Source organism: Bordetella genomosp. 6 (assembly GCF_002119705.1).
Classification (GTDB): domain Bacteria; phylum Pseudomonadota; class Gammaproteobacteria; order Burkholderiales; family Burkholderiaceae_B; genus Bordetella; species Bordetella bronchiseptica_F.
The window spans coordinates 4330961-4442400 of sequence record NZ_CP021107.1 but is presented as its reverse complement, the minus strand read 5'-3'; the positions used below and the strand labels follow the sequence as shown (position 1 = coordinate 4442400).

General features: G+C 70.4%; 107 protein-coding genes (2 of these 107 running past the window's edge). 65 read left to right on the top strand and 42 right to left on the bottom strand.

The annotated features are described in order from the left end of the window. The 4 genes from CAL11_RS20870 to CAL11_RS20855 form a co-directional block, all read right to left on the bottom strand. Window positions 1-236, bottom strand: the start of a protein-coding gene (locus CAL11_RS20870; RefSeq protein ID WP_244172859.1) for an ureidoglycolate lyase. It extends 247 nt beyond the left edge of the window; 236 of the gene's 483 nt are visible here — the first part of the coding sequence; the start codon lies at window positions 234-236; the stop codon falls past the left edge of the window. Between the two features lie 25 nt (window positions 237-261). Continuing rightward, window positions 262-1554: a TRAP transporter large permease gene (locus tag CAL11_RS20865; protein WP_086094117.1), complete on the bottom strand. Its 1293-nt coding sequence runs from the start codon at window positions 1552-1554 to the stop codon at window positions 262-264. Then, window positions 1554-2168, bottom strand: a complete 615-nt coding sequence (locus CAL11_RS20860; RefSeq protein ID WP_086094116.1) for a TRAP transporter small permease subunit — start codon at window positions 2166-2168, stop codon at window positions 1554-1556. Before CAL11_RS20860 ends, CAL11_RS20865 begins: the two co-directional genes overlap by 1 nt. 62 nt (window positions 2169-2230) lie before the next feature. Further along, window positions 2231-3277: a TRAP transporter substrate-binding protein gene (locus CAL11_RS20855; protein ID WP_086094115.1), complete on the bottom strand. Its 1047-nt coding sequence runs from the start codon at window positions 3275-3277 to the stop codon at window positions 2231-2233. Window positions 3278-3418: 141 nt separating this feature from the next. Between CAL11_RS20855 and CAL11_RS20850 the strand changes: the two genes are divergently transcribed. Beyond that, window positions 3419-4324 (top strand): LysR family transcriptional regulator, encoded by a 906-nt coding sequence (locus CAL11_RS20850; RefSeq protein WP_033449337.1) that lies wholly within the window; start codon window positions 3419-3421, stop codon window positions 4322-4324. 101 nt (window positions 4325-4425) lie between these two features. After that, window positions 4426-4812 (top strand): WG repeat-containing protein, encoded by a 387-nt coding sequence (locus CAL11_RS20845; RefSeq protein WP_086094114.1) that lies wholly within the window; start codon window positions 4426-4428, stop codon window positions 4810-4812. Here CAL11_RS20845 and CAL11_RS20840 read toward each other — a convergent pair. Then, window positions 4809-5492 carry a GntR family transcriptional regulator gene (locus CAL11_RS20840; protein ID WP_003808107.1) on the bottom strand — a complete coding sequence of 228 codons (684 nt, stop codon included), beginning with the start codon at window positions 5490-5492 and terminating at the stop codon, window positions 4809-4811. The two genes, CAL11_RS20845 and CAL11_RS20840, sit on opposite strands and share 4 nt — an antisense overlap. A 266-nt stretch (window positions 5493-5758) precedes the next feature. Between CAL11_RS20840 and CAL11_RS20835 the strand changes: the two genes are divergently transcribed. From CAL11_RS20835 to CAL11_RS20815, 5 genes are all read left to right on the top strand, one after another. Continuing rightward, window positions 5759-6244, top strand: coding sequence for a cupin domain-containing protein (locus tag CAL11_RS20835; RefSeq protein ID WP_033449332.1), 486 nt, complete (start codon window positions 5759-5761; stop codon window positions 6242-6244). A gap of 99 nt (window positions 6245-6343) precedes the next feature. Continuing rightward, window positions 6344-6868: a TRAP transporter small permease subunit gene (locus CAL11_RS20830; protein WP_086094113.1), complete on the top strand. Its 525-nt coding sequence runs from the start codon at window positions 6344-6346 to the stop codon at window positions 6866-6868. After that, window positions 6865-8220 carry a TRAP transporter large permease gene (locus tag CAL11_RS20825; RefSeq protein WP_086094112.1) on the top strand — a complete coding sequence of 452 codons (1356 nt, stop codon included), beginning with the start codon at window positions 6865-6867 and terminating at the stop codon, window positions 8218-8220. The genes CAL11_RS20830 and CAL11_RS20825 overlap by 4 nt, the downstream gene beginning before the upstream one ends. A 40-nt stretch (window positions 8221-8260) precedes the next feature. Continuing rightward, window positions 8261-9385, top strand: coding sequence for a TRAP transporter substrate-binding protein (locus tag CAL11_RS20820; protein ID WP_086094111.1), 1125 nt, complete (start codon window positions 8261-8263; stop codon window positions 9383-9385). Window positions 9386-9433: 48 nt separating this feature from the next. Continuing rightward, complete coding sequence (locus CAL11_RS20815) at window positions 9434-10942, top strand: PLP-dependent aminotransferase family protein (RefSeq protein ID WP_086094110.1); 1509 nt, start codon at window positions 9434-9436, stop codon at window positions 10940-10942. Between the two features lie 14 nt (window positions 10943-10956). Here the strand turns inward: CAL11_RS20815 and CAL11_RS20810 are convergent, their stop codons facing one another. Continuing rightward, window positions 10957-12249, bottom strand: coding sequence for a serine hydroxymethyltransferase (locus tag CAL11_RS20810; RefSeq protein WP_086094109.1), 1293 nt, complete (start codon window positions 12247-12249; stop codon window positions 10957-10959). Then, a complete protein-coding gene (locus CAL11_RS20805; protein WP_086094108.1) occupies window positions 12246-13481 on the bottom strand; it encodes a benzoate/H(+) symporter BenE family transporter in 1236 nt (411 codons plus the stop codon). Before CAL11_RS20805 ends, CAL11_RS20810 begins: the two co-directional genes overlap by 4 nt. 238 nt (window positions 13482-13719) lie before the next feature. On the opposite strand from CAL11_RS20805, the gene CAL11_RS20800 reads away from it, so the two are divergent. The 3 genes from CAL11_RS20800 (at window position 13720) to CAL11_RS20790 (ending at window position 17558) form a co-directional block, all read left to right on the top strand. Continuing rightward, window positions 13720-14184, top strand: coding sequence for a (2Fe-2S)-binding protein (locus tag CAL11_RS20800; RefSeq protein WP_086094107.1), 465 nt, complete (start codon window positions 13720-13722; stop codon window positions 14182-14184). After that, window positions 14181-16532, top strand: a complete 2352-nt coding sequence (locus CAL11_RS20795; RefSeq protein ID WP_086094106.1) for a xanthine dehydrogenase family protein molybdopterin-binding subunit — start codon at window positions 14181-14183, stop codon at window positions 16530-16532. The genes CAL11_RS20800 and CAL11_RS20795 overlap by 4 nt, the downstream gene beginning before the upstream one ends. Window positions 16533-16607: 75 nt before the next feature. Further along, the gene (locus CAL11_RS20790; protein WP_033446969.1) at window positions 16608-17558 is read left to right on the top strand and encodes a LysR family transcriptional regulator; all 951 of its coding nucleotides are present in this window, start codon (window positions 16608-16610) and stop codon (window positions 17556-17558) included. Here the strand turns inward: CAL11_RS20790 and CAL11_RS20785 are convergent. Continuing rightward, the gene (locus CAL11_RS20785; protein WP_033446972.1) at window positions 17555-18265 is read right to left on the bottom strand and encodes an IclR family transcriptional regulator; all 711 of its coding nucleotides are present in this window, start codon (window positions 18263-18265) and stop codon (window positions 17555-17557) included. The two genes, CAL11_RS20790 and CAL11_RS20785, sit on opposite strands and share 4 nt — an antisense overlap. Before the next feature lie 92 nt (window positions 18266-18357). Between CAL11_RS20785 and CAL11_RS20780 the strand changes: the two genes are divergently transcribed. From CAL11_RS20780 to CAL11_RS20730, 11 genes are all read left to right on the top strand, one after another. Beyond that, window positions 18358-19356, top strand: coding sequence for a hydroxymethylglutaryl-CoA lyase (locus CAL11_RS20780; RefSeq protein ID WP_086094105.1), 999 nt, complete (start codon window positions 18358-18360; stop codon window positions 19354-19356). Beyond that, the gene (locus tag CAL11_RS20775) at window positions 19353-20537 is read left to right on the top strand and encodes a CaiB/BaiF CoA transferase family protein (protein ID WP_086094104.1); all 1185 of its coding nucleotides are present in this window, start codon (window positions 19353-19355) and stop codon (window positions 20535-20537) included. Before CAL11_RS20780 ends, CAL11_RS20775 begins: the two co-directional genes overlap by 4 nt. Then, window positions 20534-21202 carry a cysteine hydrolase family protein gene (locus CAL11_RS20770; RefSeq protein ID WP_086094103.1) on the top strand — a complete coding sequence of 223 codons (669 nt, stop codon included), beginning with the start codon at window positions 20534-20536 and terminating at the stop codon, window positions 21200-21202. Before CAL11_RS20775 ends, CAL11_RS20770 begins: the two co-directional genes overlap by 4 nt. 16 nt (window positions 21203-21218) lie before the next feature. Next, complete coding sequence (locus tag CAL11_RS20765) at window positions 21219-22199, top strand: Bug family tripartite tricarboxylate transporter substrate binding protein (protein ID WP_086094102.1); 981 nt, start codon at window positions 21219-21221, stop codon at window positions 22197-22199. A 56-nt stretch (window positions 22200-22255) separates the two neighbouring features. Next, the gene (locus CAL11_RS20760) at window positions 22256-23173 is read left to right on the top strand and encodes an isocitrate lyase/PEP mutase family protein (protein ID WP_244172858.1); all 918 of its coding nucleotides are present in this window, start codon (window positions 22256-22258) and stop codon (window positions 23171-23173) included. Between the two features lie 78 nt (window positions 23174-23251). Beyond that, entirely contained in the window at window positions 23252-24232 is a 981-nt protein-coding gene (locus CAL11_RS20755) for a TRAP transporter substrate-binding protein (protein WP_086094100.1), read from the top strand. An 18-nt stretch (window positions 24233-24250) separates the two neighbouring features. Continuing rightward, window positions 24251-24775 (top strand): TRAP transporter small permease, encoded by a 525-nt coding sequence (locus CAL11_RS20750; protein ID WP_033466883.1) that lies wholly within the window; start codon window positions 24251-24253, stop codon window positions 24773-24775. After that, window positions 24768-26069: a TRAP transporter large permease gene (locus tag CAL11_RS20745; protein WP_244172857.1), complete on the top strand. Its 1302-nt coding sequence runs from the start codon at window positions 24768-24770 to the stop codon at window positions 26067-26069. Before CAL11_RS20750 ends, CAL11_RS20745 begins: the two co-directional genes overlap by 8 nt. 4 nt (window positions 26070-26073) lie before the next feature. Beyond that, window positions 26074-26991 carry an SMP-30/gluconolactonase/LRE family protein gene (locus tag CAL11_RS20740; protein WP_086094098.1) on the top strand — a complete coding sequence of 306 codons (918 nt, stop codon included), beginning with the start codon at window positions 26074-26076 and terminating at the stop codon, window positions 26989-26991. Then, the gene (locus CAL11_RS20735) at window positions 26988-27308 is read left to right on the top strand and encodes a DUF4387 domain-containing protein (protein ID WP_086094097.1); all 321 of its coding nucleotides are present in this window, start codon (window positions 26988-26990) and stop codon (window positions 27306-27308) included. Before CAL11_RS20740 ends, CAL11_RS20735 begins: the two co-directional genes overlap by 4 nt. Beyond that, window positions 27305-28726, top strand: coding sequence for an acyclic terpene utilization AtuA family protein (locus tag CAL11_RS20730; protein ID WP_086094096.1), 1422 nt, complete (start codon window positions 27305-27307; stop codon window positions 28724-28726). The genes CAL11_RS20735 and CAL11_RS20730 overlap by 4 nt, the downstream gene beginning before the upstream one ends. Window positions 28727-28759: 33 nt before the next feature. Here CAL11_RS20730 and CAL11_RS20725 read toward each other — a convergent pair whose 3' ends face one another. After that, complete coding sequence (locus tag CAL11_RS20725; RefSeq protein ID WP_033447002.1) at window positions 28760-29536, bottom strand: IclR family transcriptional regulator; 777 nt, start codon at window positions 29534-29536, stop codon at window positions 28760-28762. Between the two features lie 163 nt (window positions 29537-29699). Between CAL11_RS20725 and CAL11_RS20720 the strand changes: the two genes are divergently transcribed. The 20 genes from CAL11_RS20720 to CAL11_RS20625 all read left to right on the top strand — a co-directional run bounded on the left by CAL11_RS20720 (window position 29700) and on the right by CAL11_RS20625 (window position 49673). Next, window positions 29700-30674: a Bug family tripartite tricarboxylate transporter substrate binding protein gene (locus CAL11_RS20720; protein WP_086094095.1), complete on the top strand. Its 975-nt coding sequence runs from the start codon at window positions 29700-29702 to the stop codon at window positions 30672-30674. A gap of 21 nt (window positions 30675-30695) precedes the next feature. Beyond that, a complete protein-coding gene (locus tag CAL11_RS20715; protein WP_033453112.1) occupies window positions 30696-31697 on the top strand; it encodes a 2Fe-2S iron-sulfur cluster-binding protein in 1002 nt (333 codons plus the stop codon). A 23-nt stretch (window positions 31698-31720) separates the two neighbouring features. Next, window positions 31721-33076, top strand: coding sequence for an aromatic ring-hydroxylating oxygenase subunit alpha (locus CAL11_RS20710; RefSeq protein ID WP_230590471.1), 1356 nt, complete (start codon window positions 31721-31723; stop codon window positions 33074-33076). After that, window positions 33073-33912 carry an SDR family NAD(P)-dependent oxidoreductase gene (locus CAL11_RS20705; protein ID WP_086094094.1) on the top strand — a complete coding sequence of 280 codons (840 nt, stop codon included), beginning with the start codon at window positions 33073-33075 and terminating at the stop codon, window positions 33910-33912. The genes CAL11_RS20710 and CAL11_RS20705 overlap by 4 nt, the downstream gene beginning before the upstream one ends. After that, window positions 33905-34489 (top strand): 3-phenylpropionate/cinnamic acid dioxygenase subunit beta, encoded by a 585-nt coding sequence (locus CAL11_RS20700; protein WP_050483030.1) that lies wholly within the window; start codon window positions 33905-33907, stop codon window positions 34487-34489. The genes CAL11_RS20705 and CAL11_RS20700 overlap by 8 nt, the downstream gene beginning before the upstream one ends. Window positions 34490-34498: 9 nt before the next feature. Further along, window positions 34499-34687, top strand: coding sequence for a hypothetical protein (locus CAL11_RS20695; RefSeq protein ID WP_003808139.1), 189 nt, complete (start codon window positions 34499-34501; stop codon window positions 34685-34687). Between the two features lie 124 nt (window positions 34688-34811). Continuing rightward, entirely contained in the window at window positions 34812-36458 is a 1647-nt protein-coding gene (locus CAL11_RS20690) for an FAD-dependent oxidoreductase (RefSeq protein WP_086094093.1), read from the top strand. A gap of 40 nt (window positions 36459-36498) precedes the next feature. Further along, complete coding sequence (locus CAL11_RS20685; RefSeq protein WP_086094092.1) at window positions 36499-37464, top strand: Bug family tripartite tricarboxylate transporter substrate binding protein; 966 nt, start codon at window positions 36499-36501, stop codon at window positions 37462-37464. 44 nt (window positions 37465-37508) lie between these two features. Continuing rightward, the gene (locus tag CAL11_RS20680; RefSeq protein WP_086094091.1) at window positions 37509-38183 is read left to right on the top strand and encodes a fumarylacetoacetate hydrolase family protein; all 675 of its coding nucleotides are present in this window, start codon (window positions 37509-37511) and stop codon (window positions 38181-38183) included. Next, complete coding sequence (locus CAL11_RS20675; RefSeq protein ID WP_003819445.1) at window positions 38180-38947, top strand: fumarylacetoacetate hydrolase family protein; 768 nt, start codon at window positions 38180-38182, stop codon at window positions 38945-38947. The genes CAL11_RS20680 and CAL11_RS20675 overlap by 4 nt, the downstream gene beginning before the upstream one ends. A 9-nt stretch (window positions 38948-38956) precedes the next feature. Further along, window positions 38957-40426 carry a 5-carboxymethyl-2-hydroxymuconate semialdehyde dehydrogenase gene (gene hpaE, locus CAL11_RS20670; RefSeq protein WP_086094090.1) on the top strand — a complete coding sequence of 490 codons (1470 nt, stop codon included), beginning with the start codon at window positions 38957-38959 and terminating at the stop codon, window positions 40424-40426. 2 nt (window positions 40427-40428) lie between these two features. Next, window positions 40429-41292: a 3,4-dihydroxyphenylacetate 2,3-dioxygenase gene (hpaD, locus tag CAL11_RS20665; RefSeq protein WP_167382548.1), complete on the top strand. Its 864-nt coding sequence runs from the start codon at window positions 40429-40431 to the stop codon at window positions 41290-41292. A gap of 1 nt (window position 41293) precedes the next feature. Further along, window positions 41294-41731: a 5-carboxymethyl-2-hydroxymuconate Delta-isomerase gene (locus CAL11_RS20660; protein ID WP_086094088.1), complete on the top strand. Its 438-nt coding sequence runs from the start codon at window positions 41294-41296 to the stop codon at window positions 41729-41731. Then, the gene (gene hpaH / locus CAL11_RS20655) at window positions 41731-42546 is read left to right on the top strand and encodes a 2-oxo-hept-4-ene-1,7-dioate hydratase (protein ID WP_086094087.1); all 816 of its coding nucleotides are present in this window, start codon (window positions 41731-41733) and stop codon (window positions 42544-42546) included. The genes CAL11_RS20660 and hpaH overlap by 1 nt, the downstream gene beginning before the upstream one ends. Before the next feature lie 8 nt (window positions 42547-42554). After that, a complete protein-coding gene (gene hpaI / locus CAL11_RS20650; RefSeq protein ID WP_033466894.1) occupies window positions 42555-43358 on the top strand; it encodes a 4-hydroxy-2-oxoheptanedioate aldolase in 804 nt (267 codons plus the stop codon). Between the two features lie 46 nt (window positions 43359-43404). After that, entirely contained in the window at window positions 43405-44346 is a 942-nt protein-coding gene (locus CAL11_RS20645) for a LysR family transcriptional regulator (protein WP_086094086.1), read from the top strand. A 142-nt stretch (window positions 44347-44488) separates the two neighbouring features. Further along, window positions 44489-45469, top strand: a complete 981-nt coding sequence (locus tag CAL11_RS20640; protein ID WP_086094085.1) for a tripartite tricarboxylate transporter substrate-binding protein — start codon at window positions 44489-44491, stop codon at window positions 45467-45469. 27 nt (window positions 45470-45496) lie between these two features. After that, window positions 45497-47173: a thiamine pyrophosphate-dependent enzyme gene (locus CAL11_RS20635; protein ID WP_086094084.1), complete on the top strand. Its 1677-nt coding sequence runs from the start codon at window positions 45497-45499 to the stop codon at window positions 47171-47173. Further along, on the top strand, window positions 47173-48609 hold the full coding sequence (locus CAL11_RS20630) for an aldehyde dehydrogenase family protein (protein ID WP_167382547.1): 1437 nt from the start codon (window positions 47173-47175) through the stop codon (window positions 48607-48609). The genes CAL11_RS20635 and CAL11_RS20630 overlap by 1 nt, the downstream gene beginning before the upstream one ends. 101 nt (window positions 48610-48710) lie before the next feature. Then, on the top strand, window positions 48711-49673 hold the full coding sequence (locus CAL11_RS20625; RefSeq protein ID WP_086094082.1) for an alpha/beta hydrolase: 963 nt from the start codon (window positions 48711-48713) through the stop codon (window positions 49671-49673). A 27-nt stretch (window positions 49674-49700) separates the two neighbouring features. On the opposite strand, the gene CAL11_RS20620 is transcribed toward CAL11_RS20625, so the two are convergent. Next, on the bottom strand, window positions 49701-50297 hold the full coding sequence (locus CAL11_RS20620) for a helix-turn-helix domain-containing protein (protein WP_086094081.1): 597 nt from the start codon (window positions 50295-50297) through the stop codon (window positions 49701-49703). A 19-nt stretch (window positions 50298-50316) separates the two neighbouring features. Further along, window positions 50317-51318 carry a tripartite tricarboxylate transporter substrate binding protein BugE gene (locus CAL11_RS20615; RefSeq protein ID WP_086094080.1) on the bottom strand — a complete coding sequence of 334 codons (1002 nt, stop codon included), beginning with the start codon at window positions 51316-51318 and terminating at the stop codon, window positions 50317-50319. A gap of 289 nt (window positions 51319-51607) precedes the next feature. On the opposite strand from CAL11_RS20615, the gene CAL11_RS20610 reads away from it, so the two are divergent. Continuing rightward, the gene (locus tag CAL11_RS20610) at window positions 51608-51982 is read left to right on the top strand and encodes a hypothetical protein (RefSeq protein WP_086094079.1); all 375 of its coding nucleotides are present in this window, start codon (window positions 51608-51610) and stop codon (window positions 51980-51982) included. Window positions 51983-52031: 49 nt separating this feature from the next. Beyond that, window positions 52032-52370, top strand: a complete 339-nt coding sequence (locus CAL11_RS20605) for a hypothetical protein (RefSeq protein WP_086094078.1) — start codon at window positions 52032-52034, stop codon at window positions 52368-52370. A 9-nt stretch (window positions 52371-52379) separates the two neighbouring features. On the opposite strand, the gene CAL11_RS20600 is transcribed toward CAL11_RS20605, so the two are convergent. The 11 genes from CAL11_RS20600 to CAL11_RS20550 all read right to left on the bottom strand — a co-directional run bounded on the left by CAL11_RS20600 (window position 52380) and on the right by CAL11_RS20550 (window position 62900). Then, window positions 52380-53189, bottom strand: a complete 810-nt coding sequence (locus CAL11_RS20600; protein WP_086094077.1) for a crotonase/enoyl-CoA hydratase family protein — start codon at window positions 53187-53189, stop codon at window positions 52380-52382. Between the two features lie 68 nt (window positions 53190-53257). Beyond that, on the bottom strand, window positions 53258-54073 hold the full coding sequence (locus tag CAL11_RS20595) for an SDR family oxidoreductase (protein WP_086094076.1): 816 nt from the start codon (window positions 54071-54073) through the stop codon (window positions 53258-53260). A gap of 45 nt (window positions 54074-54118) precedes the next feature. After that, on the bottom strand, window positions 54119-55213 hold the full coding sequence (locus CAL11_RS20590) for a CoA transferase (protein ID WP_086094075.1): 1095 nt from the start codon (window positions 55211-55213) through the stop codon (window positions 54119-54121). After that, entirely contained in the window at window positions 55206-56540 is a 1335-nt protein-coding gene (locus CAL11_RS20585; protein WP_086094074.1) for a phenylacetate--CoA ligase family protein, read from the bottom strand. Before CAL11_RS20585 ends, CAL11_RS20590 begins: the two co-directional genes overlap by 8 nt. After that, the gene (locus CAL11_RS20580) at window positions 56494-57177 is read right to left on the bottom strand and encodes a TetR/AcrR family transcriptional regulator (protein WP_086094073.1); all 684 of its coding nucleotides are present in this window, start codon (window positions 57175-57177) and stop codon (window positions 56494-56496) included. Before CAL11_RS20580 ends, CAL11_RS20585 begins: the two co-directional genes overlap by 47 nt. A gap of 25 nt (window positions 57178-57202) precedes the next feature. Next, on the bottom strand, window positions 57203-58366 hold the full coding sequence (locus CAL11_RS20575; protein WP_086094072.1) for an acyl-CoA dehydrogenase family protein: 1164 nt from the start codon (window positions 58364-58366) through the stop codon (window positions 57203-57205). Next, window positions 58363-59364, bottom strand: a complete 1002-nt coding sequence (locus CAL11_RS20570; RefSeq protein ID WP_033449185.1) for a branched-chain amino acid ABC transporter permease — start codon at window positions 59362-59364, stop codon at window positions 58363-58365. The genes CAL11_RS20575 and CAL11_RS20570 overlap by 4 nt, the downstream gene beginning before the upstream one ends. Then, window positions 59364-60236 (bottom strand): branched-chain amino acid ABC transporter permease, encoded by an 873-nt coding sequence (locus CAL11_RS20565; protein ID WP_033449187.1) that lies wholly within the window; start codon window positions 60234-60236, stop codon window positions 59364-59366. Before CAL11_RS20565 ends, CAL11_RS20570 begins: the two co-directional genes overlap by 1 nt. Beyond that, the gene (locus CAL11_RS20560) at window positions 60233-60982 is read right to left on the bottom strand and encodes an ABC transporter ATP-binding protein (RefSeq protein ID WP_086094071.1); all 750 of its coding nucleotides are present in this window, start codon (window positions 60980-60982) and stop codon (window positions 60233-60235) included. The genes CAL11_RS20565 and CAL11_RS20560 overlap by 4 nt, the downstream gene beginning before the upstream one ends. After that, a complete protein-coding gene (locus CAL11_RS20555) occupies window positions 60979-61764 on the bottom strand; it encodes an ABC transporter ATP-binding protein (RefSeq protein ID WP_086094070.1) in 786 nt (261 codons plus the stop codon). The genes CAL11_RS20560 and CAL11_RS20555 overlap by 4 nt, the downstream gene beginning before the upstream one ends. Beyond that, window positions 61761-62900 carry an ABC transporter substrate-binding protein gene (locus CAL11_RS20550; protein ID WP_033449193.1) on the bottom strand — a complete coding sequence of 380 codons (1140 nt, stop codon included), beginning with the start codon at window positions 62898-62900 and terminating at the stop codon, window positions 61761-61763. Before CAL11_RS20550 ends, CAL11_RS20555 begins: the two co-directional genes overlap by 4 nt. Before the next feature lie 328 nt (window positions 62901-63228). Here CAL11_RS20550 and CAL11_RS20545 point away from each other — a divergent pair, with 328 nt between their 5' ends. Genes CAL11_RS20545 through CAL11_RS20520 form a run of 6 tightly spaced genes read left to right on the top strand, consistent with a single transcriptional unit; the run spans window position 63229 to window position 68348 of the window. Further along, window positions 63229-63996 carry an SDR family NAD(P)-dependent oxidoreductase gene (locus tag CAL11_RS20545; RefSeq protein ID WP_086094069.1) on the top strand — a complete coding sequence of 256 codons (768 nt, stop codon included), beginning with the start codon at window positions 63229-63231 and terminating at the stop codon, window positions 63994-63996. A gap of 32 nt (window positions 63997-64028) precedes the next feature. Beyond that, the gene (locus CAL11_RS20540; protein WP_086094068.1) at window positions 64029-64811 is read left to right on the top strand and encodes a crotonase/enoyl-CoA hydratase family protein; all 783 of its coding nucleotides are present in this window, start codon (window positions 64029-64031) and stop codon (window positions 64809-64811) included. A 3-nt stretch (window positions 64812-64814) separates the two neighbouring features. Beyond that, window positions 64815-65204 carry a Zn-ribbon domain-containing OB-fold protein gene (locus CAL11_RS20535; protein ID WP_086094067.1) on the top strand — a complete coding sequence of 130 codons (390 nt, stop codon included), beginning with the start codon at window positions 64815-64817 and terminating at the stop codon, window positions 65202-65204. Next, window positions 65201-66352 (top strand): thiolase, encoded by a 1152-nt coding sequence (locus CAL11_RS20530; protein ID WP_033466839.1) that lies wholly within the window; start codon window positions 65201-65203, stop codon window positions 66350-66352. The genes CAL11_RS20535 and CAL11_RS20530 overlap by 4 nt, the downstream gene beginning before the upstream one ends. Window positions 66353-66360: 8 nt before the next feature. Continuing rightward, the gene (locus tag CAL11_RS20525) at window positions 66361-67224 is read left to right on the top strand and encodes a MaoC/PaaZ C-terminal domain-containing protein (RefSeq protein WP_086094066.1); all 864 of its coding nucleotides are present in this window, start codon (window positions 66361-66363) and stop codon (window positions 67222-67224) included. Window positions 67225-67259: 35 nt separating this feature from the next. Continuing rightward, entirely contained in the window at window positions 67260-68348 is a 1089-nt protein-coding gene (locus CAL11_RS20520) for an SDR family oxidoreductase (protein WP_086094065.1), read from the top strand. Between the two features lie 33 nt (window positions 68349-68381). Here the strand turns inward: CAL11_RS20520 and CAL11_RS20515 are convergent, their stop codons facing one another. The 3 genes from CAL11_RS20515 to CAL11_RS20505 all read right to left on the bottom strand — a co-directional run bounded on the left by CAL11_RS20515 (window position 68382) and on the right by CAL11_RS20505 (window position 71550). Continuing rightward, a complete protein-coding gene (locus CAL11_RS20515) occupies window positions 68382-69362 on the bottom strand; it encodes a Bug family tripartite tricarboxylate transporter substrate binding protein (RefSeq protein ID WP_086094064.1) in 981 nt (326 codons plus the stop codon). Between the two features lie 102 nt (window positions 69363-69464). Continuing rightward, window positions 69465-70487, bottom strand: coding sequence for a cyclase family protein (locus CAL11_RS20510; RefSeq protein ID WP_086094063.1), 1023 nt, complete (start codon window positions 70485-70487; stop codon window positions 69465-69467). Between the two features lie 313 nt (window positions 70488-70800). Beyond that, complete coding sequence (locus tag CAL11_RS20505) at window positions 70801-71550, bottom strand: IclR family transcriptional regulator (protein ID WP_244172856.1); 750 nt, start codon at window positions 71548-71550, stop codon at window positions 70801-70803. A 177-nt stretch (window positions 71551-71727) separates the two neighbouring features. On the opposite strand from CAL11_RS20505, the gene CAL11_RS20500 reads away from it, so the two are divergent. From CAL11_RS20500 to CAL11_RS20490, 3 genes are read left to right on the top strand one after another with little or no spacing between them, the layout of a single operon-like run. Beyond that, a complete protein-coding gene (locus CAL11_RS20500; protein WP_086094061.1) occupies window positions 71728-73035 on the top strand; it encodes an NAD(P)/FAD-dependent oxidoreductase in 1308 nt (435 codons plus the stop codon). Window positions 73036-73085: 50 nt separating this feature from the next. Further along, on the top strand, window positions 73086-74105 hold the full coding sequence (locus CAL11_RS20495; RefSeq protein WP_230590467.1) for a dipeptidase: 1020 nt from the start codon (window positions 73086-73088) through the stop codon (window positions 74103-74105). A gap of 16 nt (window positions 74106-74121) precedes the next feature. Further along, window positions 74122-75090, top strand: a complete 969-nt coding sequence (locus CAL11_RS20490) for a tripartite tricarboxylate transporter substrate binding protein (RefSeq protein ID WP_086094060.1) — start codon at window positions 74122-74124, stop codon at window positions 75088-75090. A 122-nt stretch (window positions 75091-75212) separates the two neighbouring features. Here the strand turns inward: CAL11_RS20490 and CAL11_RS20485 are convergent, their stop codons facing one another. Beyond that, window positions 75213-78872 carry an AAA family ATPase gene (locus tag CAL11_RS20485; protein ID WP_086094059.1) on the bottom strand — a complete coding sequence of 1220 codons (3660 nt, stop codon included), beginning with the start codon at window positions 78870-78872 and terminating at the stop codon, window positions 75213-75215. A gap of 161 nt (window positions 78873-79033) precedes the next feature. On the opposite strand from CAL11_RS20485, the gene CAL11_RS20480 reads away from it, so the two are divergent. Next, window positions 79034-80068, top strand: coding sequence for an AraC family transcriptional regulator (locus CAL11_RS20480; protein WP_244172854.1), 1035 nt, complete (start codon window positions 79034-79036; stop codon window positions 80066-80068). On the opposite strand, the gene CAL11_RS20475 is transcribed toward CAL11_RS20480, so the two are convergent. From CAL11_RS20475 to CAL11_RS20400, 16 genes are all read right to left on the bottom strand, one after another. Next, window positions 80065-80784 carry a type II secretion system protein gene (locus CAL11_RS20475; protein ID WP_086094058.1) on the bottom strand — a complete coding sequence of 240 codons (720 nt, stop codon included), beginning with the start codon at window positions 80782-80784 and terminating at the stop codon, window positions 80065-80067. The two genes, CAL11_RS20480 and CAL11_RS20475, sit on opposite strands and share 4 nt — an antisense overlap. Further along, window positions 80781-81992 (bottom strand): type II secretion system protein, encoded by a 1212-nt coding sequence (locus tag CAL11_RS20470; RefSeq protein WP_086094057.1) that lies wholly within the window; start codon window positions 81990-81992, stop codon window positions 80781-80783. Before CAL11_RS20470 ends, CAL11_RS20475 begins: the two co-directional genes overlap by 4 nt. After that, entirely contained in the window at window positions 81989-83029 is a 1041-nt protein-coding gene (locus CAL11_RS20465; RefSeq protein WP_086094056.1) for a type II secretion system protein, read from the bottom strand. Before CAL11_RS20465 ends, CAL11_RS20470 begins: the two co-directional genes overlap by 4 nt. After that, window positions 83022-85277: a hypothetical protein gene (locus CAL11_RS20460; RefSeq protein WP_244172852.1), complete on the bottom strand. Its 2256-nt coding sequence runs from the start codon at window positions 85275-85277 to the stop codon at window positions 83022-83024. The genes CAL11_RS20465 and CAL11_RS20460 overlap by 8 nt, the downstream gene beginning before the upstream one ends. 8 nt (window positions 85278-85285) lie before the next feature. After that, window positions 85286-86539 carry a type II secretion system F family protein gene (locus tag CAL11_RS20455; protein WP_033470207.1) on the bottom strand — a complete coding sequence of 418 codons (1254 nt, stop codon included), beginning with the start codon at window positions 86537-86539 and terminating at the stop codon, window positions 85286-85288. After that, the gene (locus CAL11_RS20450) at window positions 86536-88161 is read right to left on the bottom strand and encodes a GspE/PulE family protein (protein ID WP_086094646.1); all 1626 of its coding nucleotides are present in this window, start codon (window positions 88159-88161) and stop codon (window positions 86536-86538) included. The genes CAL11_RS20455 and CAL11_RS20450 overlap by 4 nt, the downstream gene beginning before the upstream one ends. A 67-nt stretch (window positions 88162-88228) precedes the next feature. Further along, the gene (locus tag CAL11_RS20445; protein ID WP_244172850.1) at window positions 88229-89656 is read right to left on the bottom strand and encodes an ExeA family protein; all 1428 of its coding nucleotides are present in this window, start codon (window positions 89654-89656) and stop codon (window positions 88229-88231) included. Beyond that, window positions 89643-90557, bottom strand: coding sequence for a tetratricopeptide repeat protein (locus tag CAL11_RS20440; protein ID WP_086094054.1), 915 nt, complete (start codon window positions 90555-90557; stop codon window positions 89643-89645). The genes CAL11_RS20445 and CAL11_RS20440 overlap by 14 nt, the downstream gene beginning before the upstream one ends. Continuing rightward, on the bottom strand, window positions 90554-92191 hold the full coding sequence (gene mshL, locus CAL11_RS20435) for a pilus (MSHA type) biogenesis protein MshL (RefSeq protein ID WP_033470213.1): 1638 nt from the start codon (window positions 92189-92191) through the stop codon (window positions 90554-90556). Before mshL ends, CAL11_RS20440 begins: the two co-directional genes overlap by 4 nt. 13 nt (window positions 92192-92204) lie before the next feature. Then, a complete protein-coding gene (locus tag CAL11_RS20430) occupies window positions 92205-92966 on the bottom strand; it encodes a type II secretion system protein (protein ID WP_033470215.1) in 762 nt (253 codons plus the stop codon). Further along, window positions 92963-93565, bottom strand: coding sequence for a hypothetical protein (locus tag CAL11_RS20425; RefSeq protein ID WP_033470217.1), 603 nt, complete (start codon window positions 93563-93565; stop codon window positions 92963-92965). Before CAL11_RS20425 ends, CAL11_RS20430 begins: the two co-directional genes overlap by 4 nt. Before the next feature lie 25 nt (window positions 93566-93590). After that, a complete protein-coding gene (locus tag CAL11_RS20420; protein WP_033470219.1) occupies window positions 93591-94100 on the bottom strand; it encodes a hypothetical protein in 510 nt (169 codons plus the stop codon). Further along, complete coding sequence (locus tag CAL11_RS20415; RefSeq protein WP_033470222.1) at window positions 94097-95467, bottom strand: hypothetical protein; 1371 nt, start codon at window positions 95465-95467, stop codon at window positions 94097-94099. The genes CAL11_RS20420 and CAL11_RS20415 overlap by 4 nt, the downstream gene beginning before the upstream one ends. Window positions 95468-95471: 4 nt before the next feature. Then, window positions 95472-95978 carry a hypothetical protein gene (locus CAL11_RS20410; protein ID WP_033448142.1) on the bottom strand — a complete coding sequence of 169 codons (507 nt, stop codon included), beginning with the start codon at window positions 95976-95978 and terminating at the stop codon, window positions 95472-95474. 6 nt (window positions 95979-95984) lie between these two features. Beyond that, complete coding sequence (locus CAL11_RS20405) at window positions 95985-96779, bottom strand: type II secretion system protein (protein ID WP_033470224.1); 795 nt, start codon at window positions 96777-96779, stop codon at window positions 95985-95987. 34 nt (window positions 96780-96813) lie between these two features. Further along, the gene (locus tag CAL11_RS20400) at window positions 96814-97854 is read right to left on the bottom strand and encodes a type IV pilus twitching motility protein PilT (RefSeq protein WP_086094053.1); all 1041 of its coding nucleotides are present in this window, start codon (window positions 97852-97854) and stop codon (window positions 96814-96816) included. A gap of 233 nt (window positions 97855-98087) precedes the next feature. On the opposite strand from CAL11_RS20400, the gene CAL11_RS20395 reads away from it, so the two are divergent. The 12 genes from CAL11_RS20395 to CAL11_RS20340 all read left to right on the top strand — a co-directional run. After that, window positions 98088-98930, top strand: a complete 843-nt coding sequence (locus CAL11_RS20395) for a prepilin peptidase (RefSeq protein ID WP_244172849.1) — start codon at window positions 98088-98090, stop codon at window positions 98928-98930. Between the two features lie 149 nt (window positions 98931-99079). Next, window positions 99080-101443 carry a type VI secretion system tip protein VgrG gene (tssI, locus tag CAL11_RS20390; RefSeq protein WP_086094052.1) on the top strand — a complete coding sequence of 788 codons (2364 nt, stop codon included), beginning with the start codon at window positions 99080-99082 and terminating at the stop codon, window positions 101441-101443. 16 nt (window positions 101444-101459) lie between these two features. Continuing rightward, window positions 101460-101873, top strand: a complete 414-nt coding sequence (locus CAL11_RS20385) for a DUF3592 domain-containing protein (RefSeq protein WP_086094051.1) — start codon at window positions 101460-101462, stop codon at window positions 101871-101873. Next, entirely contained in the window at window positions 101870-104494 is a 2625-nt protein-coding gene (locus tag CAL11_RS20380) for a DUF2169 family type VI secretion system accessory protein (protein WP_086094050.1), read from the top strand. Before CAL11_RS20385 ends, CAL11_RS20380 begins: the two co-directional genes overlap by 4 nt. Beyond that, on the top strand, window positions 104484-105545 hold the full coding sequence (locus tag CAL11_RS20375; RefSeq protein ID WP_086094049.1) for a pentapeptide repeat-containing protein: 1062 nt from the start codon (window positions 104484-104486) through the stop codon (window positions 105543-105545). Before CAL11_RS20380 ends, CAL11_RS20375 begins: the two co-directional genes overlap by 11 nt. Window positions 105546-105575: 30 nt before the next feature. Continuing rightward, window positions 105576-106484: a PAAR-like domain-containing protein gene (locus CAL11_RS24620; protein ID WP_086094048.1), complete on the top strand. Its 909-nt coding sequence runs from the start codon at window positions 105576-105578 to the stop codon at window positions 106482-106484. Further along, on the top strand, window positions 106474-107085 hold the full coding sequence (locus CAL11_RS20365; RefSeq protein WP_244172848.1) for a suppressor of fused domain protein: 612 nt from the start codon (window positions 106474-106476) through the stop codon (window positions 107083-107085). The genes CAL11_RS24620 and CAL11_RS20365 overlap by 11 nt, the downstream gene beginning before the upstream one ends. A 420-nt stretch (window positions 107086-107505) precedes the next feature. Continuing rightward, window positions 107506-108561: a type VI secretion system protein TssA gene (tssA, locus tag CAL11_RS20360; RefSeq protein WP_086094047.1), complete on the top strand. Its 1056-nt coding sequence runs from the start codon at window positions 107506-107508 to the stop codon at window positions 108559-108561. Between the two features lie 42 nt (window positions 108562-108603). Beyond that, window positions 108604-109173, top strand: coding sequence for a type VI secretion system contractile sheath small subunit (tssB, locus tag CAL11_RS20355; protein ID WP_086094046.1), 570 nt, complete (start codon window positions 108604-108606; stop codon window positions 109171-109173). A 21-nt stretch (window positions 109174-109194) separates the two neighbouring features. After that, window positions 109195-110697: a type VI secretion system contractile sheath large subunit gene (tssC, locus tag CAL11_RS20350; protein WP_086094045.1), complete on the top strand. Its 1503-nt coding sequence runs from the start codon at window positions 109195-109197 to the stop codon at window positions 110695-110697. 57 nt (window positions 110698-110754) lie between these two features. After that, window positions 110755-111240 carry an Hcp family type VI secretion system effector gene (locus tag CAL11_RS20345; protein WP_167382546.1) on the top strand — a complete coding sequence of 162 codons (486 nt, stop codon included), beginning with the start codon at window positions 110755-110757 and terminating at the stop codon, window positions 111238-111240. A 49-nt stretch (window positions 111241-111289) separates the two neighbouring features. Continuing rightward, on the top strand, window positions 111290-111440 hold the 5' portion of the coding sequence (locus CAL11_RS20340) for a type VI secretion system accessory protein TagJ (protein ID WP_086094044.1). Its footprint extends 659 nt past the window's final position; 151 of the gene's 810 nt are visible here — the first part of the coding sequence; it begins with the start codon at window positions 111290-111292; its stop codon lies beyond the right edge, outside the window.

Below are 111440 nucleotides of genomic sequence, written 5' to 3'. Positions count from 1 at the left end.
GGCACCAGCGGGATGAAGGTCTGCGCCGAGTGCGGATGCCGCTCCAGCGTGCGCACCCGGATGCCGTCGAGCGGCTGGCGGTGCAGGCGGTTGACGGTGAAGCCCAGCGTCACGCCGGGGCGCGCCGAGCCGAAGGGCGTGGACAGCGGGCGCTTGGCCGTGTCCCCGCGGTTCTCGACCACCTCGCCATATTGCGAGAAGGCGTCGGCGCTCAGCGTGCTGGCGGATAGATACATGGAAGACATACGTCGGGAATATGCGTCAGAAGAGTCGGTTGGGCAGCCACAGCGCGATCTGCGGGAAGTAGATCAGCAGCGTGACGAAAACCATCATGGCGAAGGCGAACGGCAGCACGCCGATGTAGACGTCGCTGATGCCGCCGCGCGACAGGCGGATGTTCTGCGCCACGAACAGGTTCAGGCCGACCGGCGGGGTGATCAGCGCCAGTTCCATCATCATGGTCATGAAGATGCCGAACCACAGCGGGTCGAAACCCAGCGAGACGATCAGCGGCACCACCACGCCCACGGTGGTGACCATCATGGCGATGGCCTCCAGGAAGCAGCCCAGGACCAGGTAGAACGCCACCAGCACCCAGATGGTGGCGGTGGGCGACCAGCCGAGCTGGCCGATGTACTCGGACAGCGCCTGCGGGATGCCGGCCAGGCTGAGCGAGAAGTTCAGCACGAAGGCCGTGGTCACCACCAGCACCACCATGGCGGTGGTGCGCAGCGCCGACAGGAAAGCCGCGTGCAGCATGGCGACCGACAGCGTGCGGTTGGCCGCGGCGATGGCGATGGCGCCCACCACGCCGAGCGCGGCGGCTTCGGTCGGCGTCGCGATGCCGAGGTAGATGCCGCCCATCACCAGGCCGAAGATGAACATCACCGGCAGCACGTCGATCAGCAGCTTGAGCCGCATCGCCAGCGGGATGAGCAGTTTCTCGTTGTCCGGGGCGACCTTGCCCAGCAGGGCCATGACCACGATCACCACCATCATCAGGAGCAGCACGATGATGCCGGGAATGATGCCGGCGGCGAACAGCTTGCCCACCGACACTTCGGCCAGCGCGCCGTACACCACCATGTTGATGCTGGGAGGAATCAGGATGCCCAGCGTGCCGCCGGCGGCGATCGAACCGAGCACCAGCCGTTCGCGGTAGCCCAGGCGCTGCAGCGTGGGCAGGGCCACGGTGCCGACCGTGGCCGACGTGGCCACGCTGGAGCCGGAGGTGGCGGCAAACAGCGCGCAGGTGGCGATGTTGGTGTGCAGCAGGCCGCCGGGCAGCCATTGCAGCCAGGCCGCCAGCGCCTTGTACATGCGGTCGGCCACGCCGCTGCGCGTCAGGATCTCGCCCAGCAGGATGAACAGCGGGATGGCCACCAGCAGGAATTCGTTCATCGTGCTCCACATGGTGTTGCCTATCATGCTGGGCAGCACCTGCATGCTCATCCAGTCGCTGACCACCGCGGTCATGAAGATCGCGCTGGCCACGTGGATGCCGGCCATCAGGAACAGGACCAGGCCGCCGAAATAGAGGGCTCCGAGCAGCATCAGTGCGCTCCTTCGAGTTTGCCGGCCATGCGCTCGTTGGCCGAGCGCAATTCCTCGGCGACTTCCTCGTCGACGCTGGGGGTGCCATAGTTGCGGTTGATGCCGCCCCAGTCGCGGCGCGCCAGCAGCAGCAGCGAGTGCAGCAGCTGGGTGGCCAGCACCAGGCCGAACCAGCACAGCGCGGCGGCCCACATGGCTTGCGGGATCGCCAGCGGCGTGCGCAGCGCGCTGGTGGCCAGCGCCTGCATCGAATACGAGTCATAGGCCACCCCGGTGGCCTTGACGGCCAGGGTGAGCGCGACCGAGGTCAGGAGCGCCAGCGCGAACACATCGCTGCAGGCGCGCAGGCGCGCCGGCAGCAGGTCGGTCAGCACCGAGATGCGGATATGGGCGCGGTCGTAGGCGGCCTGCGAGAAGCCGATGGAGGCGCAGATGGCAAGGCAGTAGCCGCCATACTCGTCCACGCCCTGCAGCGAGAAGCTGAAGATCTTGCGGGCCAGCACGTTCAGCGCGATGACCACCGACAGGGCGATCAGCGCCCATCCGGCCGCCAGGCAGGCCCGGTTGGTGATGGCGCGCAGGCCATGGCACAGCAGTTCCAGAAGTCTAGTCACGATCGGTTCCCGGTGAATGCGGCGCGCCGCCCGGCCGGGGCGGCGCGCCAGGGCAGGGTGCGCTAGCGGGCGATGCCGGCCGCCGCGCCGATGGTGCGGAACCAGTCGTCGCCGCAGGTCTTGGAGAACTTCGAGCAATCCTCGATCCACATCGGCACGACGGACGTCTTGAGCAGCTGCTTGACTTCGCGCACGTCGGCCTCGGTGGGCTCGACCAGCTGCATCTTGCCGGGCTTGCCGGTGCAGGGCTGCTTGCCGACGTTGCAGTTGATGCCGTCCTCGTGGCCCTTGCGGCTGATGTCCCACAGCGCGGTTTCGAGCTGCTTCATTTCGGCCGACAGGGCCGCCTGCTGGTCGGCCGACAGCTTGTCCCAGAAGGCGTTGCGCGCGACCTGCAGCACCACGCCGGCGCCGCCCAGCGGGATGGGGCTGAGCGAGTGCGCGACCTCGAACCAGTCGTTGCTGTTGCCATACTGGCTGCCGGTGATGGCGCAATCCACCACGCCCTGCATCAGGCCCTGGTAGACCTCGGGACCGGCCAGCGTGGCGCCGGCGGCGTTCAGGTCGGCCACCATCTTGGCCGTGTAGGTGCCGCTGACGCGCACCTTCTTGCCCTTGAGATCGTCCAGCGTCTTGATGTCTCCCTTGCAGTACAGGATCTGGAACGGGAACGACCATGCCGTCAGCAGCTTGGCCTTGAAGCGGTCGTTGAGTTCCTTTTCGAGGATGGGGCGATAGGCGTCGAGGTTCTTCTGCAGCTGGTCGAAGTCGAACGCCGCGCCGGGCAGGTCGGCGCCCATCAGCACCGGCGCGTCGCCGCCCACGAAGCTGATCTGGAACGACACCACGTCGAACGCGCCGCTTTGCAGCGTGCGCAGCGATTCGAAGCCCTTCAGGCCCAGCTCGTCGATGGTGCGGAAGTTGGCCGAGAACGCGCCGTTGCTGCGCTTGGGCAGGTCCTTCCAGAAGGGCCGTTCGACCTGTTGCGATTGCGGCTGGTTGCCGTACCAGCCCAGCACGCGCATCTTGACCTCGTCGGCGCACGCGACCGACGACATCCCCGCGGCCAAGGCCAGCAGCGCGATGGACCGTTGCAGTATTGCCTTCATGATGAATCTCCCCCTGGGTGGCTGTATAGGTTTCATGGAGGCCCGAATTCCTGTCGCCTCCTGGTCGCAGTTGAATTATGAATAGTCCGATGAAATAATCAATTATTAAATTTTGGATCATTTCTATAAACAGGACTTATAGTGAATCTGCGGCTGATCGAGATATTCCGGGCGGTGATGCAAAGCCACACCACGGTCGGCGCGGCCCGCGCCCTGCAGATTTCGCAGCCGGCGGTCAGCAGCGCGATACGCCAGCTGGAATCGCAGGTGGGGTTCACGCTGTTCGATCGCGTGGGCAATCGCCTGAGCGCGACCGAAGAGGCCAAGATCCTGTTCCGCGACTCCGAATCGATCTTCCTGCTGTCCAAGGCGCTCAACCACACGGTCGAGGAGCTCAAGAACGAACGGCTGGGCCAGTTGCGCATCGTCGCCACGCCGCAGCTTGGGCATTCGGTGCTGCCGGCGGCCATCAACGACCTGCTCAAGCAGCGGCCCAAGGTCAAGGTGTTCTTCGACGTGCGCCGTTCGTACAACGTGGTGGAGATCATCGAGTCGCGCGCGGCCGACATCGGCTTTGCCATCGCGCTGGAGCCCGAGCTGGAGCAGAAGCTGCACATGCTGCCGGTGGCGCGCGTCCGGATGGTGTGCCTGGCGCCCGCCGATCATCCGCTGGCCCGGCGCAAGTCCGTCACGCCGCAGGACATCTCGCCGTATCCGTTGATCGGGCTGGAGCTGGGCTCGCGGCTCAGCCCGCTGGTGCTCAATGCCTTCAAGCAGGCCGGCACGCCCTACCGCACCGCGGTGGAGGTGCGCTATTCCGAGACGGCCTGCCTGCTGGCGCAGGCCGGCGTGGGCGTGACCGTGGTCGATCTGTTCTCGGCCATGGCGCAGGCCAGGCACGGCGGCGGGCTGAAGATCATCCCGTTCAAACCGGCCATCGAGGTCGAGGCGTTCGCCGTCTCGGCCAAGAACCGCGTGCCGTCGCGGCTGGCGCTGCTGCTGGTCGAGGAAACGCAGAAATCCATCCGGCGCTTCCAGCCGGCCTGACCACGGCTTCGCGCCGCCGCAGGGCGGGCTGGCGGCGCGCATCGGCGACAATGAAGGCCGGCGCGCCATCCGGCGCCGCCCGACCGCCGAGAGCCCGCCCCATGAGATTGTTGCCGGCCATGGGCGCGCTTGCGCTGCTGCTGCATGCGCCCGCCGCGCCCGCCCAGGACTTCGACCGCCACGGCCACGCGCTGGTGCGCGACGCGCAGGGCTGGGTCTACATCGACCGCGCGCACCGCCCGGTGCTGCGGCCGTTCATCTACGACAACGGCCCCGACTACTACGAGGAGGGGCTGGCGCGCTTCGTCGAGCGCGGCAGGATGGGATTCCACGACGAGGCGCTCAACATCGTCATCCCGGCCGAATACGATTTCGTGTTTCCGTTCCAGGGCGGCAAGGCCAGGGCGGGCATGGACTGCCGCGTGCAGCGCCACGGCGAGCACGGGTCGGTGAGCTGCCGGCGCTGGACGACGCTGACCAGGCCCTAGCGCGACTCCATCCAGTCGATGACCAGCCGCATGGTCCGCAGCACATGCTCGATCATCGCTTCGCGCGCGGCGGCGCCGTCGCGCCGCGTCAGCGCGGCAATGATGGCTTCGTGCTGCTGGATGTTCTCTTCCATCAGCCGCGGCGGCATTTTCGAGGCGAAGCCCAGCACGTCCGAGACGCTGCTGCTTTGCAGTTCGCTGACCATGTCGAGCAGCCGCTCGTTGTGGCTGAGTTCGGTGATGAGGTGGTGGAAGTCGAAATTGTGCTGCAGCCACTCCGACCCGCGCTCGTTGCGCACCCGCGAGCGTAGCGTGCTGGCGTAGTGCTTCTGGTGCTGGGCAAGCAGCTTGAGATGCTTGTCCTCGATCCAGTCGACCGCCAGGCGCGCGGCCAGCCCTTCCAGCTCGGCCCGTACTTCGAAGGCCTCGCGGATGGCGCGCACCGAGGGAATGGCGACCATGGCCCGGCCGGTGTCGGTCAGGGAGATGGCGCGCCGCGCCTCCAGGAAGCGCAGGGCTTCGCGGATAGGGGTGCGGCTGGTTCCGAACTCGCTGGCCAGTTCGTACTGGCTCAAGCTGTCCCCGGGCAGATATCGGCCGGACTGGATGCGTCGCAGGATTTCTTCCGAGATTTCCGTCGACGATCGGGTCTGGCTCTTGGGGGCGGATCTTGCGCTCATCAGTCTCGTTGTCTATGCGGGCCGGGCCGGCATGCCTGCCGGTCGCGTCCGCGTGGGTTCATGGCGGGCGGCGCGCGGCAAAGCGCGCCGGCACAGGCACCGATTGTAGTGAGGATGCTCCCCGGTCCGGAAATGGACGCGTCGGCGCGCGGCTGCCGCCTTGCGGGTAATCCCGGATGCCGGTCCGTGGTTGTGTTATGTAGGATCCGTTTTTATCTAAATGGGATCCCATTTTAGACATACGGAATTCTTACATGGAGAGCCACATGAGCGATATCGACCCCATCACTTCAGCCAGGATCCTCAACCCGGGCGGGCGCGGCGGCCCGCTGACCGAGGCCCACCGGCCCATGCAGGCCATGCACCGCGACGACATCGCGTGGGAGAACCTGCGCTACGAGGGGCAATTCTCGAAGATGATGTTCCACCCGGTGCAGGACGACCGCACCATCCCCAACGCCGGCATCGTCCGCTACGAGAAGGGCTCCGGCCACCCCCTGCACAACCATTATTTCGCCCAGATCTGGTACGTGCTGAGCGGCAAGTTCGAGATCGAAGGCAAGGTCTATGGCGAGGGGTCGATGATGTTCCATCCCGATCCGCACTACGAGTACGCGCTGAACACCCTGGAGGACGGGGAAATCCTCTACGTCCAGTACATGGGGCCGACGACGCGCCAGCCGGCGATCTACGAAGGCCGCTTCAACATGGAGACGCGCCGTCCGCTGGAGGATGAGTCGACGGCGGCCTGAGCGCGCGCGGCGGATCGCCGGGCGCATACGCGGCCGCCAGCCGGCGGCCGTTCACGGGGCGGCCGGCGCGGCGCCACGCAATGAATCGGGAGAACGGTAATGGAAAGGCTGATCCAGGTCCTGGACCTGTTCAGCGACAGGATGGGCCGGCTGGCCAGCACGGTGATGCTGCCCATCCTGCTCGTGACTTTCGCGGTGGTCGTCCTGCGCTATGTGTTCGGAATAGGCCTGATCTGGCTGCAGGACAGCTATGTGTGGCTGACCAGTGTTTTCTTCATCTGCATGGCCGGCAACACGTTCCTGCATGACCGCCACGTGCGCGTCGAGCTGTTCCATTCGCGCATGCACGCCAGGAAGCAGGCGCTGGTCAACGCGCTGGGCGTGCTGTTGCTGCTGTGGCCGACGCTGTTCGTGATCGTGCAGCAGAGCTGGCGGCCGATCGCCCGGTCGTGGCGCTTCCTGGAAGCCTCGCCCAACGCCGGCGGGCTGGCGTTCGCCTATGTGCACAAGAGCCTGGTTTACGTCTTCTGCCTGGTGCTGTTCCTGCAGGGCCTGTCGCTGCTGCTGAAGTCGGCGCGCACGCTGGCCGGCGCGCGCGGCGTTGCGCCGGAGGCCTCGCCATGAGCCTGAGCGACGTGCTTTGCCTGCTGATGTTCGCCACCGTGATGGGCACCATGATGTTCGGCTTCCCGGTGGCGTTCACGCTGTCGGGCGTGGGCGTGGCGTTCGCCCTGCTGGGTTCGGCGCTGGACGTGTTCGAGTGGCGCACCATGGGCGGGGTGATGGGGCGGCTGTACGGCATCATGAGCAATGAAATGCTGGTGGCCATCCCGCTGTTCGTCTTCATGGGCATCATGCTGGAGAAGTCCAAGGCGGCCGAGCGCCTGCTGGTGACCACGTCCAGCCTGTTCGGCTCGCTCAGCGGCGGTTTGGCGTTCACGGTGGTGATGGTCGGCACCCTGCTGTCGGCGGCCACCGGCATGGTCGCCGCGACGGTGGCCACGCTGGCCTTGATCAGCGTGCCGGCGATGCGGCGCGCCGGCTACCAGCCGTCGTACATGGCCGGTTCGATCTGCGCGTCGGGCACGCTGTCGCAGCTGATCCCGCCGTCCACGGTGCTGATCCTGATCGGCGACATGCTGCGCGGCGTCACGCCGCCGGACCGCCCGGGCGGGCCGGTGACCGTCAGCGACCTGTTCGCCGGCGCGGTGCTGCCCAGCGTGCTGCTGGTGGCGCTGTTCCTGGGCTATGTGCTGTACCGGGCGCTGTTGCGGCCGGACACCTGTCCGCCGTTGCCCCGCAGCGCCGGACAGCGCGTCGGCCTGCGGCAACTGCTGGTGGACGCGGTGGCCCCGCTGGCTCTCATCGTCGCGGTGCTGGGTTCGATCCTGGCCGGCATCGCCACGCCGACCGAGTCGGCGGCGGTGGGGGCGATGGGCGCCGTGCTGATCGCCTGGATGTACAAGGCGCTGTCCTGGCCGGTGCTCAAGCAGGTCTGCATGGCGACCGGGCACCTGGTGGCGATGGTGTTCACGATCATGATCGGCGCGGCGATCTTCTCGCTGGTGTTCAAGGGGCTGGGCGGCGAGCACCTGGCGCGCGAACTGCTGTCCAGCGTGCCGGGCGATCTCTATGGCGCCTTGCTGCTAGTGTTGCTGATCGCCTTCGTGCTGGGGTTCTTCCTGGACTCGTTCGAGATCATTTTCGTCGTCATCCCGATCTTCGGCCCGCCGCTGCTGTCGCTGGGGGTGGACCCGCTGCTGTTCGGCGTGCTGCTGGCCGTCACGCTGCAGACCAGCTATCTCACGCCGCCGTTCGGGTTCGCGATTTTCTACCTGCAGGGCGTCTACAAGGATATCGGCGCCGAGACCGCGTACCGCGGCGTGTTGCCCTACATCGCCCTGCAGGTGGGCGCGGTGGCGGCCCTGCTGGGCTTTCCCGCCCTGGCGACCTGGCTGCCGGCCGTTCTTTACTGAGCGCGCGCCCGCGCGCCTTCATAACGCACAAGGAGACAACATGAACCCGAATTCGGACAACAAGCGCCGCACCCTGCTGCGGGCCGCGACCGTGGGCGGACTGGGCGCCGTGCTGGCCGGCGCCGCGCCGCCGGCGCTGGCCAAGCCGCGCGTGCGCTGGCGCATGGGCATGGCCTGGACCCGCTCGGCGCCCGGCTACACCACGCCCGTCGTCGCGCTGGCGGATTTCCTCGACAAGGCGACCGGCGGCGCATTCCAGATCGAGGTGTTCGGCGCCGGCGACCTCGTGCCGGCCATGCAGACCTTCGACGCGGTGCTCGATGGCACCCTCGACTGCGGCCACGGCTACGCCAGCTACTGGTCGGGCAAGTCGATCGCCATGAACCTGGTGATGAGCATGCCGTTCGGCACCACGGCCCAGGAAAAGAACGCCTGGCTGCAGTACGGCGGCGGGCAGGCGCTGGCGGACAAGGTGTACGAGCGGCTGGGCGCCAAGTTCTTCCCGCTGGGTAATTGCGGCGTGCAGCCCATGGGGTGGTTTCGCAGGGAGATCAATTCGATCGACGATTTCAAGGGGCTGAAATTCCGCGTCAGCGGCCTGCCCGGCGAAGTGTTGCGCGAGTGCGGCGTGGCGGTGGTCGGCATGCCGCTGGGCGAAGTGCTGCAGGCCATGCAGTCGGGGGCGGTGGACGCCTGCGAGCTGACCGGACCGTACATCGACACCACCCTGGGCATCCAGCGCATCGCCAAGAACTACTATTTTCCGGGCTGGCATGAGCCGGAAGGGCAGTTCGACCTGTTCATCAACCTGGACGCCTGGAACAAACTGAGCCCCGAATACAAGGAGCTGGTGCGGGTGGGCGCCTACTATGCCAACGGCGTCATGCTCAACGAACTGGTCGCCAAGAACGGCAAGGCCTTCGACGACCTGCGCACCGAGCACGGGGTGACGGCGCGCCTGCTGCCCGACGACGTGCTCAAGCGCATGCACGAGATCACCAACGAGCTGCTGGCCGGCGCCTATGAGCGCGATCCGCTGGCGCGCGAGCTGCGCGACAGCCTGCGCGCCTTCCTGGGCAAGGCCGCGCCCTATTCGGAGTACTCGGAACTGCTGTTCATGCAGGCCCGGGCGAGCCTGGCGGGGCGGCCGCGGCTGGGAGCCTGAGCGGCCGGGCCTAGAATGGCGGGCTGACATACAGGGATTCGAGGGGTTATGGCAGACCGCGTGACCAAGGCCTTCCAGCTTGCGACGTTGAAGATCCGGCTCAACAGCGCCGACCTCCAGCGCCTGGACCTGCACCAGCGCATCCAGCGCGCCCTGCGCGCGCTGATCCTTGACGGCGCGCTCGGGCCGGGCGTGCGCCTGCCGGCGACCCGCGCGCTGGCGGGCTCGCTCGGCGTGGCGCGCGACACCGTCGAGAATGCCTATGTGCAACTGCATCGCGACGGCTTCATCGTGCGCCGCCAGGGCTCGGGCAGCTATGTCTCGGAGACGGTGGGCGCGCGCCTGCTGGGCGCGGCGCGCCGGCGCCGGATGGCGGCGGGCGAGCCGCGTGCCGAGCCGGCGCCCGAGGCGGGGCTGAGCCGGCGCGGCAGGCGGATCCACGACAGCGGCGGGGTGCCCGACCAGCGCCAGGTCCGGGCGTTCGCCACGGGACTTCCGGAAACCCGCACCTTTCCCGTCGACGTCTGGGAGCGGCTGCAGCGCCAGGCCCTGAAAGACCAGCGCGCCAGCGTGCTCCTGCATGGCGATCCGCAAGGGGCGCAGCCCCTGCGCCACGCGATTGCCGCCTACCTGAACCTGGAGCGCGGCGCCAAGGTGGACGCCGAGCAGATCCTGGTGCTCAGCAGCACGCGGCAGGCGCTGTTCCTGTGCGCCCAGTTGCTGGTGGACGCCGGCAAGCCGATCCTGATGGAGAACCCGGGCTATTTCGGCGCGCGCAAGGCGTTCGAGGCGGCCGAGGCGCGGATCGTGCCGATCGACGTGGACGCGCACGGCATACGCACCGACCTGCTCAAGGCGGACCGCAGCGGCGCGAGCTGCGTCTACGTGACGCCCTCGCACCAGTACCCTACCGGCGCGACCCTGTCGCTGGAGCGGCGGCTCGACCTGACGGCGTGGGCGGCCGCGCAGGGGCGGTGGATCATCGAGGACGACTACGACAGCGAGTTCCACTACGACGGCCTGCCGACGGCCTGCGTGCAGGGCCTGGACCGCCACCGGCGCACCATCTACCTGGGCACGTTCGCCAAGACGCTGTATCCGGGCCTGCGTCTGGGCTACATGGCGCTGCCGCGTCAGCTGGTGCCGGCCTTCACGCGTGCGCGCGCCATCATGGACGGGCACACGCCGCAGCTCACGCAGCTGACCCTGGCCCGCTTCATGGACGACGGGCATTACAACTCGCATGTGCGCGCCATGCGCAAGCTGTATGCGGGCCGCCGCGACGCGCTGCTGGAATCGCTCGGCAAGTCGCTGCGGGGGATCGCCACCGCGGTACGGCCGCCCGGTGGCCTGCAGGTGCCCTGCCTGCTGGAGCGCGGCTGGTCGGAGGCCAGGACCATCGCGCAGGCGTCCGCAGCCGGCATGCGCCTGGCCGGCCTGAGCGGACTGTACGCGGGCGAAGGCGGCCAGCAGGGATGGATTCTCGGCTATGCCTGCCTGGCCGCGCACGAGATCGAGGCGGCCGTGCTGCGGCTGCGGCGCGCCCTGAAGGCCTGAGCGCGCCGCGCCCGTTAGTACGGCAGCGGAAAGCGCCGGCTCAGATCGGCCGCCCGCGCGCGCACGGCGTCGTGGCCGCCGGCCCGGCCGCCATCGCGCAGTTCGCCCAGCACGGCCAGGATCAGTTCGGCGATTTGCCGGAACTCGGCCGGCCCCATGCCGCGGCTGGTGCAGGCCGCGCTGCCCACCCGGATGCCTGAGGTGACGGCCGCGCTGGCGGCATCGCCCGGGACGGCGTTCTTGTTCAGGGTGATGCCGGCTTCTTCCAGCGCCCGTTCGGCGGCATTGCCGGCCAGCCCCCACGGCCGCAGGTCGACCACGCCGAGGTGGCAGTCGGTGCCCCCCGAGACGATCGACAGGCCGCCTTCGGCCAGGCGCGCGCACAGCGCACGGGCATTGTCGATCACGGCGCGCGCGTAGGCGCGAAAGCCGGGCCGCAGCGCCTCGCCCAGGGCCACGGCCTTGGCGGCGACGACGTGCATCAGCGGGCCGCCCTGCAGGCCGGGGAACACCGCGGCGTCGACGCGCCTGGCGATGTCGGCGTCGTCGGTGAGGATCATGCCGCCGCGCGGCCCGCGCAGGGTCTTGTGGGTGGTGGTCGTGGTCACGTGGGCGAACGGCACCGGCGAGGGGAACGCGCCGCCGGCCACCAGGCCGGCATAGTGGGCCATGTCGGCCACGAAGAGGGCGCCGGTGGCGTCGGCGATGGCGCGAAAGCGGGCGAAATCCGGCACGCGCGCATAGGCCGAGCCGCCGGCGATGATGAGCCGCGGCCGCTCGCGCCGGGCGGTGCGCTCGACCTCGTCCATGTCGATGCGGTGCGAGACGGGATCGACGCCATAGCTCAGCGCCTCGAACCATTTGCCCGACAGATTGACGCGCGCGCCATGGGTGAGGTGCCCGCCCGACTTGAGGTCCAGGCCGAGGATGCGGTCGCCGGGCGCGAGCAGGGCGAGGTATACGGCCTGGTTGGCCTGGCTGCCGGAGTGCGGCTGTACGTTGGCGTAGGCGCAGCCGAACAGGCGCCGGGCGCGCTCGATGGCGGCCTGTTCGGCAACGTCGACGTGGCGGCAGCCGCCATAGTAGCGGCGGCCCGGATAGCCCTCGGCGTATTTGTTCGTCATGACCGAGCCTTGCGCGTCGAGCACGGCCTGGCTGACGAAGTTCTCGGAGGCGATCAGCTCGATCGAGTGCATTTGCCGCTGGCGCTCGGCGTCGACGGCGCGCCAGATTTCGGGGTCGGCATGCCGCAAGGGCAGCGCGCGCGCGTCGGCGGACGCGGCGGCGGCGGGAAGCAGGTCGTTCATCGGATGTCCTGGGACGTAGGGGAAAGCAGGGCAGGCCGGGCCGCGGCGGGCTCGGGCCGGCGGAAGTGGATCAGCCCGTGCGCGGCCAGTCCGGCCACCAGCCCCCAGAAGGCGCCGCCCACGCCCAGCAGCGTGACATTGGCCGCCGTGGCCAGGAAGGTGATGAGCGCGGTCTCGCGGGTGCGCGCGTCGGCCATGGCGCCGGCCAGGCTGCCGCCTATGGCGCCCAGCAGGGCCAGCCCGGCCAGCGTGGTGATGAAGGTCTTGGGCAGCACCATGAACAGCGTGGCCAGCGTGACGCCGAACAGGCCCACCAGGATGTAGAACACGCCGCAGGCCAGGCCGGCGATATAGCGCTTGCGGGGATCCTCGTGCGCGTCGCGGCCGGTGCAGATGGCCGCGGTGATCGCGGCGACGTTGAAGGTATGGGCGCCGAACGGCGCCATGACCAGCGAGCCCAGCCCGGTCGCCACCAGGATGGGGTTGGCGCTGGTCTTGAAGCCGTCGTTGCGCAGCACCAGCATGCCGGGCATGTACTGGCCGGTCAGCGTGATGACGAAAAGCGGCAGGGCCACGCCCAGCATCGCATGCAGCGAGAAGCGCGGCGTCTCGAACACCGGCGCGGCCAGGCTGAGGTGCAGCGCGGAGAAGCCCACCCGCTGCTGGGCCACCAGCAGGCCCAGGCCGATGACCAGGACGCCCACCACGGCAAAGCGCGAGGTGTAGCGCTTGAGCAGCGCGTACGACACCAGCAGCACGATGACCAGCAGCGGATCGGTCGAGGCGCCGCCGAAGGCACTGATGCCGAACTGCAGCAGGATGCCGGCCAGCAGGCCGGCCGCGATGCCGGCGGGGATCATGCGCACCAGCTTCTCGAAGGCGCCGGACAGGCCCAGCACGACAAAGCCCAGCGCCGCCGCCAGGTAGGCGCCGATGACCTCGCCGTACGGCGTGAAAGGCATGACGGTGGCCAGGAAGGCCACGCCCGGCGTCGACCAGGCCGTGATGATGGGCTCGCGGTAGCGCCAGCTGAGCGCGATGCCGGTCACCCCCACGCCGATGGACACGGCCCAGACCCAGGAGGTGGTCTGGGCCGCCGACAGCCCGGCCAGTTCGGCGGCCTGGAAGACCAGGACGAAGGTGCCGCCGTAGTTCACCAGCACCGAAATCAGCGCGGCGACGATGGGCGGAAGGAAATCGGCGGGCCGAAGGGCTGCCGTGGGCGTGTGCATCGATGGCTCCTGCTATCAACCATGCCGGGGCGGACGGCCGCGGCAGGTATTCGATTCTAGGAGCGATATGGCAGGTTTATTCATGCCACATTGTTGATGTGTTCCAGACCACTTTGCGGCCTTGCCGCGCGCCGCGCCGCGCCGGGGTGGTGGCGCGGACGCGCCTGCGCTAGTATGGCCGGACGCCGCGCCGTGCGATGCGCCGCGCGGATCCGCCTTCCCTACGCAAGGAGTCCGCATGGCCACGCTGACGATCAATGGCAAATCCCAGGATATCGACGCACCCGACGACATGCCGCTGTTGTGGGTCATCCGCGACCGGCTCGGCATGACCGGCACCAAGTTCGGTTGCGGCATGGCGCTGTGCGGCGCCTGTACGGTGCACCTGGACGGACAGCCGGTGCGCTCCTGTATCACGCCGGTCGCCGCGGCGGCCGGCAAGCGCGTCGTCACCATCGAGGCGGTGGGCGAGGACGAGGTCGGCCGCGCCGTGCAGCAGGCCTGGACCGAGATCGGCGTGCCGCAATGCGGCTATTGCCAGTCGGGCCAGATCATGTCGGCCACCGCGCTCATCAAGAGCAATCCCAGACCCAGCGACGAGGATATCGACGCGGCGATGAGCGGCAATATCTGCCGTTGCGGCACCTATCCGCGCATCCGCGCCGCCATCAAGCAGGTTGCAGTCAAGGGGGTGGCCAAATGAACGCGTTCGACCGTTTTGCGCAGCCGCATGCCGCCATGGCGGATGAACCTGCCGGCCTGGCGCCCGCTTCGCCCGCGCGGCGCGAGTGGCTCCGGACGGCCGCCACCCTGACCGGCCTGGTGCTGGTGGTGGGGGCGGGCGGGGTGGTGCGCGCCGCCGGCGAGGCGGCCAAGGAAGCAAAGAAGTACGGCGCCGACGGCATGCCGCACGGCACGGTGGACGATCCCCTGGTGTTCGTGTCCATCGCCGCCGACGGCCTGGTGACCATCGTGGCGCACCGCGCCGAGATGGGAACGGGCGTGCGCACCAGCCTGCCCATGGTGGTGGCCGACGAGCTGGAGGCCGACTGGGAGCGCGTGCGCGTGATCCAGGCGCCGGGCGACGAGCCGCGCTATGGCAACCAGGATACCGACGGCTCGCGCAGCACCCGGCATTTCTTCCTGCCCATGCGCCGGGTCGGCGCGGCCGCGCGCGCCATGCTGGAGGCCGCCGCGGCGCGCCAGTGGGACGTGCCGGTGGCCGAGGTGGCCGCGCGCCAGCATGAGGTCTTGCACGAGAAGTCGGGCCGCAAGCTGGGCTACGGCGAGCTGGCGACGGCCGCCGCGGCGCTGCCGGTGCCGGCCGAGGCCGCCCTGCGCCTGAAGCAGCCGGCGCAGTTTCGCTATATCGGCAAGCCGGGCGCGCGCAGCGTGGATATCGAGGACATCGTCACCGGCAAGACTCACTTCGGCATCGACACGCGCCTGGACGGCATGCTGTACGCGTCGGTGGCGCGGCCGGCGGTGCTGGGCGGCAAGGTCAAGGCCTACAAGGCCGAGGCGGCGCTCAAGGTGCCCGGCGTGGTCAAGGTGGTGGAGCTGCCGGCCGGGCCCACGCCGCCGGTGTTCGCGCCGCTGGGCGGGGTGGCGGTGATCGCCTCGGACACCTGGGCCGCGCTCAAGGGCCGCCAGGCGCTGGAGATCGAGTGGGACGACGGCCCGCACGCGACCTACGACTCGGAGGCGTTTCGCAAGACCCTGAGCGAGGGCGCCGGCAAGCCGGCCAAGCCGGTGCGCAATGACGGCGACGCGATGCAGGCGCTGGCGGGCGCGGCCCGCCGCATCGAGGCCGAGTACTACCTGCCGCACCTGGCGCACGCCACCATGGAGCCGCCGGCGGCCACCGCGCGGCTGGCCGACGGCAAGTGCGAAGTCTGGGCCTGCGTGCAATCGCCCTATGGCACGCGCGAGAACGTGGCGCGCCACCTGGGCCTGGACATCGGCGCGGTCACGGTGCACCAGACGCTGCTGGGCGGCGGCTTCGGGCGCAAGTCGAAGTCGGATTTCGTGGTCGAGGCGGCCCTGCTGTCCAAGGCCATGGACGGCAAGCCGGTCAAGGTGACCTGGTCGCGCGAGGACGACCTGGCCAATGATTACTTCCATACCGTGTCGGTCGAGCGGCTGGAGGCCGGCGTGGACGCGCAAGGCAAGGCGGTGGCCTGGCTGCATCGCACGGCGGCGCCGACCATCGGCTCGACCTTCGTGGCCGGCGCCGAGGGCCAGCAGCCGTTCGAGCTGGGCATGTCGGCGATCAACATTCCGTTCCAGATCCCCAACTTCCGCGTCGAGTCGGTGCCGGTGCCGGCGCATACGCGCATCGGCTGGTTCCGTTCGGTGTCGAACATCCCGCACGCATTCGCGGTGCAGAGTTTCGTGGCGGAAATGGCGCATGCGCTGGGCCGCGATCCGCGCGACTACCTGCTGGAGCTGATCGGGCCGCCGCGGCGCATCGAGCCGGCGGCGATGTCGGATGGCTGGAACTATGGCGAATCGCCCGAGCTGTACCCGCTCGATACGGGCCGCATGCGCCACGTCATCGACCTGGCCACCCGCGAAGCGGGCTGGGGCCGCAAGCTGGAGGCGGGCAGGGGGCTGGGCGTGGCGGTGAGCTACAGCTTCGTGACCTACATCGCGACCGTGGTCGAGGTGGAGGTGGGCAAGGACGGCTCGATCTCGGTGCCGCGCGTGCACGTGGCGGTCGATTGCGGCCCGCAGGTGCATCCGGACCGCGTGCGCGCCCAGGTGGAAGGCGCCTGCGTGATGGGCCTGAGCCTGGCCGTGAGCGGCGAGATCTCGTTCGCCAAGGGACGCGCCACCCAGACCAACTTCCACCAGTACGAGGTGGCGCGCATGCCGCAGGCGCCGCGCGAGATCGCGGTGCATCTGGTCGAGCATGGTTTCGACGTGCCGCTGGGCGGCGTCGGCGAGCCGGCGGTGCCGCCCTTCGCGCCGGCGCTGTGCAACGCGATCTTCGCGGCTACCGGCAAGCGCATCCGCGCGCTGCCGATACGCGACCAGCTCAAGGCCTGAGCGCGGCCGGCAAAGGCGGCGCCGGCCGGCGCCGCCTTCCTGGCGCGGCGCGGGGGTTTTGGCTACGATGCTGCGATGCCCAGCCCGTCCCGTTCTCCCGCCGCCGCCTACAAGAAGGCCCCGTCGCTCAAGGGCCTGCCGTCGATCCGGCAACTGCGCGCCTTTGTCGCCGTCTATTACACCGGCACGCTTTCGGCGGCCGCCGAAGCCTTGTCGCTGACCCAGCCCGCGGTGACCATCCTGCTCAAGGAGCTGGAGGAAAAACTGGGCGTGCGCCTGTTCGACCGCACCACGCGCGCGCTGCGGCGCACGACCGCCGCGCTCGAAGCCATCGCCTACGCCGAACGCGTGCTGGGCGAGCTGGACGCGCTGAGCGCCAGCATGATGGACCTGGCCGACGTGCGGCGCGGCCGCCTGCGGGTGGCGGCCACTTCCACGGTGGCGCAGACGCTGCTGCCCAAGGTGGTGCGCCGCTTCCTGGACCTGCATCCGGGCGTGAAGGTCAGCGTGGACGATTGCGCGCCCGCCATGTTCGCCGAGCATGTCCTGAGCGAGCAGGTGGACCTGGGCGTGGGCACGCTGGAGAGCGCCGTGCCGGGGTTGGAGCAGCATCAGTTCCTGGGCGACCACCTGTGCGCGGTGGCCACCGACGCGGCGTTCGGGCATGGCCGGCCGATGACATGGAAGCAGCTGTCGGGCCTGCCGGTCATCGTGGTGCAGGCCGGCTACGGCGTGCGCCGCAGCATCGAGCGCGCCGCGCAGCAGGCCGGCGTGGAGCTGCAGGTGGCCTTCGAGGTATCGCTGCTGACCACGGCGCTGGCCATGGCGGCCAGCGGCCTGGGCGTGGCGGTGGTGCCGCAGTCCATCCTGGCCCATACCCACTACACCAACCTGGTGGCGCGCCGGCTGGTGCGCCCGGTGGTGCTGCGCAGCACCTCGGTGGTGTTCAAGGAAGCGCGCGCCCTGTCGCCTTCGGCGCAGGCCTTCGCCGAGTTGCTCAGGCGCGAGTTTTCCTCGCCGGCCTAGGCGCCCAGCGCCGCGCTCAGGCGCGCGGCCGCGTCGCGCAGCACCGGGATGTGGGCATCCTTGTAGCGATGCACCGGCATGGTCAGCGTCAATGCGCCGGCCAGCATGCCTTGCGCGTCGAAAACCGGCGCCGAAATCCCCGCCAGTTCGGGTGAGCGGTCGCTCACCGGCGAGGCCATGTAGCCGCGCAGGCGCAGCGCATCGTAGAACTCGCCCGGCGTATCGCTGAAAGCCATCAGCACATGGCCGCCGGTGCCGCGATCGAGCGGCAGCAGATCGCCCGCGTGGCTCTGGTCGGACAGGGGCTGCGGCGAACTGACGCGGTACAGCACCAGCCGGTGCGCGCCCTGGCGCACATGGAACGAGGCGCTTTCCCGGGTTTGCCCGACCAGCTCCTGCAGGGCAGGCAGCACGACATCCTGCAGGTTGAACGAGGCGGCGTAGACGCGGTTCAGGCGCGCGGCCGCCGGCCCCAATGCGTAGCGCCCGTCGGGGCGCCGCAGCACGAATCCGAAATGCATCAGCGAAGCCAGCAGCCGCAACACGGTGCTGGGTACCAGGCAGGCGCGCTCGCTCAGCTCGCTGAGCGACAGCGTCTGGTCGGTGACGCGAAACGCGGTCAGCAGGGTCAGGGCGCGGTCGACCGCGGTGACGCCGCCTTCGGCGCTTTGCGCGCGGTCTGCCGGACGAACGGGATAGCGGGGCATGGGCGGACGACGCCGGTCTTGACACGGCAAGAACACGGCATTTATTCTATTAAACAGAAGTTAATTTTATCAGATAGAAATAACAGGCACAAGTGGAAAAAATCCTGATCAGCGAAGTCGGCCCCCGCGACGGTTTGCAGAATGTCCAGGCGGTCATGCCCACCGAGGCCAAGTTGCGGTGGATCGGCGCGCTTGCGGCGGCCGGCCTGCGCGAGGTGGAAGTCGGTTCGTTCGTGCATCCCAAGTGGCTGCCGCAGATGGCGGACGCCGATGCGGTCGTGTCCCGGGCGCGCGCCATCGCGGGGCTGACCGTGCTGGCGCTGGTGCCCAACCTCAAGGGCGCGCAGCGGGCGCTGGCGGCCGGCGCGCACAAGATCACCGTGCCGGTCTCGGCTTCGCAGACGCACAACATGGCCAATGTGCGCATGACCTGCGAGCAGTCGATCGAGGCCATCGCCGCCATCTGCGCGTACCGCGACGAGATGGCGGGCGAGGGCCCGCGCGTCGAGGTCGAGGCGGGTATTGCCTCGGCTTTCGGCTGCTCGCGCGAAGGCGCGGTGCCCGAGCGCTGGGTGATGGAGATGGCCGAGCGGCTGGCGCGGGCCGGCGTGGATTCCGTCGGCCTGTCCGATTCCGTGGGCGTCGCCCAGCCGTTCCAGGTCAAGCGCATGTTCGGCCAACTGCTGCGCCTGCTGGGCGAGCGCGCCGGCGGCGCGCATCTGCACAACACGCGCGGGCAGGGGCTGGCCAACGCGGTGGCGGCGCTGGAAGCCGGCGTGACCACGCTGGATGCGTCGCAGGGCGGCCTGGGCGGTTGTCCGTACGCGCCGGGAGCAACCGGCAATATCGTGACCGAAGACCTGGTCTACCTGCTCGAGTCCATGGGCGTGGATACCGGCATCGACCTGGACCGGCTGCTGCAGGCGCGCGCCATCCTGGCCGCCGCGCTGCCCGGCGAACCCCTGTACGGCCACTTGGCCGACGCGGGGGTGCACCGGGGGTTCCGCTACGCCGATCCGGCCCGCGCCGGGCTGGCCGCGCCCGCGCAGGCGGCCTGCGCGGGCGGCGCGCAACCCACGGAGGCGGCATGAACGCGTCCGGCGCCATGCTGCCCCTGCAAGGCGTGCGCGTCATCGAGATGACGCACATGGTGATGGGGCCCACCTGCGGGCTGGTGCTGGCGGACCTGGGCGCCGAGGTCATCAAGGTCGAGCCGCCCGGCGCGGCCGGGCGGCCGGGCGAGCACACCCGCTACCTGAAGGGCGCGGGCGCCGGCTTCTTCGCCGCCTGCAACCGCAACAAGCAAAGCGTCATCCTGGACCTGGACGCCGCCGACGGCCGCGCGGCGCTGTACGAGCTGGCGGCCGGCGCCGACGTCTTCGTCGAGAATTTCCGGCCCGGCGCGCTGCTGGAGCGCGGGCTGGGCTACGAGGCGCTGTCGGCGCGCAATCCCGGCCTGGTCTATTGCTCGCTCAAGGGCTTCCTGGACGGTCCCTATGCCGAACGCACGGCGCTGGACGAGGTCGCGCAGATGATGAGCGGGCTGGCCTACATGACCGGCCCGGTCGGGCAGCCGCTGCGCGCCGGCGCGCCGGTCAACGACATGATGGGCGGCATGTTCGGCGCCATCGCCGTCATGGCGGCGCTGCGCCAGCGCGAGCGCTCGGGCCGCGGCCAGCACGTGGTCAGCGGCCTGTTCGAGAACGCCGCCTGGCTGGTGTCGACCCACATGCTGCAGCAGGCCATCACCGGCGTGGAGCCGCCGCCCATGTCGGCCGGCAGGCGCGCCTGGGGCGTCTACGACGTGTTCCAGTCCGCCGACGGCAAGCAGATTTTCATCGGCGTGGTCACCGAGCGGCAGTGGCAGCGGTTTACCGAAGCGCTGGGCGAGCCCGAACTGCGCGACCCCGCCTACGGCGACAACAACGCGCGCGCCCAGGCGCGCCCGACGCTGATCCCCCTGGTGGGGCGGCTGCTGGCGCGGCGCACGCTCGACGAGCTGCAGGATCTCTGCGCGCGGGCCGGGCTGCCGTTCGCGCCCATCGCGCGGCCCTGGGACCTGTTCGACGATCCGCACCTGAACGCCGCCCAGGGCCTGCTGCCGATCACCCTGGCCGACGGCAGTCCGGCCAAGGTGCCCGGCCTGCCCATCCAGTTCGACGGCCAGCGGCTGGGCGTGCGGCGCGACGTACCCCGTCCGGGCGAACACAACAACGCAGTCCTGAGCACCCTGACCGGCACGGCCGGACGCAAACTAGAGGAAAAGCAATGAAGCTGATCAACGGCGTCGAAGTATGCGACACGCTGGAAGAACTGATTGCCCCCGGCCATACCGCCCTGGTGGTGGTGGATGTGCAGAATGATTTCTGTCATCCCGACGGCCATTTCGCGCGCCATGGCAAGAAGATCGATACGATCGCCGCCATGCTGCCGGCGCTGGTTCCGTTCGTCGGCGCCGCCCAGGACATGGGCATTTTCACGGTGTTCCTGCAACAGCTGACGCTGCCCCATGGACGCAGCGATTCGCCCGCCTGGCTGCGCCTGAAGTGCCGCGACGGCAAGTCGCCGGACTACACCCTGCCCGGCACCTGGGGCGCCGAGCTGGTCGACGGCCTGCAGCCGCGCGCCGGCGACGTGGTGGTGCCGAAGTTCCGCCCCGACGCCTTCGTGCGCACCCCGCTGGACGGCATCCTGCGCGCCCAGGGGATCAAGTCGCTGGTCATCGTCGGCACCACGACCGAAGGCTGCGTCGAGTCCACGGTGCGCGGCGCGTCGTACCACGACTACTACGTGATTCCGGTCAGCGACCTGATCACCGGTCCCATCCCGGACCTGCACGCCAATTCGCTGGCGTTCATGCGCGCGCGCTATCCGGTGGCCGAATCGGCGCAGGTGCTGGAAACCTGGCGCGCGGCCCGCGGCGCGGCGGCCGCCTGACAGGGGGAGAGCGAGCATGAATGTGCTGCAAGGATTGCGCCGCGCCGCCTGCGCGTTGCTGGCCGCCGGCCTGTTGTCCGTCCCGGCCGCGCAGGCCGCCGGCTATCCCGACCGGCCCGTGCGCCTGCTGGTGGGCTTCGCGCCGGGCGGGCCGACCGACCTGGCCGCCCGGCTGGTGGCCAAGCACCTGGGCGCCGACCTGGGCCAGGCGTTCATCGTCGAGAACCGCGCCGGCGCGGGCGGCAACATCGCCACCAAGGACGCGGCCGCGGCCACGCCCGACGGTTATACGGGCCTGGTCGCCGGCATCAACATCACGATCAATCCCTGGATGACCGCCGACATGCACGTCGACAGCCGCAAGGACCTGGCGCCGGTGCGCATCGTGGCGATCGCGCCCACCATCCTGGTGGTGCGCAACGATTTCCCGGCGCGCGACTTCCAGGAGTTCCTGCGGGAAGTGCGCAAGCATCCCGATGCCTACAACTCCGCGGCGCCCGGCTCGTCGCCGATGCTGGCGACCGAGCTGTTCTCGCAGCAGACGGGCACCCGCATCACGCCCGTGCCGTACAAGGGGGCGTCGCCGGCCATGATCGACCTGATCGCCGGCCACGTGGACCTGTCCTTCGCGACGCTGGGTTCGGTGCTGCCGCACATCAAGAGCGGCAAGGTGCGGGCGCTGGCCCTGGCGGCGCCCGAGCGCGACGCGCAACTGCCGGACGTGCCCACCTTCGCCGAGCTGGGCATGAAGGATTTCCGTTTCGATGCCTGGGCGGGCGTATTGATGCCGGCCGGCACGCCGCCGGCGGTGATCGACACCCTGGCGCGTTCGCTGGACAAGCTGGCCGCTTCCCCGGCGTTCGAGGCGCAGGTGCTCGAACTCGGGATGAAGCCCGTCGTGCGGGATTCGCCGTCGGCGTTCGCCCGCACCATCGATACCGAGCTGGGTCTGTACAAGACGCTGGCCCAATCCGTGCGCGGCAAGATCGCGCAATGACCTTCGCCGCGGCGGGCATGCGCGCCGCGGCGGCCTACAAGAAAGATGGAGTTCTCTTGATCACTTCCGCACATGGAAAAGACTACCCCCTGGGGCTGCGCCAGGCCGAGGGGCGTAACGCGGCGTTGCGCCGCCTGCTGGCCGCGCCCGAGCTGCTGGTGGCCCCGGGCGCCTACGACTGCGTGGGCGCGCGGCTGGTCGAGCAGGCCGGCTTTGCGGCGATCTACCTGACCGGGTCGGGCATGTCCATGTCCGCCCTCGGCGCGCCCGACGTGGGCCTGATGTCGTTCTCCGAGATCCTCGACCGCGCCGCGCGCGTGGCCGACATGGTGTCGGTGCCGGTCATCGTCGATGCCGACACGGGCTACGGGGGGCCGCTGAACCTTATCCGCACGGTGCGGGCCTTCGAGCGGGCCGGCCTGTCGGGCATCCAGATCGAAGACCAGGCCTGGCCGAAGAAATGCGGCCACGAGGGCGGGCGCAACCTGGTTTCCAGCGCCGAGATGGAAGGGCGCATCAAGGCGGCGGTCGATGCCCGGATCGATCCCGACCTGGTGATCATCGCGCGCACCGACGCGCGCAGCGACCACGGTCTGGATGCCGCGCTGGAGCGCGCGGCGCGCTACGCCGAGGCGGGCGCCGACGTGATCTTCGTCGAAAGCCCCGAGAACGAACAGGAGCTGGCCGCCATCGCCGCGGCGGTAAAGGCGCCCGTGCTGGCCAATATGGTCGAAGGCGGGCGCACCCCCATCCTGCCGGCCAGCCGCCTCGCGCAACTGGGCTTTGCCATGGCGATCTATCCGAACGCCCTGACCCGCTGCTTCGCGCACGCCGGGCTGGAAATGCTGCGCGGGCTGGCCGCCGACGGCAGCACGGCGGGCTCGGCCGCGCGCATGCTTTCGCACCGGCAGCTGTGGTCGCTGTTCGAGTACGAAAAGTGGATCGCCACCGAGCAGCGCCTGGGCGGCGCCTGAGCCGGCGCCGGCCGGCGCGCCTCGCGCAGCACCCTAGATATCAACATACATAGCAGGGCAGACCCCAAGGGAGAAATCATGAAAAAGCAACTCATCGGCGCCGTCGTCGCGACGGCCATGTTCGCCGCGCCGCTGGCCGCCACGGCGGCCACCTGGATGGCCTATACCTTCGGCCCGTCCGAGAACCTGGCCAACGTGCAGGGCATGAAGCGCGTCATGGAGGACATCGAGAAAAACACCGGCGGGGAGGTGAAGTTCCGCCTGCGGCTGGCCGGCTCGCTGCCGATCCAGGCCACCGACATCACCCAGGCCGTGGGCAACGGCACCGTCCGTTTCGCCGACGACGGCTTCTACCTGGGCAATGTGCGCATCGCCGGCATCCTGCGCCTGCCCATGCTGCTGCGCTCGCAGGAGGACTTCGACAAGGCCTACGCCATCATGAAGCCTTATGTCGAGCGCGACTTCGGCAAGCAGGGCGTGGTGGTGCTGGGGCATTTCAGCTTTCCGCACCAGGTCATCTTCTCGGCCCGCAAGCTGGAGGGGCTGGACGACATCAAGGGGCAGAAGCTGCGTGTCTCCTCGCCGGAGCAGGCGGCCTTCGTGCAGCGCGCCGGCGGCATTCCGGTGACGCTGGGCGGGGCCGAAGTGCCGTCCGCGCTGTCGGCCGGCACGATCGACGGCGCGCTGACGGCCAGCGCCGGCGGCGGCAAGATCTGGGGCGACATGCTCAAGTACAACCTGCGCCTGCCGGTCAATTATTTCGACGGGTTCTACATCGTCAACAAGAAGGCGTTCGAGGCGCTCAGCCCCGAGATGCAGGCGAAGATGCGCGAGTCCGTGACGCGCCAGGCGCCCGGCACGACGGCGCAGATCGCCAAGGAAGAGGGCGAGGTGACCGACGCCCTGCGGCAAAAGGGCATGGTGATCGTGCCGTCCACGCCCGCCATGGAGCAGGCCGCGACCGACCTGGTGAGCGGATACTGGGAAGACTGGGCGCGCCAGCAGGGCCCCGAGGCCGTGCAGGCCCTGGCGGAAGTCCGCAAGGCCCTGGGCCGCTGAAGCGTCGGGAGGCATCGCATGAACAAGCCTCAACCGCTGGCCCCGCCAGGCGGCCTGCCGCTGGTGTCCGGCCTGATGCGCGTCCAGCGCCTGTTGTCCGAACTGATCGTGCTGGCCATGACGCTGCTGATCGCCGCCGAAGTCATTTGCCGCGCCCTGTTCGGTTTTTCGCTCATGATCGTCGAGGAGGTGGGCGGCTACCTGCTGGTCGCCCTGGTCTTCCTGGGCATGGGGGTAGCCCTGCACGACGGCGTGCTGTTTCGCGCCGAATTCGTGATCAACGCACTGGGCGAGCGCGCGCGACTGATCCTGCAGTGCGTGTTCGACGCGATCTGCCTGGCCGGCATGGCGATGCTGTCCTGGCAGCTTGGCGTTCAGGTCTGCGAATCCTATGCGCGCGGCGTGCGCGCCGCCACCACGCTGGCCACGCCGCTCTACCTGCCGCAGCTTTTCATGGTGGCCGGCGCGCTGTCGACGGCGCTGGTGCTGCTGTCGCAGCTGCTCGAGGGCCTGGCCCGTCTCAGGAGCCCGCATCATGAGTGAAATGACCCAGTTCGTGGTGGTGATCGGGGTGTTCCTGGTCCTGTTGCTGGCCGGCATGTGGATCCCGTTCGCGATCTTTCTTTCCGCCAGCCTCTATATCGTGCTGTACGCCGGCTGGGACGGCCTGAGCGGTTTCGGGCTGAGCTCGTGGGGCAGCATGAACAGCTTTACGCTTACCGCCATTCCGCTGTTCATCCTGATGGCCGAGATCATGCTCGAAAGCGGGCTGAGCCAGCGGGTGTACCGCGGGCTGGCCCGCATCGTGCGCAGGCTGCCCGGCGGGTTGCTGCAGACCAACATCGCCGGGTGCGCGGCGTTCTCGGCCATCAGCGGCTCGTCCGTCGCCACGGCGGCGGCCATTGGTTCGGTGGCGCTGCCGCAGCTCGAGGCGCGCGGCTATTGCCTCAAGCTGTCGACCGGCACGCTGGCCGCGGGCGGTACGCTGGGCATCCTGATCCCGCCCAGCATCGCCATGATCATCTACGGCACCTTCACCGAGACCTCGATCGCCAAGCTGTTCATGGCGGGCGTCGTGCCGGGGCTGGCGCTGGTGGGCCTGTTCATGTGCTACGTGGCGGTGCGCTGCCTCGTCAATCCGCGTCTGGCGCCGCCGCCCGAGCAGGATACGCCGCCGCCGCTGCGCCAGACGCTGGCCGACCTGCTGCCGTTCGGCGCGCTGATCGTCGGCGTGATGGGCAGCCTGTACGCCGGCCTGGCCACGCCCACCGAGGCGGCGGGCGTGGGCGCATGCCTGGCGGCGCTGATCGCGCGCATCTGGGGCGATTGCTCGGTCGCCATGCTGCGCCGGTCGCTGGCCAAGACGGTCAAGGCCTGCGGCGCCATTCTGTTCATCGTGTACGCCGCTTTCCTGTTCTCGTACGCCATCGCCATGACCGGCCTGACCGACAGCCTCACCGACCTGCTCGATGCCTGGCAACTGAGCCGCCTGGAGCTGCTGCTGGCCGTCGTGCTGCTGTACACCGTGCTGGGCTTCCTGATGGACAGCATCGGCATGATGGTGATCACCGTGCCCATCCTGCACCCCATCCTGGCCAGCTACGGCGTCGACCCGATATGGTTCGGCGTGCTGCTGGTGGTGCTGATCGAACTGGGTCAGATCACGCCGCCGGTCGGCATGAACCTGTTCGTCGTCAAGAGCGTGTCGCCGTCGGCCCGGCTCAAGGACGTCGTCATGGGTTCGTTGCCGTTCTGCCTGCTGATGTATGTCCTGATCGCCTGGCTGATCTACTCCCCCCAATTGGCCCTGTGGTTCCCGGGCCGGATGACCGGATAAGCGCATGTTCAATCCTCCTTCCCTTATCGTCCCCGAGGTGTTCTGCAGCGTGCCCGAGCGGTATCGCAAGCGCGACCAGAGCGCCGAATGGCTGCGCGTGCAAAAGCGCGGCGCCACCGCGCACAGCTTCCTGGAGGGGCCGGCCTTCGACCGGGCCGGCAACCTGTACGTCACCGACATCCCGTACGGACGCGTGTTCCGGATCAGCCCGGCGGGGGACTTCGAGCTGGTGGCCGAATACGACGGCGAGCCCAACGGCCTGAAGGTGCATCGCGACGGCCGCATCTTCATCGCCGACCACAAGCACGGCATCATGCTGCTGGACCCGGCCAGCGGCGCCGTGGCGCCGTACCTGGACCGTCCCCGCCTGGAGCGCTTCAAGGGGGTCAACGACCTGTACTTCGCGCCCAACGGCGACCTGTACTTCACCGACCAGGGGCAGTCCGGGCTGCAGGATCCCAGCGGCCGCGTCTATCGCTACAGCGCGCAGGGCCAGCTGAGCTGCCTGATGGACAACATTCCCAGCCCCAACGGCATCGTGCTCGCGCCCGACGGGGGCAGCCTGCTGATCGCCGTGACCCGCGCCAATTCCGTCTGGCGCGCGCCCCTGCTGGCCGATGGCAGCGTTTCCAAGGTGGCGGCGTTTCTCAACCTGTCGGGCGGCTTCGGTCCCGACGGCCTGGCGCTGGACCAGGCCGGCGGCCTGGCCGTCTGCCATCCGGGCCTGGGCTCGGTGTGGCTGTTCGACGCCGATGGCGAACCGCTGGCGCGCGTGCGCTCGCAGACCGGCAAGGTCATCACCAACTGCGCCTATGGCGGGCCGCAGCGCCAGTGGCTGTACATGACCGAGGCCGATTCCGGCCTGGTGCTGCGCGCCCGCATGCCGGCGCCAGGCATCGACCTGCTGGAGGACCAGCCATGAAACCGTCCACGCCCGCGCGGCTCGTCGACCTGGCCAAGGTCATACGCAGCAAGAATGCCGGCCCGCTGCAAACCACGCTGGACCTGATGTTCGCCACGGCCGAGCACTACCGCGTGGCGCGCGACAGCGAGGCGCTGAGCGCCGCCAGCGTGGCGCGCCTGTATGGCATCGAGCCCGATTGGGTGCGCGTCATTCCGTACGAGGCCGCGCACGCCATCAAGATCGTGCTGGACCGTCCGCTGCCGGCCGGCCAGCCGGGCGACCGCGACGTATACGGCGCCCAGCAACATTACCCTCTCCTGGATCTCACACTATGAAGACGGCTGTGCAATCACTGCTGGCGGCCGGCCTGGCGCCGGGCCAGCCCCTGCGCGCGCTGGCGGCCTCCGGCCAGCTGGGCTACGGCATTCCCACGCCCGCCTTTCATGCCGGCATGGCGCGCGACCCGCATTTCGTCGGGTGCGACATGGGCTCCATCGATGTCGGGCCGTACTACCTGGGGTCGGGCAGGCTGGCCACTTCCGAAGCCATTACGCGGCGCGACCTGACGCTGGTGCTGCGCGGCGCCCGCGCCCGGAACGTCCCGCTGCTCATCGGCACCGCCGGCACCTCGGGCGCGGCGCCGCACCTGGCCCAGACGCTGGACATGCTGCGCGACATCGCGCGCGCCGAGCGGCTGGATTTCAAGATGGCGGTCATCGGCGCCGACATGCCGCGCGAACTGGTGGCGCGGCAGCTGCGGGCCGGGCGCGTGCATCCGCTGGGCCGCATCCCGCCGCTGGACGAGGCGGCGGTGCACGATGCCGCCCACATCGTCGGGCAGATGGGCAACGAGGCCTTCATCCGCGCGCTGGCCTGCGAGCCGGACGTGATCGTCGCCGGACGGGCCTGCGATACCGCGGTGTTCGCCTCCATACCGGTCATGCTGGGCTATGACACCGCGCTGGCCGTGCACATGGCCAAGATCATCGAATGCACCTCGATCTGCTGCGATCCGGGCGGCCGCGACGCCATCCTGGGCACGCTGGAGCGCGACAGCTTCACGCTGGAGAGCATGAACCCGGAGCGCGCCGCCACGCCGGTCTCGGTGGCGGCCCACAGCCTGTACGAGCAGGCCGATCCGATGACGGTGCAGGAGCCCGACGGGACGCTGGACGTTAGCCAGGCGCGCTTCGAGGCCGTGGACGCGCGCCGCACCCGCGTCAGCGGCGCCGCCTGGCGCGAGGCGGACCAGAAAACCGTCAAGATCGAGGGCGCGCAATGGGTGGCCGAGCGCGCCGTGGTGTGCGCGGGATCCTGCGATCCGCGCGTGATCGCCAACCTGGCCGCCATCGAGGCCGGCGTGCGCAAGAACGTGGCCGCCGTCCTGGAAGGCAGCGTGGCGGACTACGAACTGGTCTTCCGCGTCTATGGCGCGGGGGCCACCCAGGTCTACCCGGGCGCGCGCATCGCCGCCGGCGCCGAGGTGTTCTTCCTGCTGGAGTGCCTGGCGCCCACCGCCGACGCGGCGCTGGCCGCCGCCACGGTGGCCAAGCAGTACCTGCTGCACCACGGCTTTCCGGGCCGGCTTTCGACCGGCGGCAATATCGCGTTCCCGTTCACGCCGCCCGAGTTGCGCGCCGGTACGGCGTATCGCTACAGCGTCTATCACGTCATGGAGTGCGACGACCTGCCGGGGCTGTTCCCGGTCGAGGTCGAGCAGGTGCGCGGCAGCGCCCGGGTGGCGGGCGGCTAGCGCCCACCTGCCCGCGGCGCCGCCGGGCGGCCGCTAGCCGCCCAGCGCCTGCGACAGCTTGCGGGCCAGCGCGACCACGCGCGGGCCCAGCGCCGCCACGGCGGCTTCGTCCAGGCGCGTGGCCGGGCCGAACAGGCCGATCGAGCCGGCCACCCGGCCGCCATTGAAGAACGGCGCGGCCACCGCCGCCGCGCCGACGATGAGTTCGTCGCGGCTGGTCGCGTAGCCGACCTGGCGCGTCTGCTCCAGCTCGCGCCGGAATTGCGCCGGATCGAGCGGCAGCCCGCGCGTGTATTGCTCCAGGTGCTCCAGCGCGTCTTCCTTGAAAGCCAGGATGGCGCGCCCGGTGGCGCCCATGGCGATGCGTTCGGTGTAGCCCACGCCGCGCTTGAAATTCAGGGGTTGCGGGCTGGGCAGCTCGGCCAGGCATAGCCGCATTTCGCCCTGTTCGACGAAGATGGCGACCGTTTCCTGGGTTTCGTTCCACAGTTCGCGCAGCAGCGGCTCGGCCAGCGCGGCCAGGTCCTGGGTTTCGGTCCAGATGTGCGACAGGCGCGCGACCGCCGGCCCCAGCCGGAAGCGCTGCGGGTCGCCGCTGGCGGTGATGAAGCCCTTGGCCTCCAGCGTGTACAGCAGCCGGTAGAGCGTGGGGCGGCTCAGGCCCACTCGCTGCAGCAGCTGGCTGGCGGTGAGCTCCGCATCCTGGCGCGAGAACGCCAGCAGGATGTCCAGCGCCCGGTTCACCGCGCGCACGCTGTCGCCGCCTTTTTCCGGCTTTTCTTCGAGTTCGGCGCTGTCGCTGTCTTTCACTTCCAAAGTCCTCTCCATGTCGTAGGCCGCGCAGCCCTGCCCAAGTCTACCGCGTGGCGCGCCGGCGGCCGGGCGCGCCGGTCCCGGTTGTTGCGTTCGATCAAGTTGTCCGTATAATGAGAATGCAGTACGTAGTACGGACAACGAAACGGGAGACAGGACGATGAGGAAATCAATCTTGAGTGGGGCGGCCGCGCTGCTGGCACTGGCCTGTGCGCTGGGCGCGCCGGGCGCGCGCGCCGCGTATCCGGAGCGGCCGGTCAGCGTGGTGGTGGGGTTCGCGCCCGGCGGCACCAACGACATCCTGGCGCGGCTGATCTCGGCCAAGCTGCAGGCCCGGCTGAAACAGCCTTTCGTGGTGGAGAACCGCGCCGGCGCCAACTCGATCATCGCGGCCGAATACGTGGCGCGCGCCCAGCCCGACGGCTACACGATCTTCGTGGCCTCCAGCGGCGCGCTGACGATCAACCCGGCGATCTACACCAAGCTGGGCTACGACCCCCGGCAGGCGTTCAAGCCGGTGGCCATGCTGGGCGTGTTTCCGCTGGTGGTGGTGACCAATGCCGAGTCCAAGGCCGAGCGCCTGGCCGACCTGAAGACCCTGGCGGCGCAGCGTTCCGACCACACGCTCAACCATGGGGTGGGTTCGTCGACGTTCCAGCTGGCGGCCGAGTACTACGCGCGCCAGACCGATCTGTCGCTGATGCACATCAGCTACCGCGGCACCGGGCCGCTGCTGTCGGCGCTGCTGGCCAACGAGGTCGACGTGGGTTTCGCCGACGTGGCGGCGGTGGTGTCGCAGATCGGCGCGGGCAAGCTCAAGCCGCTGGCGGTGACCACGGCCGAGCGTTCGAGCGTGCTGCCCGACGTGCCCACCATCGCCGAGGCCGGCGTGCCCGGCTACGACGTGCCGGTCTGGACCGGCCTGGTCGTGCCCCGGGACACGCCGGACGAAGTGGTGCAGGCGCTGCAGGGCGCGCTGAAGGAAATCCTGGCCGATCCCGACACCATCGCGCAATACCGCCCGCTGGGCATGGAGCCCGGCAACGTCGACGGCGCCGCGCTGCAGCAGCGCATCGGCGACGACATCGCGCGCTGGACCAAGGTGGCGCGGGAAGCGGACATCAAGGCGAATTGAGATCGTAGCGGAGCAGATGCCATGGACACGGTGCCCATCACTCTTTTGTTTTCCGATGGCGCGGCGCGCCGTATCGACGCCCCGCGCGGCGCCAGCATCGTGCAGGCGGCCGGCGACGCCGGCCTGGGACTGCTGACCGACTGCAGCAACGGGCAGTGCGGCACCTGCGCGGCCACGCTGGTGTCGGGCGCCATCGAGCTGGGCGATTACGACCGCGCGGTGCTGCCCGATGGCGACCGGGCCGATGGCGCCATCCTGGCGTGTGTATCGCGCATCACCGGACCCTGCGTGGTCGAGCTGCCCTACGAGGTCGACGAGGCGCAGGCGCAGCCCTTGCCGCCCATGGCGGGCACGGTGGTCGCGCTGGAGCAGATCGCGCAGGAGACCATGCTGCTGGAGGTGGAGGTGGCCGAGGCGGTCAGCTTCCAGCCCGGCCAGTACGTGCGCATCCGGCCCGAGGGGCTGGACGCGTGGCGCTCGTATTCGATGGCCTGCGGCTCGGGCGAGCGGCGGCTGCGCTTCTATGTCCGGCTGGTCGAGGGCGGGGTGTTCTCGACCTGGCTGACCCAGGCGGCCAGGCTGGGCGCGTCTGTGGCGCTGAGCGAGCCGCACGGCAGTTTCTTCCTGCGCAGCGAAGCGCGTCCGCGGCTGTTCATCGCCGGCGGCACCGGGCTGGCGCCGTTCCTGTCGATGCTGCAGGCCATCGCCGCGGACCCCGCGCAGCAGGAGATTCCCACCACCTTGCTGGTGGGCGCGCGCTCGGGCGCCCACCTGTTCGCGCTGGACCAGCTGGCCGCCTTGCGCGAGCGCTGGCCGGCGCTGCAGGTGCGCCTGGCCGCCGAGTCCGAGCCGCGCGGCGAATGCCATACCGGGTACGCCACCGACTTGCTGGCCGGGCTGGGGCTGGACCCCGCCACGCGCGTGTACCTGTGCGGGCCGCCCGCCATGGTGGAGGCCGGCCGCGGCGCCGCCGAGGCCGTCGGGCTGGCGCGCCGCGACATGCTTTGCGAACGCTTCAACTAATCGATTTCACCAGGATGCCGAACATGCAACCCACGCACTACGACCGCATGGTCGATCTCAAACAGGGCACGATCAGCCGCGAAATCTTCTCCAGCAAGGAGATCTTCGAGGAAGAGCTGGAAAAGATATTTACCCGCGCCTGGCTGTTTGTCGGGCATGAAAGCCAGATTCCCAATCCGGGCGATTTCTACACCTCGCGCATGGGCGCCGAATCGGTGATCCTGACGCGCGACAAGAAGGGCAAGGTGCACGTGTTCCTCAACTCGTGCCGCCACCGCGGCATGAAGGTGTGCCAGTACGACCATGGCAATACGCAGCTGTTCACCTGCCCCTATCACAGCTGGAGCTACACCACCGAGGGCAAGCTGTTCGGCGTGCCGCAGTACAAGGCCATCTACGACGGCAACCTGTGCAAGGAAGACTGGTCGCTGATCGAAGTGCCCAAGCTGGAAACCTACAAGGGCACCGTATGGGCCAGCTGGGACAAGGACGCGCCCGATTTCCTGACCTACCTGGGCGACGCCAAGACGCACCTGGACCTGGCGCTGGACCACCGCGACGGCCGCGAAGGCGGTTCGGAGGTGCTGGTGGGCGTGCACAAGTGGATCATCCCGTGCAACTGGAAGTTCGCCGCCGAGAACTTCCTGGGCGATACCTATCACAACGTCAGCCACCGGTCGGTGGACCTGATCGGCATCGGCCCGAGCGCCGAGGTGGGCGTCAAGGGGCGGCGCGACAACGAGCTGGAATACGCGCGCCACCTGTGGGTCAACTTCCCCGCCGGCCATGGCGTGCACAGCGCCATCGTGCCCGAGAACGCGCCGTTCGTGGACACGTTCCAGAACAACCCCATCATCGCCGAGTATTTCCGCCACTGCCATGAAGAGCGCAAGCGCCGGCTGGGCGAGGAGCGCAGCCGCCTGGTGCCGTTCGTGGGAACGATCTATCCCAACGTGTCGTTCCATGGCAAGCAGCCGCGCAACCTGTGCATCTGGCATCCGCACGGCCCGGAGGCGACCGAAGCGTGGCGCTTCTTCCTGGTCGACGCCGACGCGCCGCAGGAAGTGAAGGACTTCCTGCGCACTTACTACATGCGCTATTCGGGGCCGGCCGGCATGACCGAGCAGGACGACATGGAGAACTGGAACTACGCCACCGCGGGCAGCCGCGGCGTGATCGCCAAGCGCTATCCGTACAACTATCAGCAATCGCTGGGCGCGGTGACCAACGAGGGACCGGTGCCCGGCAACGTGAGCCTGCAGGTCAGCGAGGAGAACCCGCGCCAGTACTACCGGCGCTGGCGCGACTACATGAACGGCGCCGACTGGGACACGCTGCTGGGCAGGAACGACAACGGTCCGGCGAGTTTCGCGCAATGAGCGCGCAGGGCAACGGCCCGGTCACCATCGTGACCGGCGGAACCTTCGGGCTGGGACAGGCCATCACGCTGTCCCTGGCGCGGCGCGGCCACCGGGTGCTGGCCTTCGGCCTGGAGTCGGCCCAGGTGTCCAGCACCGCGGCCGGCTTCGACGGCCTGCGCGCGGCGCTGGCCGCGGCGGGCCTGCAGGAGCGGGTGGCCGTCATGGCGGCGGACGTCGCCGACGAAGCCGATACCGGCCGCGTCGTGGACGAGGCCCTGCGGCGCTACGGCCGCGTGGACGGGCTGGTGAACAACGCCGCCATCGGGCCGCTGGGCACGGTGCTGAGCACCGAGCCCGCCATGGTGGACCGCATCTTGGCCGTCAACGTCAAGGGCATCTACCTGATGAGCCGGGCGGTCATCCCGCACATGCGCGCGCAGGGGGGCGGCGCCATCGTCAACATCGGTTCGGGCGCCGGCCACGGCAAGCCGGACATGGCGATCTACGCGGCCAGCAAGGGCGCCGTGCTGGCGCTGTCCAGCGCCATGGCGTACGACCACTTCCACGACCGCATCCGCGTCAACGTGGCCATCCCCGGCGGGGGCGGCATCGTCTCCGGCATGAGCGTGGGCCGGGTGGGCGGCGACGAGGCGCTGTTCAGGCGGCGCCAGGCGGCGGGCACCGCGGCGGGCCGTCCGGCCAGCGGCGAGGACCTGGCCAATGCGGTGGCCTTCCTGCTTTCCGGCGAGGCCGAGGCCATATCCGGCACGGTGATCGACGTCGGATGTTTTGCCAACCAGGGCGGGCCGGTGCCGGCGCGCCCGAGCACGAATCGAGGACACAGCCATGACTGAAACCCTGGCCGCCGGGGACAGCCCGGCAATCGCGCCGCTGGCGCGCGATGCGCGCTACTACGAGATCAAGCGCGAGATCGAAGAGCATATGTACGACGAATGCGAGCTGCTGGACACGCGCCAGTTCTCGCGCTGGCTGGATACCCTGGCCGAGGACCTGGTCTATTTCATGCCGATGAACTTCAACGTGAAGTTCGGCCGGCACGCGCAGGACGAGCATACGCGCGAGGAAAAGGACATGAGCTGGTTCAACGAAGGGAAGTGGACGCTGACCAAGCGCGCCGAGCAGATCATGACCGGCGTGCACTGGGCCGAGGAGCCGCTGTCGCGCCTGTGCCGGGTGGTCAGCAACGTGCAGCTGACCGCCATCGCCGAGGGCGCCGGCGGCGCGCTGGAGGTGGACGCGCGCAGCCGCTTCGTCATGTACCAGAACCGTTGCGAGTACGAAGAGTATTACTTCACCGGCCGGCGCTACGACCGCCTGCGTCGCGTCGGCGACGGCTGGCAACTGGTGCGGCGCGAAATCCACCTGCCGCAGAACGTGCTGCTGGCCAAGAACCTGACGATGTTTTTCTAGGAGGACGCTGTGCTCAATCTCATGCAGTTGCAGCCCGGCCAGTTGCTGGCGCTGCGCGACGGCCGCAAGGGCGAGGTAGTGGAAAACATGGGCGACGGCATCTGGGTGCAGGTGCGCTGGCTCGACCAGGAGGGCCGGCCGCTGGACGGCGGCGAGGACGAATTGGTGCACTGCGAGGAGGTGGCGGGCCTGGCCTGAGGCGGCGGCGCGATTTCCGGATATATATGGGAATTTTATGAATGGATAAAAAAGCCTCGTTTGTCCTGCCCATGGGCGCTCAATACACTGGTTTCACTACGAACTGATTGATACAGGTCAAACCATGGGCAGTACAGAAAAACATCCTGTCATCGTCGTCGGCGCGGGCCCGGTGGGGCTTACCGTGGCGATGGACATGGCGTCGCGCGGGGTATCCGTGCTGGTGCTGGAGCGGCGCCACCGCGGCGAGGCGCCGAGCGTGAAGTGCAACCACGTCTCGGCCCGCTCGATGGAGGTGTTTCGCCGCCTGGGCGTGGCGCAGGCCGTGCGCGCCGCGGGCCTGCCCGACGACTACCCGCATGACGTGGCCTACCGCACCAGCGCCACCGGCATCGAGCTGACCCGCATTCCCATTCCGGGACGCGCCGGACGCCAGCGCAAGGATCCCGGGCCGGATACCAACTGGCCCACCATGGAGCCGCCGCACCGCATCAACCAGATCTACCTGGAACCGATTCTGTTCGAACACGCGGCCGGGATGGAGCGCATCGCCATCCGCAACCGCGTCGAAGTGACGGAGATCGAGCAGGACGACGAAGGCGTGACCGTGCACGCCCGCGACCTCGACAGCGGCGAGGCGCTGCGCTACCGCGCCGACTACCTGGTCGGCTGCGACGGCGGGCGTTCGGCCATCCGCACGGCCATCGGCGCCAAGCTGGTCGGCGACGCGGTGATCCAGCGGGTGCAGTCCAGCTACATCCGCGCGCCGCGCCTGCGCCAGCTTTTCAAGCACGAGCCGGCCTGGGCGACCTTCACGCTCAACCCGGCGCGCTGCGGCAACATGTACGCCATCGACGGCAAGGAGCTGTGGCTGGTGCACAACTACCTGCGCGACGAAGAGCCGGATTTCGAGTCGGTCGACCGCGACCTCTGTATCCGGCGCATCCTGGGCGTGGACGAGGACTTCGAGTACGAGCTGATCAGCAAGGAAGACTGGTATGGCCGCCGCCTGGTGGCCGACCGCTTCCGCGACCGCCGCGTCTTCATCTGCGGCGACGCCGCGCACCTGTGGGTGCCCTACGCCGGCTACGGCATGAACGCCGGCATCGCGGACGCGGCCAACCTGGCCTGGCTGCTGGCCGCCACCGTCAACGGCTGGGCCGACGCGCGCATCCTCGACGCCTATGTGAGCGAGCGCCACCCCATTACCTCGCAGGTGTCGTACTTCGTGATGGACCACGCGCACGCCATGGCGACCGAACGGCGCATCGTGCCCGAGAACATCGAGGCGCAGGACGAGGCCGGCGCCGCGGTGCGCGCGCAGGTGGGCGAACGCGCCTATGCCCTGAACGTGCAGCAATACTGCTGCGCCGGGCTGAATTTCGGCTATTTCTACGACCAGTCGCCGCTGATCGCCTATGACGGCGAATCCCAGCCGGCCTACACCATGGGCGACTTCACGCCGTCCACGGTGCCCGGCTGCCGCACGCCGCATTTCCAGCTGGCCGACGGCGCGTCGCTGTACGACGCCATGGGCGACGGCTATACCGTGCTGCGCCTGAAGGCCGGCGTGGACGTGCAGCCGCTGGTCGAGGCGGCGGCGCGGCGCGGCATGCCCTTGCGCGTGCTGGACCTGGACGGCGAGGACGCGCCGCCCGCGTACCGCCACGCGCTGGTGATTTCGCGCCCCGACCAGCACGTCGCCTGGCGCGGCGACGCGCTGCCCGCCGATCCCCTGGCGCTGGTGGACCAGCTGCGCGGCGCGGCCTGAGCGGCGCCCCGCACGCACAACCATAACGGAGACAGCAAGCATGAAACTTCTTTCCCACTTCCTCAAGGCGGCCGCCATCCTGGCCGTATCCGGCGCGGCCTGCGCCGCCGACGGACCGATGACGCTGGTGGTGCCGTACGCCCCGGGCGGCGCGACCGACATCCTGGCGCGCACCGTGGCGCAGCACATGGGCGACGAGCTGAAACGCTCCATCGTGGTGGAGAACCGCCCCGGCGGCGGCACCATCATCGGCGCGCAGATGGTCTCGCGCGCCGCGCCCGACAGCGGCATGCTGCTGATGGCAACCAGCACCACGCTGGCCATCAACCGCACGATGTACAAGTCGCTGCCGTACGACCCGGAGGCGTTCGCGCCGGTCGGCCTGGTGGCCGAAGTGCCGCTGGTCGTGGTGGTGAATCCCTCGGTCAAGGCCGACAGCCTGGCCGAACTGGTGGCGCTGGCCAAGGCCAACCCCGGCACGCTGACCTTCGGCTCGGCCGGCAACGGCAGCCCGCAGCACCTGTCGGCGGAAATGTTCCGCGCCGCCACCGGCGTCTCCATGACGCACGTGCCCTACAAGGGCACCTCGGCGGCGCTGAACGACCTGCTGGGCGGCCAGATTTCGATGATGTTCGCCGACCTGGCTCCGGTGCTGGCCCATATCCGCTCGGGCAAGCTGCGCGCGCTGGCCGTGACCTCGGCCCAGCGCCAGGCCAACCTGCCCGATACGCCCACCGTGCGCGAAAGCCAGGTGCCGGGCACGGCTGACTACGAGGCCGTGGCCTGGCAAAGCCTGGTGGCGCCGCCGGGCACGCCGGCCGAGACCGTGCAGGCCTACAGCGCCGCGCTGGTGAAGGTGCTGGGCGAGGCCGACGTCAAGGCGCGCTTCGAGGCCAACGGCGTGTCGGTGCGCACCAGCACGCCGCAGGAACTGGCGGACTACATCCGCACCGAAGGCGACCGCTGGGCCAAGGTGGTCAAGGCCTCCGGCGCGTCGGCCGACTGAGCGGCCCGCGCGCGCAACCTACGCAACGTTCGAGGATTATCACGATGTCCGATCCGCTTTCGCAGCTTTACGACGATCCGCCGTACCGGCTTTCCGGCGTCGTGTACGGCGCGCTGCTGAACCAGCGCGAAGCGCTCGACCGCCTGGGAGAGGCGGTCAACCAGCCGCCCTACAAGGCCCCGCCCAAGGGGCCGGTGCTGCACATGAAGCCGCGCAACACGCTGGCGCGTGACGGCCAGGCCATCACGCTGGCGGCCGATGTGCCGGCCATGCGGCTGGGCGCGACCCTGGGCCTGGTGCTCGGGCGCACCGCCTGCCGCGTGGACGCCGCCGACGCGCTGGACTACGTCGCCGGGGTGGTGCTGGTGGCCGACCTGACGGTGCCGCACGACAGCTTCTACCGGCCGTCGGCGCGCTTCGTCGCGCGCGACCGCTCGTGCTTCATCGGCTCGCGCATCGTGCCGCTGGCCGAGGCGGGCGACCCGGACGCGATGGTGATCGACGTCAGCGTGGACGGCAAGCCGGTCCAGGCCGCCTCGATGGGCGGCCGCGTGCGTCCGGCGGCGCGGCTGCTGGCCGACGTGACCGATTTCATGACCCTGTCGGCCGGCGACATCCTGTTGCTGGGCACCTGCGTCGACCAGCCGCAGGTGGGGCGCGGCCAGGCCTTCGCGCTGGCCGCCAGGGGCATGGGTGAACTGCATGGAGAAACGCAATGAAGCGCGCACGCGTTGCCTACGGCGGGGCCATACACAGCGCCACGCCGCATGAACAGGGCCTGCTGCTGGCCGACGGCCGGGTGGTGGGCGAGGATGCGGTGGTGTGGCTGCCGCCGGTCGAAGTCGGCACCCTCATCGTGCTCGGCCTGAACTACGCGGACCACGTCAAGGAGCTGTCCAAGGAGCTGACCGTCACCACGCGCGACGAGCCGCTGGTGTTCTTCAAGGGGCCGGGCGCGGTGGTGGGGCATCGCGCCCAGACGCGCCGCCCGCGCGACGCCACCTATATGCACTACGAGTGCGAGCTGGCGGTGGTGATCGGCAAGCCGGCCAAGGACGTCAAGGCGGCCGACGCCATGGCGCACGTGGCCGGCTATACCGTGTGCAACGACTACGCCATCCGCGACTACCTGGAGAACTGGTACCGGCCCAACCTGCGCGTGAAGAACCGCGACACCTGCACGGTGATGGGCCCGTGGCTGGTCGACGCGGCCGACGTCGCCGACCCGCACGCGCTGGCCCTGCGCACGCTGGTCAACGGCAAGGTCACCCAGCAGGGCAGCACGGCGGACATGATCAACGACATCCCGGCGCTGATCGAGTACCTGAGCGGCTTCATGACCCTGATGCCGGGCGACGTCATCCTGACCGGCACGCCGGACGGGGTGGTCAACGTCGAGGAGGGCGACGAGGTGGTCTGCGAGATCGAGGGCATCGGCGCGCTGGCCAACACCATCGTCGGCGACGCGGTATTTGGACGATAAGGAACGAACATGCGGATTGAACATCTGATCGACGGCAAGGCCGTCGCCGGCAAGCAGTACTTCGAGACCATCAATCCGGCCACGCAGGAGGCGCTGGCGGAGGTGGCCGCCGGGGGCGAGGCCGAGGTGCACGCCGCGGTCGCGGCCGCCAAGGCGGCGTTTCCCAAGTGGGCCGGCCTGCCGGCCGCCGAGCGCGCGCGCCTGGTGCGCAAGCTGGGCGACCTGATCGCCGCCCACGTGCCCGAGCTCGCGCGCACCGAGACCAACGATTGCGGCCAGACCATTTCGCAGACCGGCAAGCAGCTGGTGCCGCGCGCGGCCGACAATTTCTATTACTTCGCCGAGATGTGCACGCGGGTGGACGGCCATACCTATCCCACGCCCACGCACCTGAACTACACGCTGTACCACCCGGTGGGCGTGTGCGCGCTGATCAGCCCCTGGAACGTGCCGTTCATGACCGCGACCTGGAAGGTCGCGCCGTGCCTGGCGTTCGGCAACACCGCCGTGCTGAAGATGAGCGAGCTTTCGCCGCTGACGGCGGCGCGCCTGGGCGAGCTGGCGCTGGAGGCGGGCATCCCGCCCGGCGTGCTCAACCTGGTGCACGGCTATGGCCGCGACGCCGGCGAGCCGCTGGTGGCGCACCCGGACGTGCGCGCCGTGTCGTTCACGGGCTCGACGGCCACCGGCAACCGCATCGTGCAGGCGGCCGGGCTGAAGAAGTTCAGCATGGAGCTGGGCGGCAAGAGCCCGTTCGTGATCTTCGACGACGCCGCCCTGGACCGGGCGCTGGACGCGGCGATCTTCATGATTTTCTCCAACAACGGCCAGCGCTGCACCGCCGGCAGCCGCATCCTGGTGCAGCAGAGCATCTACGCCGACTTCACCCAGAAGTTCGTCGAGCGCGCGCGCCGCATCCGCGTCGGCGACCCGCTGGACGAGGGCACCATCGTCGGGCCGCTGATCAGCCCGGCCCACCTGGCCAAGGTGCGCGGCTATATCGAGCTGGGCAGCAAGGAAGGCGCCACCATGCTGTGCGGCGGGCTGGACCGCCCCTCGTACGCGCCCGAGCTGGATGCGCGCGTGCGCGGCGGCAACTTCGTCTGGCCGACGGTGTTCGCCGACGTCGACAACCGCATGAAGATCGCCCAGGACGAGATCTTCGGGCCGGTCGCCTGCCTGATTCCGTTTCGCGACGAGGCCCACGCGATCGAACTGGCCAACGACATCGAGTACGGCCTGTCGAGCTATGTCTGGACCGAGAGCGTCGGCCGCGCGCACCGCGTGGCGGCCGCCATCGAGGCCGGCATGTGCTTCGTCAACAGCCAGAACGTGCGCGACCTGCGCCAGCCGTTCGGCGGCACCAAGGCCTCGGGAACCGGCCGCGAGGGCGGCACCTGGAGCTACGAAGTGTTCTGCGAACCGAAGAACGTCGCGGTCTCGCTGGGCAACCACCACATTCCGCACTGGGGAGCATGACCATGGGCAAGCTGGCCTTGGCCGCCAAGATCACGCACGTGCCGTCGATGTACCTGAGCGAGCTGGACGGACCCAACAAGGGCTGCCGCCAGGCCGCGATCGACGGCCACAAGGAGATCGGCCGGCGCTGCCGCGAGCTGGGCGTGGACACCATCGTGGTGTTCGACGTGCACTGGCTGGTGAACAGCGACTACCACATCAATTGCGCGCCGCGCTTCTCGGGCTGCTATACCAGCAACGAGCTGCCGCACTTCATCAAGAACATGGATTACGAGTATCCGGGCAACCCGGCGCTCGGCCATCTGATCGCCGACGTGGCCAACGAGATGGGCGTGGCCACGCGCGCGCACAGCGAGACCTCGCTGGGCATGGAGTACGGCACGCTGGTGCCCATGCGCTACATGAACGAAGACCAGCATTTCAAGGTGGTCAGCGTTTCGGGCTGGTGCGTCTGGCATGACCTGGCCACCAGCGTGCGTTTCGGCCAGGCGGTGCGCAAGGCCATCGAAGAGCGCTACGATGGCACGGTGGCGGTGCTGGCCAGCGGCTCGCTCAGCCATCACTTCGCCGAGAACGGCACGGCGCCCGAATACATGCACAAGGTCTGGGATCCGTTCCTGGAGCAGGTGGACCGGCGCGTGGTCGAACTGTGGGAGAAGGGCGATTGGCAGACCTTCTGCCCCATGCTGAAGCTGTACGCCGAGCAGTGCTGGGGCGAGGGCGGCATGCACGACACCGCCATGCTGCTGGGCGCGCTGGGCTGGACCGACTACGACCAGCCGGTCGAGGTGGTCACGCCGTACTTCGGCAGTTCGGGCACCGGCCAGATCAACGCGATTTTCCCCGTCTCGCCGCTGAAGGTGTGATATGCCGCATCTCGTCATTCTCTATTCGGGCAACCTCGACCGCGACCTGGACATGGGCGCGGTGTGCCGCGGGCTGGCCGACGCCATGCTGACGGTGCGCGATGACGAGGGCCGCCAGGTGTTTCCCAGCGGCGGCACACGCGTGCTGGCCTATCCGGCGCCGCACTACGCCATCGCCGACGGCGGCCAGGCCGGCCGCGACGCCGGTGAATCGGGCGACTATGGCTTCGCCTACCTGAACCTGCGCATGGGGCGCGGACGCAGCGAGGCCGTGCAGCGGCGCGCCGGCGAAACCATCGCGCAGGCGGCCAGGGATTTGCTCGGACCGCTGCTGCAGCAGCGCCGCGTCGGCCTGACCTTCCAGATCGACGTGGGCGCCGAGGTTTACGATGCCAAGTTCGGCAACCTGCATGCCTTGTTCCAGAAAGGGGAAAAATAATGCTGAGCGAAGCGCTGATCGGCGAGCTGGCCGCGCAACTGTATGAGTCGGAGAAGACGCGCGTGCAGGTGGAGCACTTCTCCAAGCGCCATCCCGAAATCACCATCGAGGACGGCTACCGCATCAGCCGCGCCTGGGTGGCCCTGCAGCAGGCCGACGGCCGCCGGGTGATCGGCCACAAGATCGGCCTGACTTCGCGCGCCATGCAGCAGGCCAGCCAGATCGACGAGCCGGACTACGGCACGCTGCTGGATAACATGCTGTACGCCTGCCGGCCCGGCGAGGAGCTGGCGATTCCGTTCGAGCGCTTCATCGCGCCGCGCGTGGAGGTCGAACTGGCGTTCGTGCTGAAGGCGCCGCTGCGTGGCCCCGACGTGACGGTCGAGCAGGTGCTGGCGGCCACCGAATACGTGACGCCCGCCATCGAGATCATCGACTCGCGCATCGAACAGTTCGACCGCCATACCCGGGCCATGCGCAAGGTATTCGATACGATCAGCGATAATGCGGCCAACGCCGGCGTGGTCACCGGCGGAGAACGCGTGTCGCCGCAGGCGCTGGACCTGCCGTGGTGCGGCGCCATCCTGCGCCAGAACGGTGTCGTGGAAGAGACCGGCCTGGCCGCTGGCGTGCAGGGGCACCCGGCCATCGGCGTGGCGTGGCTGGCCAACAAGCTGGCGCCCTGGGGCGAAACCCTCGAACCCGGGCAGCTCGTGCTGGCCGGCTCCTTCACCCGCCCGGTGGCGGCGCGCAAGGGAGACGCGTTCGAGGCGGACTACGGTCCGCTCGGCGCGATGAGGTTTCGCTTCGTATAAGGATGGTCATGGATATTCCTCGCAATACGTTCAAGGCCGCGCTCAGGCAAGGCCAGGTGCAGATCGGTCTGTGGGTAGGCCTGGCGGACCCCTACGCGGCGGAAGCCGTCGCCGGCGCCGGCTATGACTGGCTGCTGATCGACGGCGAGCACGCGCCCAACGACGTGCGCCAGATGCTGTCGCAGCTGCAGGCGGTGGCGCCGTATCCGGTGCATCCGGTGGTGCGGCCCGTCATCGGCGATGTGCCGCTGATCAAGCAGATCCTCGACATCGGCGCGCAGACGCTGCTGGTGCCGGTGGTCGAATCGGCCGAGGAAGCGGCCACCATGGTGGCCGCCACCCGTTACCCGCCGCGCGGCATACGCGGCGTGGGCAGCGCGCTGGCGCGCTCGTCGCGCTGGAACCAGATCCCGGACTACCTGCACAAGGCCGACGAGGAAATGTGCGTGCTGGTGCAGGTGGAAACCCGCGCCGGCATGGAACAGCTCGACGCGATCACCCAGGTCGAGGGCGTGGACGGCGTGTTCTTCGGCCCGGCCGACCTGTCGGCCTCGATGGGACATCTGGGCAACCCCGGCCATCCCGACGTGCAGGCGGCCATCCTGGACGCGATCCGGCGCGTGCGCGCCGCCGGCAAGGCGCCGGGCATCCTGACGGCCGACGTCAAGCTGGCGCGGCAGTACATCGAGGCCGGCGCGCTGTTCGTGGCCGTGGGCGTGGACACCACCTTGCTGGTGCGCGCCGCCCGCGACCTGGTGCGCCAGTTCAAGGACGAGCCGGCCGCGCAGCCGTCCGGCCCGTCGGTGTACTGACCCCGCCGGCGCGCGGCGGCCGGTCGTTCCGGACAGGCGGCCCGCCATGACGATCCAGCAGCTTCGCGCCTTGATGGCCGTGGTGTCGCACGGCGGCTTTCGCGCCGCCGCGCGCGCGCTCGATGTGTCGCAAGGCGGGCTGACCAAGAGCATCGCCGCGCTCGAACAGGAATATGGCGTGGACCTGATCGAGCGCAGCGCCAAGGGCGTGTTGCTCACGCCCAAGGGCGCGGCCTTCGTGCCGATGGCGCGCGCCATCGTCGAGGAGGCCGAGCGCGCCGAGGGCTGGCTGCGCGCGCAGTCCGGGGAGATCCCGGCCAGCGTGTCGCTGGGCGTGTCGATCGAACCGTCGATCCGCCTGGCGCCGGCGGTCTTGCGCGATTTCCGCAAGGCGCTGCCCGACACCAGCGTGCACCTGACCCAGGGCGTGGCCCTGGACCTGCTGGGCGCGCTGCGCGAGAACCGGATCGAGCTGGCCGTCATCCGGTTGCCGCGCAACTTCGATTCCAGCGACCTGAAGGTCCAGCGCCTGTACCAGTCCGAGCCCGTCATTGTCGGGCGCGCGGGCCATCCCGGCGCGGGCGCGGCGTCGCTGCGCGAGCTGGTCAGGTATGACTGGGTGGTGGTGGGCGACACCTCGCGCCAGGGGGCGATGAACGACGACAGCATCTGGGAGCTGTTCGACCGCGAAGGCCTGGGCCGGCCGCGCTTCGCGGCGGTGTGCAATTCGCTGCTGAGCATCGTCGCCATGCTGATGGAGTCCGATGCGCTGGCGCGCGTGCCGCGCGCGCTGCTCGACCATTCGCTGGCGCGCCGCAACCTGATTCCCATCCCGGTGGCCGAACCGCCGGTGCCGTACTGGATCGCCACGGTGCACAAGGCGTCGCGGCGCCTGTCGCCCGAGGCGCAGACCCTCAACGCCATGTTGTCTTCCTATGCGCGCATTTCCTGTGCGCTGTCGGCCGAGCGCCGTCCCGGCGAGCCCTGAGACCCGCGCGCCGTCGCGCGCGCGGCGCGGTTGATTGCCCGGAGGAATCGCGAGCACCGCAAACGCATGGCCCTGGCTCCGGTCTCGCGCCCACAATAGCGCCGCCGCAGCAATGCGCGATAACGACACGGGAGACATAACCATGCATGCCATTTTCAAGGGTCTGATCATCGCCGCCACGGCGCTGTCCGCCGCCGGCGCGGCCACGGCCGCGCCCGCCTATCCGTCCAAGCCGGTCACGCTGATCGTGCCCTTCGCGCCCGGCGCCTCGGCCGACGGGGTGGCGCGCCTGCTGGGCCGCAAGCTGGCCGACGGCCTGGGCCAGCCGGTGGTGGTCGAGAACCGCCCCGGCGCGGGCGGCACGACCGGCCTGATGGCGCTGGCGCATGCGGCGCCCGATGGCTATACGCTGGCCATCGGCGCCACCGGCGCCATCGCGGTGAACCATCACCTGCCCGACGCCGCGCCGCTGGACGCGGCCAAGCAGCTCACGCCGGTGGCCAAGGTGGCCGATATTCCGCTGGTGTTCATCGCCAGCCAGCAGTCGCAGCTACGCAGCATGCAGGACATCGCCGCGCAGGCGGCCAAGGCCAAGGGCGGCCTGAGCTACGGCACCTCGGGCCAGTTCACCTCGCAGCACCTGGCGGGCGAACTGTATGCCGACATGGCCAAGACCGCCCTGGTCGCCGTGCCGTATCGCGGCAGCAGCCCGGCGCTGACCGACGTGATCGCCGGACAGGTGCCGCTGGCGGTGGTGGACCTGACCTCGGCCTTTCCGCAGATCAAGGCGGGCAAGGTGACCGGCCTGGCGGTCACCGGCACGCGGCGCGCGATCGCCGCGCCGGATATCCCGACCGTGGCCGAGCTGGGCTTCCCCGGGTACGCGGCCAGCGGCTGGCTCGGCATGTTCGCGCCGGCCGGCACGCCGGCGCCCATCGTGGCCCAGGTTTCGGCGCAGCTCGAGACCATCCTGGCCGACCCGCAGGTCGGCGCCGAGCTGCTGACCCTGGCGGTCGAGCCGGCCTACCTCGACCCGGCCGCGTTCGCCGCCTATACCCGGGCCGAGTCGGACAAGTGGGGCAAAGTCATCGGTGCGATGGGCCAGGCCAAGAACCAGCCCTGAGCAGCAACGCAGTGGGAGAGAAACAGCATGAAGGCAGCAATGACAGGCGGTGAAGTGTTCGTGGAAGGACTGGTGCGCAACGGGGTGAAGGATCTGTTCTTCATCCCGGGCATCCAGCTGGACTGGGCGGTGGAGGCGCTGCGCAAGCGCGCCGGCGAGATCAACCTGTACGTGCCGCGCCACGAGCAGACCACGACCTATATGGCCGATGGCTACTATCGCGTCACCGGCAGGACCGGCACGGCCATGGTGGTGCCGGGCCCTGGGGCGCTGAACGCCGGCGCGGGGCTGGCGACCGCCTATGCGTCCGGGTCGCGCATGGTGTTCGTGACGCCGCAGATCCATGCCGAAGGCGTGGGCAAGGGCTACGGCCTGTTGCATGAAATCAAGGACCAGAGCGGCTTCGTCCAGGGCCTGACCAAATGGCATCGCCTGGTCGGCGCGCCGGCCGATATCGGCGCCTCGGTGGACGCCGCCTACGCGCAGGCCGGCCAGGGCCGGGCGCGCCCGGTGGGCCTGGAGATTCCGCACAATTACTTCCAGGCCGAGGTGGCGGGCCAGGACGAGGCCGCGCCGCCGGCGCGGCCGGCCGAGCCGCCCATGCTCGACGAGCAGGCCATCGCCGCGGCGGCGGCGCTGATCGGCCAGGCCCGCCTGCCGGTGCTGTACGTGGGCGGCGGGGTGTTCCCGACCGGCGCGTACGAGGCGGTGCGGCGGGTGGCCGAGCGCATCGGCGCGCCGGTGGTGATGAGCGACAACGGCCGCGGCGCGCTGCCCGACCATCATCCGCTGGCCATGAACTCGCTGGCCGGGCGCGCGGTGTTCCAGCACGCCGACGTGGTGGTCGTGGTGGGCAGCCGCTTCATCGATGCCCTGATGCCGGCGGCGTCGTGGCCGGCCGGCCGCGCCCGTTTCGTCTACATCAATATCGACGCCGCCGACATGACGGCGCCGCGCGCACCCGACGTGGCCATTGCCGCCGACGCCGCGCATGCGCTGGCGGCGCTGGAGGAACGGTTGCGCAGCCGCACCGCCTTCACGCACGAGCAGGCGGCGCGGGTCAAGGCCTGGGCGCAGGCGCAGATCGACCGGATCGAGCCGCAGGCCGCCTACATCCGCGCGATGCGCGATGCGCTGCCCGAGGACGGCATCTTCGTCAACGAGCTGACGCAGGTCGGCTATCTGTCGCGCATCGCCTTTCCGGTGCATGCGCCGCGCACCTATATCGGGCCGGGCTACCAGGGCACGCTGGGCTATGGCTTTCCGGTGGCGCTGGGCGCGGCCGTGGGCGGCGCGGGGCGCCGCGTGCTGTCCATCACCGGCGACGGCGGCTTCGGCTGGAACCTGCAGGAGCTGGCCACCGCCCGGCGCTACAACCTGCCGGTGACGCTGGTGGTGTTCAACGACGGCCATTACGGCAATGTGCGCGCCATCCAGAAGCGCGAGTTCGGCGCCGAGGTGGCGGTGGACCTGTGCAACCCCGATTTCCAGCTGCTGGCGCGCGCGTTCGGCATTCCGTCCGAACAGGTGGACAGCCCGGCGGCGCTGGGCGCGGCCATCAAGGCGTCGCTGTCGGGCGGGCCGGCGCTGATCGAAGTGAAGATAGGCGAAGTGCCCAGCCCCTGGCATCTGCTGCGCCTGCAGCCCATGGCCGGCATGGCCGGGCCGCAGGCCGCCGCCAATCCGCTCGATGGAGACTATTGATGGATTACGCGGAGTTCTATGCCGACGGGGCATTCCATCCATGCGGCGGCGCCACCGTGCTGCTGGTGTGCAACCCCGCCACGGAGCAGGCCGAAGCGTCGGTGCGCGCCTGCTCGGCGGACGACCTGGAGCGGGCGGTGCGCGCCGCGGCCGCGGCGGGCCCGGGCTGGGCGGCCACGCCGCTGGCGCAGCGGCGCGACGCGCTGGACCGGTTGGCCGAGGCCTTGCGGCAGCGCGCCCCGGACATCGTGGCGGGCCTGGCGCGCGAGATCGGCTGCCCGGTCTGGCTGGGCGAGCTGATGCAGGTGCCGATGGCGATGAAGGGCATGGCGTTCGCGCGCGAAGGCATGGACGCCATCGCCTGGCGCGAGCGCATCGGCAACGGCTTGGTCGAGCGCGTGCCGGTGGGCGTGATCGCGGCCATCACGCCCTGGAACTTCCCCCTGCACCAGATCGTCGCCAAGGTGGCGGCGGCCCTGGCCGCGGGCTGCACCGTGGTGCTCAAGCCCAGCGAACTGGCCCCCGGCGCGGCCTGGCAATTCATCCAGGCCTGCCACGACGCGGCCTTGCCGCCCGGCGTGGTCAACCTGGTCTGGGGCGACGCCGCCATCGGCCAGGCGCTGGTCGCGCATGCGGCGGTGGACCAGGTCAGCTTCACCGGCAGCACCGAGGTGGGGCGCAGCATCATGGCCGAGGCCGGCCGCCACCTGAAGCGGACCACGCTGGAGCTGGGCGGCAAGTCGGCCGCGGTGCTGCTGCCCGATGCCGACCTGGAGCGCGCGCTGCCGGTGGTGCTGCGCATGGCAGTGGCCAACAGCGGGCAGGCCTGCGTAAGCCAGTCGCGCCTGATCGTGCCGCGCCAGCGGCTGGCCGAAACCGAGCAAGCACTGGCCGCGCTGGCGCAGGCCTGGCCGCAGGGCGATCCGCTCGACGCGGCGACCCGGCTGGGGCCGCTGGCCAACGCGCGCCAGTTCGAGCGCGTCAACGCGATGGTGAGCCGTGCGCTGGAGCAGGGCGCGCGCCTGGTGGCCGGCGGTCCCGGCCGTCCGGCGGGACAGGCGCGCGGCTGGCACGTGCCGGTGACGATCCTGTCCGACGTGACGCCGGATATGGAGTTGGCCCAGGAGGAAGTGTTCGGCCCGGTGCTGGCCCTCATGCCGTACGAGGACGGCGGCCAGGACGGCGGCGAGGCCGAGGCGCTGGCGCTGGCCAACGCCACCCGCTACGGCCTGTCGGGCGCGGTGTGGTCGGCCGACGCCGGGCGCGCCGCCGCCTTCGCGCGGCGCATGAAGACCGGCCAGGTCATCATCAACGGCGCCGACCAGAACCTGGCCACGCCGTTCGGCGGGCGCGGCGCATCCGGGGTGGGCCGCGAGAACGGGCGCTTCGGCATCGAGGAGTGCCTGACCTGGCAGTCGCTGCACGGGGCGCCGTAGCGGCCCTGCAGGCCTGAAGGTCGTGCGTGAAATTTTCTATATAAAGAAAAATTCCGGTATAGTCGATTCGTTGCGTCATAACCTCGGATGGGCAAGCGACGATGGCATACGACCCGGGCATTCAGGCATATGTGGAGCGCGCGCGCCGCGCATTGGGCGACATGGCGGGGCTGAAGGCCCTGACCCTGGCGCAGCGGCGCGTGCGGGCCGACCGCTACGCGGCGCTGGTGCGCGAGCCGTATCCCGAGTCGCTGGAAGTCAGCGATACCTATATCGTCCTGCCCGGCCACGAGATTCCCGTGCGGGTGTACCGGCCGCGCGCCGAGGGGCCGCTGCCGACCATCGTCTACCTGCATGGCGGCAGCTTCGTGGCGGGCAGTCCGCAAGGCCACGATTTCATCACCACCAGCCTGGCGTGCAACACCGGCGCCCAGGTGCTCAGCGTGCACTACCGGCGCGCGCCCGAGAACCCCTATCCCGCGCCGACCGACGACGCCTACGCGGCGCTGTGCTGGGCGCAGCGCGAGGCAGAACTGCTGGGGGTCGACCCCGGGCGCATCGCCGTGGCCGGCGACAGCGCCGGCGGCAACCTGGCCGCGGCCTGCGCGCTGATGGCGCGCGATCGCGGCGGGCCGGCGCTGCGCATGCAGGCCCTGATCTACCCGACGCTGGACGCCGACCTGGACACGCCCAGCTACCTGAACAACACCGAAGACGCCTTCCTGACCCGCGAGGCGATGGCATTCGCGGTCAACGCCTTCCTGCCGCAGGGGCTGGATACGCGCGACGGCTATGCGTTGCCGCTGCGCGCGGCCGATCACGCCGGCCTGCCGCCGGCCTATCTGCTGCTGGCCGACCACGACCCGCTGCTCGACGACGGCACGCGCTACGCCGCCCGGCTGCGCGAGGCCGGCAACGCCGTGCAGCTGCGCATCGGCGCGGGCATGATCCACGGCTTCCTGCGGGCGCGCCGCCTGAGCGCGACGGCCGACGCCGAGTTCCATCTGCTGTGCGCGGCGCTGCGGCAGGCGCTCGGCCTGCCCGAGCCGGCGGCGCGCTGGTAGCGCGCTGGTAGCGCGGGCGCGCGCGGCCTAGAAGTGCCGCTGGGCGGCCGGCTCGTGGGCGATGATCCACAGGATGCTGGCCGGCTCGTCGTAAGGATTGCGAAAGACGTGCGGCGTGGCGCCGTCGAACTGGAAGCTGTCGCCGCGTTGCAGCTGCAGCGTCCGGCCGTCGAGCTCCAGCTCGAAGGCGCCTTGCAGCACCATGCCGCCCTTCTCGGCCGCGTAGCTCAGCGGCGGCGCGCCGGACGTCCCGCCGGGCTGGATGTTCAGCACCATGAATTGCAGCCGCTGGCCGGCCGGCGGCGTGAGCATTTCCTTGGTCATGAGCGGCGTGCCGAACTGCATGACGCGGCGCGTGCCGTCGCGCCGCACGTGGGCGGCCAGGTCGCCGGCGCCGGCCGCCGTCTCGTCATCGGCCTCGAACAGGGCGCTCAGCGGCACGTCCAGGGCCTGGCGGATGCGCGCCAGCGTCTTCAGCGAGGGGTTGCCCAGGTCGCGCTCGATCTGGCTGAGCATGCCGGTGGCCACGCCCGAGCGGGCCGCCAGCGTCTGCAGCGATATTTTCTTTTCCTTGCGGATGCGCCGGATGGCCTGTCCGACGAGGCGGGTGTCGTCTGCTTGCATGAGGGGAAAAGGCGAGCGCTCAGCGCGGTGTCTTCAGGCCCATGCCGTCGAGGATGGGCATCCACTTGGCGTAGTCTACTTCGAACAGCTGCTTGGCATCGGCCAGCGAGCCGCTCATGGGCACCAGCCCCATTTGCGTCAGGCGCTGCTGCAGGGCGGGGTCGGCCATGGCCTTGCCGAGCGCGTCGTGGATGCGCGCCTCGACCTCGGGCGGCGTGCCGGCCGGCACGAACAGCGCCTGCCAGGGCTGCATCTTCTCCTTGATGACCTCGCCCAGGCCCGCCTCGGCCACGGTGGGCACCTCGGGCAGGTCGGCCAGCCGCGTTTCGGTGAACGAGGCCAGCGCGCGGATCTTGCCGCTCTTGACCAGCTCCTTGATGACCGGCGGGGTGTCGACCAGGTAGGCGTTGCGGCCCTCGACCAGGTCGACCAGCGCGGGCGAGCTGCCGCGATACGGCACGTGCACGACCTTGGCGCCGATGGCGTCGGCGAAGTACTGGGCGGTGACGTGGCCGGAAGTGCCCGCGCCGGCCGAGCTGAAGTTGTAGGCGCCCGGCTTCTGCCTGAGGTATTCGGCGAAGGACTTGAGGTCCTGCGCGGGCGAGGAGGCCGGCACCACCAGCACCAGCGGCACCTTGGAGATGAGCGCCACGGCGGAGAAGTCCTTGACCGGGTCGTAGGGCAGCTGCGGCGCGGTGCCGGCCAGCAGGATCTGCGTGGACATGCCGCCCAGCAGCAGCGTGTAGCCGTCGGGCTTGGCCCGCGCCACCGCCTGGTTGCCCACCAGGCCGCCCGCGCCGGCGCGGTTCTCGACGATGACGGTCTGGCCCAGCGCCTGGCCCATGCGTTCGGCGATCAGGCGCGCCACGATGTCCGAGTTGCCGCCGGTGGCGAACGGCACGACCAGCGTGACCGGGCGCTCGGGATAGGCGGCCTGCGCGGCGGCGGCGCCAGCCAGCAGCGCGAGGCCGGCGGCGCGGCGGGTCAGTCTGGCCAGGCGGGAAAGCAGGGACTTGGACATGCGGAACCTCGGCGAAAGAACGGCGGTTGAGTGGTTTGCTGTTTGCCGAAAATTATAGGCAGAGTGTTAGAAAATTTTCTATATAAAAGAAAATTTCTCGGGAAAACCCTGGCGCAGCGAGCGCGCGGCGGCGGCAATGAATAATTCAGTAACGTTTGTATTCATTTGCGTTATTCGTGACGGAAGGATGGCCTATCATGCCGCGCGTGCTGACGCGGGCACGCGCCGGCAAACCTTGCAGGATTGCCCGGTTTCATTGAACCCATAACCACCAGAACGAGAGATGCCAATGATTCGCCGTTTGCTGTTGATCCTGATGCTGTGCGCGCCCCTGGCGGCGTGCGAGACGCTGCAAAGCGGGCAGGGGGGCGCCGACAAGTACAGCCCGACCGCCTTGCGCGAGAACCTGAAGAAAGGCGTGACGACGGTCGAGGACGTGCGCCGCATCTACGGCGAGCCGCGCAGCATCAATCAGGGCCCGGAAGGCGTCACGATGATGGTCTACGACCCCGACACCAGCCGCAACGACATGTTGTCCACCGCCATGAGCGCGGTCGGGCTGGGTTCGGTCGGCGGCGCGGCCAGGCCCGAGAGCCGTTCGCTGTTTGTCCATTTCGAGCGCAACCGCGTTGACAGCTACAGTCTGTCGAGCAGCAAGAATTGACGCCGGCCGCGCCCGGCGGGCGCGGCGCCACCACGCAGGAGTCCCGAACATGTTGAAAACGCTGTGCAAGAAGGCCCTGGTCGCCGCGGCCGCGCTGGGCGTGGCCGGCGCGTGCGCCGCCCAGGGCGCCGAGACCCACCTGGCCATGGCCGAGATGGGGGGCGTGATGCACGCCGCCGCGCAGGCCTGCGGCGATTACAAGCCGGCCGAGCTGAGCGACATGAAGGCGCGCCAGCAGCAGGCCATGGCCGGCATGGGCGTGTCCGCCGAGCAGTTCGAGACCGCGTTCGCGGCCGGCCTGGCCAAGGGCAAGCAGCAGATCGCCGGCGCCAGCGCCCAGCAGAAGCAGCAGATGTGCGAACAGCTGCGCGCCATGCCCCGGCAGTAGCCCGGGATATCAGTCCCGGCGCGCCGCGCGGCTGAAATCCGGCCGGCGCTTCTCGATGAAGGCGGTCACCGCCTCGCGGTGCTCCGGCGTCTTGTGGGCGATGGCCTGGGCTGCCGCCGATTGCTCCAGCAGGCTGTCCAGCCCCAGCTCCTGGCCTTCGCGCAGCAGGCGCTTGGTCAGCCGCAGCGTGGCCCCGGGGTTGGCGGCGATGCGCTCGGCCAGCTGGCGCGCCTGCGCCAGCAATTGGTCGTGCGGCACGACGCGCGACACCAGGCCGCAGGCCAGCGCCTCGGCCGCCGCCATGGCATCCCCCGTGAACGACATTTCCAGCGCGCGCGACATGCCGACCACGCGCGGCAGCAGCCATGCGCCGCCGTCGCCCGGCACGATGCCGACCTTGATGAAGCTCTCGGCGAAGCTGGCCTGCTCGGAGGCGATGCGGATATCGCACATGCAGGCCAGGTCGCAGCCCGCGCCGATGGCCGCGCCGTTGACCGCGGCGATGGTGGGCACGTCGATGTTGTAGAGGGCGCGCGTGAGCCGCTGGATGCCGTGGCGGTATTCCTGGCGGATGTCGGCGGCGCTGATGCTGTCGTCGAAAAAGCGCCGCATGTCCTTGACGTTGCCGCCCGAGCTGAAGACGGGATCGGCGCCGGTGAGGATGATCACGCGCACGGAATCGTCGCGCGCGACCTCCTCGCACAGGTCGACGATTTCCTGCACGGCGGTATTGCCGGTCAGGGCGTTGCGGGTTTCCGGCTGGTCGAGGGTGACGGTCCAGATGGCGCCGTCGCGGTCGTGGCGCAGGAATTTGCTCATGGTGTTCGTTTCCGGGTGAAAGACAGGAGATGGGCGGCCGCGGCCGGGGCCGCGGCACGGATACGGGTTCAGGCCGCCAGCATGTGCAGGCCGCTGCCCAGGTGGGCCGCGCCGTCGATCTGGATCAGTTGGCCGGTCATCAGGTGGGCGGCCGGCGTAGCCAGGAAGGCTACCAGTTCGGCGACTTCCTCGACACGCGTGGGCCGGCCCATGGGCGTGGCCTCGACCAGGCGGTCGAGCATGGCGCGCGCGGCTTCGCCGGCCAGGCCTTCGGTGATCACCGCGCCGGGGCCGATGCAATTGAGCGCGATGTCGTCGCGCGCCCATTCCAGCGCCAGGGTGCGCGTCAGGCCCAGCACGCCGGCGCGCGCGGCGATGGAGTGCGCGATGCCCATCGAGCCGCGGTCCACGCCCGAGAGCGAAATGTTGACCACCGCGCCCTTGCGCGCCTTCAGGAACGGGTAGGCGGCCTTGGTGACCACGAATACGGCGTTGAGGTTGACGTCGATGACGGCATCCCAGCCCTTGCGGCTGATGTCGGTGGCGGGCGCGAAGAACTGGCCGCCGGCGTTGTTGACCAGCAGGTCTATGCCCTGGCGCTGGCCGACCTCGGCCACCAGCGCCTCGATGGCGGCGGTCTCGCGCACGTTGCACGGCGCGTGGTCGAAGCGCCCGGGCAGCCCCTGCGCCAGGCTGGCGGTTTCGGCCAGCGGCTCGGCGCGGCGGCCGGTGCCGAACACATTCATGCCCAGCGACAGCAGGCGCAGCGCGATGCCGCGGCCGATGCCGGAGCCGGCGCCGCTGACGAAGGCGCTGCGGCCGGCCAGCGCGTCGGCGCGCAGCACGCGCAAGTCATCGATGGAGGGAGCGGAGGATGAGGTCATGGACGGCTTTCCTGAAAAGGGTTTCCTGAAAGAGTCGAACGGGCTTCAGCCGGCGCGCCGGCCGCCGCCCACGTGCGGGGTGGCGGTGCGCGGCAGCCGCTGGCCGTCGAACAGCGCCGGGAAGGCCGGCACGTGCTCGCCCGAAGGCAGCGCCCGCGACACCGCGCCGGGTCGCAGGCCGCGGATCATGGCCAGCGCTTCCTCGGGCGGGCGGACGTTGCCGGCCGGGATCTGCAGTTCGCGCATGCGCGCCAGCACGGTTTCGCGCCGCTGCGGCAGGGTCCAGGCTTCGACCTGCGCGTCGAAGTGGGCGGCGCGCCGCAGCCGTTCCGTGAAGGGGGCGTCGTCGGCGCCGATCAGCGGGCGCAGCCGCGCCCAATAGGTGTCCACGCCGCCGAGTATGTAGACATGGCCGTCGGCGCAGCGGTAAATGCTCGATGGCGCCGAGGCGCGGTCGCGGTTGCCCATGGGCGGGCCCAGCGCGTCGCCCTCGCTGACGGCCAGCGCCGCCGGCCCGATCAGCATGGCGGCGGCCACCTCCATCATGGACAGGTCGATCAGGCAGCCCTTGCCGGCCGGGTCCAGCATGGCCATGGCGCAGCTCATGCCGGCGTACATGCCGCTGAACATGTCCACCGGCCAGCTGGTCGACAGGCGCGGCGAACCGTCTTCGTCGCCGTTGAGCAGCGCGAAGCCGGACTCGCACTGGGCGATGGTGTCCATGCAGACGCGATCGTCCTGCTGGCCGTAGCCCGACACCAGCGCGATGACCAGGCGCGGAAAGCGCGCGCGCAGCGTCGGCCCCTGCAGGTCCAGCTTTGCCAGCGAGGATGGCGCCAGGTTGCAGATGAAGGCGTCGGCCGTCTCGAGCAGGGCGTCCAGCGCGGCGCGGTCGGCCGCCACCCGCAGATCCAGCACCTGGCTGCGCTTGCCGGTGTTGAAGCTGCGCGCGTAGTAGCTGCCGTAGGCGTTGCCCTGCAGCGTGCGCACCCCGTCGCCCTGCGGCGATTCGATCTTGACGACGTCGGCGCCGAAGTCGGCCAGGTACTGGGCCGCGGTGGGGCCGGCGATGAATTGCGAGAGGTCGACCACCCGGCGGCCCGCCAGCGGCCGGGGCAGGTGTTCGGCGGGCTCAGGCATGGATCACCCGCTTGGCCTTGTGCACGGTGCGCGGCAGCGTGCCGGACTCGACCACCTCGACCTGGAAGCGCACCTGCAGCTTTTCGCGCAGGCGCTGCGACAGCCGCTCGCCCACGTCGGCGGCCGCGCCGCTTTCGCGCTCGACCCGCAGTTTCACGCCGGTCAGGAACCCGGTGTTCGGATCCTTGAGGCTGTCGTCGAGCACGATGACGTATTCGTTGGTCAGGCCGGGGAAGGCGCGCACCACGTCCTCGATGGCCGAGGGGAACAGGTTCACGCCGCGCACGATCAGCATGTCGTCGCTGCGGCCCAGCACGCCGCCGGTCAGCCGCGCGTGGGTGCGGCCGTCGGGGGCGGGGCGGCTGTCGCGCACCACGATGTCGCCGGTCCACCAGCGCACCAGTGGGCAGGCCTGCTTGTCCAGGTGGGTCAGCACCAGCACGCCGCGTTCGCCGTCGGCCACCGGCTCGTGGGTTTCGGGGTGCAGGATCTCGACGTAGATGAAGTCCTCGGCCAGCGTGGGGCCCAGCTGCGCGGCGGTATCCCAGCCGATGGGCTGGCATTCCAGCGCGCCGTAGCAGTCGTACATCCTGGCGCCCCATTGGCGCTCGATGCGTTCGCGGGTGCCGGGGATGCTGGCGCCGGGCTCGCCGCCCACGCACACCATGCGCACCGGCGAGCTGGCCAGGTCGCGGCCCATGGCCTGCGCGGCCTCGGCCATGTGTGCCATGAAGGACGGCGTGCCGATCACGCATTGCGTGCCGTACTGGTAGATGGTTTCGATCTGCCGCTGCGTATCGCCCGAGGACGCCGGGATGACCAGCGCGCCGACGTGCTGGGCCGCCAGCGTGGCGCCCAGGCCGCCGACGAACCATGCGTAGTTGAACATGCACTGGAAGACGTCGCCGCGGCGCAGGCCCTGGCCGTACAGGTAGCGTGCGTACAGGTCGGCCCAGCGGTCGATGTCGGCCTGGGTCCACAGCACCGGCGCGGGGCGCGCGGTGGTGCCCGAGGAAAAATGCACCCGGACCGCTTCGCCCGGCGCGACGGCGGCCAGGCTGCCGAAGGGGGGTTCGGCCTGCAGTCCGGCCAGGTAGTCGCGCTTGTGCGTGAAGGGCAGGCGGCGCAGGTCGGCCAGGCTTTTCAGGTCGCCGGGCTCGAAACCGGCGGCCGCGAAGACCTGGCGATAGTGATTGCTGGTGCGCGCCACGCGCTGCAGCTGGCGCCGCAGCGCGTCGAGCTGGAACTGTTCGATGCGGTCGCGCGACCAGGTCTCGGCCTCATCCCAGATCGTATCGGAATAAGGCTGTCTCTCTTGCTGCTTCATCGTTGGAGTCCTTGAGTAGGCCCCGCAGCGCGTAGGCCGCCAGGGCATGCGCGATATCGTCTATCGCCTCTTCGCTTTGCAGGCGGCGCTGGCTGTACCAGACGGTGGCCCAGTTCAGCGCGCCGAAGAACGGTTTGCTCAACAAGCGCGGCGGCAGGTCCACGAACGAGCCCTCGCGGACGCCGTCGTCGATGACTTCCACGAACATCTGCTCGTAGTCGTCGCGCATCTTGACCACCGCGCGCAGCCGCTTGGCCGCCGAGGAGGCTTCCAGCAGGTGCCGCTCCAGCCCCTGCACCGCGACCTTCTGCATCGGCATCTCCTTGAGCAGGATCTGCGTGTGCCGCAGCGCCATGGCCGCCAGCCGCCCGACGGCGCTGCCGCCCTCCCTGGCCAGCGGCTCGACCTGGGCGGTCAGGCGGTTCATGGCGGTGACCTGTACGTCGAAGAAGAGGTCAGCCTTGCTGCGGTAGTGGTGATAGATGCGGCCCTTGGTGGAGCCCAGCCGCTGGGCGACGGCGTCGATGGAGGTGGCCGCGTAGCCGAACTCCATGAACAGTTCCGCGGCCGCCCGCAGGATTTCGTCTCGCGACTCGCCGCCGTTGGCGTCGGCGGGCGTCTGGTGTGCACTGGCCATTGATACCTCTTCTGCATTGCCGGATTCAGTTCGCCGCTTCTTCCGCCTCCTTGCGCACCGCGCGCGAGAGCACCAGCCGCTGGATCTCGGAAGAGCCTTCGTAGATCTCGAGGATGCGCTGGTCGCGGTAGAGACGTTCCGCCACGGTGGGCTTGCAATAGCCCAGGCCGCCCCAGATCTGTACCGTATTGTCCACCACCCGGTGCGATACCTCCGAGGAGAACAGCTTGGCCATGGCGCCCAGGTTGGAGACATCCTGGCCGGCGTCGTAGGCGCGCGCCGCCTCGTAGAGCATCATGCGCGCGGCCGAGATCTCGGTGGCCATGTCGGCCAGGCGGAAACCGATGGCCTGGTTCTCGCCGATGGGCTGGCCGAAGGCCCGGCGGGAGACGGCGCGGTCGGCGGCCTGGCGATAGGCGCCCAGCGCCACCCCGAGGGACTGGGCCGCCACCATGATGCGGCCCACGTTCAGGGTCTGCAGCGCCAGCCTCAGGGCGCGGTTGAGCTCGCCCACGCGGGCGCTGTCGGGCACCACCAGGTCCAGCTTGAGGTTGGAGGTCTGGGTGCCGCGGATGCCCATCTTGTCCGACAGCTCGTCGATCACGGCGCCCGGCTGTTCCTTGTCGACCATGAAGGCCGACACGCCGCGCCCGCCGGCGGCCGGGTCGGTCTTGGCGAACACCACGTAGTAGCGCGAGGCGCCGCCGTTGCCGATCCAGTATTTCTCGCCGCGCAGCCGCCAGCCGTCGCCCTCGCGGGTGGCGGTGGCCTCGATGGCGGCGGCGTCCGAGCCGGCGATGCGCTCGGACAGCGCGAAGCTGGTGGCGCGGCCCAGGGTCATCTCGCGCAGGTAGAAGTCCTTCTGCGCGTCGGTGCCGGCCAGCAGGATGGGAAAGGCGCCCAGCTGGTAGGCGCACATGATGGCCGAGGTCGAGGCGCAGTGCGTGCCCAGGGCCTCGACCGCCGCCACCGTGGTGGCCAGATTCGCGCCCTGGCCGCCCCATTGGGTGGGCAGGAACAGCCCGGCGAACTTGTGTTCGACCAGCGCTTCGATGGTCTCCCAGGGATAGCGCTGGTCGCGGTCCAGCTCGGGGGCCAGCGGGCCGAAGCGTTCGCGGCCCAGGCGCTCGGCCAGGGTTTGCCAGCGCGTGGCGGCGTCGTCCAATGCGGGTTTCCAGATGACAGTCACTTTGGGTTCTCCAGGGTAGTCGCGACAGGGGAGGCGGGCTGGCGGCGGCGCGCCAGGCGGGCCAGCGGCCGGACCAGGCCCATCAGCCCCTGCGGAAAGAAAGCCAGTACCAGCACCAGCAGGCTGCCGAGCACGATCTTGTCGACATAGCCGCCGAACGAAAAGAATTTCTCCTGGATCAGCACCAGCGCGGTGGCCAGCAGGGGGCCGAGCAGCTGGCGCCGCCCCACCAGCACCACGGCGGTCAGCATCAGGATCAGGAAGTAGGTTTCCAGGATGTCGGCGCTGACGTAGGCGCGCTGGTAGGCGTACAGCCAGCCGGCCGCCGCGCTGATGGGCGCCGAGAACAGGAACACCTGCAGCCGCACGCGCGCCGGGTCGATGCCGCTCATGGTCGCCAGCCGCGGGTTCTGGTGCACCATGATGGCGGCGGTGCCCAGCCGCGAGTGGCGGAAGCGGTCGATCAGGTAGATGACCACGACCAGCAGGCCGAAGGCGTAAGGCCACAGTTCCTCGTCGTTGCCGGCGGTCAGCGACAGGCCGGCCACCGACAGGTCCAGGGTGGGCAGGCCGCGCAGGCCGTCCGAGCCGCCCAGGAAGGCCCAGTTGGCCGCCACCGTGACCGCCACCACCGCCACGGCGTAGGTGACCAGCGAGAAGACGAACTCGCGCAGCCGCAGCGTGACCAGTCCGACCACCGCCGAGACGCCCAGCGCGGCCACGATGGTGGCCGCCAGCGTGGTCCAGGCGCCCGCGCCGGCGCGGGTCGAGAGCAGGGCGGTGACGTAGGCGCCGGTGGCGAAGAACACGGTGTGGCCCAGGCTGACCTCGCCCAGGTCCGAGACCACCACGTCCAGTCCGTAGGACATGACGGCGAGGATGGCGATCAGCACGGCCGCGCTGTAGATGGCGGGGCTGCCGCCCAGCCAGGCCGGCAGGTACAGGACGATGACGGCCAGCGGCAGGAGGGCGGCGCGGCGCAGCGACAGGCGGATCATCAGTGCACCCCCCGCGCCGCGCCGGCGCTCAGGCCGCCCGGGCGCAAGACCAGCACGCCGATCAGCACCAGGAAGGCGGCCGCCGTGGCGTAGGCCGGCGAGACCAGGGCGCTGAACAGGGCGGTGAACACGCCCAGCGCCACGCCGGCGGCATAGCTGCCGGTGACGCTGCCGATGCCGCCCAGCACCACCACGACAAAGGTGATGATGACTTCCTCGAAGCCCATCGAGGTGAGGATGGGCGTGCGCGGCGCCACCATGCCGGCGGCAAAGGCCACCGCGGCGCCCTCGAAGGCGAACACGCCGTAGTAGATGCGGCGCACGTCGACGCCGGCCAGCTGCGCCAGCTTCGGATCTTCGGCCACCATGCGCACCAGCCGGCCGGCGCGCGAGCCTTCCAGCAGCCATTTCAGGCCGGCGAACACGGCGATCGCGGCGACCACGATGGCGGCGTCCTGCCAGGTGACCCACAGGTCGCCGACCTCGATATCGCGCTGCGACCAGGCCGTGTCCAGGATCTGCCCGGTCGAGCCGAAGATCAGCGAGGCCGCGCCCTGGATGACGTAGCCGAAGCCCAGCGTCATGATCATGATGGACACCAGGTTCTGCTCGAAGGTGGCGCGCAGCATGATGCGCTGCATGGCCAGGCCGATCAGCGCGCCCAGCGCCATGGCGGTGGGCAGCGCCAGCAGGTAGGGCATGCCGGCCGAGGTGGTGGCCCACCAGGTGACGAAGGCGCCCACCATGTACATCTGGCCATGGCCGAAGTTCACCAGCCGGGCCACGCCCAGCAGCAGGGTCCAGCCGATGGCGATCAGCGCGTAGGCATGGCCCAGCACGATGCCGTTGATGAGCTGTTGCAGTAGATTCATGCGGCGTGCGCTCCGAGATAGGCCTGGGCGATGCGCGGATCGGCGCCGACGCTGGCGGCCGGGCCTTCCAGCACGAGCCGGCCGCGCTCGAGCAGCAGCAGGCGGTCGACCACTTCCATGGCGGCGCGCACGTTCTGCTCCACCAGCAGGATGGACAGGCCCGAGCGCGCCAGGGTTTGCAGCGTTTGCAGCACCTGCGAGACCAGCATGGGCGCCAGGCCGATGGACGGCTCGTCCAGCAGCAGGACGCGCGGGCCCATCATCAGCGCGCGGCCGATGCCCAGCATCTGGCGCTCGCCGCCGGACAGCTGCGCGCCCAGGTGGCGGCGCCGTTCGGCCAGGCGCGGGAACAGCTGGAAGACTTCGTCGCGGGTATAGAAGCGGCGCCCTTCCGGGCTGCCCGCGTCGAAGGCGGCGCTGAGGTTCTCCTCGACGTTCATGCTGGCGAAGATCAGCCGTCCCTCGGGCACCAGCAGCAGCCCGTCGCGCACCCGCTGGTGGGTGGGCGTGGCGTCGATGCGCCGGCCGTCGAGGCGGATTTCGCCGCGCACCGTGGGGCGGCCGCGCGACCAGCCCAGCAAGGCGTTGACCAGGGTGGACTTGCCGGCGCCGTTGGCGCCGATCACGCCGACGATTTCGCCGCGCCCCACTGACAGCGCGTCCAGGCCGAGCGCGCGGTTGCCGGCGTAGCCGACTTCCAGCTGCCGCGCGCTCAGCACGGCCTGGTCCGTGGTCGGGGCGTTCATTGCGCGCTCCCGAGATAGGCTTCGAGCACGCGCGGGTCGTTCTGGATGGCGGCCGGGACGCCGCAGGCCAGCGGACGGCCCAGGTTGAGCACGCAGATCCGGTCGGCCACGGCCATGATCAGCTCGATATGGTGTTCGATGACGACCAGCGCCACGCCTTCGCTTTTCAGTTCGCCCAGCAGCCGCACCAGCGCGGCCATGTCGGCGCCGCCCAGGCCGGCCGCCGGCTCGTCCAGCAGCAGCACGGCGGCGCCGCGGCCGTAGGCCAGCGCGATCGACAGCATGCGTTGCATGCCATAGGAGATCTCCTTGGGATGCAGGTCGTGGCAGGCGGCCGGCACGCCGAAGCGCTCCAGCTGGCCGGCCGCGTAGGCGCGCGCCTGGACGCGGCGGCGCGCCGCGCCCAGCGGGTTGAGCGCGCTGGCCAGCAGTCCGGCCTGCGCCTGTCCGCCCAGCACCGCCATCATGTTCTCCAGCACGCTCAGGTCGTCGAAGAAGGCGTTCTGCTGGAAGGCCCGCTTGATGCCCAGCGCGGCCAGGCCGTGCGCCGGCACGGCGCTGATGTCGCGCCCGTGCAGATGCACCGTGCCGGTGCGCGGGATCAGCGCCGACACCGCGTCGTAGCACGAACTCTTGCCCGCGCCGTTGGGACCGATGATGCCCAGCAGCTCGCCGGCGCGCACTTCCCAGCTGACGTCCTCCAGCGCGACCAGGGCGCCGTAGCGCACGCCCAGCGCCTGCACGCTGAGCGCGGGCGCGGCGGCCTCGGTCGGCGCGATCATGGCTGGACCACGATCTTGCGGCCGTCGACGCGGAACAGGTAGTAGTTCGACTTCAGCTGGCCGTTGGGTTCGAATTGCAGGTCGCCCATGGCGGTGCCCTTGAACGCGCCGCCGCGGATGCGCTTGGCGATGGCCTCGCGGTCCAGCGTCTTGAGCTCGTTGGCGGCCATGGCCCATACCTGCAGCGAGGTGGCGCCCAGCGCCATGAACTTGTCGGGCGTGTACTTGAACATCTCCTGCGTCTTGGCCACGAAACGCTGGTTGGCGGGATTGGACGCGAACGGCTCCACGTCGGGGAAATAGATGTCTGCGCCGATCAGGCCGTCGGCGGCGTCGCCCGCCACGTTGATGACGCTGGGGGCCACGGTGCCCACCGCGCTGACCAGCTTGCCCGGCAGGCGCGACTGTTTGGCCTGGCGGATGATGGCCGGCATGCCCAGGCCTTCGTTGGCGTTGATGGCCACGGTGACGTCGGGCTTGGCGGCGCGCACGTTGGTCATGGCGACTCGGAAGTCGGCCTGCGTGAACGGGAATTTCTCTTCGGCCACTTTTTCGTAGGCATGGCCCAGCTTCTTCAGCGAGGTTTCGATGGACTCCTGCGCGCCGTTGCCATAGGCGTCGTTCTCGGTCAGGAAGGCCACGCGCTTGGCGCCCACCGACTTGATGTAGTCGGCGATCACCGCCCCGTCCTGCGAGTTGGAGCTGTTCAGGCGGATCGCCAGCGGGTTGCCTTCGCCCGAAAGAATCGGGTCGGCCTTGGAGATCGCCGTGATGTCCAGCACGCCGGCGCGCGCGATGACCGGCTGCATGGCCAGCGTGACCGGGCTGTTCCAGCCTTCGATGATGACCGACACGCCGGCGCTGATCAGTTCGGTGGCGCGCGAGACGCCGACCGCGGGCGTGGATTCGTCGTCGCGCGACACGATCTCGATCTGGCGGCCCATCACGCCGCCGCTTTCGTTGATGACGGCCGCCATGGCCTGGATGGCCTGCGTGACGTGCTGGCCCTGCGGACCGGCCCCGCCCGAAAGGGGGAAGATCACGCCGACTTTGATGGGGGTCTGTTGCGCCTGTGCCGCCGCGCCCAGGCTCAATGCCAGCAGCCCCGCGGTGAACAGTCTGTGTATCCGCTTCATGCCTGTCTCCTGATCGTTATGCGAGCGGCGCGGTGCGCCGTCGCTTTCTGTACGGCGCCTCTGGGGGGACGCCGTTCTTCACGGTGAAACGTTGCTAGCGATGAAAGCCGGCTGTTCCGCCGCGCGCCTCTGCGGGCGGTCCGGCGGGTCGGTGCGACTAACATACCATCAGGTATTTTTTGAAGTCAATGAAGTTCATACAATTCGATCATTGGCGATTTCCCTAATAAAAACAAAGGATTTTTCGGTTGCACTTAATTCTTTTGAAAAAATACCGTTCGGTATGTATTATGGCCGGACTGCCATTCCATCGACGAGGATGCCTGCCATGGACACACAAGGAATCACCGCGCTCGTCACTGGCGGCGCGTCGGGCCTGGGTCTGGCCGCGGCGCGCCGCCTGCTGGCGGCCGGCGCGCGCGTGGTCATCGCCGACCTGCCCGGTTCGCCGGGCGAGGAGGTCGCGCGCGAACTGGGCCCGGACGCGCGTTTCGCGCCGGCCGACGTCACCCGCGAAGACGAGGTGAATGCCGCCTGCGACCTGGCCGAATCGCTCGGCCCGCTGCGCGCGCTGGTGCATTGCGCCGGCCGCGGCGGGCCGGTGCGCCTGCTCGACAAGGAAGGCAACCCCGGGCCCATGGACACCTACGCCGACATCGTGCGCGTCAACCTGCTGGGCACGTTCAACACGCTGCGGCTGGTGGCGGCGCGCATGGCGCGCAATCCGCTCACGCCCGAGGGCGAGCGCGGGGTGTGCGTGCTGACCGCGTCGGTGGCCGCCTACGAGGGCCAGATCGGCCAGATCGGCTATGCCTCGTCCAAGGCCGGCGTGGTGGGCATGACCATCGTGGCCGCGCGCGACCTGGCAAGCAAGGCGATCCGGGTCTGCACCATTGCGCCGGGCATCTTCGACACGCCCATGCTGGCGCGCGTGTCGGCCGAGGCGCGCAAGACGCTTGCCGCATCGGTGCCGCATCCCGCCCGGCTGGGCAGCCCCGACGAGTACGCGCAGCTGGCCCAGCACATCATCGGCAACGCCATGCTCAACGGCGAAACCATCCGCCTGGATGGCGCGCTGCGCATGGCGCCGCGCTGACCCATCCGACCGACCCCGAAGGAGACGCCACCATGAGCGCGCAAACCCCCGATGCCGCGGAAGTCCTCGTCGACCGCGCCGACGGCATTCTCACCATCACCATCAACCGGCCGCAGGCCCGCAACGCGATCAACCCGGCGGTGGCGCGCGGCATCGCCGCGGCGGTCGACGAGCTCGACGCCAGCGACGAGCTGCGCATCGGCATCCTGACCGGCGCCGGCGGCTCGTTCTGCGCCGGCATGGACCTCAAGGGCTTCCTGCGCGGCGAGCTGCCCAGCATCGAGGGGCGCGGCTTCGGCGGGCTGACCGCCCGGCCGCCGCGCAAGCCGCTGATCGCGGCGGTGGAGGGCTATGCGCTGGCCGGCGGCTTCGAGCTGGTGCTGGCCTGCGACCTGGTGGTGGCGGCCGACAATGCGCAGTTCGGCGTGCCCGAGGTCAAGCGCGGGCTGGCGGCCACGGCCGGCGGCCTGGTGCGCCTGCCGCGCCAGCTGCCCTACCGCATCGCGCTGGAGCTGGCGCTGACCGGCGACATGTTCCCGGCCCGGCGCGCCCACGGCTATGGCCTGATCAACCAGCTGACCGAACCCGGCCAGGCGCTGGACGCGGCGCGCGAGCTGGCGCGGCGCATCGTCGCCAACGGCCCGCTGGCGGTGGCCGCCAGCAAGCGCGTGGTGGTCGAGTCGCAGGACTGGCCGGCCGACGAGGTGTGGGAACGCCAGGCGGCGCTGACCGACCATGTGTTCGCGTCGGCCGACGCGCGCGAGGGCTCGGCGGCCTTCGCGGAAAAGCGCCAGCCTGTCTGGCAGGGGAAGTAGGCCATGGCCACCGATTCGCGTTTCGACGGCCCCGGGCCCGATGCCCGCTATCACGCGGCGCTGGCCCAGGGCCGGCTGATGCTGCAGCATTGCGAGGACTGCGCGGCGGTGCGCTTTCCGCCCGCGCTGGTGTGCCGCGCCTGCGGCGGCGCGCGGCTGGCCTGGCGCGAATCGTCCGGCCAGGGCAGCGTGTACGCCGCCACCACGGTGCGCGACCGCGCCGGCGACTACAACGTGTCGCTGGTCGAGCTGGAGGGCGGGGCCCGCATGATGAGCCGCGTCGAGGGTATCGAGGCCGCGCGGGTGCGCATCGGCCAGCCGGTGCGCGCGCGCATCGTGGCGGGCGATGAACCCTACGTGGTGTTCGAGCCGCGCGTAGGAGACGCCGCATGAGCCGCGCGCTGCGAGGCCGCGCCGTCATCGCCGGCATCGGCAATACCCATCGCTGGCAGGCGCCCGGGCGCACGCCGTTCGACCAGCTGCAGGAGGCGGCCGTGCTGGCCCTGGAAGACTGCGGCCTGGCCATGGCGCAGGTCGACGGACTGTTCTGCGCCATGTCCACTTCGGGCCTGCCGGTGCTCAACGTGGCCGAGCGGCTGGGCATCCGGCCGCGCCATGCCGACGGCACCATGGTGGGCGGCGCCTCGTTCCTGTTCCATCTGCAGGCGGCCATGGCGGCGCTGGAGACCGGGCTGTGCGAGGTGGCGCTGATCTGCTATGGCTCCAACCAGCTCACCGCCGGCGGCAAGCTGGCCTCGATGCCGGACCCGCAGCCGTACGAGGCGCCGTTCCGGCCGCGCTATCCCATGTCCAGCTATGCGCTGGCCGCGGCGCGCCATATGCACCAGTACGGCACCACGCGCGAGCAGCTGGCCGATGTGGCGGTGGCCGCGCGCCAGTGGGCGCGGCGCAATCCGCACGCCTACGCGCGCGACCCGCTGACCCGCGCGGACGTGCTGGGCGCGCGCATGATCAGCGATCCGCTGACCAAGGCCGACAGCTGCCTGGTGACCGACGGCGGCGCCGCGCTGGTGCTGGTGCGCGCCGAACGCGCGGCCGACCTGCCGCGCCCGCCGGTCCATGTGCTGGGCACCGGCGTGGCCGTGAGCCACCGGCAGATTTCGGCCATGCCCGACCTGACCGTCACCTGCGCGGTGGAGTCGGGCCGGCGCGCGTGCGAAATGGCCGGCGTGGCGCCGCGCGACATGGACCACGTGATGCTGTACGACGCCTTCACCATCAACACACTGCTGTTCCTGGAGGACCTGGGTTTCTGCGCCAAGGGCGAGGCCGGCGCGTTCGTCGAGAGCGGCGCCATCGCGCCGGGGGGCAGCCTGCCGGTCAACACCAATGGCGGCGGCCTGTCGTGCAACCATCCGGGCATGTACGGGCTGTTCACCGTCATCGAGTCGGTGGCGCAGCTGCGCGGCGAGTGCGGCGAACGCCAGGTCGAGGGCGCGCGCCTGTCGATGGCGCATGCCAACGGCGGCGTGCTGTCCAGCCAGGCCACCGTGATCCTCGGCACGGCCGAGACAGTGTGAGGGCGGCCATGGCGATCGATTCCGACCGACTGCTGGCCGCCGAGATCCCGGTGGCGGAGCAGCAATACGGCTGGCGCGAGTGCGTGCTTTACGCGCTGGGCGTCGGCGCGGGCCTGGACCCGGAAGACGGGCTGGACCTGCCGTTCGTCGACGAGACCCGCCTGAAGGTCGCGCCCACCTTCGCCAACGTGCTGGCCGATCCGGGATTCTGGATGCGCGACCTGCCGCTGGGCCTGGACTGGCTGCGTACCGTGCATGGCGAGCAGTCGATGCGCGTGCACCGGCCGCTGGCCGGCCGCGCCTCGGTGCGCGGGGTCACGCGTATCGTCGACGTGGCCGACAAGGGGCGCGACAAGGGGGCGCTGATCTACGCCGAGCGCGAGCTCATCGACCTGGCCGACGGCGCGCCGCTGGCCACGCTGAGCCAGACGGTGTTCTGCCGCGGCGACGGCGGCTTCGGCGGCAAGCCGTCGGCGCGTCCGCCGCCGCCGGCGGTGCCGGCGCGCGCGCCGGACGCGAGCGTCCAGGCGCGCACGTCGCCGCAGTCGGCGCTGATCTATCGCCTGTCGGCCGACCTCAATCCCTTGCATATCGACCCGGCCGTGGCGCGCCAGGCGGGTTTTCCCCGTCCCATCCTGCATGGCATGGCCAGCTTCGGCGCGGTCGGGCAGGCGCTGGTCAAGGCCTGCTGCGGCGGCGAGCCGGCGGCGGTGCGCGGCATGGGCGGGCGCTTTTCGGCGCCGGTGTTCCCCGGCGAAACCGTGCGCGTGGACATCTGGCGCACCGGCCCGGGCCGCGCGGCCTTCCAGGCCCGCGTGGCGGCGCGCGACGTGGTGGTGATGGACAACGGCACCTTCGACTACGAGGCCTGAGTCCGCCGCATTCCAATCCGACTCAAGGAGGCAGCATGACCGACTCGACGGCAGGCAAGGTATTGGTGGTGGGCGCGCTGGGCGTGGTGGGGCGCGCCGCGCTGGAGCACTTCGGCCAGCGGCCGGGGCTGGCGCGGGTGGGGCTGTCGCGCCGCGCGCCCGATTTCGCTCCCGAGGCGACCTGGGTTTCGGCCGACCTGCGCGACGCGCAGGCCACGCGCGCGGCGCTGGCGCCCCACGGCGACGCCACGCATGTGGTGTACGCCGCGCTCAACGAGCAGCCCGACTTGCTCAAGGGATGGCGCGACAGCGGCAACGCCGACCTCAATACGCGCATGCTGCGCAACACGCTGGACGCGCTGCGCGAGGCGCCGCTGCGCCATGTGACGCTGCTGCAGGGCACCAAGGCCTACGGCGTGCACACCGGCCGCCCGATGCCGGTGCCCGCCCGCGAAACCGACGCGGTGCGCGACCACGCCAATTTCTATTTCGACCAGCAGGACCTGCTGGCCGAACGCGCCGCCGCGCAGGGCTACGCCTGGACCATCTTCCGGCCGCAGATCGTGCTGGGGGTGGCGCTGGGCAGCGCCATGAATCCGGTGGCCACGCTGGGCGCCTACGCGGCGCTGTCGCGCGAGGCCGGCCAGCCGCTGCGCTATCCGGGCCATCCGCACCTGCTGACCGAGTGCACCGACGCGCGCCTGATCGCCCGCGCCATCGCCTGGGCCTGGGACGAGCCGCGCGCGCACGGCGAGGCGTTCAATATCGCCAACGGCGACGTGGTGCTGTGGCAGCCGGTGTTCGAGCGCCTGGCCGCGCTGTTCGGCATGCCGCTGGGCGAGCCGGTCGACACGCGCATGCGCGAAGCCATGCCCGAGCAGGCCGAACGCTGGCGCGCCATCGCCGAACGCGAGCGCCTGGCCGTGCCGCAATTGCGCGACCTGATCGGCCTGTCGTGGCAGTACGCCGACGCCACCTGGGCGGCGCGCCACCCGCTGCCGGTGCCACCGCTGGTGTCGACCATCAAGCTGCGCCAGGCCGGCTTTGGCGACTGCATCGATACGCAGGAATGCATCGTCGAGCACTTGCGCGAGATGCAGCGCCTGCGCTATTTGCCGCGCTGAGCGCGGGGCCGGGCGGCGGCCCGGCCCGTGCCCTTACTGCACCGGCGGGATGCCCGCCTGCTTGATCAGTTCTCCCCAGCGCTGGCTTTCGCGCTGGGTGATCTGGGTCAGCTCGGCCGGGGTGCTGGTGCGCGCCTCGTTGCCCAACTTGCGCATGGCCTCGGCAAAGCGCGTCGAACCGGTGATCTCGCGCAGCGCCGCGTTCAGCTTGGCCACCACGGGGGCCGGCGTGCCGGTCGGCGCGAACACGGCGTACCAGGTCTCGCCCACGATGGAGGGGTAGCCCAGCTCGCGGAACGTCGGCACCTCGGGCATCAGCGGCTGGCGTTCGGCGCTGAGCACCGCCAGCGCGCGGTACTGGCCGGCCTGCACGTTGGGCAGCGCGCTGGTCAGGGCCTCGACGTTGGAGTCGACGATGCCGCCTATCATGTCCATGGTGGCCGGCGCCGCGCCCTTGTAGTGCACCTGGGTCACCTGGGCCTGCAGGCCCGTGGCCACCAGTTCGCCCAGCAGGTGCACCATGCTGCCCTGGCCGTTGGTGGCGTTGTTGATCTTGCCCGGATGGGCCTTGGCGTAGGCCACGTATTCGGCCACGCTGCGGGCCGGGAAGTCCTTCTTCACCACGAAGGCGAACGGCACCGTCGCGATCGCCGCCACCGGGGCGAAATCCTCCAGCGTGTACGGCATCTGCCGCATCAGGTGCGGCGTGACGGTGAAGGTGCTGCCCGAGGAAAGCAGCAGCGTGTAGCCGTCCTTGGGGGCGCGCGCCACGTAGGTGGCGCCGATCAGGGTCGAGGCGCCGGCCTTGTTGTTGACCACGAACGAGCCGCCCAGGGTCTCGCCCAGTTGCTGGGCCAGCTGGCGTCCCACCACGTCGCTGGTGCCGCCGGGCGGAAACGGGATGACCAGGGTTACGGGCTTGTCGGGATAGTTGGCGGCGGGGTCCTGCGCGAGGGCGGCGGCGGGCAGGGCGAGCGCGGCGGCCAGCGCCAGCGCCTGGAATCGTACGGTCATGGCTTTGTCTCCTGTCGTTGTCGTGCGCGGCGCGCCGCGGATGCGGAAGCGCCGCGAGGTGCGGCAGTGATGCGTGTTGCGGCATGGCGCCGCGCGGGCGGGTCAGACCGTGGCGATCGGCGTGGCCGGCGAGCCCACGGCGCCGGGCAGGCGCAGCGGCGGCGCCGTCAGCAGGAAGCTGGAGCGGTCGTGCTTGCGCAGCCATTGCGCCAGTTCGGCGAAGTACCAGAGTTCGCCCAGGTTCAGGCCCAGCTTGAACAGGCAGTGCGCATGCAGCGGCAGGCCCGGGTAGTGTTCGCCCTTGCCGGGGCCGGCCGGATAGGCTTCGACGGCGAAGTTGTCGGCGCAGATGGCGACGATGCCCGAGTCGGTGATCCACTGCAGCAGCTTCTCGTCGCGGCCGTCGAGCACCGCGCAGGAGCGGGCCAGCACCTCGCCGTCGGGCTGCTTGTTCATCTCCAGCACCAGGTCGGCGAAGCCGGTGTACAGGCACAGGAAGTCGCCGGGCTCGACGCTGGCGCGCTGCGCCCGCAGCGCGGCCATCAGGCCGTCGTAGCCGACCAGCGCGCGCTCGCGCCCGTGCAGGCGCTCCAGGTCGACCAGCACGCCGCGCCCCTGCACGCCGGCGGTGGCCAGCCGTTCGATGCCGATGGCCCTGGCGCCCAGGTTGTCGGCCGCGTCGTCGGGGCCCACCACCTCCACGCCGCCGCGATAGCCGTTGTAGTAGACCTTCTCGGGTATGCCGTCGTCGTTGGCGTCGAACATCTGGCCGACGTGGCCCAGGCCGTCCCATTGGGTGGAGTACTGCGTGTACATCAGCACCGCGTCGTCGGACACCACGTCGCTGAAACAGCCGCACACGTTGGACAGGCGGAAGTTGTAGTTGTGGCTGGGGCCGCGCTTTTCGTAGAAGAAGCGCGGCGCCTTGCGGTGCTGGAACAGGGTGTTGCCGCCGGGGTAGTCCAGCGGCAGGCTGAGGCAGAAGGCGATGCCGTGCTCGACCTCGCGGATGGCGCGCAGCCGCGCCTGCGGCGTGAGCAGGTTCATGCGCCCTATCTGATCGTCGGGACCGAAGTCGCCCCAGTTCGATCCTTCCGGACGCTTTTTCCAACGGGGGGAATCCATGGCGATGACTTCCTTGCTGAGAGTTGGAGGGGAAGGCATGCGGGGGTCGCCGCCAGCCGGTTCCTGCGACCGGATTCGCATGACGAAGTCAACATACCATTTGGTATGTCATGGGTCAATCGGTGAAACGCCGTGATCGAATATGGGCCTGTTTAGCTCGTAAATACCCAGGTTTTCCATGTTAGCTGGATATCCGCCTATAGATACCGGTTGGTATTTATTCGGGGGAGGAAGTCGAGGCGGCGGCGTGCCGCGCCGTCACGGCGGGCGAGGGCCTGGGAGGGGGGGCGGGCGCGGCGGCGCCCGGGAGGGATCAGAGGGCGTTCTTGCTGATCGCCCGCGCGGCGCGCACCGCCAGCGGGCCGAGATCCTCGCGGGCGCGTTCGAGCGACCAGCGCGGCTTGGGCACCGAGATGTTGACCGCGGCCACGGGCGCGCCGGTTTCGTCGACGATGGTGGCCGCCACGTTGATGTCGCCCTGGTAGAACTCTTCGTCGGCGTAGGCGTAGCGGTGCTCGCGCGCTTCGTCGATGAGGTGGCGCAGCACGGCCAGGTCGGTGGTGGTGCGCGAGGTGTGGCGCGGCACCGCCATGCGGGCCAGGCGCGCCTCCAGCTGATCGGGCGGCAGGTGGGCCAGCAGCGCGCGGCCCGACGCCGAGGACAGCATCGGAATGCGCGTGCCGGCCGGCATGTACACCGGGATGTGCTTGGACGTGGGGATGCGCATCACGAAGACCATGTTGTCCTCGTCGTCGGGCACCGACAGGTTGACGATCTCGCCGCACTCCTGGTTGAGCTGGTGCAGCACGGCGTGCGCGTGCTGGAACACCGGCTCGCGCGCCAGGAAGCTGTAGCCCAGGCCCACCGCCTTGACGGTGACGCGGTAGCGCCGCGAGACCGGGTCCTTCTTCAGGTAGCCGGCGCGCTCCAGCGTGTAGGCCACGCGCTGGGCCGAACCGCTGGTGATGCCGCAGGCCCGTGCGATTTCCTGCAGGTTCATGGTTTCGCTGTTGCGAAACGCCTCCAGGACGGCCAGGCCTTTTTCCAGCGATTGAATGAGCAATGCCGATTCCGCCATGGGTGTGCTTGCCTTGCGATGGCGCGCGGCCATCGGAGTGTGATCGGGGTTATTGACAGGCGATAGTACCTTGCGGCGCCCGGCCGCCGGATGCCATCCGTCACCAGGAAAACGTCGTTGACACTCACCGAAAACAATGACTAAATATCGAATAACAGATTCATGTTATCGCTATTCGATAAGATAATGCAGGATTCCAAGCCCGTCAACGAGGCGCTTCCCCGGCGCGTGGACGTCGCCATCATCGGCGGCGGCATCATCGGCGTCAGCACCGCCTACGCCCTGGCCCGGGCCGGCGTCTCGGTGGCGCTGTTCGAGAAAGGCCGCCTGGCCGGCGAGCAATCGTCGCGCAACTGGGGCTGGGTGCGCACGCTGTGCCGCGATGCCGCCGAGATTCCGCTGGCCTTGCGCGCCCATGCGCTATGGACCGAGATCCAGGCCGAGGTGGACGTGGGCTATCGCCGCACCGGCATGCTGTACCTGCAGGAGGACGAGCGCGACGCCGCCACGCACCAGCATTGGATCGAGCAGGCGCGCACCTATGGCGTGGACGCCGCCCTGCTGGGCCGCGAGGCGGCGCTGCGCTGCCTGCCGGCCTCGCGCCGCCCCTGGAGCGGCGCCATGTACAGCGCCTCGGACGGCGTGGCCGAGCCCGAGCTCGCCACCCACGGCATCGCCGCCCTGGCGCGCCGGCACGGCGCGGCCCTGTTCGAACAGTGCGCGGTGCGCGGCCTGGACACGGCGGCCGGGCGGGTCGACGGCGTGGTGACCGAGCGCGGCCGGGTGGCCGCCGAAGCGGTGGTCATGGCCGCGGGCGCGTGGTCGCGCTTGCTGTGCGGCAATTCGGGCGCCGACTTCCCGCAGCTGAAGGTGCGCGGTTCGGTGCTGCGCACCGCGCCGTGCGACCTGCCGCTGGCCGCCACCGTCAACGGCAAGGACTTCACCTGCCGCAAGCGCGCCGATGGCGGCTATACCGTGTCGCAGTTCGGCGCGTCGATGGCCGACATCGTGCCCGACAGCTTCCGCCTGCTGGGCAAGTTCTATCGCGCCTGGCTGGCCAACAATGCGTTCGTCAAGCTGCGGCTGGGCAAGCGCTTTTTCGAAGAGCTGGCGATTCCGCGCCGCTTCGCGCTGGACCGCGCCACGCCGTTCGAGCGCTGCCGGGTGCTGGATCCGGCGCCCTCGGCCAGCGCGGTGGCGCGCGCCTGGCAGCGGCTGGTGCAGGCGTTTCCGGATTTCCGCGCCACGAGCGTGGCGGCGTCGTGGGGCGGCTATATCGACGTCACGCCCGACGCGCTGCCGGTGATCTCGCCGGTGCCGGCGCTCGATGGGGCCTATCTGGCCTCGGGCTTCTCCGGCCATGGCTTTGGCATCGGGCCGGCGGTCGGCGAACTGGTGGCGGACATGATCCGGGGCCGGGCCGCGCAGTCGGCGGTCCAGCCGTTCCGGTTTACGAGGTTTTCCGAATGATTTCGTCGGGCCGCGAGGCCGATTCACACTTTGTGCAAGGGGAAATGCAAATGGCTTTGGCAGCAGACCTGCACCGGGATGCCGTCGTGGTCGACGGCCTGGTGTTCTTCAGCGACGGCAGCACCCGCGACATGCTGGCCGGCGGCGTCAGCGCGATCAACCTGACCGTGACCGAGATGAGCGCCGATTTCGAACAGGCGCTCAAGGACGTCATGGCGTGGCGCCAGCGCTGCCAGGATCCGGCCTCGGGCTGGACGCTGGTCGAGCGCGCCGCCGACATCGCGCGCGCCAAGCGCGAGGGCAAGCTGGGCCTGATCATGGGCTGGCAGAACGCCCGTCCGCTGGGCGACCGGCTCGAGCGCATCGCGCTGTTCCACACGCTGGGCATGCGCGTCATCCAGCTGACGTACAACGAGGCAAACCTGATCGGCGACGGCTGCCTGGAAAAGCGCAACGCCGGCCTGTCCAACCTGGGCGTCGAGATGGTGCGCGAGATGAACCGGGTGGGCATCGCCATCGATCTGAGCCATTGCGCCGAACAGACCTGCCTGGACGCGGCGCGCCACAGCACGCGTCCGGTGCTGCTCACGCACGCCAACGCCAACGCCGTGATTGCCCGGCCGCGCAATAAGTCCGATGCGGTGATCAAGGCGGTGGCCGCCACCGGCGGGGTCGTCGGCTGCAGCATCCATGCCTACCTGAACTGGCGCGGCCAGGCCGGCCAGCAGCCCACGCTGGACGACTTCGTGGCCAACATCCGCTACATCGGCGACCTGGTGGGCTACGAGCACGTGGGCATAGGCACGGACTTCCCGGCGGTCGACACCTACGAGGCGGTGCGCCACGTGATGGTGATGTCGCGCACCAAGTACGCGGCCTCGGGCGGCGACTTCTCCAATGCCTTCGGCGACGTGATGGAAGCGCGCTATCCGGTGGAAACGCCCACGCCCGCGCAATTCGGCGGCCTGACCGAGGCGCTGGCGCGCGGCGGGCTGAGCGACGCGCAGATCAAGGGCGTGCTGGGCGAGAACTTCGTCCGCGCTTTCGACGCCTGCTGGCAACCTGCCTAGAACCAAGGAAACAACCATGAACCTCTATCGCAAACTGGGCGCCGCGCTGGCGGCGCTGGCCGGCGCGGCCTGCGTGGCCGGGGCCGCCCAGGCGGCCGACTTTCCCAACCGCACGCTGCGCATCGTCGTGCCCTACCAGCCCGGCGGCTCGACCGACATCGTGGTGCGCAAGTTCGCCGAACTGGCCGCGCCCGAGCTGGGGCAGTCCATCATCATCGAGAACAAGGGCGGCGCGGGCGCCACCATGGGCGCGCGCGCCCTGGCCACGGCGGCGCCGGACGGCTACACGCTGGCCATCCTGCCCAGCCCGGTGTTCCGCATGCCGCACATCCAGAACGTCGGCTATGACCCGACCCGCGATTTCACGTACGTGATGATGCTCAGCGGCTATACGCTGGGCGTGGCGGTGGCGGCCGATTCGCCGTACAAGACCTGGGGCGAGTTCATCGCCTACGCCAAGGCGCACCCCGGCGATGTGACCTACGGCACCGCCAGCGTGGGCAGCGCCTCCAACGTCATGATGGAAGACATCGCGGCGCGCAACGGCGTGAGCTGGCGCCACGTGCCGTACAAGGGCGAGTCCGATGTGATCCAGGGCGTGATGGGCGGCCAGCTTACCGCCTACGCCGGCTCGACCACCGTGATGCCCATGGTGCAGTCGGGCAAGATGCGCATGCTGGTGACCTGGGGCGGGCACCGCAGCGCGCAGTTCCCCGACGTGCCGTCGCTCAACGAACTGGACGGCACGCCGGCGGTCTACGCGCCGTTCGGCATCGCCGCGCCCAAGGGTCTGCCGGCCGACGTGCGCAAGACCCTGCACGACACCTTCAAGCGGGTGGCGCAATCCGACGCCTTCAAGGAAGTGCTGACGCAATATGGCCAGGAACTGGTCTATATGGATGGCGAGGCCTACGCGGCCTATGCCGCCGAGCAGTTCGAGGCGGAAAAGGCCATCGTCAAGAAGCTGGGCCTGGCGGGGAACTGAGTACGGGCATCCGGGGGCCTGTCGTCCTGGCAGTCAAATGTTCGTGGTCCGCGACGGTGTGCCTGTCCCAGTGGGGACAGGCACACGCTGCCGCTGGCGTCCATCCCCCGTGGCGCGGCCCGTCACGGTCCCGTCGCCACCAGCTGGTTGGCGTCCAGGCGACGCTGCGCCCAGCGCGCATATTGCAGCGCGGCCAGTCGGTTGGCGTGGCCGATGGCCTGCCGCCATGCGGCGCAGGCCTGCTCCAGGTCGCCCAGCAGCAGCAGGGCGTCGCCGCGCAGGCACAGGGTCTCGGGCATCATGCCGGCAATGCGGAAACGCGCGCACAGCAGATCGGCGCGGTCCAGCGCCACCAGCGCGCGGTCCGGCCGGCCCAGGGCGTTGAGGGCGCAGGCCAGCAGGCACTGGCCGGATACTTCGGCGGTGGGCATGGCGCGCCGTATCGTCTCCAGCGCCGGCTCGAAATTGTCGATCACCGACGCATCGCCGCGCAGCGCGGCGGCCAGGTCCACATAGCAGCTGGTCAGGGCGTAGAGGAATTGCGGGCGCAGCGGGTGCGCGTCCATCGATTGCTTGAGCGCGTCGGCGACCATGCCCATCTGCGCCCAGTCCTCGTACAGATAGCTGAACTTGACCAGCATCATGCTGCTGGCGGCCAGCATCAGGGGGTTGTTGTCCTGCCGGGCGTAGGCCATGGCGGTCTGCACGCTCTGCATGGCCTCGTCGCCGCGCCCCTGGGTGGCGACGGTCAGCGCCAGCATGGCGTGGATCAGGGCGCCGGCGTTCTCGCCCAGGATGGGCGCCGGGCCGATATCGGTATGGGGAAACACCAGCCCTTGCAAAGCCTGGCGCAGCAGGCGTTCGGACTCGATGACATCGCCCTTCCAGAGTTCGCAGATGGCCATCGCGTACAGGGCCCAGGTGCGCCAGCCGCTCTTGCCGTGTTCGTGGGCCATGTTCAGCAGCTGGTGCGCGAGGCTGACGGCCTCGTCGTAGTCGCCGCTGTGCTGGCAGGCATTCCATAGCGCCCAGAGCGCGGTGAAGCGGCTCTGCGGGTCGCCGGGGCTGACGCGCACCGCCAGCGTATAGGCCTGGGCGGCCGCCATCGACCCGGGGCCGTCCAGGTTGCCGGCCAGTTCGCCGCGGACCATGTGGCAGGCGAACTCGAATTCGTCGCGCTCGGCATCGGACTCGATCTGGTGCCGCAGCGCCAGGGCGTTGTCCAGATAGCGGTGCGCCTGCGCATAGTCGCCGCGCCGTACGACCTCCCAGACCGCGGTGCGCCACCATTGCGCGGCCTGCGGGTCGCCCGCCTGCTGCAGGTGGCGGGCAATCTCGTGCGGCGCGCCGGCGCCTTGCTGCAGGTGCTGGGCGATGCGCTGGTGCAGGGCGCCGCGCTGCTCGCGCAGCATGTAGCGGCGCACGGCCTGCGCGATGGGCGGCGGACAGCGCCAGCGCTGCTGCGCGTCCAGGTGCAGCAGGCCGTGGCGGCCCAGGGTTTCGAGGCGCGTGGCCAGGGCGGCGGGGGTGGTCTGCAGCACCTCGGCCAGGCGGGCGGCGTCGGCCGGGCCGTCGTCGCATAGCAGGCACAGCATCTGCAGCGTGTGGCGCTCGGGCTCGATCAGCAGGTTCAGCTGCAGCGCCACGCGGTCGGCCAGGCTGGGCACGCCTTGCGGCATGGCCAGCTGCGCGGCGCATTTGGCCAGTTCGCCGGCATACAGCGGGTTGCCCATGCTCTCCTGCTGCACCTGGGCGCGCTGGCCCTGGCTGAGGCGGTGCGTGCGCGCCAGCGAGGCGGCCAGCTGCGCGGTGGCCTCCCGGTCCAGCGGCGGCACCGTGATGGCCTGGTGGTCCCAGGCCGGCGTGTAGACATCGCGCGCCGTCGCCAGCAGCAGGGTGGGGCCGGAGACGACGCGGCCGGCCAGGTGCGCGATCAGGCCCAGGCTGGCCGGGTCCATCCAGTGCAGGTTTTCCCAGACGATGAGCTGCGGCCGGCCGGCCGGCGTGCGCTGCATCAGGATGGAGGTGAGGATTTCGATCAGATCGATGTCCTGCTGCGCCTCGCCGCGCGCGCCGTCGTCGGCGCCGTGCAGCCATTGCCACAGGCGTTCGGCCGCGGCGGCGCGCAGGCCCGTGTGCGCGCGCAGGCGCTCGACCAGATGGGCGTGCGCGGCCCGGCCGGCGCCAGGTTCGATCTCGCCGATGCCGCTGTGGGCGCGCAGCCAGGCCTTGACCGGATGCCAGGGCGTGGCCGCCATGTGTTCCTGGCCGGCCAGCAGCACGGTTTCGCCGCCCGATTGGCGCGCATACTCGATCAACGCCTGCGCCAGGGCGGTCTTGCCGATGCCGGCCACGCCGCGCAGCAGCACGGCCTGGGGCCGCTCGCGCCCCTTGAGCTGGTTCCACAGGGCCGTCAGGCGCTCGAATTCGTGGTTGCGGCCGAACATGCGGCGCGCCGGGGCGTGGGCCGTGGGCGCGCCCAGCGCCTGGTAGTCGTCGCTGCGCCGGCCGGTCTGCACCAGCTGCCACTCCGACAGGCGCACCGCGCAGGCCTGCGTCACCAGGGTCTCGCGGTCGCGCGCCTGCCAGGCCAGCCGGACGGCCTGGCGCGCGGCCAGGCTGCCGGCGTCGGGCTGGCCGTCGGGCTCGGTCAGGGCGACATCGGCATGCAGGCCCATGCCCAGCGTCACGCCGTCGGGCAGGTCGGCCGAGGCCAGGCGGTCGGCCAGGCGCGCGGCCGGATGGGCGGGGCGCTCGGACAGCGCCGGGTAGCCGAAATAGGCCAGCACGGTGCTGGTGGCGCGCGGCGCCAGCCAGCCGCCCAGCGCCAGGGCGTGGCGCTCGATGTGCAGTATGGCGCGTTGCTGGATGTCGATGGCGCGCTCGGCGTCGTCATGGCAGGTGGCCGCGTCGATGTCGACGTTGATGGCCAGCACCGCCAGCGGCCGGTACAGGCCGGGCCGGATGCGGGCCGGCTTGGCGGCGATGGCCGGCATGGCGTGCTGGCCGGGCTCGAGCAGCGCCCAGGTCTCGTTGCTGGGCGCCGCGCCCAGGCGGTCGGCCAGCACCTGGGTGCAATGGTCGAAGGCGCGCATGGCGGCTTCGCGGTCGTCCAGGGCTACCAGCAGGCGTATCAGGTGGCGGTGGCAGGCCTCGTCCTCGGGCCAGCGGCTGACCCAGCGCTTGGCGTGCACCAGCGCTTCCTGTTCGCGGCCCTGGCCGATGTAGAAGTCGGTCAGCTGGCTGCGCGCCAGGGCCAGCTCGATATCGATGCGCGCCTGGCAGTCGTCGCGCCAGCCGCGCATGGATTCGCCGTCGGGCAGGTCGATGCCGGCCAGCAGGGCGCCCTGGTAGGCCGACAGCTTGTCGGCGGCGCCGTATTCCAGCCGCGGGTGCAGGCCCAGCACGGCCAGCGCGTCGATATCGAGCAGCGCCGCGTCCAGCGAGAGGCTGTCCTTCTCGATGCGCAGCATCTCGGGCGCCTGGGCGAATACCTTGCGCAGGGCGTGCAGCGCATGGCGCAGGCGCGCCCGCGCATCGTTGTCGGGCAGCTCGGGCCACAGCCAGGCCGCCAGCTCGCGGCGGCTGACGCGCTCGCCCGGCGCCAGCGCCAGCACGGCCAGCAGCAGCTTGGCTTTCTCGTATGGAAAGGCGCCGGTGCGGTCCACTCCCCGCACCACCAGTTCGAAGCCCCCCAACAGCCGCAGGCGCGAAAAAGGCAGCGCTTCGATATCTGCGTACGGCTGCGCCGCTGGTGTTTCCCCCGCTACATGGACATTCACGGCTGTTTGTTTCTTGTTTGCGTTTAATTTACGTTTGTTTACGGTTCAACTATAGCAAGAATGTGTTGAATTAATTCAACACGCTTTAAACCGTTGGATTCCTAGAATGCCTACGCTTCGGTGTCATGCCGGTGTCCAAGGTTTCCATGAACGCATTTTCCTTGTCCCGTCCGCTTCAGTTCGCGCCCCTGCACGGTGCGCCGTGGCTGGCCGACGCCCGCGAGCCGCTGCCTGCGGCGCGGGGCCGGGCCGATGGCGCCGGCCTGGCGGCCAACGACGCGCTGGCCGGCGCGGCGTTCGACAGCGCCGCCTACGCGGGGTCCGACGACGCCCTGGCCGCGCTGGCGGCCTGCGGTTTGCTGTCCATGCGCGCGCACCGCGCCGACGGCGCGCGGCGCGTGCGCATCCACGGACAGGCCGGGCCGGGCGCCGCCGCGCTGGATTGCCAGGCGGGCGGCTTCAGCGTGGCGCGCGATGCCGTCGCCATCGCCCGCGATGCCCGCCGGGGCGTGCTGGCCGTGGCGCTGCGCGCGGGCCATGTGCGCCTGGCGCAGGACGGCGACGTACAGGCCGCGGCCGCGCCGGGCGACTGCCTCTTGCTGGACCTGGCGCGCCCCTGGCGCCTGGACGCCTGCGACGATTTCGCCGGCTGCCTGGCCTGGACCGAGGGCGCGGGGCAGCCCGCCTCGGCGGGCACGGTGGCCCCGGCCGCCAGCGTGACCGCGCGCCGGCTGGCCGGCATGCTGCCGGCGCTGGCGGCCGGCCCTTTGTCCGATACGCTGCTGCGCGGCCTGCGCGACACGGTCGTCGCCGGCCTGGCCCGCGCCGATAGCCTCGCCCAGGGCGACGGCCGCTGCTACCCGCTGGCGCAGATCCGCGCCTATATCGACGCATGCCTGCACGACCAGGGCTTCGGCTACGAGGACGTGTGCCAGCGCTTCGCCCTGTCGCGTTCGACCCTGTTCCGCCTGTTCAAGGCGCATGGCGGTTTCGCCCGCTACCTGAAGACGCGCCGCATGCAACGGAGTTTCGATCTGCTGACCTCGGAGCGAATGCGGCATGACAACGTGACGGTGGTCTACCTGTCGTGCGGCTTCGACAACGCCCAGCAGTTCAGCCGCGCCTTCAGCGGCGTGTACGGCGTGGCGCCCAGCGTGCTGCGCCAATTGACGCGCGAGCGGCTCCACGCCGCCTAGGGCATCAACAGATAACCCGTCATGGTGGCCGCCTGGCCGTTGTCCAGGTCGGCTTCAGTCTTGCTCCAGGGCGCGCCGTCCTGGGTCAGGTCGCCGGCGCGGCTGTTCTCGCGCAGCCGCCCGAAGCGCGCGTCGATCTGGTTGTCGACCTGGCGATCCAGCATGGCCGCCAGCTCCGGCGTCAGGCGGCGCAACTCCATCACATTGCGCGTCACGGCCTGGTAGGTGGTGGGCGTGGTGGCGGCTTCGGACCAGTTGGCCGCGCGCAGGCACACCTGCAGCTCCTGCGGCAGGCCCTGGCTGTCCTGGTACACATAGCGGTCTTCCAGGCCGGGGCCGCGCCCTTGCGGCGGGCGTATGCCCGCGCGCAGCATCAAGGTGCTGAGCTCGGGATTGGTGTCGGTATTGCACAGAGGCCGGTCCAGCGCGGCGTTGACGCGGCCGGTCGGGTTGGCAGGATCGTCGCCGGGCGGCAGGCCGGTGGCGGCCACGTACTGGCTGTAGGCCATGGCCCAGGGCTGCACGAAGTCGCTGATCATGCGCTGGTTGACGGCGTTGCGGTAGACGTCGCGCCCCACCGTCACCGCGCCGATGATGAGCGCGATGATGACCAGGACCACGGAGATTTCCACCAGGGTGAAGCCTTGCTGGGCGCGCGCGCGCCGGACGGAGTTGCGGTTTTGCATGGATGGGCCAGGGCGGACGCGCCGCCTCAATACAGGAAGACGCCGGAGCGCGCGGCGGCCAGGCTGTGCGCCTGCACGTTCTCGTTGAGGGTGATCAGCTCGTCGGCCAGGCTCTCGGTGGCGTCCTTGATGCGGGCCAGCTGCTTGACCAGGTCGTCGGCCTCGATGGCCACCGCCGCCGACTTGGCGGCGTTGGCGATGGCGTGCGCCTCGGCGGCGATGTAGAGCGGGATCAGGTATGACTGCACGCCGAACGACCAGAGGGTCTGCGAGGTGGAGTTGAGCACGCCGGCCGTGCCGGTCAGCACGCCCACGCCGGCCTCGACCGCCTTGGCGTCGGACAGCTTCTTGGACGCCACCGCCAGCTGGTGCAGCACATCGAGCTGGTAGTAGTAGTCGCGGGTGGACTGGGTCAGCATGTGTGCGGCCAGCGAGACGTTGGCGTGGGCGCGGGCGCTGGCCGACATGGCGTCGCCGCAGCGCAGGCGGTCCCACAGTTCGCGCGGGCTGGCGCTCAGGCCGGCCGGCTGGTCGCTGACCGCCGAGGCGCCGCGCGCCGGCGCGAAGGCCGGCCCGCGCGAGATGCGGCCATCGCCGGCGGCGCCGGCGCCGTGCCCCGCGCCCGGCGCGACCGGCAGCGCCAGCGCATAGGCCTGCAGGCGTTGTCCGCCCGCGCCGGCGGCGCCGCCATCGATGTGCAGGCGGTCGGCGTGGTCGGCCGACTTCATGGCGGCGTTCAGGCGCAGGCACAGGTCCTGGCCGCGCGGTCCGGGGCTGTTGACCGGATCGCCGTCGAAGCTGTCGAGCATGCGCAGCGGCTGCTGGTGCGCGGCCATGCCGGTGCGCAGGGTGGCCAGGATGGGCGTGGCGGCGCTCAGGTCGATGGCCGCGGCGCCGCGCAGGACGCCGTAGCGGATCTGGCCGGCGCGCGGCTCGGGCAGCCCCAGCGTGGCGTAGGGCAGGTAGCCGCTGGCCTCGCCCGCGCCGCAGTTTTCCATGCCGGCGGTGTTGCTGGCCGGGCAGGGCAGGCGGGCGTGCGCCAGCGCATAGCCGAGCAGCGCGCGGTCGGCCCGCGCCAGCAGGTCGTCGACCTGGCCGGCCTGGGTATTGCGGCCGCTGAAGTCGATGAAGCGCCACAGCGCCACGGTGATGATGCCCAGGATGACCAGCGAGATGGCGGCCTCGACCAGCGAGAAGCCGCGCTGGCGGCGCGCCGGGCGCAGAACGTGCGTGCTCATGGTTGCAGGCCCCTGCCCAGCACCCGCTGGGCGTTGTCGATTTCGTTGCGCGCGTAGTCTTCGACCCGCGCCTGGTAGACATGGGTGGCGGCGCGAAACACCAGGGCCCGGCCCAGCGCTTCGTCCTTCTTGTCGCGCGTGTCCGAGGCCGACTTGAGCGAGTAGCCGGCGGCGGCCAGCACGGCGGTGGACTTGCCCATGCTGAGGACGGCCGAGGCGGTGCCGATGGTCATGCCGGCGATCATGGCCGCCGAATGCGCCACCTGGTAGGTGGCGAGCATGACGGTGAGCTGGGCCATGCTGACCTGGTAGTCGGCGTAGTCGCGCTCGGCCACGCGGATGTCGTAGTGGCGTTCGCTGTAGGTGGCGTACAGCGCCGCGATGGCGCGCAGGTCCTGCGCGGCGAAGGCGCTGTGCGCGGCGCCGGCGGCGCGCGCCAGGTAGGCGGGGCAGTGCAGCTGGGCGGCCAGTTCGCCCACCCCGGTTTCCAGGCGCAGCGGCGCCGCGCCCTGGCCGTCGCCCTGCGCCGACACGGCGTAGGCATGCGGTGGCGTCGCGGCCGCGCCGTCGGCGCGCTGCAGCCGCACCAGGTCGGCGCAGAAGTCCAGGTCGTTGCGTTGCGTGCGGGCCAGCTCGGCGGTCGGCAGCGCCGGGTTGGCGGGCGTGAAGCTGACCGCGGCCGGGCTGGCCAGCGCGCCGCGCACCTGGTAGCCCAGCCGCGGATCGGCCGCCAGGCCCAGCGTTTTCCAGGGCAGCAGCGCCTGCGCGCCGCCGGCCGCCGCGGCGTTTTCCAGCCCGTCGTTCGAGCCGGGCGGCGCCGGCCAGGGCAGGCGGCCGTGGCTTTGCACGAAACCGGCCAGCGCCTGGCGCGCCTGCTCCAGCGCCGCCTGCTGCGCGGGCGCGCCGCCGGCCTGGCGCAGCACCGGCAGCAGATTCCACAGCATGACCCCGAACAGGCCGGCCACGGCCAGCAGCGTGGCCGCTTCCAGCAGGCTCCAGCCGCCCTGGCGGCGGCGCGTGGCGGTGCGCTCAGTCATTGCGCAGCTCCACCGGCGCGGTGCTGCCGTAATGCATCGAGGCGTTCATCAGTTTCTGAGCCTGCTGCCAGGGGTTGTAGAGATTGCCGTCGTAGTCGTCGGCGTGCTCGCCATCGCGGGCCGCCTCGCACACGGCGCGCGCATTGGCCTTGTCCTTCTCGAGATCGCGTATCTGCTGGTCCTTGTCGGCGATGTCGGCCTCCAGCGCCGGGTCGGCGTCGGCGATGTGCTTGTAGTCGCGGCTTGCCTTGTAGTACCTGTCGATCAGCGCGGCGCACATGTTGAAGATCGCCGGAGTCTTCTGGCCCGTGCAGTAGGCGAAGTAAATGATGGGCGGCGGCGACGGATCCGCGTCGGTGGGCGGCTGCGGCTTGGAAATCTCCACCGAGTCCGCCCGCGACAGCAGCGCCGAGAAGGCCTGCCGCGCGCTTTTGCGCTGCGTGTCGCGCTGCTTGAGCAGTTCCTGCTTGTCGCGCTTTTCCTGCTCCAGGTCGCGCTGCTTCTGTTCTTCCTTGGCCAGCTGCTCGACCAGCCGCGCGCGCACGTCCAGCCAGTATTCCTTGCTCATTTCGAACTGCTCGGCCGAGGCGCCATCCGGCTTGATCACCGCCTTGTCCTGGTCGATGTCGTCGATCTGCTTGCGCATGGAATCCATGCCCTTCTTGCTGTCCTTGATGCGCTGGTCGATGCTGTCGATCTCGCTCTTGACGGCGTCGTAGGCCTGCTCGGCGACGATGCGCGCGGCGGTGATGCGGGCGATTTCCTGGCGGTGGGTTTCGCTGCTGCCCTGGCGCGGCTCGTTGCGGAATTCCTTCTCGGCGTCTTCGATGATCTTGCGCAGCCGCGCCATTTCCTCGCGGTTCCTGGCCAGTTCGGCGCGGTTCTCGTCGGCCTCGCGGCGGATTTCGTCCTGCTGCTCGGTGATGGCGTCGACCATGGAGCAGATGGCCGGGTCCTCGGAGTCGGGCGCGCCGTACTTGCCGTCCAGCTTGGAGGTGGCTTCCTTGACCTGGGCGTCGGCCAGCGCGATGGGCGCATACATCGACGCGTGCATGGCCAGCGCGGCGCTGGCCTGCACCAGCGCGACCTTGGCGGTGGTGAGCGCGGCGGTGTGGATGGGAATCTGCCAGCAGAAGCCGGGCGCCAGGATGATGCTGGCGCAGCCGGCCACGGCGTTGCCCAGGAACACCGAGCTGACCGTGATGTTGCTGACGGCCGTCTTGATGGCCGCCGCATCGCCCAGCAGGCCGGCCGTGTTCAGGGCATAGGCCAGCAGCACGCTGGTGCGCGCGCTGCCGGCCGAGTCCACGTTCTCGACCCGTTGCGCCACCACCTGCTCCATCGCGGCGCGGCTGGCGGCCATGGCGTCCAGCGAGGCCATGACCGGGGCGCATTGCAGCGTGCGCGCCAGCTGGGCGGCGCCGGCCACGCGCACGCGGTCGCCGTATTGCGCGTCGTGCGCGCGCGCCGGCCATTCCAGCGTATTGGCGGCGGTGGCGTTGGCGCCGCCGAACAGGCTGGCGCCGCTGCCCTTGCCGGCGATCGCCAGCCCATAGGCCACGTTGACCACGCGCCCGCCGGGGTCGCGCACGTACGCGGCCGCGGTCGTGCCGGCGCGCGCGTCGGGCGTATGGAATTGCCAGGTGTCGGATGTGGCGGCCGGCAGCTCCAGCGGCGAGATGGCATGCAGGGCCTGGCACAGGTCGGCGGTGCTGTTCTGGTCGCCGTCGCGCACGTAGTAGTCGCCGGCCGCGGGGGCCGAGGGCTTGTACTCGGGCCGCTTGGCGCGGTAGCGGCTGTCGGCGTCGGGCGCGCCCTGGCGCGCCAGGTCCACGCCGGCGGCGGCGTCGCGGTAGACCAGGTAGCGGATGGCCGGCGCCGCGCCGTCGGGGCGGCTGGCCTGCAGGTCGGGACGCAGCGCCAGGGCGCCGTGCTGCTCCAGGGTGCGCATCGGCAGCCAGCCCTTGCCGTTGGGGTTGGCGCCGCAATCTTCCTGGCCGTCGGCGGTGCTGGCCGGGCAGGGCAGGCGGCCGAAGGCCGAGGCGTAGCCGTCGAGCAGCTGCCCGGCCCAGGCCAGGGCGGCGTCCTGCTGGCGCGCCTGGCGCGACTCGGCGCCGGCCTGGATGAGCAGATAGCCGGCCGTCATGGCCAGGCCGATCACGGTGATGAGGACGGCGGTCCAGACCAGGCTGATGCCGCGCTGGGCGGCCGGCCGGCCGGGCGGCGGGGAAAGGCGTGGGGCGGACATGGGCGGGCTCACATCGGACGGGCGGCCATCGATTGGCGCACCAGGTCGTAGACCGGCAGCAGCAGGGCCACGATCAGGAGGGTGAACATGGCGCCGGCGATCAGGATCACCAGCGGCTTGATCACTTCGGACAGCATGGCGATGACGCGCGCCAGCCGGGTGCCGTATTCCTTGGCCAGGTAGCTGAGCTGGCGGTCCAGCGTGCCGGTTTCCTCGCCGACGGCGATCATGCGCATCATGATGGGCGGAAAGCCGCCGACGTGGCGCATGGCGGTGGAGATGCCCTCGCCGCGCTCCATGATCTGGCGGATCGCCACGATGCGGTCGCGGTAGTAGTCGTCGCCGATGGCGCGGCCCAGGATGGACAGGCTCTTGACGACGTCCAGCCCGGCGTGGATGAGGATGGCCATGTATTCGGCGAAGAAGGCCAGGCCCGACGAGGTGACGATCACCTTGCTGACCGGCAGCCGGTGCAGCAGGTAGAAGCCGGCGCGGCGCATCGGCCTGAAGTAGCGCCAGGCCAGCCACAGCGAGACGAACAGCGCCGCCATGCCCAGGGTGACCTTGCCGAAGTGGCGCGTCAGCCAGGCCGCGCCATCGAGCACGGCGATGGTCAGCGCGGGCAGCTTGGCGTTCATCTGCTGGAACAGGCCGACGAGGTTGGGGATGACGTAGTGGATCCAGAACCCGGCGGCGCCGAAGATGGCCAGGAACACGAAGGCCGGGTAGATCAGCGCCTGGCGCGTATCGGCCTTCATGGCGGCGATGCGTTCCAGGTGCTCGGCCGATTCCAGCAGCATGCGGTCCATCGAGCCGGTTTCGTCGCCGATCAGGATGAGGTTGCGCACCGTCTCGGGAAAGATGTCGGGCTGGCGGCCCACCGCCTCGCTGATCGGCGCGCCGGCGTCCAGGTCTTCCAGCAGGCGCTTGCCCACGCGCGCGACGTTGCTGCGCTTGCTGGCGTTCTCCTCCGAGACCGTGCGCACCGCTTCCAGCAGCGGGATGCCGCTGCCGGTCATCACGGCCAGGTCGCGCAGCATGCCCGACAGTTCCTTGGGGCGGATGCCGGGGCGAAACACGTCGGAGACGCTGCGGTGCGCCTCGGCGGCCCAGCGCGGCATGCGCCGCAGCCGCACCACGGTGGCGCCGTATTGCCGCTCCAGCCACAGGCGCGCCGAGGCGTCGCGCTCGACGCTCAGCTTGACCAGGCCGCTGCGCAGCTTGCCGTTGGGCAGCAGCAGGCGGTAGTAGTACAGGTTCATGGCGCCGGCCCGTCCCCGACCACGCGCAGCACTTCCTCGGCGGTGGTCTGGCCGCGCCGCACGCGCTCGCGCGCCAGCTCGGCCATGCCGCGAAAGCCGCGCGCATGCGCCAGCGAGCGGATGGCCTCGCGGCCGGCGCTGTCGGCGATGGCGTTGGCCAGCGTTTCGTCGATTTCCAGGATCTCATAGGCCGGCAGGCGGCCCAGGTAGCCGGTCTGGCGGCAGCGGTTGCAGCCCGCGCCGCGCCGGCCGGTGGCGTGCTCGTCCACGCCGAGCCAGGCGCGTTCGGCCGCCGTGAAGGCCACCTCGGCGGCGCAGAACGGGCAGTTCTGCCGCACCAGCCGCTGGTTGACCACCACCAGCAGGTTCTCGGCGATCGACTGCGAATCCAGGCCCAGCGGCTGCAGGCGCGGCACCACGCCGAAAACGCTGGTGACGTGCAGCGTGGACAGCACCAGGTGGCCGGTGGCCGCGGCCTCGACCGCGGCCTGCGCGGTTTCGGCGTCGCGCATTTCGCCCAGCAGGATCACGTCCGGATCGTGCCGCAGGAAGTGGCGCAGCGCCGTGGTGAAGTCGTAGCCGGCGCGGCGGTTGACCTCGGTCTGGCCGGCGCCGGGCACGCGGTATTCGAGCGGGTCTTCCACCGTGAGCACGTTGCGCTCGATCAGCGACTGCATGCGCAGCGCGGCGTGCAGCGAACTGCTCTTGCCCGAGCCGGTGGGCCCGGTGATCAGCACCAGGCCGTTGGGCTTGGCGAACAGCCGTTCGAGCCGCTCGACGTCTTCGGTGAAAAAGCCGAGGTCGGCCAGGCCGGACAGGTTGTTGTGCTCGGGCAGCAGGCGCATGACCATGCGCTCGCCGTGTTCGGTGACGATGGTCGACACGCGGATGGTCAGCGCGGCGTCGAGGATGTGGGCGCGGAAACTGCCGTCCTGCGGTCGGCGCTGGTCCGAGATGTCCATCTCCGCCGTCAGCTTGATGTAGCCCAGCAGGCGCTGCAGGCTGGGCGGCAGCGCCATCATGGGGCGCAGCACGCCGTCGACGCGAAACAGCACGTGCAGGCTGTTGGCCTCGGCGGTGATGTGGATGTCGGTGGTGCGCTCGCGCACCGCCAGGTGCAGCAGGTAGTCCAACACCTTGTCGGGGCTGAAGGCGTGGTCGGGGTCGTCGGAGAGGCGGCGCACCTCGCGTGCCAGCAGGCTTTCCAGCGGGTTCTGCGCGAAGTAATAGCTGTGGCGGATCAGGCGGGTGACCAGCGAGAACTCGGCCTGCATGAAGCGGCAGCGCAGGCTGGTGCGCTGCAGGACCAGCGCCGCCACGCGCGCCGGCACCGCCTCGCCCAGCAGCACCTGCAGTTCGCCGTCCTGGCGGCGCAGGGGCAGGAAGTTGTGGGTCAGGCACAGTTCGCGGTTGAACATGGCCAGCACCTGCGGGTCGGCTTCGGGCAGCACGTCGCCGGCGACGAACTCGATGCCTTGCAGTTCGGCCAGCGTGGCCACCACCACGCGCTCCTCGGCCAGGCCGTTCTGGATCAGCAGGCGGCTCAGCGGCAGCGGTTCGACCGTGTGCTTCTGCTCGGCATACAGCAGTTGCACCGGCGTGAGCAGCCCGCGTTCGACCATCAGGCCGCCCAGCGTCGTGCTGGCGGGCTGGCCGGCTTCGGCGGCGGGCGTCGGGCTCAAGGTAGTTTCAGTCATGCGTAACGGGTTCCTCGATCGGGGCGGCCGCCTCGGCGGGTAGCGCCAGCGCGGCCAGCAGCAGGGTGGCCGGGTCGGGGCTGCCGGTGGCGGGCAAGGCGTGGTCGCGCTGGAAGCTGGCCAGCGCCTGGCGCGTTTGCGCGCCGTAGATGCCGTCGGCGCGCGCGGCCAGCAGGCCGGCCGCGCCCAGGCGTTGCTGCAGGGCCCGCACCGAAGGGTGCGGGCCGCCGCTGGCGAAGTCTTCCGGGCGCCAGGGGGCGCGCCAGGCCAGGTCGGTGCGGCCGTCGCGTTCGCGCGCGCACAGGCCGGCGCGGCCTTGCGCCAGCGCCGCCACGCCGGCCGGCGCGTCGGGCACCCACAGCAGGCGGGCGGCATCGGCGCCTTCGGCGGCCAGCGCGGCCAGGCACGCGTCGAAGGCGTGCGCCGGGGCCGGCGCGGCCTGGGCGGCGGCCGCCGCGGGGGCGCTGGGCGCGGCCCGCCATGGCCCGGCCGCGTAGAGCGCGCCGGTGCCCAGTACGCCGGCGGCCAGGGCGGCCGCGGCCATGGGCAGGCGCGCGCGGCGCGTGGCGCGCGGCGCCGTGGCGTGCGCCATGCCGGCCTCGGCGGCGGCGCGGCGCACCAGCGCGGCGTCGATGCGTCCGTGGCCCTGTTGCAGCACGCCGTACAGCGCGCGGTCGAGAATCTGATGGATGCGGCGCGCATTGCCGCGGCTGCGCCGGTACAGGGCCGCGACGGCGCGCGGCGACAGGTCGATGCGGCCGGCCGCGCCGCTGACCGCCAGGCGGAACGCGGCATAGCGGCCGGTCTCGGCGCGGTCCAGCGTGTGCAGGCGGATGTGCTCGCCGATGCGGCTGGTCAGCTGGCGGATCTCGGGACGGGCCAGCCGCCGGGCCAGCTCGGGCTGGCCGCACAGCACGATCTGCAGGAGCTTTTCCTGGCCGCTTTCCAGGTTCGACAGCAAGCGCAGCAGCTCCAGGCTTTCCAGGCTCAGGTTCTGGGCGTCGTCGATGCACAGGACGCACAGCGCGCCGGCGCGCCATTGCTCCAGCAAAAAGGCGTTCAGGCGTTCGACGTGGTCGGCCGCCGAGCCGTGCGCGGGCAGCCCGAAGTCCTTCAGGATGGCCGCCAGCAACGCCTCGCCCTGCAGGAAGGTGTTGAAGACCAGGCTCGTCTTGAGCGCCTGGCGCTCGGCCAGCGCGGCCAGCAGCTGGCGCAGGAAGGTGCTCTTGCCGGTGCCGATCTCGCCGGTCAGCAGGATGAAGCCCTTGCCGCTGGCCAGGCAGTGCGCGGCCTCGGCCTGGCGCGCCTGCAGCCATTCGGTATGGAAGTAGTGTTCGGCGTCGGGCGTGGGCGGAAAGGGCGGCGTGTGCATGCCCAGGCGCCGGTGCGCCGGATCGGCGAGGCCGTCAGCGTTGCTCATGGCCGATCTGCTCCTGCAGGGCGCGCACGCCGCGTGAATCGGGGTGCTGCTGGCGCAGCCGCTCGAGCAGCGCGCGGGCGTCGGCCACGCGCCCCTGGCGCGCCTCGATGATGGCCAGGTTCAGGCCGGCGTTCTCGTCGTTGGGCAGGCGCGCCAGCAGGGCGCGATAGCTCTCCGCGGCGGCGCGGTCGTTGCCGCCGTACATGTGCAGCCAGGCCTGGCGCCGCAACAGCGTCAGGCTTTCGCCGGGCAGGGCGGCGCGCAGGCTGTCGAGCTGGCGCCGCGCCGTGCCCAGGTCGCCGGCCGCGGCGGCGCGGTCGAAGGCCTCGGCCATGGCCGCCACCGCATTGGCGCTGGCCGCGCCGGCGCGCGCCGGCTTGTCCTGCACGATGAAGGCGCCGGCCGGCATGGCGGGCGGCTCCATGCGCGCGGCCGGCGCCGCGTAGGAGGCCGCCGCCAGCGCCGCGCCCGGCGCGCCTGCGCCGGGCAGCGGGAAGCCGACCGCCGGCGCTGGCGCCTGCGCCGCGGGCGGCGCCATGGCGGCCAGCTCGGCCTGCATGCTTTCCAGGCGCTCCTGGTTGGCCATCATCTGGCGAAGCAGCGCATTGAGCTGTTGCGCATCGGAGGCGGGGCCGCGCGCCGCCTGCGCGGGCAGGCCGGCCGGCGCCGCCTGCGGCGGCAACGGGCGCGCCGGGCCGGCGCCGTCGGCCAGCCCGTCGGCGGCCAGGATCCAGCCGGCCATGCCCAGGCTGGCGCCGAACACGATCGCCACCGCCAGGCTCCTGGCGAACTGGCCGCCGCGCGCGGGCCGCGCCGGCGCGCCGGCAAAGCCGTGGCCCACCGGGCCGCCCGGGCCCGCGGCGGGCGGGCCATTGCGCAATGCGTCGTAGATCAGGCTCATATCACGCGTACCCTCAGGATGATGACCAGCTCGCGGCTCTTGTGGCTGTCGCTGCGGTTGTCGAACAGCACGCCCGCGCCGGGGATGTCCGACAGCCCGGGCAGCCCCTTGTTGGCGTTGGTGAACTGCTGGTCGATCAGCCCGCCCAGCACCACGGTGTCGCCGTTGTTCAGGTTGAGCGTGGTGGTGATGCTCTTGGTGTTGATGATGGGCAGCGTCACGCTGTTGCCGTTGCCCACGTCCACCAGCGCCAGGCTCTGCGGCTGCACCTGGGTCTGCATCGGGTGCACGAACAGTTCGACCCGCCCGTCCTCGTGGATGAAGGGCGCCACGCCCACCACGACGCCGGAGAACAGCGAGTCGGTCTGCACGTCGGAGGACGAGTTCGACGAGCCGCCGCCGATGTTGTTGAAGGTGGTGCTGATCTCGGTGACGTAGCGCACGTTGGCGCCCACGCTGAGATAGGCGGGCACGCCGTTGCGCACGCGCACCGTCGGGTTGGACAGCACCTTGACCGATCCGAACGAGCGCAGGGCGTTCAACGCCACCGAGAACGTGTCGTTGGCGAAGCCGATGCCGCCGCCCACGCCGGCGGCGCTGCCGATGACCTGGGCCGGGATATTGATCGAGCGCGGCAGCAGTCCGCTGCCCGGCTGCGTGCCGGCCGGCGTGTTGGCCGTGATGGCGCCCGAGCCGTAGCGGCCCGACAGGTGGTTGGTCAGCAGGTTCCAGTCCACCCCGAACTCGAAGCCGTCGTTCAGCTCGATGTCGATCAGTTGCGCCTCGACCTGGATCTGGCGCCGTATGGTGGCCTGGTTGCGGCGGATCAGCTCTTCGACCGCGCGCACCTTGGCCGGGCGCGCGCGCACGTACAGCGAGCCGGTGGTGCGGTCCAGGCTGTAGCGGCTTTTCTCGGCCGGCGCGCCGCCCGGCACGCCCGACGACGTGTCTTCCAGCACCTTGCCGATGGCCTCGGCCAGCTGCTTGTAGGCGTCGGCATCGTCGCCGACCTTGCCGCTGAGCTTGAGGTCGCCGCGCAGGGTGCTGCTGCCGCCGCTGCTGCCGCTGCCGCCGAACACGTCGCCGCCGGTCTGGATGTCCAGCGCGGTGTTGCCGCCCAGCATTTCGACCGTGAACACGCGCTCCTGCATCAGCGACACTGTCAGCACATTGCCGTGCACCGCGCCGTGCAGATCGAACACCTGCAGGATGCGGTCGAACACTTCGCGGGCCGATACGCGCTGCAGGTACAGGCTGGCGCGTTGCGGCATGTCCAGCACCTGGGGATCGACCACCAGGTTCATGCGCAGCTGGTCGGACAGCGCCCACAGCAATTGGCCGACCTTGGCGTCGTGCATGTTGACGCTGATGATCTTGTCTTCCAGCGGGTCGTATTGCGGTGCGATCGGATCTAGTTTCGGCACGATGGGCTGGATGCGCTGCACGCGCTGGAGCATTTCGTCGTTATGGGCCAGCAGCTTGGCCGATTCCTCGGCCACGGCGTTCGAGGTGGTCTGCAAGGCCGCGTGGTCGGTCTTGGGGAAGTTCTGAACGCTGCGGGGCGTGTCGGCGCAGCCGGCCAGGGCCAGCACGAGCGCGAGGGGAGCGAGGGGAGCGAAGGATCGGGATTTCATCTGGGCAGCTGTGTCAATGCGCGCGGGCGGTAAGCCAGCCCAGCAGTTCCGCTGTGCCGACTGCCGCGACCGCGTCGCTGTTCTGGTTGGCGCGCCCGCCGGCCGGGGCGATGGCGCAGAGCGCCGCGCCGCGTGCCAGCGCGGCATGCGCGGCGGAGAAAACCGGTAGCGCGCCGCCGGCGGCCGGCGTGGCGGGCGCAATCACGACGAACGCCGGATTGACCTGCCCGGCGCTGGCGCAAGGGTCGGCCACGCCCTGGCGGGCGGTGGCCAGGCGCAGCGCCGCGCCGTCGTAGGGCATCTGGCCGGCGCGGCGCAGCGCCTCGTACAAGGCCGCTTGGCCGCCGGGGCTGTAGTCCACCGGCGCGGCGCCGGCGCTCGGGCGGAACAGGTCGGGGCCGCCGGACACGCGCAGCGCCGCGTAGGCCAGCCGGCGGCCGTTGGCGCCCGGCGCGGCGCCGGCCAGGCCCAGGGTTTCGTAGGGCAGCCAGCCCGAGGCCCGGGCGCACTGGCCGTCGGCCTGGCTGGCCCAGCCGTTGCCGGCGGTGTCGGGGCAGGGCAGGCGTTGCATGCGCAGCGCGTAGGCCAGCACCGCCTGGCGCGCCCGCTCGGCCTCGGCCTGGGCCTGGCCCTGGCTGCCATGGTTGTACAGCGCCTGCTGGGCGCCATACAGGCCCGCGCCCAGCAATCCGACGACCGCCAGCGCGATGGCGACCTCCAGCAGGGTGTAGCCATGCTGGCGGCCGGCCGCCGAGGGGCGGGCGCGGCGCGTCATCGGCGCGCCGCCGGGGTGTCGACGACGTAATCGGTACGCAGCTGCTTCTGCAGCACCGCGACTTCGTCGCCGATCTGGCGCATCGCTTCGGCGCGGCCCGGCTCGCCGGCCGGTTGCTGCTGCAGCGCCTGCAATTGCTGGCCCAGTGCCGACAGGCGCTCGGCCACGCGCAGGTTGGCGCGCAGCACGTCCAGGCGCACGCCGCCGACTTCGGGCGAGCCATGGGCCTGTTCCAGATCGCGCAGGGCGCGGTCCAGCTCGGCCAGGTCCGGGGCGGCCGCGGTGCTCAGGCGCTGCAGCGTGGCGTGCGCCTCGGCCATGGCCTGTTCGCGCGCCGAAGGGGCCGGCGCGGGCGCGGGCGCGGGGCGAGCGGCTGGCGCCGGCCGGGCGCGGTCGCCGGCGGCCCAGGGTGGCGGCGCGCTGTCGGCCGGCGGCTCGGGCAGCGCGGGCGGCGCCGGCGGTTGCGGCCGCTCGGCGCTCAAGGGCGGTTCGACCGGCGCGGCCGGCGGGGCGGGCTGGGCGGTCGGCGCGAACTGGCGATAGGCCAGCAGGCCGGCCACGGCCAGCACGGCCAGGGTGGCGTAGACGCGAATTCTCATGTCGTCATCCGGGCGCGGGGGTGGGTCATGGGTTGTCCTTGAAGGCGTGCCGCAGGGGGTAGGTGCGCTGCAGGCCGATGGTGTCTTCCAGCGTCACGGCCGCCATGTCGATGCGCGCGACGCGCGTGCCGTCGGCCAGCCGCTGTCCTTCGCGCACGTACTCGCCATCGACGATGGCCAGCCGCGCGCCGCGTCCGCCGGCCATGATCATGGTGACCACGCGGGCCGATTCGCTGGCGCCGGCGCGCCCCGGGGCCGCGCCCGTGCGCGGCAGGCCGGGCTGGGCGTCGGTGGCCAGCGCCACGTTGCGCGCCGGCGCCGCGCCGGCCGCGTCGGCCTGCGCCATCGATTGCAGGGAGGCGGCCAGCTTGCCGGTCGCCTCGATATCGCGCAGCAGCGCGGGCGGCACCGCCGCGGCCGGCGCGCGCATGGCGTACAGGCGCACCGACGGCTGCGTGGCGTAGTTGTAGGCGGCCCAGCCGCCCAGCAGCAGCCAGGCCGCCAGCGCGCTCAGCGCATAGTGGCGCGGCTTCATGGTTGTTTCCTCGCAAGCGCCACCGGCGGCGCCTGCCGCAGGTGGTAGGAAAAGAATCCGGCCGGCGGCTGCGACGAGGCGCTGGCGGCGTTGGGGTCGACCGAGGTGGCGACGTAGCCGTTCTCGCGCAGCACGCCGACAAAGCGCGCCAGCAGCGCGCCCGGCGTGCTGCCCTGGCTGCCGTCGAGCACGCCGTCGACCGCCAGCAGCCGTTCGCCCGCCGCGCCCGCCTGCTGCGGGCGCGCGGTCGTGACATGCACGCGCAGGATGCGGATGCCGCCGGCGCTGGCCGAGCGCAGCGCATTGAGCACCTCGACCGGATCGGTCTGTTCGCGCAGGGCGTCGGCGCGTTCGAGAAAGGTACGCTGCGCCGCGTAGGCCTCGGGCATGGCGCGGGCGGCGGCCAGCCGGCCGATCTCGGCGCGCAGGGGTTCGCTGTCGCGGGTTTCCTGCAAAGCCTGCTGCTGCGCCTTGCCGGCTTTCAGCGCCCAGCTGCCGGCCTGCACCGACAGCACGGCGGCCAGCGTCAGCGAGGCCACGCTGGCCCAGGGCAGGGCGCGTTCGGCCAGGTACATCAGCTTGGACGCGTTGTCGTTGACGGCCACCCGCACCGGGGCGGCGGCCACCAGCGCCGGCAAGGCGCTGTACACGGCGCGCCCGGCCTCGTCGCGCAAGGCCTCGGCCGGCGCCAGCCGCGTCGCCAGGCCGCTTTGCTCGGCGAAGCGGCGCGCCAGGCGCTCGTCCATCTCCAGGCTGTCGGCGGCCAGGCTGACAGTCCAGGAGATGAGCAGGCGCTCGACGTCCTCCGGGTTGTCGCCCACTTCGTCGCGAATGCTGGCGGCCAGGTTCAGCACCGCCGTGTCCAGGTCTTCTTCCTGGTCGCTGAAGGTGATGGCGCTGGCGTACAGCATGCGGTGCTTGGCCTGCGCCATGAAGATCAGCTGGCGGCCCAGCCGCAGCATCACGCCGCGTCCGCTGCCCACCGCCGACCACAGCAACGCCGCCAGCGGCACCAGCGGGCAATGGTCGGCCTGGTTGCCGCTCCAGGTGGTCAGGTTCTGCCAGTCGGCCAGCGTCACCGCGGTGTACAGCGCCTGGTAGCCCTTGCCGAAATGCTTGACGTGGTGCACCAGGATGCGCGATTCCTGGTCGATCATGCCGTCGGCGCGCAGCTTCTTCTCGATGACGGCGGCGGCATGCTGCGGGCTGCCTTCGAGCAGGGTCATGCCCAGGGTGGCCTGGCCGAAATCGGACACCGCGACCACCGGCCGGGCCAGGGTCGGGTAGCCGGCCTGCGTGGTCAGCTGGCCGTCGGCCAGCAGGCGCCAGGCGCCTTCGTGGTGCAGCAGAATGGATCGGATATGCATGGCGCTACCTGTCCAGGCGGAACAACAGGGTGCCGCGCAAGGTCAGCACGACGTCCGGGTTGTTGCCCGAGGTGGCGTGGAACAGGCCGTCCTCGGGGCGCGTGACCGACAGGTCGAACTGCTCGGCGCCGAACAGCCGGCCGGTGCCGGTGGAGGCTTCCCTGAGCAGGTCGTTGACGGCATGGCGCGTCATGGCCGACTGCTGGATGCTGATGCGGCGCTCGCTCCAGCCGCCGGCGGCGAAGCCGGTGGCGTCGGCGCTGGCCAGGATGCGGCGCGCCGCGTCGGCGCGCTCGGCTTCCTTGCGCGCCACGGCCAGTTCCTGCGTGGTCTGCACGCGCTGGCGCTCGCTCAGCGACAGGGCGCCGTAGGCGTGGTCCAGGTCCTGGCGCGCGCCATGGAAGCTGTAGGCGGCCGCGGCCAGCACCAGCAGCGACAGCGCGAACAACTGCAGCGAGCGCTTGCGCGACAGCTGCCAGCGCCGGCCGGAGAGTCGGGGAAATCGCGGCATGGCGGCTTACTGGTTCATCTTGTAGTGGGCGATCAGCGTCAGGACCTGGCCTTCGGCGTTGCCGGTCTCGACCTTCTCGGCGTCGCCCGTGCTGCCGTACGTCTGCGTGTTATTGCCCTTCCATTCGACGCCGGGCTGCGAGCCCGCGCCCGAGGCCACCGAGTTCTGGCGGAAGCTGCCGCCGCTGGCGTCGCCGTTGCCGTCGATGGCCGAGGACAGCGAGCGCGCCAGGTCCGGCGTCAGGCCGGTGAGAATCATCACGTTGCCCGAGCCCGAGTGCGTGCCGGGCGGGTTCCACTGGAAGCAGACCTGGATTTCCTGCGGGTTGCCGTTGGTGTCCAGGTAGACGTAGCGATCCTCATAGCCCTGGCCGCGTCCCTGCGGCAAGGTGATGCCGGCGCGCAGCATGACTTCGCGCAGCTGCACGTCGCCGTCGACCGGGCGGTCGATGCCGGGCGCCGTGCCGCCGTTGCAGATGGCCGAGGGCAGGTTGGAGATGCGGCTCATGTCGCCGCCCGACAGCGAGCCGTTGGAACCGGTGAACTTGGCGCCGTTGACCATCAGGCGCGGCGCGCGCTGGTCGTCGCCGGGCGGCACGCCGGTGCGCTGCACGTAATTGTTGTAGGCCAGCGCCCACTGGTTGACGAAGTTCTGGCGGATGCGCGTGTATTCGGCGTTGCGTTGCGCGTCGCGGCCGATCATGACGGCGCCCAGGATGATGCCGATGATGACCAGGACCACGGCCATTTCCACCAGCGTGAAGCCGGCCTGGCGCTGACGGGAGCGTTGCGGTGCGTTCATAGTAAGAGCTCTGCGTAAAAGGGAAATGGGGGGCTCACAGGCCCAGCGAACGCCGGTCCCTGGCATGGGCCAGGGCCTGCTCGGCGGAAATCAGTTTCTTGCGCAGCAGGTCCTGCAGCGCCTGGTCCAGCGTCTGCATGCCGTGGGCCTGCCCGGTCTGGATGCTGGAGACCATCTGCGCGATCTTGTCTTCGCGGATCAGGTTGCGGATGGCCGGCGTGCCGACCATGATTTCCCAGGCGGCGCAACGCCCGCCGCCTTCCTGCTTGAGCAGCACCTGCGCGATGACCGCGCGCAGCGACTCCGACAGCATCGAGCGGATCATGCTTTTCTCGCCGGCCGGAAACACGTCGATGATGCGGTCCACCGTCTTGGCGGCCGAGTTGGTGTGCAGGGTGGCGAACACCAGGTGGCCGGTCTCGGCGGCGGTCATGGCCAGGCGCATGGTCTCCAGGTCGCGCAGCTCGCCCACCAGAATGATGTCCGGGTCCTCGCGCAGCGCCGAGCGCAGCGCGGCCGAGAAGCTGTGGGTGTCGCGCCCGACTTCGCGCTGGTTGACCAGGCTGCGGCGCGACGGGTGCACGAACTCGATCGGATCCTCGATGGTGAGGATGTGATGCTCGCCCTCGCGGTTGAGGTGGTCGATCATCGCCGCCAGCGTGGTCGACTTGCCCGAGCCGGTCGGGCCGGTCACCAGGATCAGCCCCTGCGGCTGGCGCACCAGCTCCTTGAACGAGGCCGGGCAGCCCAGCTCGTCCAGCGTGCGGATGGCCGATGGAATCGTGCGCAGCACCGCGGCCGGGCCGCGCTGCTGGTTGAAGGCATTGACGCGAAAGCGCGCCAGGCCTTCGACGTCGATCGAGAAGTCCAGCTCCTGGCGCGTTTCGTATTCTTCGCGCTGGGCCGGCTGCATCAGCTGGTGGATCATGGCGCGCAGGGCATCGGGCGTGAGCGCCGCGGTGTCCTGGCGCACCACGTCGCCGTTGATGCGCAGCATGGGCGGCAGCCCCGCCGACAGATGCAGGTCGGAGGCGCCGCGCGCCACGGTCAAGGCCAGTAGTTCATCGATGGTCATGGTGGTTCGGCTACCGTGCCGGCGCGCCGCGGCGCGCCCGGATGTGTCTTGCGACAAAGAGGTCGACGCAGTGGAAATCTGTGTCAGAATGCGGCGCTCTTCATGCGTATCCCGCCCACTGCCTGGTCGTACTGAATTCTAGGAATTTCGTAATGTGACGACTTGTCAGCGCGTGCCAACTTGTTGGCATGACGTCCCAATTGTTGGCATGGCGTCTCAAACAGGAGGCGAGGATGCAAACCTGGATGGAAATCCGCCTGTCCGGCCTGGGCGGGGCGGGCTGGCTGGCCGGCGCGGCCACGCTCGGGCTGGTGCTGGGCAGTTTTCTCAATGTGGTGCTGGCGCGCCTGCCGGCCATGCTGGAATACCGCTGGCGCCTGGACGGCCAGCCTGAAGGCGAGGCCGCGTGCGCGCCGCCGCCCGGCCTGACGCATCCGCCGTCGCGCTGCCCGCACTGCGCGACGCCGCTGCGCTGGCGCCACAACGTGCCGGTGCTGTCGTGGCTTTGGCTGCGCGGACGCTGCGCGTTCTGCGCGGCGCCCATTGCCGCGCGCTACCCGCTCGTCGAGGCCGCCAGCGGGGCGCTGTTCGCTGGCATCGCCGCGCTGTACGGTCCCACGCTGCTGGCGCTGGCCCTGATGGGGCTGGCCGCCGCGCTGCTGGCGCTGGCCTGTTTCGACGTCGAACACCTGCTGCTGCCCGACTGCCTGACCCTGCCCCTGCTGTGGGCCGGCCTGCTGGCCAACGCCGCCGGCATGGGCCTGGCCACGCCGGTCCAGGCGATCGCCGGCGCGGCCGCGGGCTATGCGTTGCTGGCTGGCCTGGCGTGGGCGTTTCGCCGCCGCACCGGGCGCGACGGCCTGGGCCTGGGCGACGCCAAGCTGCTGGCGGCGCTGGGCGCCTGGCTGGGTTGGCAGGCGCTGCCGGCATTGCTGCTGGCGGCCGGGCTGTGGGGCGTGGCGGCGGGGCTGCTGGCGCGCTGGCGCCGGCGCGCGGCCTTGCAGCCGCTGGGACCGGGGCTGGCATTCGGCGCCGCCGCCTGGGTCGCGGCGGGGGCGGGGCTGCTGGCGCGCTGAGCCGCGCGAATTTGTGTGCGGCGGCAACTTGTGTAACGCCGCCCAGGGGAGGGGATGTTACCAAGCCGGCAGGGTGAAGCTTGGGCGTCATGCTGGCTTCCTAGGATCGTGCCCAACCGTTCGCGGCCCTGTCGGCCCCGGGCGTACCCATGGAGACGATCCTCGCAATGGCCGAACGCATCGTACGCGCCCTGACCCCGCTGCCCCCGCAAGCCCTGCAGTTTCGCAGCATGCACGGCCATGAAGGCCTGTCGGCGCTGTACGAATTCGAGGTGGACCTGCTGGCGGCCACCCACACGCTGGAGCTGAAATCGCTGCTGGGCAAGCCGATCTCGCTGGAGATCGAAACCGGCGGCGCGCCGCGCTACCTGTCGGGCCAGGCGACCCGCTGCGCCCTGGTGGGGCGCGAAGGCGACAGCGCACGCCAGTATGTGTACCGGGTGACCGTGCGGCCCTGGCTGTGGTACCTGACGCAAACCTCGGACAGCAAGATCTTCCAGCAGATGTCGGTGGTGGACGTGCTGCGCCAGGTGCTGGCCGATTACCCATTTCCGGTCGAGTACCGGCTGGCCGGCAGCTACCGCCGCTGGGAATACTGCGTGCAGTACCAGGAAACCGATTTCGCCTTCGTCAGCCGTCTGATGGAGCACGAGGGCATTTATTACTGGTTCCGCCACGAGTCGGGCAAGCATACGCTGGTGCTGACCGACGATATCACCCAGCACGACGACTGCCCTGGCGCGGCGCAACTGCCGTACTACGGCCCGGATCGCGCCACCGTGCCGCAGGAGCAATACGTATCGCAGTGGCAGGTGGCCGAGGAGATCACGCCCGATGGCTTCGCCACCGTGGACTACGACTTCAAGAAGCCGGCCGCCAGCCTGGACGCGCAATCGAGCAACCCGGGCGCCTACGAGCCGGGCGGCCTGCAAGTGTACGAGTGGCTGGGCGGCTATACCGAGCCGGACCAGGGCGAACGCTACTCGCGCATCCGTCTGGAAGCCTTGCAGGCGCACCGCGAGAGCGTGACCGGCGCATGCAACGTGCGCGCCTTCGCGCCGGGCTACCTGTTTACGCTGCGCAACCATCCGCGCCCGGCCGAGAACCGCCAGTACCTGATCGCGCAGGCGCATTACCGCATCCAGGAAGGCGGCTACGCCAGCGGCGCCGAGGATGCCGTCTTCGATATCGACTTCCGCGTCCTGCCGGCCACGGTGCCGTTTCGCGTGGCGCGCGCCACGCCGGTGCCGCGCACGCACGGGCCGCAGACCGCCACGGTGGTGGGCCAGGCCGGCGAAGAGATCTGGACCGACGAGTACGGCCGCGTCAAGGTGCACTTCCACTGGGACCGCTACGGCAAGAAGAACGAGAACAGTTCGTGTTGGGTGCGCGTGTCCAGCCCCTGGGCCGGCGGCGGCTTCGGCGGCATCCAGCTGCCGCGCGTGGGCGACGAAGTGATCGTGGATTTCATCGGCGGCTATCCCGACCGGCCCATTGTCATCGGCCGCGTCTACAACGCCAGCAACATGCCGCCCTGGGACCTGCCCGGCAACGCCACGCAAAGCGGCTTTCTCAGCCGCTCCAAGAACGGCGACCGGGGCACCGCCAACGCGCTGATGTTCGAGGACAGCGCGGGCGCCGAACGCATCTGGCTGCACGCCGAGCGCGACATGGACTGCGAGGTCGAGGCCAACGAGACGCACACGGTGGACGGCAACCGCACCACCCTGATCGGCGGCAACGATACGCTGACGGTCCGGGGCACGCGCACCACCACCATCGACGGACTGGACACCGAGACCTTCAATGCCGGCGCCACGCGCACCGTCACCGGCGAGGTGTCGGAGACCACGACCGGCAACGAGACGCGCACCTTCAATGGCGATGTGACCGAGACGGTCAACGGCGTGGAGACGCGCACGGTCAACGGCGACTGGAAGGAAACCATCACCGGCGAGATGACCGAAACGCGCACCGGCGACGAAACCCGCACGGTGACCGGCGCCGTCACGGAAACCATTACCGGCGACGTGACGCAGACCATCACCGGCGCGGTCACGCAAACGCAGACCGGCGCGCACGACATCACCATCACCGGCAACCAGACCTCCAGCATCACCGGCGCGGTGTCGCACACGGTCACCGGCGCGTATACCCAGACGGTCACCGATCCGGTCACGGTCAACGCCAATACCAGCATGACCGTGGTCACGCCGTCGTGGACCGTCTCGTCGGCGTCGCAGCAGGCGTTCTGGACCGCCAATACCCTGCGCGGCACGCCGGCGCGCCTGACGGTGGTCGGCGCCGCGGCCGACTTCTGGGGCGTGCGTCAGCAGGTCTATGGCGGCATCAACTCGCAGTGGTCCACCGTGAAGATCGACCTGGCCGCGTTCAAGAACGGCTCCAACGGCTTCGAGAGCGGCCAGGCCGGCGCGCAGATCAAGGCCATCGGCGCGCAGATCAAGACCGGCGGGGCGGCGGTGATCTCGCGCGTCATCAACCTCTTCACCTAGCGGGCGGCGCGACGGCATGGGCGGCACGGCATGGTGGATAGCGGGTACGCTGGCGACGCTGGCGGCGGTGGGCTTCGTGGCCTTGCTGGTGCGCGGCGGCGCGCGGCCCTACGAGGCCGAGCGCGCGCTGGCCGCGCAGCTGGCGCGCACGGGCCGGCCGGCCCAGGCCGAAGTGCTGGCGCTGGATCGCCAGCCCGGCGGCGAGCTGTACGCCGCGCCGATGAAGCTGGCGCTGCGCTACGCCGACGCCATGGGGCGCGCGCGGCAGGCCGACCTGCACGTCTACATTGACAGCGAACTGCTGGTCAATTTCATGCCCGGGCAGGCCATCCACGTGCGCTACGACCCGGACGACGCGGCGCGCATCGCGGTGGACCGCGAGCGCTCGCCGACCGAAATCCCCGCCGCCTGGCGCCGCCGCCAGCCATGAAGATCGTCAAGCCCTTGCGCCTGGGCCTGCTCAGCCGGCCCTACCGCATGCGCGGCCGCCAGCGCCTGGGCCTGGCCGTGTTCGCGCTGGCCACGCTCGACGAACAGGCGCTGCTGCAGCCCGAGGCCGACCTGTGGGCCCTGGCCGGCGAGGCGCTGGGAGAAGACGGCGTGCTCGACCTGGCCGTGCCCAAGCCGTGCGCCGAGTTCCTGGTCAGCGGCGCCGCCTACACGGCCCACCAGCAGGACCGCACGGCCTGCATGGCGCGCGTGCGCGTGGGCGGACTGGAAAAGACCCTGGCGGTGTTCGGCGAGCGCTACTGGCTGGACGGCAAGCCCACGCCGCCCGCGCCGTTCGAGGCCATGCCGCTGGACTGGGCGCACGCCTACGGCGGCCCCGGGTACGCCGACAACCCGCACGGCCGCGGCGCCGGGGACGAACGTATCGCCGGGGTGCGCACGCGCCGCCTGCCCAATGTCGAGCCGGCCCAGGGCCGCATGCAGCGGCCCGACCAGCGCCCCGAGCCGGCCGGCTTCGGACCGGTTTCGCCCCTGTGGCCGCGCCGCTTCGCGCGCGCCGGGCAGTATCACGAAAGCTGGCTGGACGACGGATTTCCCGGCTTCCTGGATACGCTGGACCCGCATTTCTTCAACGCCGCCGCGCCCGACCAATGGTGGCCGGGCCAGCCCGAACTGGCCGCGGGCGCGCCCTATGCCTTGTGGAACCTGCATCCGCGCCTGGCCTGCCAGCAAGGCGAGTTGCCGCGCTGGCGCGCACGCTGCCTGTTGCGCCGCGCCGGCGATACCGCGCTGGAGGACGTGGCGCTGCGGCTGACCACGGCCTGGTTCTTCCCCGACCGCGAGCGGCTGCTGCTGATCTACCACGGCGCGACCGACATCACGCAGGACGACGGCGCCGACATCGAACTGGCCATGCCGGCGCTGGACGCCGCCGACGCGCCGCGCCCGCTGGCGCACTACGAGGCCGTGCTGGCGCGGCGGCTGGACGCGCAGGACGGGGCCTTGCACGCGCTGCGCGACAAGGACCTGTTGCCGGCGCAGGCGCTGGGGCCGTGGGACGCCCTGCAGGCGGCCAACCCGATGGCGCAGCCCTTCGCCGTCAACCAGCGTGCGCGCGGCGCGGCGATCCGCGCGCAGCTGGGCGAGCAGGCGCGAGCGCATGGCGTCGATCCGCGGACCTACGAGCCGCCGCCGGCGTCCGCGCCGGCCGTCCCGCAATTGGACGACCTGCCGGATATCGCCCGCCACATGCGCCAGGCCGCGCAGGAGGCGCGCATCGACGCCCTGCATGCGCGGCGCCGCATGGCCGAGGCCTTGCGGGCGCGCGGCGCCGAGCTGCCGCCTGGCATGAGCGCCGACACGCTCGCCGCCGCCGCCGATGGCGCGGGACGGGGCGGCCCGCCCTCGCTGCACAACCACCCCGCGCTGGCCACGCTGCAGGAATTGGCCAGCGCCCAGCCGCTGGGCAGCGGCGCCGACCGGCTGGACGCCGGCTCGGTCGGGGCGCGCCTGCGCGAGGCGCAGCAGCAACTGGGCCGCCTGTACCTGCACGCCGCCCATCACCAGCCGCCGGCCGAGGCGGCGCGGCCCGCGCGCGCCGCGCGCCTGCGGCGCCGCGTGCAGGCGCTGATGGCGGGCAGCCGCGACCTGTCGGGACTGGACCTGACAGGCGCCGACCTGTCCGGGCTGGACTTGCGCGGGGCGCGTTGCGTGGGAACGTGGATGGAGGGCGCGGACCTGTCGGGCGCGCTGCTGGACGACGCGGACCTGTCGCAGGCCGTGCTGGCGCGCGCGCATGCCGAGGGCGGCTCGTGGCGGCGCGCCGTGCTGGCCGGCGCCAACCTGGGACAGGCGCGGCTCGACGGCGTGGACCTGGCCGCCGCGCGCCTGTCCTCGCCGGTGCTCGACGGCATCGTCCTGGTCGACTGCGCCTTGTCCGCCAGCCGCTGGAACGATTGCCACCTGGCCGGGGCGCGGCTGGAGCGCTGCCGCTTCGACCAGGCCGAGCTGGATACCGTGACGTTCTGGCAGGGCACGCTGCTGCGCGAGACCGGCTTCGCGGCCGCGCGGCTGGCGCGCGTGACCTGGCTGGACTGCGAGCTGGACGGCCTGGACTTCGCCGGCGCGCGCTTGCGCCGCTGCGCCTGGGTGCAGTCGCAATGCGGCGCGGCGCCCAATTGGACCGGCGCCGAACTGCTGACGTGTTGCGTGGTCGAGACCGACATGCCGCACGCCGCATTCGCCGGCGCCACGCTGCGCGAATGCAGCCTGCGCGATACGGTGCTCGACCATGCCGATTTCACCGGCGCGGCGCTGTCGCGCTGCGATCTGTCGCAAGCCAGCCTGGGCGGCGCCAGCCTGGCGCGGGCGCGCGCGCCGGACAGCCTGTTCATCCGCGCCGACCTGAGCGGCGCCAGCCTGGCCGAGGCCGACCTGCCCGGCGCGCTGCTGCAGAAGGCCACGCTCGTCCATGCCGACCTGCGCGGCGCCAATCTGTTTCGCGCCGACCTGGGGCTGGCCGTGCTGGACGACACCAGCGACACGCGCGGCGCCTATACCCACCTGGCCAACACGCGGCCGCGAGCCCATCATGGACGCTGAGACGCTGCGCGACTGGGTCCGGCAGGGGCGGCCGCTGATCGGCCTGGACCTGCGCGCGGCGGCGCTGCAAGGCGCGGACCTGGCCGGCGCGCTGCTGCAGGACTGCGACCTGCGCGGCGCGACGCTGGCCGGCAGCCGCTGGCGCGACAGCCGCTTCAGCGGGTGCCGCATGGACCAGGCCGATTGGCGCGGCGCCGATGTGGCGCAGTGCGCGTTCTTCCGCTGCGAACTGGCCGAGGCGGTGTTCGCGGCGGCCGATTGCGCCGGCGCGTCGTGGGTGGAATGCCGCGCCGCCGGCGCCGATTTCCGCGCCACGCCGCTGCACGGCAGCCATTTCGTGCAATGCGCGCTGGACGGCGCGCGCCTGGACCGGGTTGCGATGCGCGAGGGCGGCTTTGCCGAGTGCACGCTGGAGCAGGCCAGCCTGGCCGGCGCGGCGCTGCACCAGACGCTGTTCTTTCGCGCCGACCTGCGCGCGGCCGATCTGGCCGGGGCGCGGCTGGAGCGCGTGGTGTTGGTGGAGTGCGACCTGAGCGGCCAGCGCCTGGCCGGACAGTACCTGGGCGGCAGCCAGTTCGTCGAGGCGCGCATGGACGATTGCGACCTGCGCGAGGCCAGCCTGGCGCAGTGCAATTTCAAGGGCGCCTCGCTGCGCCGGGCCTGCCTGGCCGGCGCCAGCGGCGCGCGCGCCATGTTCGCGCAGGCCGACCTCAGCGCGGCCGATTGCAGCGGCGCGCGCATGCCGCAAAGCCTGTGGGCCGACGCCATCCTCGACGGCGCCGTCTTCAGCGGCGCCGATCTCGCCCAGGCCATGCTGCACCGCGCGCGCGCGGCCGGGGCGCGCTTTGACGGCGCGGGGCTGCACTACGCCGATTTTTCGTATGCCGACCTGCGCGACGCCGACCTGCGCGGCGCGCGCTGCCAGCGCACCCAGCTGCACCGCGCCTTGCAGGACGGCGCGCGCTGGGATTCGCGCGCCGGCGTGCTGGAGAACGACCCCGCGCTGTACGAGGCCGAGCTGTGGTCGGCCCGCCGGCGCGCCGGCCCGTAAGACGCGCGCCGCCAGACGACAAGGAGCCACATGTTCGCCGATTGCCAGCTGATGGGGATGGACCTGGCCTTTCCCGATATCTGCAAGACGCCGCCGGCGCTGCTGCCGATTCCCTATCCGAACTTCGCGCTCGGTCCGATGGGCATTCCCAATGTGTGGAACGTGCTGCTGATGGCCATGCCCGCGCACAATCTGCTGACCACCATCGCCCTGTCCAACGGCGACAATCCCGGCATCGGCATGGGCCTGATATCGCAGACCGTGATGGCGCAGGCGCGCCGCATCACCTGCGTGCCGAACGTGCTGTTCGGCTGCATCCCCGCCACCCGCCTGACCGGCCTGACGGTCCAGAACACCATCAACACGGTCGGCATGCGCGTGGTGCCCAGCCAGCTGAAGGTCGTGCTGCTGGGCGGCGGCGGGGGCGGCGGCGGGGCGGCCAGGGCTGCGAAGTCGGCCAAGGCCGGCAAGGGGCCGGGCGCGCGCGCCGGCGCCACCGCGCGGCGCGGCGCCGGGGGCAAGGGCGGGGCTGGCGGCAAGGGCGGCCAGGGCGGCGGCAAATCGGCCGGCTCGGGCAAGTCCGGCGGCGGCAAGGGCGCCAAGCCCCGCAAGCCGGGCGACGATCCGCGCTACCGCCGCGGCAAGTTCCGCAAGGGGGTGCGCGACAAGGCCTGGGACCAGGAGGCCAGGCGCAGCAAGGACGGCGTGGTGCGCGACCCGGTCTCGGGCAAGAAGATGAAAAAGGACGAGCCCTGGGACATGGGCCACAAGCCCGGGTACGAACACCGCAAGCACGTACGCAGCGCCAAGGAACGCGATATCGATCGCAAGCAGTTCCTGGATGAATACAATGACCCTTCGCACTATCGCCCCGAGCTGCCCAAGTCGAACCGCGGGCACCAGGGCGAGCTGAAAACGGATGATTACTTTGGCCCCTGAATCGAAAGCCTCCGCCCAGCCCTCGCCGCGGCACAAGGCCGTGGCGCGCCACGCCCTCAAGGTGTTCGGCGGCACGCCGGTCGTGCACGCCTACCGCCACGACCAGATCGACACCCTGTCGATCGACATGCTGGCGGTCGACGACAGCCCCGACGACGGACTGGTGTCGTACAGCACGCTGGGGCTGTTCGAGCTTGAACTGCGCCACGACGACGGCCAGGCCATGGCCACGCGCGTGGAGCTGTGCGCCGAAATGCCGGACGACCTGCAAGCGTGGGCCAACGTGCTGGCCACCGCCGCGTTCGGCCTGATGCGCAGCGGCCAGGCCGTCATGCCGGGCTCGGTGCTGCCCGATTGCGTGGCCGAGTACTATCCCGACGCCACCGTGCCGCACCTCTACCTGTGCGTGCCGTTCTCGTGGCAGGACGGCGAATTCCCGCGCTGCGACGCCGACGGACTGCTGGTGAACTGGCTGCAGGCCGTGCCCATCAGCGAAACCGAGCGCCAGTACATCGAAGCCGCCGGCCCCGACGCCTTCGAGGACGAACTGCTCGAAGCCGATCCCGACATCTACGATCTCTCCCGGCCAGCCGTACGCTGACCGCGCCGGGTCCCAGGCTCCCGGCCTGCGCCCGGGCGCCTCGCCTGGGTGCCTGGCACCTTGCCGCCTCACCCACGTGCCAGGCACCCGCCGCATACACCGCGCTGCTCGCAGCGGCCTTCGCACCGGGTGCCAGGCACCCATGACCGGCACCGTCTCTTCCACGTCAACCACCACGACCGCAGCGGACCCGGGTGCCTGGCACCTTGCCGCCTCACCCACGTGCCAGGCACCGTCTCTCCCACGCCAACATGACACCACCGCGTCAACGCGCCGGAAGAAGTGTTTGAATCTCTACGCAGGTGTTAATAGAACGTAAGAAGAAGCAGCACTTGTTAGTTGTCATAAAGGGGCGCCGGATGCGCTGCCTAGAATGCCGTCGACGCATAGGGACGCCCATCGGCGCCCGGCATTGGATGCTTGCCGCGCATGACGACGAACATGGAATTTGCCGACCTGCTGAAGACGTTGACGCCCAGCCTGCCCTGCGGGGAGGACCTGGAATACGACGCCGATTTCCTGCAATTGCAGCAGGCCGCCGTGGGCCGCAGCGAACAGCAGTTCGGCGCCACCATCATCCCCGCCCAGGCGCCCGACTGGCGCGCGGTGGAGCGGCTGGCGCTGGGGCTGCTGGAGCGCACGCGCGACCTGCGCATCATTGCCTACCTGGCGCGCGCCTGGACCGAGATGCGCGGCCTGCCCGGCTATGCCGAGGGCGTGACGCTGGCCGCCGGCACGCTGGAGCAATACTGGGACGCGGTGCATCCGGTGCTGGCCAGCGGCGGCGAGGAAGACCCGATGCCGCGCGTCAATGCGCTGGCCTCGCTGGGCGACCCGCAGGGCTGCGTGCGCGGCATGCGCTCGGCCTGCCTGCTCGACGACGTGCATGGCCGCATGTCGCTGCGCGATGCCGAGGCCCTGCTCGACGGCGGCAAGAGCGAGGCCGATTATCCGGGCGGGCGCACGCGCCTGATCGAAAACCTGCGCCAGGCGCGCCTGCGGCGCGACGACGCGGTGCTGGCCGTGGGCGCGGCCGCCGGCGCGCTGCGCCGCATTCAGCAGCAGACCACCCAGCGCCTGGGTTCGGCCTGGTGCCCGGATTATGCGCAGGCGCTGCGCACGCTGGACGCCCTGCTGCGCACCTGGAGCGACCTGGACGACAGCGCGGCGACGCCCGCCGCGCCCATGCCGGAGCAGGCGCACGGCGCGGGCGCGGCCCCGTCGCCGGCGCCCGCGGCCGCGCCCGCCAGCTGGCACGACGCGCGCATCGCCACGCGCGAAGACGCGGTGGCCATGCTGGCCAAGGTCAGCGCCTACTTCGAAACCCATGAGCCCAGCCACCCGGCGCCCTATCTGATCCGCCGGGTGCAGCAGCTCATTCCCCTGGATTTCCACGACATCCTGCGCAACCTGGCTCCGCAGGGCCTGGCGCAGTTCGAGGCGTGGACCGCGCGCGAGGCCGCCAGCCAGTCCTAGGACCGGTTCAGGCCCCAGTCCCTTCATCAGGAGATAACAACCATGGCAACCACGCTCAAAGGCAGCGGCCAGAAATTCATCGCCAGGAATCGCGCGCCGCGCGTGCAGATCGAGTACGACGTGGAAATCTACGGCGCCGAGCGCAAGATCCAGCTGCCCTTCGTCATGGGCGTGCTGGCCGACCTGGCCGGCAAGTCGAACACGCCGCAGCCCGAAGTGGGCGAGCGCAAGTTCCTCGACGTCGACATCGACAACTTCGACGAACGCATGAAATCGGTCGCCCCGCGGGCCGCGTTCCAGGTGGCCAATACGCTGACCGGCGCCGGCCACCTGAACGTGGACATCACCTTCGAGAGCATCGACGATTTTTCGCCGGCCACCGTGGCGCGCAAGGTGGGCGCGCTCAACGAGATGCTGGAGGCCCGCACGCAGCTGGCCAACCTGCTGACCTACATGGACGGCAAGACCGGCGCCGAGGAACTGATCGGCCAGGTGCTGCAGAACCCGGCCCTGCTGGGCGCGCTGGCGGCCGCGCCCAAGCCCGCTGACGCCGGGCCGGCCGATGCCGATTCCGAAGCCGCGGCCGCGCAGTCCGGCCCGCAAGCCCGATAAGCCATCGATACGGAGAACGCCATGACCGCAGTGGCCCGGCGCGAACACGCGCAAGCCGCATCCAGCCTGGCGGCGGACGACCTGTCCGCCCTGCTGAAGAAAGAGTTCAAGCCCAAGACCGAGCAGGCGCGCGAGGCCGTGGAGCACGCGGTGCGCACGCTGGCGCACCAGGCCCTGGAAAACAGCGGACTGGGCCTGTCCTCGGACGCCTACCGGACCATCCAGGCCATCATCGCCGAGATCGACCGCAAGCTGTCCGAGCAGATCAACCTGGTGATGCACCATCCCGACTTCCAGCAACTCGAAGGCGCCTGGCGCGGACTGCACTACCTGGTCACCAACACCGAGACCGACGAGCTGCTGAAGATCCGCTTCATGTGCCTGTCCAAGAACGAGCTGGGGCGCACGCTCAAGCGCTACAAGGGGGTGGGCTGGGACCAGAGCCCGATCTTCAAGCGCGTCTACGAGGAAGAGTACGGCCAGTTCGGCGGCGAGCCCATCGGCTGCCTGGTGGGCGACTACAGCTTCGACCACAGTCCGCCCGATGTCGAGCTACTGGGCGAGATCGCCCGCATCGGCGCCGCCGCCCATTGCCCCTTCATCGCCGGCGCCTCGCCCAACGTGATGCAGATGGATTCCTGGCAGGAGCTCTCCAACCCGCGCGACCTGACCAAGATCTTCACCAATACCGAGTACGCCGCCTGGCGCAGCCTGCGCGAATCGGAAGACGCGCGCTATGTCGGCCTGGCCATGCCGCGCTTCCTGGCGCGCCTGCCCTACGGCGCGCGCACCAATCCGGTCGACGAGTTCGATTTCGAGGAAGAAACCGACGGCGCCAACCACGACCGCTACACCTGGGCCAATTCGGCCTACGCGATGGCGGCCAACATCAACCGCTCGTTCAAGCTGTACGGCTGGTGCACCTCGATCCGCGGCGTGGAGTCGGGCGGGGCGGTCGAGAACCTGCCATGCCACACCTTCCCGACCGACGACGGCGGGGTGGACATGAAGTGTCCCACCGAGATCGCCATCAGCGACCGGCGCGAGGCCGAGCTGGCCAAGAACGGCTTCATGCCGCTGGTGCATCGCAAGAACTCCGATTTCGCGGCCTTCATCGGCGCGCAGTCGCTGCAGCGTCCGCAGGAATACCACGACGCCGACGCCAGCGCCAACGCCAAGCTGGCCGCGCGCCTGCCCTACCTGTTCGCCTGCTGCCGCTTCGCGCACTACCTGAAGTGCATCGTGCGCGACAAGATCGGTTCGTTTCGGGAGCGCAGCGACATGGAGCGCTGGCTCAACGACTGGATCATGAACTACGTCGACGGCGACCCGGCCAACTCGTCGCAGGAAACCAAGGCGCGCAAGCCGCTGGCCGCCGCCGAGGTGCAGGTCACCGAGATCGAAGACAACCCGGGCTATTACGCCGCCAAGTTTTTCCTGCGGCCGCACTATCAGCTCGAGGGGCTGACGGTGTCGCTGCGGCTCGTGTCCAAGCTGCCTTCGCTCAAGCAGAACGAAGGCTGACGGGCATCCATCCGCGCCGGCTCGCGCCGGCCCCGCGACTATTGAGGGAGAAAGCAAGTGGCTGTTGATATGTTCATGAAGATCGAAGGCGCCAATGGCGAATCCAAGGACGCCAATCACAAGGACTGGACCGATATCGTGTCCTTCTCGTGGGGCGCCACCCAGCCGGCCAGCCTGTCGACCGGCGGCGGCCAGGGCGCCGGCAAGGCCAGCTTCAACGATCTGCACGTGGTGGCACGCATCGACAAGGCGGCGCCGGCCGTCATGAAACACTGCGCCAGCGGCAAGCACCTGGGCAAGATCGAGCTGTCGGTGTGCAAGGCCGGCGGCGCGCAGGTCGAGTACAGCAAGGTCACGCTGGAAGACGTGCTGGTCACCTCGGTGCAGATCGCCGCCGACAACGGTTCGGAAGCGGTGCTGGTCAACTACGCCTTCCAGGCCGCCAAGGTGCGCCAGCAGTACTGGGAGCAGACCGAGTCGGGCGGCAAGGGCGCCGAGAGCCTGGTCGCGTGGGACATCAAGCAGAACAAGGAAATCGGCTGAACGGCGCCGGGGCCGTCCGGCCCCGGCACGCCTTGCCGAACACGTATCCATGCAGACACCCGTGCTTGCGATGTCCCCGCGCGACGGCGGCCTGTCCGGACAGGCCGCGGCCGTGCAGGCGCGCATCCGGCGCGCGCCGGCCGACGCCGACCTGCGCGCGCAGCTTTTCCAGCTGGCGGCCGTGCAGGGCGATTGGCGCC

Bases quoted from the DNA above. Each gene is read 5' to 3' on its own strand.
- CAL11_RS20865 (WP_086094117.1), bottom strand. From the start codon at position 1,554: ATGCTGCTCGGAGCCCTCTATTTCGGCGGCCTGGTCCTGTTCCTGATG.
- CAL11_RS20855 (WP_086094115.1), bottom strand. From the start codon at position 3,277: ATGAAGGCAATACTGCAACGGTCCATCGCGCTGCTGGCCTTGGCCGCG.
- CAL11_RS20845 (WP_086094114.1), top strand. From the start codon at position 4,426: ATGAGATTGTTGCCGGCCATGGGCGCGCTTGCGCTGCTGCTGCATGCG.
- CAL11_RS20840 (WP_003808107.1), bottom strand. From the start codon at position 5,492: ATGAGCGCAAGATCCGCCCCCAAGAGCCAGACCCGATCGTCGACGGAA.
- CAL11_RS20835 (WP_033449332.1), top strand. From the start codon at position 5,759: ATGAGCGATATCGACCCCATCACTTCAGCCAGGATCCTCAACCCGGGC.
- CAL11_RS20830 (WP_086094113.1), top strand. From the start codon at position 6,344: ATGGAAAGGCTGATCCAGGTCCTGGACCTGTTCAGCGACAGGATGGGC.
- CAL11_RS20825 (WP_086094112.1), top strand. From the start codon at position 6,865: ATGAGCCTGAGCGACGTGCTTTGCCTGCTGATGTTCGCCACCGTGATG.
- CAL11_RS20820 (WP_086094111.1), top strand. From the start codon at position 8,261: ATGAACCCGAATTCGGACAACAAGCGCCGCACCCTGCTGCGGGCCGCG.
- CAL11_RS20815 (WP_086094110.1), top strand. From the start codon at position 9,434: ATGGCAGACCGCGTGACCAAGGCCTTCCAGCTTGCGACGTTGAAGATC.
- CAL11_RS20810 (WP_086094109.1), bottom strand. From the start codon at position 12,249: ATGAACGACCTGCTTCCCGCCGCCGCCGCGTCCGCCGACGCGCGCGCG.
- CAL11_RS20805 (WP_086094108.1), bottom strand. From the start codon at position 13,481: ATGCACACGCCCACGGCAGCCCTTCGGCCCGCCGATTTCCTTCCGCCC.
- CAL11_RS20800 (WP_086094107.1), top strand. From the start codon at position 13,720: ATGGCCACGCTGACGATCAATGGCAAATCCCAGGATATCGACGCACCC.
- CAL11_RS20795 (WP_086094106.1), top strand. From the start codon at position 14,181: ATGAACGCGTTCGACCGTTTTGCGCAGCCGCATGCCGCCATGGCGGAT.
- CAL11_RS20790 (WP_033446969.1), top strand. From the start codon at position 16,608: ATGCCCAGCCCGTCCCGTTCTCCCGCCGCCGCCTACAAGAAGGCCCCG.
- CAL11_RS20785 (WP_033446972.1), bottom strand. From the start codon at position 18,265: ATGCCCCGCTATCCCGTTCGTCCGGCAGACCGCGCGCAAAGCGCCGAA.
- CAL11_RS20775 (WP_086094104.1), top strand. From the start codon at position 19,353: ATGAACGCGTCCGGCGCCATGCTGCCCCTGCAAGGCGTGCGCGTCATC.
- CAL11_RS20770 (WP_086094103.1), top strand. From the start codon at position 20,534: ATGAAGCTGATCAACGGCGTCGAAGTATGCGACACGCTGGAAGAACTG.
- CAL11_RS20765 (WP_086094102.1), top strand. From the start codon at position 21,219: ATGAATGTGCTGCAAGGATTGCGCCGCGCCGCCTGCGCGTTGCTGGCC.
- CAL11_RS20755 (WP_086094100.1), top strand. From the start codon at position 23,252: ATGAAAAAGCAACTCATCGGCGCCGTCGTCGCGACGGCCATGTTCGCC.
- CAL11_RS20750 (WP_033466883.1), top strand. From the start codon at position 24,251: ATGAACAAGCCTCAACCGCTGGCCCCGCCAGGCGGCCTGCCGCTGGTG.
- CAL11_RS20745 (WP_244172857.1), top strand. From the start codon at position 24,768: ATGAGTGAAATGACCCAGTTCGTGGTGGTGATCGGGGTGTTCCTGGTC.
- CAL11_RS20740 (WP_086094098.1), top strand. From the start codon at position 26,074: ATGTTCAATCCTCCTTCCCTTATCGTCCCCGAGGTGTTCTGCAGCGTG.
- CAL11_RS20735 (WP_086094097.1), top strand. From the start codon at position 26,988: ATGAAACCGTCCACGCCCGCGCGGCTCGTCGACCTGGCCAAGGTCATA.
- CAL11_RS20730 (WP_086094096.1), top strand. From the start codon at position 27,305: ATGAAGACGGCTGTGCAATCACTGCTGGCGGCCGGCCTGGCGCCGGGC.
- CAL11_RS20720 (WP_086094095.1), top strand. From the start codon at position 29,700: ATGAGGAAATCAATCTTGAGTGGGGCGGCCGCGCTGCTGGCACTGGCC.
- CAL11_RS20715 (WP_033453112.1), top strand. From the start codon at position 30,696: ATGGACACGGTGCCCATCACTCTTTTGTTTTCCGATGGCGCGGCGCGC.
- CAL11_RS20710 (WP_230590471.1), top strand. From the start codon at position 31,721: ATGCAACCCACGCACTACGACCGCATGGTCGATCTCAAACAGGGCACG.
- CAL11_RS20705 (WP_086094094.1), top strand. From the start codon at position 33,073: ATGAGCGCGCAGGGCAACGGCCCGGTCACCATCGTGACCGGCGGAACC.
- CAL11_RS20700 (WP_050483030.1), top strand. From the start codon at position 33,905: ATGACTGAAACCCTGGCCGCCGGGGACAGCCCGGCAATCGCGCCGCTG.
- CAL11_RS20690 (WP_086094093.1), top strand. From the start codon at position 34,812: ATGGGCAGTACAGAAAAACATCCTGTCATCGTCGTCGGCGCGGGCCCG.
- CAL11_RS20685 (WP_086094092.1), top strand. From the start codon at position 36,499: ATGAAACTTCTTTCCCACTTCCTCAAGGCGGCCGCCATCCTGGCCGTA.
- CAL11_RS20680 (WP_086094091.1), top strand. From the start codon at position 37,509: ATGTCCGATCCGCTTTCGCAGCTTTACGACGATCCGCCGTACCGGCTT.
- CAL11_RS20675 (WP_003819445.1), top strand. From the start codon at position 38,180: ATGAAGCGCGCACGCGTTGCCTACGGCGGGGCCATACACAGCGCCACG.
- hpaE (WP_086094090.1), top strand. From the start codon at position 38,957: ATGCGGATTGAACATCTGATCGACGGCAAGGCCGTCGCCGGCAAGCAG.
- hpaD (WP_167382548.1), top strand. From the start codon at position 40,429: ATGGGCAAGCTGGCCTTGGCCGCCAAGATCACGCACGTGCCGTCGATG.
- CAL11_RS20660 (WP_086094088.1), top strand. From the start codon at position 41,294: ATGCCGCATCTCGTCATTCTCTATTCGGGCAACCTCGACCGCGACCTG.
- hpaH (WP_086094087.1), top strand. From the start codon at position 41,731: ATGCTGAGCGAAGCGCTGATCGGCGAGCTGGCCGCGCAACTGTATGAG.
- hpaI (WP_033466894.1), top strand. From the start codon at position 42,555: ATGGATATTCCTCGCAATACGTTCAAGGCCGCGCTCAGGCAAGGCCAG.
- CAL11_RS20645 (WP_086094086.1), top strand. From the start codon at position 43,405: ATGACGATCCAGCAGCTTCGCGCCTTGATGGCCGTGGTGTCGCACGGC.
- CAL11_RS20640 (WP_086094085.1), top strand. From the start codon at position 44,489: ATGCATGCCATTTTCAAGGGTCTGATCATCGCCGCCACGGCGCTGTCC.
- CAL11_RS20635 (WP_086094084.1), top strand. From the start codon at position 45,497: ATGAAGGCAGCAATGACAGGCGGTGAAGTGTTCGTGGAAGGACTGGTG.
- CAL11_RS20630 (WP_167382547.1), top strand. From the start codon at position 47,173: ATGGATTACGCGGAGTTCTATGCCGACGGGGCATTCCATCCATGCGGC.
- CAL11_RS20625 (WP_086094082.1), top strand. From the start codon at position 48,711: ATGGCATACGACCCGGGCATTCAGGCATATGTGGAGCGCGCGCGCCGC.
- CAL11_RS20620 (WP_086094081.1), bottom strand. From the start codon at position 50,297: ATGCAAGCAGACGACACCCGCCTCGTCGGACAGGCCATCCGGCGCATC.
- CAL11_RS20615 (WP_086094080.1), bottom strand. From the start codon at position 51,318: ATGTCCAAGTCCCTGCTTTCCCGCCTGGCCAGACTGACCCGCCGCGCC.
- CAL11_RS20610 (WP_086094079.1), top strand. From the start codon at position 51,608: ATGATTCGCCGTTTGCTGTTGATCCTGATGCTGTGCGCGCCCCTGGCG.
- CAL11_RS20605 (WP_086094078.1), top strand. From the start codon at position 52,032: ATGTTGAAAACGCTGTGCAAGAAGGCCCTGGTCGCCGCGGCCGCGCTG.
- CAL11_RS20600 (WP_086094077.1), bottom strand. From the start codon at position 53,189: ATGAGCAAATTCCTGCGCCACGACCGCGACGGCGCCATCTGGACCGTC.
- CAL11_RS20595 (WP_086094076.1), bottom strand. From the start codon at position 54,073: ATGACCTCATCCTCCGCTCCCTCCATCGATGACTTGCGCGTGCTGCGC.
- CAL11_RS20590 (WP_086094075.1), bottom strand. From the start codon at position 55,213: ATGCCTGAGCCCGCCGAACACCTGCCCCGGCCGCTGGCGGGCCGCCGG.
- CAL11_RS20585 (WP_086094074.1), bottom strand. From the start codon at position 56,540: ATGAAGCAGCAAGAGAGACAGCCTTATTCCGATACGATCTGGGATGAG.
- CAL11_RS20580 (WP_086094073.1), bottom strand. From the start codon at position 57,177: ATGGCCAGTGCACACCAGACGCCCGCCGACGCCAACGGCGGCGAGTCG.
- CAL11_RS20570 (WP_033449185.1), bottom strand. From the start codon at position 59,364: ATGATCCGCCTGTCGCTGCGCCGCGCCGCCCTCCTGCCGCTGGCCGTC.
- CAL11_RS20565 (WP_033449187.1), bottom strand. From the start codon at position 60,236: ATGAATCTACTGCAACAGCTCATCAACGGCATCGTGCTGGGCCATGCC.
- CAL11_RS20560 (WP_086094071.1), bottom strand. From the start codon at position 60,982: ATGAACGCCCCGACCACGGACCAGGCCGTGCTGAGCGCGCGGCAGCTG.
- CAL11_RS20555 (WP_086094070.1), bottom strand. From the start codon at position 61,764: ATGATCGCGCCGACCGAGGCCGCCGCGCCCGCGCTCAGCGTGCAGGCG.
- CAL11_RS20550 (WP_033449193.1), bottom strand. From the start codon at position 62,900: ATGAAGCGGATACACAGACTGTTCACCGCGGGGCTGCTGGCATTGAGC.
- CAL11_RS20545 (WP_086094069.1), top strand. From the start codon at position 63,229: ATGGACACACAAGGAATCACCGCGCTCGTCACTGGCGGCGCGTCGGGC.
- CAL11_RS20540 (WP_086094068.1), top strand. From the start codon at position 64,029: ATGAGCGCGCAAACCCCCGATGCCGCGGAAGTCCTCGTCGACCGCGCC.
- CAL11_RS20535 (WP_086094067.1), top strand. From the start codon at position 64,815: ATGGCCACCGATTCGCGTTTCGACGGCCCCGGGCCCGATGCCCGCTAT.
- CAL11_RS20530 (WP_033466839.1), top strand. From the start codon at position 65,201: ATGAGCCGCGCGCTGCGAGGCCGCGCCGTCATCGCCGGCATCGGCAAT.
- CAL11_RS20525 (WP_086094066.1), top strand. From the start codon at position 66,361: ATGGCGATCGATTCCGACCGACTGCTGGCCGCCGAGATCCCGGTGGCG.
- CAL11_RS20520 (WP_086094065.1), top strand. From the start codon at position 67,260: ATGACCGACTCGACGGCAGGCAAGGTATTGGTGGTGGGCGCGCTGGGC.
- CAL11_RS20515 (WP_086094064.1), bottom strand. From the start codon at position 69,362: ATGACCGTACGATTCCAGGCGCTGGCGCTGGCCGCCGCGCTCGCCCTG.
- CAL11_RS20510 (WP_086094063.1), bottom strand. From the start codon at position 70,487: ATGGATTCCCCCCGTTGGAAAAAGCGTCCGGAAGGATCGAACTGGGGC.
- CAL11_RS20500 (WP_086094061.1), top strand. From the start codon at position 71,728: ATGTTATCGCTATTCGATAAGATAATGCAGGATTCCAAGCCCGTCAAC.
- CAL11_RS20495 (WP_230590467.1), top strand. From the start codon at position 73,086: ATGGCTTTGGCAGCAGACCTGCACCGGGATGCCGTCGTGGTCGACGGC.
- CAL11_RS20490 (WP_086094060.1), top strand. From the start codon at position 74,122: ATGAACCTCTATCGCAAACTGGGCGCCGCGCTGGCGGCGCTGGCCGGC.
- CAL11_RS20470 (WP_086094057.1), bottom strand. From the start codon at position 81,992: ATGAGCACGCACGTTCTGCGCCCGGCGCGCCGCCAGCGCGGCTTCTCG.
- CAL11_RS20465 (WP_086094056.1), bottom strand. From the start codon at position 83,029: ATGACTGAGCGCACCGCCACGCGCCGCCGCCAGGGCGGCTGGAGCCTG.
- CAL11_RS20460 (WP_244172852.1), bottom strand. From the start codon at position 85,277: ATGTCCGCCCCACGCCTTTCCCCGCCGCCCGGCCGGCCGGCCGCCCAG.
- CAL11_RS20455 (WP_033470207.1), bottom strand. From the start codon at position 86,539: ATGAACCTGTACTACTACCGCCTGCTGCTGCCCAACGGCAAGCTGCGC.
- CAL11_RS20450 (WP_086094646.1), bottom strand. From the start codon at position 88,161: ATGGTCGAACGCGGGCTGCTCACGCCGGTGCAACTGCTGTATGCCGAG.
- CAL11_RS20445 (WP_244172850.1), bottom strand. From the start codon at position 89,656: ATGAGCAACGCTGACGGCCTCGCCGATCCGGCGCACCGGCGCCTGGGC.
- CAL11_RS20440 (WP_086094054.1), bottom strand. From the start codon at position 90,557: ATGAGCCTGATCTACGACGCATTGCGCAATGGCCCGCCCGCCGCGGGC.
- mshL (WP_033470213.1), bottom strand. From the start codon at position 92,191: ATGAAATCCCGATCCTTCGCTCCCCTCGCTCCCCTCGCGCTCGTGCTG.
- CAL11_RS20430 (WP_033470215.1), bottom strand. From the start codon at position 92,966: ATGACGCGCCGCGCCCGCCCCTCGGCGGCCGGCCGCCAGCATGGCTAC.
- CAL11_RS20425 (WP_033470217.1), bottom strand. From the start codon at position 93,565: ATGAGAATTCGCGTCTACGCCACCCTGGCCGTGCTGGCCGTGGCCGGC.
- CAL11_RS20420 (WP_033470219.1), bottom strand. From the start codon at position 94,100: ATGAAGCCGCGCCACTATGCGCTGAGCGCGCTGGCGGCCTGGCTGCTG.
- CAL11_RS20415 (WP_033470222.1), bottom strand. From the start codon at position 95,467: ATGCATATCCGATCCATTCTGCTGCACCACGAAGGCGCCTGGCGCCTG.
- CAL11_RS20410 (WP_033448142.1), bottom strand. From the start codon at position 95,978: ATGCCGCGATTTCCCCGACTCTCCGGCCGGCGCTGGCAGCTGTCGCGC.
- CAL11_RS20405 (WP_033470224.1), bottom strand. From the start codon at position 96,779: ATGAACGCACCGCAACGCTCCCGTCAGCGCCAGGCCGGCTTCACGCTG.
- CAL11_RS20400 (WP_086094053.1), bottom strand. From the start codon at position 97,854: ATGACCATCGATGAACTACTGGCCTTGACCGTGGCGCGCGGCGCCTCC.
- CAL11_RS20395 (WP_244172849.1), top strand. From the start codon at position 98,088: ATGCAAACCTGGATGGAAATCCGCCTGTCCGGCCTGGGCGGGGCGGGC.
- tssI (WP_086094052.1), top strand. From the start codon at position 99,080: ATGGAGACGATCCTCGCAATGGCCGAACGCATCGTACGCGCCCTGACC.
- CAL11_RS20385 (WP_086094051.1), top strand. From the start codon at position 101,460: ATGGGCGGCACGGCATGGTGGATAGCGGGTACGCTGGCGACGCTGGCG.
- CAL11_RS20380 (WP_086094050.1), top strand. From the start codon at position 101,870: ATGAAGATCGTCAAGCCCTTGCGCCTGGGCCTGCTCAGCCGGCCCTAC.
- CAL11_RS20375 (WP_086094049.1), top strand. From the start codon at position 104,484: ATGGACGCTGAGACGCTGCGCGACTGGGTCCGGCAGGGGCGGCCGCTG.
- CAL11_RS24620 (WP_086094048.1), top strand. From the start codon at position 105,576: ATGTTCGCCGATTGCCAGCTGATGGGGATGGACCTGGCCTTTCCCGAT.
- tssB (WP_086094046.1), top strand. From the start codon at position 108,604: ATGGCAACCACGCTCAAAGGCAGCGGCCAGAAATTCATCGCCAGGAAT.
- tssC (WP_086094045.1), top strand. From the start codon at position 109,195: ATGACCGCAGTGGCCCGGCGCGAACACGCGCAAGCCGCATCCAGCCTG.